Source organism: Companilactobacillus allii, assembly GCF_001971585.1.
Taxonomy (GTDB): Bacteria; Bacillota; Bacilli; order Lactobacillales; family Lactobacillaceae; genus Companilactobacillus; species Companilactobacillus allii.
Map to the genome: position 1 here is coordinate 1785864 of NZ_CP019323.1, position 115343 is coordinate 1901206.

At 34.8% G+C, this 115343-nt stretch carries 134 protein-coding genes, 1 tRNA gene and 2 pseudogenes (2 of these 137 cut by a window edge); 104 read left to right on the top strand and 33 right to left on the bottom strand.

Translation table 11 applies throughout. The features are described 5' to 3' along the window. The 12 genes from rnpM to BTM29_RS08800 form a co-directional block, all read left to right on the top strand. Positions 1-221, top strand: partial view of an RNase P modulator RnpM gene (gene rnpM / locus BTM29_RS08745; RefSeq protein WP_164510770.1) — the 3' portion only. It extends 88 nt beyond the left edge of the window; only the last 221 of its 309 coding nucleotides appear in the window; its start codon lies off the left edge, out of view; its stop codon occupies positions 219-221. Next, positions 218-517 (top strand): L7Ae/L30e/S12e/Gadd45 family ribosomal protein, encoded by a 300-nt coding sequence (locus tag BTM29_RS08750; protein WP_076616247.1) that lies wholly within the window; start codon positions 218-220, stop codon positions 515-517. The genes rnpM and BTM29_RS08750 overlap by 4 nt, the downstream gene beginning before the upstream one ends. Before the next feature lie 13 nt (positions 518-530). Further along, entirely contained in the window at positions 531-3566 is a 3036-nt protein-coding gene (infB, locus tag BTM29_RS08755) for a translation initiation factor IF-2 (RefSeq protein WP_076616250.1), read from the top strand. Positions 3567-3577: 11 nt separating this feature from the next. Beyond that, entirely contained in the window at positions 3578-3937 is a 360-nt protein-coding gene (gene rbfA / locus BTM29_RS08760; RefSeq protein ID WP_076616253.1) for a 30S ribosome-binding factor RbfA, read from the top strand. 149 nt (positions 3938-4086) lie between these two features. Further along, positions 4087-4995, top strand: a complete 909-nt coding sequence (truB, locus tag BTM29_RS08765) for a tRNA pseudouridine(55) synthase TruB (protein ID WP_076616255.1) — start codon at positions 4087-4089, stop codon at positions 4993-4995. A gap of 11 nt (positions 4996-5006) precedes the next feature. Continuing rightward, positions 5007-5951: a riboflavin biosynthesis protein RibF gene (ribF, locus tag BTM29_RS08770; RefSeq protein WP_076616258.1), complete on the top strand. Its 945-nt coding sequence runs from the start codon at positions 5007-5009 to the stop codon at positions 5949-5951. Positions 5952-6110: 159 nt separating this feature from the next. Further along, positions 6111-7157, top strand: a complete 1047-nt coding sequence (gene hrcA / locus BTM29_RS08775; protein ID WP_076616262.1) for a heat-inducible transcriptional repressor HrcA — start codon at positions 6111-6113, stop codon at positions 7155-7157. A gap of 16 nt (positions 7158-7173) precedes the next feature. Next, entirely contained in the window at positions 7174-7740 is a 567-nt protein-coding gene (gene grpE, locus BTM29_RS08780) for a nucleotide exchange factor GrpE (protein WP_076616265.1), read from the top strand. Between the two features lie 56 nt (positions 7741-7796). Continuing rightward, complete coding sequence (dnaK, locus tag BTM29_RS08785) at positions 7797-9653, top strand: molecular chaperone DnaK (RefSeq protein ID WP_076616269.1); 1857 nt, start codon at positions 7797-7799, stop codon at positions 9651-9653. A gap of 130 nt (positions 9654-9783) precedes the next feature. Next, positions 9784-10908: a molecular chaperone DnaJ gene (gene dnaJ / locus BTM29_RS08790; RefSeq protein WP_076616272.1), complete on the top strand. Its 1125-nt coding sequence runs from the start codon at positions 9784-9786 to the stop codon at positions 10906-10908. Between the two features lie 152 nt (positions 10909-11060). Continuing rightward, positions 11061-12911, top strand: coding sequence for a translation elongation factor 4 (gene lepA, locus BTM29_RS08795; RefSeq protein WP_418236005.1), 1851 nt, complete (start codon positions 11061-11063; stop codon positions 12909-12911). A gap of 78 nt (positions 12912-12989) precedes the next feature. Next, complete coding sequence (locus BTM29_RS08800; protein WP_076616276.1) at positions 12990-14324, top strand: dihydrolipoyl dehydrogenase family protein; 1335 nt, start codon at positions 12990-12992, stop codon at positions 14322-14324. Positions 14325-14400: 76 nt separating this feature from the next. Here the strand turns inward: BTM29_RS08800 and BTM29_RS08805 are convergent, their stop codons facing one another. From BTM29_RS08805 to BTM29_RS08815, 3 genes are read right to left on the bottom strand one after another with little or no spacing between them, the layout of a single operon-like run. Then, entirely contained in the window at positions 14401-15327 is a 927-nt protein-coding gene (locus BTM29_RS08805; RefSeq protein ID WP_076616279.1) for a polyprenyl synthetase family protein, read from the bottom strand. A 12-nt stretch (positions 15328-15339) separates the two neighbouring features. Then, positions 15340-16335 (bottom strand): hypothetical protein, encoded by a 996-nt coding sequence (locus BTM29_RS08810; protein ID WP_076616283.1) that lies wholly within the window; start codon positions 16333-16335, stop codon positions 15340-15342. A gap of 2 nt (positions 16336-16337) precedes the next feature. Beyond that, complete coding sequence (locus BTM29_RS08815; RefSeq protein ID WP_076616287.1) at positions 16338-16634, bottom strand: hypothetical protein; 297 nt, start codon at positions 16632-16634, stop codon at positions 16338-16340. A gap of 164 nt (positions 16635-16798) precedes the next feature. On the opposite strand from BTM29_RS08815, the gene BTM29_RS08820 reads away from it, so the two are divergent. From BTM29_RS08820 to BTM29_RS08835, 4 genes are all read left to right on the top strand, one after another. After that, entirely contained in the window at positions 16799-17008 is a 210-nt protein-coding gene (locus tag BTM29_RS08820) for a heavy-metal-associated domain-containing protein (protein ID WP_076616290.1), read from the top strand. Continuing rightward, positions 17008-17889 carry a DMT family transporter gene (locus tag BTM29_RS08825; RefSeq protein WP_076616293.1) on the top strand — a complete coding sequence of 294 codons (882 nt, stop codon included), beginning with the start codon at positions 17008-17010 and terminating at the stop codon, positions 17887-17889. Before BTM29_RS08820 ends, BTM29_RS08825 begins: the two co-directional genes overlap by 1 nt. Positions 17890-18201: 312 nt before the next feature. Beyond that, positions 18202-19200 (top strand): GTP 3',8-cyclase MoaA, encoded by a 999-nt coding sequence (gene moaA / locus BTM29_RS08830; protein ID WP_076616297.1) that lies wholly within the window; start codon positions 18202-18204, stop codon positions 19198-19200. Positions 19201-19343: 143 nt separating this feature from the next. Then, complete coding sequence (locus BTM29_RS08835; RefSeq protein WP_076618854.1) at positions 19344-20228, top strand: helix-turn-helix domain-containing protein; 885 nt, start codon at positions 19344-19346, stop codon at positions 20226-20228. A gap of 133 nt (positions 20229-20361) precedes the next feature. On the opposite strand, the gene BTM29_RS08840 is transcribed toward BTM29_RS08835, so the two are convergent. The 8 genes from BTM29_RS08840 to BTM29_RS08875 all read right to left on the bottom strand — a co-directional run bounded on the left by BTM29_RS08840 (position 20362) and on the right by BTM29_RS08875 (position 26300). Next, on the bottom strand, positions 20362-21015 hold the full coding sequence (locus BTM29_RS08840; protein WP_076616300.1) for a response regulator: 654 nt from the start codon (positions 21013-21015) through the stop codon (positions 20362-20364). Positions 21016-21027: 12 nt separating this feature from the next. After that, positions 21028-22050: a sensor histidine kinase gene (locus BTM29_RS08845; protein ID WP_076616303.1), complete on the bottom strand. Its 1023-nt coding sequence runs from the start codon at positions 22048-22050 to the stop codon at positions 21028-21030. Between the two features lie 33 nt (positions 22051-22083). Beyond that, positions 22084-22509: a GAF domain-containing protein gene (locus tag BTM29_RS08850; protein WP_076616306.1), complete on the bottom strand. Its 426-nt coding sequence runs from the start codon at positions 22507-22509 to the stop codon at positions 22084-22086. A 107-nt stretch (positions 22510-22616) separates the two neighbouring features. Further along, positions 22617-23108: a hypothetical protein gene (locus BTM29_RS08855; protein WP_076616309.1), complete on the bottom strand. Its 492-nt coding sequence runs from the start codon at positions 23106-23108 to the stop codon at positions 22617-22619. 21 nt (positions 23109-23129) lie between these two features. Then, the gene (gene moaC, locus BTM29_RS08860; RefSeq protein ID WP_076616312.1) at positions 23130-23603 is read right to left on the bottom strand and encodes a cyclic pyranopterin monophosphate synthase MoaC; all 474 of its coding nucleotides are present in this window, start codon (positions 23601-23603) and stop codon (positions 23130-23132) included. 272 nt (positions 23604-23875) lie between these two features. Next, positions 23876-24055 carry a FeoB-associated Cys-rich membrane protein gene (locus tag BTM29_RS08865; protein ID WP_076616315.1) on the bottom strand — a complete coding sequence of 60 codons (180 nt, stop codon included), beginning with the start codon at positions 24053-24055 and terminating at the stop codon, positions 23876-23878. A 20-nt stretch (positions 24056-24075) separates the two neighbouring features. Further along, positions 24076-26070: a ferrous iron transport protein B gene (gene feoB / locus BTM29_RS08870; protein WP_076616318.1), complete on the bottom strand. Its 1995-nt coding sequence runs from the start codon at positions 26068-26070 to the stop codon at positions 24076-24078. Beyond that, positions 26070-26300, bottom strand: coding sequence for a FeoA family protein (locus tag BTM29_RS08875; RefSeq protein ID WP_083685965.1), 231 nt, complete (start codon positions 26298-26300; stop codon positions 26070-26072). Before BTM29_RS08875 ends, feoB begins: the two co-directional genes overlap by 1 nt. Before the next feature lie 256 nt (positions 26301-26556). Between BTM29_RS08875 and BTM29_RS08880 the strand changes: the two genes are divergently transcribed. The 3 genes and pseudogenes from BTM29_RS08880 (at position 26557) to BTM29_RS08890 (ending at position 29272) form a co-directional block, all read left to right on the top strand. Next, positions 26557-27471 carry a SufD family Fe-S cluster assembly protein gene (locus BTM29_RS08880; protein ID WP_076616320.1) on the top strand — a complete coding sequence of 305 codons (915 nt, stop codon included), beginning with the start codon at positions 26557-26559 and terminating at the stop codon, positions 27469-27471. A gap of 26 nt (positions 27472-27497) precedes the next feature. Then, positions 27498-28180 (top strand): annotated as a pseudogene (locus BTM29_RS08885) (GTP pyrophosphokinase). A 96-nt stretch (positions 28181-28276) separates the two neighbouring features. Beyond that, positions 28277-29272 (top strand): tRNA dihydrouridine synthase, encoded by a 996-nt coding sequence (locus BTM29_RS08890; protein WP_076616323.1) that lies wholly within the window; start codon positions 28277-28279, stop codon positions 29270-29272. A 45-nt stretch (positions 29273-29317) separates the two neighbouring features. Here BTM29_RS08890 and BTM29_RS08895 read toward each other — a convergent pair whose 3' ends face one another. From BTM29_RS08895 to BTM29_RS08920, 6 genes are read right to left on the bottom strand one after another with little or no spacing between them, the layout of a single operon-like run. Beyond that, positions 29318-29566, bottom strand: coding sequence for a hypothetical protein (locus tag BTM29_RS08895; RefSeq protein WP_076616324.1), 249 nt, complete (start codon positions 29564-29566; stop codon positions 29318-29320). Then, the gene (locus tag BTM29_RS08900) at positions 29563-30108 is read right to left on the bottom strand and encodes an NTP transferase domain-containing protein (RefSeq protein ID WP_076616327.1); all 546 of its coding nucleotides are present in this window, start codon (positions 30106-30108) and stop codon (positions 29563-29565) included. Before BTM29_RS08900 ends, BTM29_RS08895 begins: the two co-directional genes overlap by 4 nt. Next, on the bottom strand, positions 30098-30586 hold the full coding sequence (locus BTM29_RS08905; RefSeq protein ID WP_076616330.1) for a molybdopterin-guanine dinucleotide biosynthesis protein B: 489 nt from the start codon (positions 30584-30586) through the stop codon (positions 30098-30100). The genes BTM29_RS08900 and BTM29_RS08905 overlap by 11 nt, the downstream gene beginning before the upstream one ends. Beyond that, entirely contained in the window at positions 30565-31794 is a 1230-nt protein-coding gene (locus tag BTM29_RS08910) for a molybdopterin molybdotransferase MoeA (protein ID WP_076616332.1), read from the bottom strand. Before BTM29_RS08910 ends, BTM29_RS08905 begins: the two co-directional genes overlap by 22 nt. Beyond that, positions 31794-32261 (bottom strand): MogA/MoaB family molybdenum cofactor biosynthesis protein, encoded by a 468-nt coding sequence (locus BTM29_RS08915; protein ID WP_076616335.1) that lies wholly within the window; start codon positions 32259-32261, stop codon positions 31794-31796. The genes BTM29_RS08910 and BTM29_RS08915 overlap by 1 nt, the downstream gene beginning before the upstream one ends. Then, positions 32261-32992: a HesA/MoeB/ThiF family protein gene (locus tag BTM29_RS08920; RefSeq protein ID WP_076616337.1), complete on the bottom strand. Its 732-nt coding sequence runs from the start codon at positions 32990-32992 to the stop codon at positions 32261-32263. The genes BTM29_RS08915 and BTM29_RS08920 overlap by 1 nt, the downstream gene beginning before the upstream one ends. 110 nt (positions 32993-33102) lie before the next feature. On the opposite strand from BTM29_RS08920, the gene BTM29_RS08925 reads away from it, so the two are divergent. From BTM29_RS08925 to BTM29_RS08985, 13 genes are all read left to right on the top strand, one after another. Continuing rightward, the gene (locus BTM29_RS08925) at positions 33103-36756 is read left to right on the top strand and encodes a nitrate reductase subunit alpha (protein WP_076616340.1); all 3654 of its coding nucleotides are present in this window, start codon (positions 33103-33105) and stop codon (positions 36754-36756) included. Next, on the top strand, positions 36746-38305 hold the full coding sequence (narH, locus tag BTM29_RS08930) for a nitrate reductase subunit beta (RefSeq protein WP_076616343.1): 1560 nt from the start codon (positions 36746-36748) through the stop codon (positions 38303-38305). The genes BTM29_RS08925 and narH overlap by 11 nt, the downstream gene beginning before the upstream one ends. After that, positions 38298-38882 (top strand): nitrate reductase molybdenum cofactor assembly chaperone, encoded by a 585-nt coding sequence (narJ, locus tag BTM29_RS08935; RefSeq protein WP_076616346.1) that lies wholly within the window; start codon positions 38298-38300, stop codon positions 38880-38882. The genes narH and narJ overlap by 8 nt, the downstream gene beginning before the upstream one ends. Continuing rightward, positions 38879-39571, top strand: coding sequence for a respiratory nitrate reductase subunit gamma (narI, locus tag BTM29_RS08940; RefSeq protein WP_076616349.1), 693 nt, complete (start codon positions 38879-38881; stop codon positions 39569-39571). Before narJ ends, narI begins: the two co-directional genes overlap by 4 nt. A 62-nt stretch (positions 39572-39633) precedes the next feature. Then, positions 39634-40584 (top strand): FecCD family ABC transporter permease, encoded by a 951-nt coding sequence (locus BTM29_RS08945; protein WP_225972194.1) that lies wholly within the window; start codon positions 39634-39636, stop codon positions 40582-40584. Beyond that, entirely contained in the window at positions 40571-41353 is a 783-nt protein-coding gene (locus BTM29_RS08950) for an ABC transporter ATP-binding protein (protein ID WP_076616356.1), read from the top strand. The genes BTM29_RS08945 and BTM29_RS08950 overlap by 14 nt, the downstream gene beginning before the upstream one ends. A 2-nt stretch (positions 41354-41355) precedes the next feature. After that, positions 41356-42390 (top strand): ABC transporter substrate-binding protein, encoded by a 1035-nt coding sequence (locus BTM29_RS08955; RefSeq protein WP_076616359.1) that lies wholly within the window; start codon positions 41356-41358, stop codon positions 42388-42390. After that, a complete protein-coding gene (locus BTM29_RS08960) occupies positions 42387-42794 on the top strand; it encodes a molybdenum cofactor biosynthesis protein MoaE (RefSeq protein ID WP_076616362.1) in 408 nt (135 codons plus the stop codon). Before BTM29_RS08955 ends, BTM29_RS08960 begins: the two co-directional genes overlap by 4 nt. Further along, the gene (locus BTM29_RS08965) at positions 42791-43030 is read left to right on the top strand and encodes a MoaD/ThiS family protein (protein ID WP_083685967.1); all 240 of its coding nucleotides are present in this window, start codon (positions 42791-42793) and stop codon (positions 43028-43030) included. Before BTM29_RS08960 ends, BTM29_RS08965 begins: the two co-directional genes overlap by 4 nt. Positions 43031-43048: 18 nt before the next feature. Next, complete coding sequence (locus BTM29_RS08970) at positions 43049-44224, top strand: nitrate/nitrite transporter (RefSeq protein ID WP_076616365.1); 1176 nt, start codon at positions 43049-43051, stop codon at positions 44222-44224. A 20-nt stretch (positions 44225-44244) separates the two neighbouring features. Beyond that, positions 44245-44568, top strand: a complete 324-nt coding sequence (locus tag BTM29_RS08975) for a metal-sulfur cluster assembly factor (protein ID WP_076616368.1) — start codon at positions 44245-44247, stop codon at positions 44566-44568. 227 nt (positions 44569-44795) lie between these two features. Further along, a complete protein-coding gene (gene gdhA, locus BTM29_RS08980; protein ID WP_076616371.1) occupies positions 44796-46142 on the top strand; it encodes an NADP-specific glutamate dehydrogenase in 1347 nt (448 codons plus the stop codon). A gap of 97 nt (positions 46143-46239) precedes the next feature. Then, positions 46240-47100 (top strand): aldo/keto reductase, encoded by an 861-nt coding sequence (locus tag BTM29_RS08985; RefSeq protein ID WP_076616375.1) that lies wholly within the window; start codon positions 46240-46242, stop codon positions 47098-47100. A 154-nt stretch (positions 47101-47254) separates the two neighbouring features. Here BTM29_RS08985 and BTM29_RS08990 read toward each other — a convergent pair whose 3' ends face one another. Further along, positions 47255-48394 (bottom strand): AI-2E family transporter, encoded by a 1140-nt coding sequence (locus tag BTM29_RS08990; RefSeq protein ID WP_076616378.1) that lies wholly within the window; start codon positions 48392-48394, stop codon positions 47255-47257. A gap of 116 nt (positions 48395-48510) precedes the next feature. Continuing rightward, positions 48511-49500, bottom strand: a complete 990-nt coding sequence (gene galE / locus BTM29_RS08995) for a UDP-glucose 4-epimerase GalE (RefSeq protein WP_076616381.1) — start codon at positions 49498-49500, stop codon at positions 48511-48513. Positions 49501-49654: 154 nt separating this feature from the next. Here galE and BTM29_RS09000 point away from each other — a divergent pair, with 154 nt between their 5' ends. The 4 genes from BTM29_RS09000 to BTM29_RS09015 all read left to right on the top strand — a co-directional run bounded on the left by BTM29_RS09000 (position 49655) and on the right by BTM29_RS09015 (position 53351). Beyond that, positions 49655-50317, top strand: a complete 663-nt coding sequence (locus BTM29_RS09000) for a class A sortase (RefSeq protein WP_076616384.1) — start codon at positions 49655-49657, stop codon at positions 50315-50317. A 65-nt stretch (positions 50318-50382) separates the two neighbouring features. Next, positions 50383-52689: a single-stranded-DNA-specific exonuclease RecJ gene (gene recJ / locus BTM29_RS09005; protein WP_076616387.1), complete on the top strand. Its 2307-nt coding sequence runs from the start codon at positions 50383-50385 to the stop codon at positions 52687-52689. Between the two features lie 21 nt (positions 52690-52710). Further along, positions 52711-53229 carry an adenine phosphoribosyltransferase gene (locus BTM29_RS09010; protein WP_076616390.1) on the top strand — a complete coding sequence of 173 codons (519 nt, stop codon included), beginning with the start codon at positions 52711-52713 and terminating at the stop codon, positions 53227-53229. Positions 53230-53263: 34 nt separating this feature from the next. Continuing rightward, positions 53264-53351, top strand: a tRNA-Ser gene (locus BTM29_RS09015). A 125-nt stretch (positions 53352-53476) separates the two neighbouring features. On the opposite strand, the gene BTM29_RS09020 is transcribed toward BTM29_RS09015, so the two are convergent. From BTM29_RS09020 to BTM29_RS09040, 5 genes are all read right to left on the bottom strand, one after another. Then, positions 53477-54598, bottom strand: a complete 1122-nt coding sequence (locus tag BTM29_RS09020; protein ID WP_076616394.1) for a site-specific integrase — start codon at positions 54596-54598, stop codon at positions 53477-53479. Positions 54599-54739: 141 nt separating this feature from the next. Next, positions 54740-55591, bottom strand: coding sequence for an SHOCT domain-containing protein (locus tag BTM29_RS09025; RefSeq protein WP_076616397.1), 852 nt, complete (start codon positions 55589-55591; stop codon positions 54740-54742). 56 nt (positions 55592-55647) lie between these two features. Next, positions 55648-56076, bottom strand: a complete 429-nt coding sequence (locus tag BTM29_RS09030) for an ImmA/IrrE family metallo-endopeptidase (RefSeq protein ID WP_083685968.1) — start codon at positions 56074-56076, stop codon at positions 55648-55650. Positions 56077-56078: 2 nt separating this feature from the next. Then, positions 56079-57032, bottom strand: a complete 954-nt coding sequence (locus BTM29_RS09035) for a minor capsid protein (RefSeq protein ID WP_076616400.1) — start codon at positions 57030-57032, stop codon at positions 56079-56081. Further along, positions 57022-57366 carry a helix-turn-helix domain-containing protein gene (locus tag BTM29_RS09040; RefSeq protein ID WP_076616403.1) on the bottom strand — a complete coding sequence of 115 codons (345 nt, stop codon included), beginning with the start codon at positions 57364-57366 and terminating at the stop codon, positions 57022-57024. The genes BTM29_RS09035 and BTM29_RS09040 overlap by 11 nt, the downstream gene beginning before the upstream one ends. Positions 57367-57623: 257 nt before the next feature. On the opposite strand from BTM29_RS09040, the gene BTM29_RS09045 reads away from it, so the two are divergent. The 4 genes from BTM29_RS09045 to BTM29_RS12830 are packed head-to-tail and all read left to right on the top strand — an operon-like array spanning position 57624 to position 59135. Continuing rightward, on the top strand, positions 57624-57833 hold the full coding sequence (locus BTM29_RS09045; protein ID WP_076616406.1) for a helix-turn-helix domain-containing protein: 210 nt from the start codon (positions 57624-57626) through the stop codon (positions 57831-57833). Positions 57834-57843: 10 nt separating this feature from the next. Then, positions 57844-58632: a phage antirepressor gene (locus BTM29_RS09050; RefSeq protein ID WP_076616408.1), complete on the top strand. Its 789-nt coding sequence runs from the start codon at positions 57844-57846 to the stop codon at positions 58630-58632. 3 nt (positions 58633-58635) lie between these two features. Further along, a complete protein-coding gene (locus BTM29_RS09055; protein WP_076616411.1) occupies positions 58636-58968 on the top strand; it encodes a DUF771 domain-containing protein in 333 nt (110 codons plus the stop codon). Beyond that, positions 58962-59135 (top strand): hypothetical protein, encoded by a 174-nt coding sequence (locus tag BTM29_RS12830; protein WP_157886447.1) that lies wholly within the window; start codon positions 58962-58964, stop codon positions 59133-59135. The genes BTM29_RS09055 and BTM29_RS12830 overlap by 7 nt, the downstream gene beginning before the upstream one ends. A 139-nt stretch (positions 59136-59274) precedes the next feature. Here BTM29_RS12830 and BTM29_RS09060 read toward each other — a convergent pair whose 3' ends face one another. Further along, positions 59275-59781 carry a hypothetical protein gene (locus BTM29_RS09060; protein WP_076616414.1) on the bottom strand — a complete coding sequence of 169 codons (507 nt, stop codon included), beginning with the start codon at positions 59779-59781 and terminating at the stop codon, positions 59275-59277. A gap of 287 nt (positions 59782-60068) precedes the next feature. Here BTM29_RS09060 and BTM29_RS09070 point away from each other — a divergent pair, with 287 nt between their 5' ends. The 46 genes from BTM29_RS09070 (at position 60069) to BTM29_RS09280 (ending at position 91325) form a co-directional block, all read left to right on the top strand. Then, positions 60069-60980, top strand: coding sequence for a DUF1351 domain-containing protein (locus tag BTM29_RS09070; protein WP_076616420.1), 912 nt, complete (start codon positions 60069-60071; stop codon positions 60978-60980). Next, a complete protein-coding gene (locus BTM29_RS09075; protein ID WP_076616424.1) occupies positions 60977-61621 on the top strand; it encodes an ERF family protein in 645 nt (214 codons plus the stop codon). The genes BTM29_RS09070 and BTM29_RS09075 overlap by 4 nt, the downstream gene beginning before the upstream one ends. 11 nt (positions 61622-61632) lie before the next feature. Next, positions 61633-62289 carry a putative HNHc nuclease gene (locus BTM29_RS09080; RefSeq protein ID WP_083685969.1) on the top strand — a complete coding sequence of 219 codons (657 nt, stop codon included), beginning with the start codon at positions 61633-61635 and terminating at the stop codon, positions 62287-62289. A gap of 2 nt (positions 62290-62291) precedes the next feature. Further along, complete coding sequence (locus BTM29_RS09085) at positions 62292-63020, top strand: helix-turn-helix domain-containing protein (protein WP_076616426.1); 729 nt, start codon at positions 62292-62294, stop codon at positions 63018-63020. 24 nt (positions 63021-63044) lie between these two features. Continuing rightward, on the top strand, positions 63045-63806 hold the full coding sequence (locus BTM29_RS09090; RefSeq protein WP_225972247.1) for an AAA family ATPase: 762 nt from the start codon (positions 63045-63047) through the stop codon (positions 63804-63806). Between the two features lie 2 nt (positions 63807-63808). Beyond that, positions 63809-64084 carry a hypothetical protein gene (locus tag BTM29_RS09095; RefSeq protein ID WP_076616431.1) on the top strand — a complete coding sequence of 92 codons (276 nt, stop codon included), beginning with the start codon at positions 63809-63811 and terminating at the stop codon, positions 64082-64084. Continuing rightward, on the top strand, positions 64074-64616 hold the full coding sequence (locus BTM29_RS09100; RefSeq protein WP_076616433.1) for a single-stranded DNA-binding protein: 543 nt from the start codon (positions 64074-64076) through the stop codon (positions 64614-64616). Before BTM29_RS09095 ends, BTM29_RS09100 begins: the two co-directional genes overlap by 11 nt. 17 nt (positions 64617-64633) lie before the next feature. Further along, the gene (locus BTM29_RS09105) at positions 64634-65074 is read left to right on the top strand and encodes a replication terminator protein (RefSeq protein WP_076616435.1); all 441 of its coding nucleotides are present in this window, start codon (positions 64634-64636) and stop codon (positions 65072-65074) included. Between the two features lie 13 nt (positions 65075-65087). Next, on the top strand, positions 65088-65273 hold the full coding sequence (locus tag BTM29_RS09110) for a hypothetical protein (RefSeq protein ID WP_076616438.1): 186 nt from the start codon (positions 65088-65090) through the stop codon (positions 65271-65273). Positions 65274-65284: 11 nt separating this feature from the next. Further along, complete coding sequence (locus BTM29_RS09115) at positions 65285-65500, top strand: hypothetical protein (RefSeq protein WP_076616442.1); 216 nt, start codon at positions 65285-65287, stop codon at positions 65498-65500. Beyond that, entirely contained in the window at positions 65493-65711 is a 219-nt protein-coding gene (locus BTM29_RS09120) for a hypothetical protein (RefSeq protein ID WP_076616445.1), read from the top strand. The genes BTM29_RS09115 and BTM29_RS09120 overlap by 8 nt, the downstream gene beginning before the upstream one ends. A 41-nt stretch (positions 65712-65752) precedes the next feature. Beyond that, on the top strand, positions 65753-66160 hold the full coding sequence (locus tag BTM29_RS09125; RefSeq protein WP_225972195.1) for a transcriptional regulator: 408 nt from the start codon (positions 65753-65755) through the stop codon (positions 66158-66160). Positions 66161-66358: 198 nt separating this feature from the next. Next, complete coding sequence (locus BTM29_RS09130; RefSeq protein ID WP_076616454.1) at positions 66359-67036, top strand: hypothetical protein; 678 nt, start codon at positions 66359-66361, stop codon at positions 67034-67036. Between the two features lie 27 nt (positions 67037-67063). Next, positions 67064-67846 (top strand): terminase small subunit, encoded by a 783-nt coding sequence (locus BTM29_RS09135; protein ID WP_076616457.1) that lies wholly within the window; start codon positions 67064-67066, stop codon positions 67844-67846. Beyond that, entirely contained in the window at positions 67827-69086 is a 1260-nt protein-coding gene (locus tag BTM29_RS09140) for a PBSX family phage terminase large subunit (protein ID WP_076616461.1), read from the top strand. Before BTM29_RS09135 ends, BTM29_RS09140 begins: the two co-directional genes overlap by 20 nt. Beyond that, positions 69077-70489 (top strand): phage portal protein, encoded by a 1413-nt coding sequence (locus BTM29_RS09145; RefSeq protein ID WP_076616464.1) that lies wholly within the window; start codon positions 69077-69079, stop codon positions 70487-70489. The genes BTM29_RS09140 and BTM29_RS09145 overlap by 10 nt, the downstream gene beginning before the upstream one ends. Further along, positions 70476-72512: a minor capsid protein gene (locus BTM29_RS09150; RefSeq protein WP_076616466.1), complete on the top strand. Its 2037-nt coding sequence runs from the start codon at positions 70476-70478 to the stop codon at positions 72510-72512. Before BTM29_RS09145 ends, BTM29_RS09150 begins: the two co-directional genes overlap by 14 nt. Further along, positions 72505-72663, top strand: coding sequence for a hypothetical protein (locus BTM29_RS12885; RefSeq protein WP_164510771.1), 159 nt, complete (start codon positions 72505-72507; stop codon positions 72661-72663). The genes BTM29_RS09150 and BTM29_RS12885 overlap by 8 nt, the downstream gene beginning before the upstream one ends. Positions 72664-72790: 127 nt before the next feature. Continuing rightward, positions 72791-73342 carry a phage scaffolding protein gene (locus BTM29_RS09155; RefSeq protein WP_076616469.1) on the top strand — a complete coding sequence of 184 codons (552 nt, stop codon included), beginning with the start codon at positions 72791-72793 and terminating at the stop codon, positions 73340-73342. 15 nt (positions 73343-73357) lie between these two features. Next, positions 73358-74272: a capsid protein gene (locus tag BTM29_RS09160; protein ID WP_076616471.1), complete on the top strand. Its 915-nt coding sequence runs from the start codon at positions 73358-73360 to the stop codon at positions 74270-74272. A gap of 75 nt (positions 74273-74347) precedes the next feature. Beyond that, on the top strand, positions 74348-74803 hold the full coding sequence (locus BTM29_RS09165; protein ID WP_076616474.1) for an Ig-like domain-containing protein: 456 nt from the start codon (positions 74348-74350) through the stop codon (positions 74801-74803). A gap of 9 nt (positions 74804-74812) precedes the next feature. Next, positions 74813-75202 (top strand): hypothetical protein, encoded by a 390-nt coding sequence (locus BTM29_RS09170; RefSeq protein ID WP_076616476.1) that lies wholly within the window; start codon positions 74813-74815, stop codon positions 75200-75202. After that, the gene (locus BTM29_RS09175; RefSeq protein ID WP_418236014.1) at positions 75202-75576 is read left to right on the top strand and encodes a hypothetical protein; all 375 of its coding nucleotides are present in this window, start codon (positions 75202-75204) and stop codon (positions 75574-75576) included. The genes BTM29_RS09170 and BTM29_RS09175 overlap by 1 nt, the downstream gene beginning before the upstream one ends. After that, positions 75577-75999, top strand: coding sequence for an HK97 gp10 family phage protein (locus tag BTM29_RS09180; RefSeq protein ID WP_076616479.1), 423 nt, complete (start codon positions 75577-75579; stop codon positions 75997-75999). Continuing rightward, a complete protein-coding gene (locus tag BTM29_RS09185; RefSeq protein WP_076616482.1) occupies positions 75996-76403 on the top strand; it encodes a phage tail terminator family protein in 408 nt (135 codons plus the stop codon). Before BTM29_RS09180 ends, BTM29_RS09185 begins: the two co-directional genes overlap by 4 nt. Further along, on the top strand, positions 76393-76548 hold the full coding sequence (locus tag BTM29_RS12835; RefSeq protein ID WP_157886448.1) for a hypothetical protein: 156 nt from the start codon (positions 76393-76395) through the stop codon (positions 76546-76548). Before BTM29_RS09185 ends, BTM29_RS12835 begins: the two co-directional genes overlap by 11 nt. Continuing rightward, the gene (locus tag BTM29_RS09190) at positions 76548-77966 is read left to right on the top strand and encodes a phage tail sheath family protein (protein ID WP_076616485.1); all 1419 of its coding nucleotides are present in this window, start codon (positions 76548-76550) and stop codon (positions 77964-77966) included. The genes BTM29_RS12835 and BTM29_RS09190 overlap by 1 nt, the downstream gene beginning before the upstream one ends. Positions 77967-77981: 15 nt before the next feature. Further along, positions 77982-78467, top strand: coding sequence for a phage tail tube protein (locus BTM29_RS09195; protein ID WP_076616488.1), 486 nt, complete (start codon positions 77982-77984; stop codon positions 78465-78467). Positions 78468-78506: 39 nt separating this feature from the next. After that, positions 78507-78899: a phage tail assembly chaperone gene (locus tag BTM29_RS09200; RefSeq protein ID WP_257787687.1), complete on the top strand. Its 393-nt coding sequence runs from the start codon at positions 78507-78509 to the stop codon at positions 78897-78899. Positions 78900-78943: 44 nt separating this feature from the next. Continuing rightward, positions 78944-79093 carry a hypothetical protein gene (locus BTM29_RS12890; RefSeq protein WP_164510772.1) on the top strand — a complete coding sequence of 50 codons (150 nt, stop codon included), beginning with the start codon at positions 78944-78946 and terminating at the stop codon, positions 79091-79093. A gap of 36 nt (positions 79094-79129) precedes the next feature. Further along, positions 79130-82249 (top strand): tape measure protein, encoded by a 3120-nt coding sequence (locus tag BTM29_RS09205; protein WP_076616494.1) that lies wholly within the window; start codon positions 79130-79132, stop codon positions 82247-82249. A 10-nt stretch (positions 82250-82259) separates the two neighbouring features. After that, complete coding sequence (locus tag BTM29_RS09210) at positions 82260-82946, top strand: hypothetical protein (protein WP_076616498.1); 687 nt, start codon at positions 82260-82262, stop codon at positions 82944-82946. Beyond that, complete coding sequence (locus tag BTM29_RS09215; protein ID WP_076616501.1) at positions 82943-83995, top strand: XkdQ/YqbQ family protein; 1053 nt, start codon at positions 82943-82945, stop codon at positions 83993-83995. Before BTM29_RS09210 ends, BTM29_RS09215 begins: the two co-directional genes overlap by 4 nt. Then, the gene (locus BTM29_RS09220; RefSeq protein ID WP_076616504.1) at positions 83968-84336 is read left to right on the top strand and encodes a DUF2577 domain-containing protein; all 369 of its coding nucleotides are present in this window, start codon (positions 83968-83970) and stop codon (positions 84334-84336) included. The genes BTM29_RS09215 and BTM29_RS09220 overlap by 28 nt, the downstream gene beginning before the upstream one ends. Beyond that, positions 84329-84688 carry a DUF2634 domain-containing protein gene (locus BTM29_RS09225; RefSeq protein ID WP_076616507.1) on the top strand — a complete coding sequence of 120 codons (360 nt, stop codon included), beginning with the start codon at positions 84329-84331 and terminating at the stop codon, positions 84686-84688. The genes BTM29_RS09220 and BTM29_RS09225 overlap by 8 nt, the downstream gene beginning before the upstream one ends. Beyond that, a complete protein-coding gene (locus BTM29_RS09230) occupies positions 84678-85826 on the top strand; it encodes a baseplate J/gp47 family protein (RefSeq protein ID WP_076616509.1) in 1149 nt (382 codons plus the stop codon). Before BTM29_RS09225 ends, BTM29_RS09230 begins: the two co-directional genes overlap by 11 nt. After that, positions 85819-86613: a putative phage tail protein gene (locus tag BTM29_RS09235; protein WP_076616512.1), complete on the top strand. Its 795-nt coding sequence runs from the start codon at positions 85819-85821 to the stop codon at positions 86611-86613. Before BTM29_RS09230 ends, BTM29_RS09235 begins: the two co-directional genes overlap by 8 nt. Beyond that, on the top strand, positions 86614-87198 hold the full coding sequence (locus tag BTM29_RS09240) for a phage tail-collar fiber domain-containing protein (protein WP_076616515.1): 585 nt from the start codon (positions 86614-86616) through the stop codon (positions 87196-87198). 2 nt (positions 87199-87200) lie between these two features. Next, complete coding sequence (locus tag BTM29_RS09245; protein ID WP_076616518.1) at positions 87201-87476, top strand: hypothetical protein; 276 nt, start codon at positions 87201-87203, stop codon at positions 87474-87476. Positions 87477-87489: 13 nt separating this feature from the next. After that, the gene (locus BTM29_RS09250) at positions 87490-88719 is read left to right on the top strand and encodes a hypothetical protein (RefSeq protein WP_076616521.1); all 1230 of its coding nucleotides are present in this window, start codon (positions 87490-87492) and stop codon (positions 88717-88719) included. 12 nt (positions 88720-88731) lie between these two features. Then, positions 88732-89073 (top strand): hypothetical protein, encoded by a 342-nt coding sequence (locus BTM29_RS09255; RefSeq protein ID WP_076616523.1) that lies wholly within the window; start codon positions 88732-88734, stop codon positions 89071-89073. After that, entirely contained in the window at positions 89073-89207 is a 135-nt protein-coding gene (locus BTM29_RS09260; RefSeq protein ID WP_083685972.1) for an XkdX family protein, read from the top strand. Before BTM29_RS09255 ends, BTM29_RS09260 begins: the two co-directional genes overlap by 1 nt. A 36-nt stretch (positions 89208-89243) precedes the next feature. Continuing rightward, complete coding sequence (locus BTM29_RS09265) at positions 89244-89630, top strand: hypothetical protein (protein WP_083685973.1); 387 nt, start codon at positions 89244-89246, stop codon at positions 89628-89630. Then, the gene (locus BTM29_RS09270; RefSeq protein WP_076616526.1) at positions 89623-89916 is read left to right on the top strand and encodes a hypothetical protein; all 294 of its coding nucleotides are present in this window, start codon (positions 89623-89625) and stop codon (positions 89914-89916) included. Before BTM29_RS09265 ends, BTM29_RS09270 begins: the two co-directional genes overlap by 8 nt. After that, positions 89917-90207 (top strand): holin, encoded by a 291-nt coding sequence (locus tag BTM29_RS09275; RefSeq protein WP_076616530.1) that lies wholly within the window; start codon positions 89917-89919, stop codon positions 90205-90207. Further along, entirely contained in the window at positions 90204-91325 is a 1122-nt protein-coding gene (locus BTM29_RS09280) for a GH25 family lysozyme (protein ID WP_076616533.1), read from the top strand. Before BTM29_RS09275 ends, BTM29_RS09280 begins: the two co-directional genes overlap by 4 nt. Positions 91326-91787: 462 nt before the next feature. On the opposite strand, the gene relB is transcribed toward BTM29_RS09280, so the two are convergent. Next, positions 91788-92006 (bottom strand): type II toxin-antitoxin system RelB family antitoxin, encoded by a 219-nt coding sequence (gene relB / locus BTM29_RS09285; protein WP_076616536.1) that lies wholly within the window; start codon positions 92004-92006, stop codon positions 91788-91790. Positions 92007-92222: 216 nt separating this feature from the next. On the opposite strand from relB, the gene BTM29_RS09290 reads away from it, so the two are divergent. From BTM29_RS09290 to map, 3 genes are all read left to right on the top strand, one after another. Then, complete coding sequence (locus BTM29_RS09290) at positions 92223-92675, top strand: MarR family winged helix-turn-helix transcriptional regulator (RefSeq protein ID WP_076616540.1); 453 nt, start codon at positions 92223-92225, stop codon at positions 92673-92675. Positions 92676-92693: 18 nt separating this feature from the next. Continuing rightward, positions 92694-93215, top strand: coding sequence for a GNAT family N-acetyltransferase (locus BTM29_RS09295; protein ID WP_076616543.1), 522 nt, complete (start codon positions 92694-92696; stop codon positions 93213-93215). Positions 93216-93318: 103 nt separating this feature from the next. Continuing rightward, complete coding sequence (gene map / locus BTM29_RS09300) at positions 93319-94104, top strand: type I methionyl aminopeptidase (RefSeq protein ID WP_076616547.1); 786 nt, start codon at positions 93319-93321, stop codon at positions 94102-94104. 65 nt (positions 94105-94169) lie between these two features. Here the strand turns inward: map and BTM29_RS09305 are convergent, their stop codons facing one another. Continuing rightward, positions 94170-94790, bottom strand: coding sequence for a hypothetical protein (locus tag BTM29_RS09305; RefSeq protein ID WP_083685974.1), 621 nt, complete (start codon positions 94788-94790; stop codon positions 94170-94172). Between the two features lie 40 nt (positions 94791-94830). Further along, positions 94831-95343: a sunset domain-containing protein gene (locus BTM29_RS09310; protein WP_076616550.1), complete on the bottom strand. Its 513-nt coding sequence runs from the start codon at positions 95341-95343 to the stop codon at positions 94831-94833. Positions 95344-95728: 385 nt separating this feature from the next. On the opposite strand from BTM29_RS09310, the gene BTM29_RS09315 reads away from it, so the two are divergent. Next, complete coding sequence (locus BTM29_RS09315) at positions 95729-96154, top strand: universal stress protein (RefSeq protein ID WP_076616554.1); 426 nt, start codon at positions 95729-95731, stop codon at positions 96152-96154. Between the two features lie 20 nt (positions 96155-96174). Here BTM29_RS09315 and BTM29_RS09320 read toward each other — a convergent pair whose 3' ends face one another. From BTM29_RS09320 to BTM29_RS09330, 3 genes are all read right to left on the bottom strand, one after another. Then, positions 96175-96483: a hypothetical protein gene (locus BTM29_RS09320; protein ID WP_076616557.1), complete on the bottom strand. Its 309-nt coding sequence runs from the start codon at positions 96481-96483 to the stop codon at positions 96175-96177. A 68-nt stretch (positions 96484-96551) separates the two neighbouring features. Next, positions 96552-97076, bottom strand: coding sequence for a phosphatidylglycerophosphatase A family protein (locus BTM29_RS09325; RefSeq protein ID WP_076616561.1), 525 nt, complete (start codon positions 97074-97076; stop codon positions 96552-96554). Positions 97077-97090: 14 nt separating this feature from the next. Next, on the bottom strand, positions 97091-97747 hold the full coding sequence (locus BTM29_RS09330; protein ID WP_076616564.1) for an HD domain-containing protein: 657 nt from the start codon (positions 97745-97747) through the stop codon (positions 97091-97093). A 110-nt stretch (positions 97748-97857) separates the two neighbouring features. On the opposite strand from BTM29_RS09330, the gene BTM29_RS09335 reads away from it, so the two are divergent. From BTM29_RS09335 to BTM29_RS09350, 4 genes and pseudogenes are all read left to right on the top strand, one after another. Then, positions 97858-98421: a peroxiredoxin gene (locus BTM29_RS09335; protein ID WP_076616568.1), complete on the top strand. Its 564-nt coding sequence runs from the start codon at positions 97858-97860 to the stop codon at positions 98419-98421. A gap of 286 nt (positions 98422-98707) precedes the next feature. Further along, a complete protein-coding gene (pnuC, locus tag BTM29_RS09340; protein WP_076616571.1) occupies positions 98708-99460 on the top strand; it encodes a nicotinamide riboside transporter PnuC in 753 nt (250 codons plus the stop codon). 99 nt (positions 99461-99559) lie between these two features. Continuing rightward, positions 99560-100477, top strand: a complete 918-nt coding sequence (locus BTM29_RS09345; protein ID WP_076616572.1) for an alpha/beta hydrolase — start codon at positions 99560-99562, stop codon at positions 100475-100477. A gap of 21 nt (positions 100478-100498) precedes the next feature. Next, positions 100499-101338: pseudogene (locus BTM29_RS09350) on the top strand (class I SAM-dependent methyltransferase). A gap of 25 nt (positions 101339-101363) precedes the next feature. On the opposite strand, the gene BTM29_RS09355 reads toward BTM29_RS09350, so the two are convergent. Further along, entirely contained in the window at positions 101364-101756 is a 393-nt protein-coding gene (locus tag BTM29_RS09355; RefSeq protein ID WP_076616575.1) for a hypothetical protein, read from the bottom strand. Positions 101757-101867: 111 nt separating this feature from the next. On the opposite strand from BTM29_RS09355, the gene BTM29_RS09360 reads away from it, so the two are divergent. Then, positions 101868-102614: a TraX family protein gene (locus BTM29_RS09360; RefSeq protein WP_076616579.1), complete on the top strand. Its 747-nt coding sequence runs from the start codon at positions 101868-101870 to the stop codon at positions 102612-102614. Between the two features lie 299 nt (positions 102615-102913). Further along, on the top strand, positions 102914-104017 hold the full coding sequence (locus BTM29_RS09365) for a lactate oxidase (RefSeq protein ID WP_076616582.1): 1104 nt from the start codon (positions 102914-102916) through the stop codon (positions 104015-104017). Between the two features lie 259 nt (positions 104018-104276). Here the strand turns inward: BTM29_RS09365 and BTM29_RS09370 are convergent, their stop codons facing one another. After that, complete coding sequence (locus BTM29_RS09370; protein ID WP_076616586.1) at positions 104277-105548, bottom strand: glycosyltransferase family 2 protein; 1272 nt, start codon at positions 105546-105548, stop codon at positions 104277-104279. Between the two features lie 217 nt (positions 105549-105765). Between BTM29_RS09370 and BTM29_RS09375 the strand changes: the two genes are divergently transcribed. The 8 genes from BTM29_RS09375 to BTM29_RS09410 form a co-directional block, all read left to right on the top strand. Further along, a complete protein-coding gene (locus tag BTM29_RS09375; RefSeq protein WP_076616590.1) occupies positions 105766-106266 on the top strand; it encodes a DoxX family protein in 501 nt (166 codons plus the stop codon). Between the two features lie 117 nt (positions 106267-106383). After that, a complete protein-coding gene (locus tag BTM29_RS09380; protein ID WP_076616593.1) occupies positions 106384-107331 on the top strand; it encodes a LacI family DNA-binding transcriptional regulator in 948 nt (315 codons plus the stop codon). 110 nt (positions 107332-107441) lie between these two features. Beyond that, positions 107442-109103: a glycoside hydrolase family 13 protein gene (locus BTM29_RS09385; protein ID WP_164510773.1), complete on the top strand. Its 1662-nt coding sequence runs from the start codon at positions 107442-107444 to the stop codon at positions 109101-109103. Between the two features lies 1 nt (position 109104). After that, complete coding sequence (locus BTM29_RS09390) at positions 109105-110394, top strand: alpha-amylase family glycosyl hydrolase (RefSeq protein WP_076616596.1); 1290 nt, start codon at positions 109105-109107, stop codon at positions 110392-110394. A 144-nt stretch (positions 110395-110538) separates the two neighbouring features. Then, on the top strand, positions 110539-111795 hold the full coding sequence (locus BTM29_RS09395; protein WP_076616598.1) for an extracellular solute-binding protein: 1257 nt from the start codon (positions 110539-110541) through the stop codon (positions 111793-111795). A gap of 206 nt (positions 111796-112001) precedes the next feature. After that, positions 112002-113351 carry a carbohydrate ABC transporter permease gene (locus BTM29_RS09400; RefSeq protein WP_076616602.1) on the top strand — a complete coding sequence of 450 codons (1350 nt, stop codon included), beginning with the start codon at positions 112002-112004 and terminating at the stop codon, positions 113349-113351. Positions 113352-113354: 3 nt separating this feature from the next. Then, positions 113355-114218, top strand: a complete 864-nt coding sequence (locus BTM29_RS09405) for a sugar ABC transporter permease (RefSeq protein ID WP_076616605.1) — start codon at positions 113355-113357, stop codon at positions 114216-114218. Between the two features lie 134 nt (positions 114219-114352). Beyond that, positions 114353-115343, top strand: partial view of a glycoside hydrolase family 13 protein gene (locus BTM29_RS09410; RefSeq protein WP_076616608.1) — the 5' portion only. Its footprint extends 770 nt past the window's final position; the window shows 991 of its 1761 coding nt (coding positions 1-991); the start codon lies at positions 114353-114355; its stop codon lies beyond the right edge, outside the window.

Genomic DNA, 115343 nt, shown 5'->3' on the forward strand with positions numbered 1-115343 from the left:
AAGATGGTATTATCTCTATTGACCCAACTGGTAAAAAGTCTGGACGTGGTGCTTATGTTGGCCTGGATCCTGATGCTGTTAAGGAAGCAAAGTCCAAGAAAGTTTTGGATAAAGTTTTTTCACATTCTGTTCCAGAAGAATTTTATGATGAATTATTTGAATTTGTCGACCATCAAAAAGCCAGAATGGATTTATTTGGAGATTTGAGTAAGAAACATTGAATGATGTATTTTTAAATTTTTTGGGTATAGCTCTGCGTGCTGGAAAAATTATTAGTGGTACAGAATTAACCTTGCAGGGAATTCGAAATCAGAGCGTTAAGTTGGTAATTATGGCAAGTGATTGCAGTGATCGCACAAAAAAAGATTTGACGAATAAGACAAATTCTTATGCTGTGCCATTGATTGATAATTTCACCAGTCAAGAACTAAAAAGATCTATCGGTAAAGAAAGAAAAGTTATCGGTGTTACGGATCTTGGAATTGCTAGAAGGTTAATTGAAATTATGGAAAATTAAGGAGAGTGATAGGATGGCCAAAAAACGAATCTATACTATTGCAAAAGAAAATAGTGTTGAAAATCAAATTGTATTAGATGCCGCTGCCAAATTAGGTATCGATGTAAAAAATCACATGTCGTCAGTTGACGAAACAAGTGAGAAGAAAATTGTAGGTAGTCTTAAGAGTAAACCAGCTTCAAGACCAGTATCAAAACCTGCTGCTAAGCCAGCTACAAGTGATAATTCACCAAAGCAAAATTCAGGTGAAAGTCATCAACAAGCCGGTGATCATAAGACTAAGATTAAGATTACTGCTGTAAGAAGAGACCCTAACAAGAATAAGGGACACTTTGATCACAATAACCATACTCGTAGTAATAACAGTAATAGTAACGGAAGTGGTAACAGTAACTACCGTGGAAATAATAATCACAATGGTAATCGTAATAGTAACTCTACTGTAAATCATAGTAATAATTCCAATACTACTAATTCAGTAAATCGTACTAATAGTTCTAATTCAACTACTACAAACCGTAGTAACAATTCCACTACAAATACGACAAACAGTAATTATAGAGGAAATAATACTAATAACAGTAGTAACAACCGTCCTGGTAATAATTATAATGGGAATAATCGTCCAAACGGAAATCGTAATAGCAACGTTCGTAGTGACAATCGAAACAATACTTCCCAAAATCGTGATCGTCGTAACAATGGCAGTGTTAGACGTGATCGTCCACAAACATCACAAGCCCCAAGACCTAGACAAAGTGCTGGTAACAAATATCTAGAGCAATTTAAGACAAATATTCAAGAGGCTAGTCGTACGCCTTCCCGTCCTAGAAACAATCGTAATAACCATAATACAAATAGCGGTAATCGTTCAGAAGACAACCGTAACAATAACCGTTCTAGTGTAAATCGTAACAATAGTTCCCGTCCTACTACTAACAGTAACAATAGTAGTGGTAATCGTTTCAATAATAACAATCATAATACTAGTAACAATAATCATAATAATAATTCTAATAACAGAAACAATTCAAGCAACACAAACAGAAGACCAGCAGCCCAAAGTACTGCTAAGGAAACTGTAAAGAATAATGTTTCTCCAGCAAGCGTTGAAGTTCCAAAGCCAGAATATAAGAAAACAAAGCCAACTAATAACAATCGTGACTTTGGACACAGACAAAATCTAGCTAATCCTTTCGGAAGTCGTAAGAAGAAGAAAGAAAGAAAGAGACAACAACGTCAAAGAACTGAACCAAGAAAGCCAATGCCACAAAGAAAAGATCGTCCATTACCAAAGACACTTGTATATAGTGTTGGTATGAATGCTCAAGATATTGGTAAATTGATTCACCGTGAACCAGCTGAAATTGTTAAGAAGTTATTTATGCTTGGTATTATGATCAATCAAAACCAATCATTAGATAAAGATGCAATTGAACTTTTAGCTACTGATTACGGTATTGAGTCAGAAGAGAAAGTTGAAGAAGATATCGCTGATATCGATCAATATTTCGATGCTGAAACAACAAATAAAGAAAATCTAGTATCTCGTCCTCCAGTTGTTACAATTATGGGTCACGTTGACCATGGTAAGACAACTCTATTGGATCACTTGAGACATACTCACGTTACAGCCGGTGAAGCTGGTGGTATTACTCAACATATTGGTGCTTATCAAGTAAGATTAAATGATCAATTGATCACATTCCTTGATACTCCGGGACATGCTGCATTTACAAATATGCGTGCTCGTGGTGCTGATATTACTGATATTGTTATCTTAGTTGTTGCTGCTGATGATGGTGTTATGCCACAGACAATCGAAGCTATTAATCATGCTAAGGCTGCAAATGATCCAATCATCGTTGCAGTTAATAAGATTGATAAGGCTGGCGCAAATCCACAACATGTTACTGAACAATTAATGGAATATGGACTTGTTCCTGAAGATTATGGTGGGGATACTATCTTTGTTAATATTTCTGCTAAGGTCGGAACAAACATTGATCAATTACTTGAAATGATTCTTTTACAAGCTGACGTTATGGAATTGAAAGCTAATCCAGACCAAAAGGCTGTCGGTACTGTTATCGAAGCTAAACTTGATAAGGGTCGTGGACCAGTTGCATCATTATTGGTACAACAAGGTACACTTCATGTTGGAGATCCAATTGTTGTTGGTAATACATATGGACGTGTTAGAACTATGACAAACTATAACGGTAAAGAAGTTAAAAAGGCAATGCCTTCTCAACCAATTGAAGTTACTGGTTTGAATGATGTTCCTGAATCAGCTGATAAATTCGTTGTCTTTGATGATGAGAAAACTGCTCGTGCAGCTGGTGAAGAACGTGCAAGTCGTGCTCTTCAAATTGAACGTCAAAAGACTAACCCAGTTACATTGGATAACTTGTTTGAAACAATGAAAGAAGGAGAACTTAAGACTGTCGACGTTATTATTAAAGCCGATGTTCAAGGTTCTGCTGAAGCCATTGCAGGAAGCTTGAAGAAGATTGAAGTTGAGGGTGTTCGTGTAAACATCATTCATTCTGCTGTAGGTGCAATTACTGAAAGTGATGTTAACCTTGCTGCTGCAAGTAATGCCATCATAATCGGATTTAATGTTCGTCCAACAGCTCAAGCTCGTGTTCAAGCTAAGGAAGAAAACGTTGATATTCGCCTACATAGAGTTATCTATAAGGCTATTGATGAAATCGAAGCAGCTATGAAGGGTATGCTAGAACCAGTTTATGAAGAGAAGATCACAGGTAATTTGACTGTTCGTGAAACATATAATGTTTCTAAGATCGGTACAATTGCTGGATGTATCGTAAACAGTGGTAGTATTACTCGTGACAGCGGTATTCGTCTAATTAGAGATAGTATTGTTGTCTATGAAGGTAAACTTGCTTCACTTAAACGTTTCAAAGACGACGTCAAAGAGGTTAAATCAGGATTCGAATGTGGTATAACAATCGAAAACTATAATGATATCAAGATTGGCGACGAAGTTGAAACCTATGTGATGGAAGAAGTTCCAGTCAAATAGGAGATGATAAAATGGTAAAACATCGAATCGGTCGTGTAGAGCAAGAGATTCAAAAAGAAGTAAATGATATTTTGTTAAAACGTATTCGAGATCCTCGTGTACAAGGTGTAACTGTAACCGGAATTGAAATGACAGGCGATTTACAATCAGCTACAATTTATTACAGCATTCTATCCGAAAAGGCTAGTGATGTTGAAAAGACTCAAGCTGGTTTAGATAAAGCTAAGGGATTAATTCGAAAAGAATTAGCTCCACGTCTAACCTTATATAAAATTCCAGAATTGGAATTTAAACAAGATAAATCAATTCAGTATGGTGAAAAAATTGATCGTCTAATTGCTAAAATGCATAAGGATGAAGCAACAAGATAAAAGATACTTTAATTTTAAAAAGAGTCCAGCAAGTAAAATTGTTGGGCTCTTTTTCTATAATAATTTAAAAAATAATTGTTAAATTATTTAAATAACTAGTAGAATAGTTCTTGATATGATTTACAAACTAATTGAATTTGGAGATAGAAATGAACGGAGTAATTCCTCTAAATAAAGAGATCGGAATGACAAGTTCTGATTATGTATATAAGTTACGTAAAATTTTGCATACAAAAAAAATTGGACATACAGGAACGCTAGATCCATTGGTAGATGGTGTATTGCCAATTTGTGTTGGTCAGTCAACTAAACTTGTAAACAGACTGACGGGTTCATCTAAAGAATATGTTGGCGAGATCACATTAGGGAAATCGACCACGACAGAAGATCGTGAAGGGGATATAGTTAAAGAAGTAAAGCTTACTAAACCTTTTTCTGATGAAGAATTACATGAAGTATTTGAGAAGATGATTGGCGAATTAGTACAAATTCCGCCAATGTATTCAGCAGTTAGAGTCAATGGTAAAAAGCTATACGAATATGCCCGTGCTGGTATTGAAGTTGAACGTCCCAAACGTCAAATACATATTTATGATTTCAATATTGTCGGAGAACCAGAATTTGATACTGAACTTGGTATTCAAAAAGTAAAATTCCACGTTACATGTTCAAAAGGTACATATGTAAGAACTTTAGCCGTTGAATATGGTGAATTTCTTGGTGTACCTTCATTTATGTCACAATTAACAAGAACCAAAAGTGCTGATTTTAATATCGAAGAAACATTTAAGCTTGATGAAATAAGAAAAATGATGGACGAAGACGACCACTCCTTTTTAAGAAGTACTGATGAAGTATTATCCTATATGCAAGCACATGAATTGAGCGATGAAGAGTGGGAAGTACGTGTCCTTCATGGTGGATTTTTAGATTTGGATAATTATGATTATGATAAAGATTTAAGGGTGACAAGAAACCATGTGACTAAGGCAATTTATAAATATAACGAAGAACGTCAATTATGGATTCCTGATACGATGCTTCTTAACAATGATTAGGGGATGAACAGATGAAAATAGTGAATGTTAAACATCCACTGAAGAATAATCAAATACCTGAATCCGATACTGTTTTGATTATGGGATTTTTTGATGGTGTTCATCTTGGACATCAAAAGGTGATACAACGTGGAGTTGAATTGGCACATGAAAAGGGATTGAAGTCGGTTTTACTAACTTTTGATAGATCACCACGTGAAATATATCAACATGAAGAAAATTATAAATATATTTCTACCGTGAGTCGTAAAGCCGAATTGGTTGATAAGATGGGAGTGGATACTTTATATTTTGTTGAATTTACCTTAGATTTTGCCAGCTTGAAACCTCAAGAGTTCGTGGACGACTATATGGTTTGTATGCATGCTAAGTATGTAGTAGCTGGGTTTGATTATACATATGGTAAAAAAGACATAGCTAATATGCATGAATTGCCTAAATTTGCTAAAGATAGATTCAAAGTCATAACTGTTCCTGAACAAATGATCAATGGTGCAAAGATTGGATCCAGTATAATTAAAAGGTTGATTTTGTCAGATAAAATTGATTATGCAAATGAGTTACTTGGTTATAATTACCAAAACCAAGGACAAGTTGTACATGGCCTTAAAAGGGGCCGTACACTAGGTTATCCTACAGCCAATGTAGTTACATCACCCGAACAATTAAAGCCTTCTATCGGTGTTTATGTAACGCGTATTGAGATAAATGGCAAATGGTATCCATCAATGACCTCTGTTGGCTATAATGTTACCTTCAAGGAAGATACTGGTGTTACCATTGAAACCAATATTTTCAACTTTGACTCGGATATCTATGAACAAAACGTTCGAGTTGAGTGGCTTCATTATCTTAGAGGTGAGATTAAGTTTGATGGTGCTGATGGCTTGATTAAGCAATTGAATAAAGACAAGGAAGACTCAATTCACTACTTTGAAGAATTCAACTCTAATTGAGTTCAAATATAATTTGAGAGTGGAGAATTAGCACTCTCTTTTATTTTTGCTAATTTTTTGAAATTTATGAGCGTCCACACTTGACACTATAGGTATAGATTGTTATATTTTACATTGTTAGCACTCCTATATGAATAGTGCTAAAAGGAGGACGGTATAATGTTATCGGAACGTCAAGATGCAATCTTGAGAGAAGTCGTGCGCATTTTCACAGATACCGGCCAGCCGGTTGGTTCAAAAACATTGATGAATGCATTGTCATTTCACGTTAGTTCAGCGACTATAAGAAATGAAATGGCTATGCTTGAAGAAATTGGTTATCTAGAGAAAACTCATCTTTCCTCTGGACGTATTCCTTCCGCAATGGGATATCGTTACTATCTCGATAATTTGGTACAACCCACTACCGTACCGCAGGATATCGCAAAAAGAATCGACGAAGATTTTGGTCAGACATATCATCAAATTGATGATATTATCGAACAATCGGCTAAGATTTTATCGCATTTAACAAGTTATACTGCTATTACATTAGGACCTGAAAGCAGTCGGATTTTGTTAACGGGATTCAGAATAGTGCCTTTAAATTCTCGTCAGATCATGGCGATTATTGTTACTAGTGATAATAATGTTGAGAGTAACATTTATACAATTGATGAAAATCTTGATACAGAATTAATTGAAAAAATAATTAGGGTCGTAAATGATAAATTAGTTGGACAACCATTACCAGTAGTTATTCAATTGCTTCATAATGATATTCCAGCTATTTTATCGCAGTATATGTATTCTAATGATGGATTGATTGATATGATCGATCAATTATTTAAAAAAGCTGGATCTGAGAAGTATTTTGTTGATGGCCAATTGAATTTATTAAACTATGCCAATAATGAAGATTTGTCAGATGTGCAATCGTTATTTTCAATTATTAATCAGAGTACAGATTTGAAGAAACTATTAGATCCAAATGATTCCGATGATGGGATTAGGGTTCGATTGGGTAGTGAATTAGGATCTGATGCATTGAAGAATTACAGTATAATCACTGCTAATTATGATGTTGGACATCATGGTAAAGGGGTGATTGCTCTACTGGGACCTACAACGATGCATTATTCACAATTAATTGGTTTATTAGGTGAATTTAGACAAGAATTGGCAAAACGATTGATTGACTATTATTCACGGTATGATGATTCTTGATATTTAGGAGGAAGTAATGGCAGATAAAGAAAAACAAGAAGATGTAAAATCTTCTAGCAAACAAACTAAAGAGACATCAAAAGTAGATGCCAAAAAAGAAACTGAAAAAGTAACTAAAATAGATCCTAAGGATAAAAAAATTACGGATCTTGAGGCTAAAAATTCAGAACTAGAAGACAAATTTTTAAGAAGCCAAGCTGAAATTCAAAATATGAACAATCGTCATAAAAAAGAAGTTTCAGGAATACTTAAGTATGATGGTCAAAAGCTGGCTACTGAAATTCTTCCAGTGATCGATAACTTAGAACGTGCTTTGGATGTTGAAGTCAGTGATGATGCTGGTAAACAATTGAAAAAGGGAATTGAAATGGTACAGCAACATATGATCAAAGCTTTGGTCGATAATCATGTAAGTATCATTGACAATGTCGGTAGTAAATTTGATCCTAATGACAGTCAAGCAGTACAAACTGTGGCAGCTGATAAGGATCATGAAAAAGATACTGTCGTTCAAGTTTTACAAAAAGGTTATAAGTTAGAAGATAGAGTGCTACGTCCAGCAATGGTCATAGTTGCTCAATAGATCAACTTATTAAATAAAGTTAATAAATATTAAAAATTCAAAAGAGGTTTATATTTATGTCAAAAGTTATTGGTATTGATTTAGGTACAACAAACTCAGCTGTTGCCGTTCTTGAAGGTGGCTCACCAAAAATTATTGCTAACCCAGAAGGCGCAAGAACAACACCTTCAGTAGTTGCTTTTAAAGATGGTGAAATTCAAGTTGGTGAAGTTGCTAAGAGACAAGCAATTACAAATCCTGATACAGTTTCATCAATTAAGAGACACATGGGTGAAGCAGGTTATAAGGTAAGTGTTGCAGGTAAGTCATATACACCACAAGAAATTTCTGCTATGATTTTGCAACACATTAAGAAGTTCTCAGAAGATTATCTTGGTGAACCAGTTACAGATGCTGTTATTACAGTTCCTGCATACTTTGATGATTCACAAAGACAAGCAACTAAAGATGCTGGTAAAATTGCTGGTTTAAATGTTCAACGTATTGTTAACGAACCAACTGCTTCAGCACTTGCTTATGGTCTTGATAATGATAAAGGTGACGAGAAGATTCTTGTTTATGACCTTGGTGGTGGTACATTTGATGTTTCTATCCTTGAATTAGGTGATGGCGTCTTTGAAGTACTTTCAACAAATGGTGATACACATCTTGGTGGTGATGACTTTGATCAAAAGGTTATCGACTGGCTAGTTGAACAATTCAAGAATAAAAATGGTGTCGACTTATCACAAGATAAGATGGCTCTACAAAGATTAAAGGATGCAGCTGAAAAGGCTAAGAAAGATTTATCAGGTGTTGCACAAACATCAATCAGTCTTCCATTTATTTCATCTGGTGCTAATGGCCCACTTCACTTGGAAGAAACATTGACACGTGCTAAATTTGATGAATTAACAGCTGATTTAGTTGAAAGAACAAAAGCTCCAGTTGACAACGCTCTTAAAGATGCTGGATTATCAATCGGTGACCTTGATAAGGTTATTTTAAATGGTGGTTCAACACGTACACCAGCAGTTCAAACTGCTGTTGAAAAATGGACTGGTAAGACACCTGATCACTCAATCAACCCTGACGAAGCTGTTGCTTTGGGTGCTGCTATTCAAGGTGGTGTTATCTCTGGTGATGTTAAGGATGTTGTTTTACTAGATGTCACACCACTTTCATTAGGTATTGAAACAATGGGTGGAGTATTTACTAAGTTGATTGACAGAAATACAACAATTCCAACAAGTAAATCACAAACATTCTCAACTGCTGCTGATAATCAAAATGCTGTTGATATCCATGTTCTACAAGGTGAACGTCCAATGGCTGCTGATAATAAGACATTAGGTCGTTTCCAATTAACAGATATTCCAGCTGCACCACGTGGTGTACCTCAGATTGAAGTTAAGTTTGATATTGATAAGAATGGTATCGTTAATGTTTCTGCTAAAGATCTTGGTACTAATAAGGAACAAAAGATTACTATCAAGAGTTCGTCAGGTTTGAGCGATGAAGAAATCGATCAAATGATGAAAGAAGCAAAAGAAAACGAAGACGACGATAACAAGCGTAAAGAAGAAGTAGATGTTAAAAATGATGTTGAACAAGCATTGTTTGCAACAGACAAGACTCTTAAAGATATTAAGGGTAAGGTTTCTGATGAAGAAATCAAGAAGGCTGAAGACGCTCGTGACGCTTTGAAGAAGGCTCAAGACTCTGGTGATATTGAAGATATGAAGAAGAAACGTGACGATTTGAATAAGATCGTCCAAGATCTTTCAGTAAAACTATATCAACAAGCTCAAGATGCTCAACAAGGTAGTGCCGATGGCGCTACTGGTACAGGATCAACTGATGGTAAGAAGTCAGATGATGGTACTGTTGATGGTGATTTTGAAGAAGTAGATCCAGATAAAGACAAAAAATAATAATTTGTGATAAAGAGCAGTCATTTTAATTACTAGATCAATCATGGTATAGTATAAATAACTGCTCTTTTGAGCATAAAAGGACAATATGGGATGAAAGTTATCCCAGTCATACAAGGGTGATTTGTAAATGGCAGATAGAGATCCATATGAAGTTTTAGGCGTTGATAAAAACGCTTCTGAAGATGAAATCAAAAAGGCCTTTCGTGGTCTTTCAAAAAAATACCATCCAGATATTAACAAGGCTCCGGATGCTGAAGAAAAATTTAAAGAGATCAATGATGCTTATGAGACTTTAAAAGACCCTCAAAAGCGTGCTAGATTTGATCAATATGGCTCAGCTGGTATGAATCAAGGCCAAGGCTTTAGTGGCGGAGCCGGCGGTGAACAATTCGGTGGATTTGAGGATATCTTCAGTCAGTTCTTTGGTGGCGGTGGAGCAACTCGTCAAAGTCCAAACGCACCTAGACAAGGTTCTGACTTACAATACCGTATGGATTTGACCTTTGAAGAAGGGGTCTTTGGTAAGAAGACTGATATTTCATACGATCGTGAAGAAGTCTGCAAAACTTGTGATGGTAGTGGTGCTAAACCAGGTACACATCCCGAAACATGTTCAAAGTGTAATGGTTCCGGTTATGTCGAAGTAGATCGTCAAACACCACTTGGCCGTATGCGTACAAGAGTTGTTTGTGATGTCTGCAATGGTACTGGTAAAGAAATTAAAGAAAAATGCAATATTTGTCATGGTAAGGGTAAAGTTAATGAGAAACATACTCTTAAAGTTACTGTTCCAGCAGGTGTTGAAGATGGACAACAAATGCGTCTAGACTCACAAGGTGAAGCCGGCGAAAATGGTGGACCTTATGGTGATTTATATATTGTTTTCCATGTTTCACCAAGTAAAGAGTTCAAACGTGAAGGTTCAACAATTTATTCTTCAGTTAACATCAGTTTCCCTCAAGCAGCTTTGGGTGATGAAATTAAAGTAAATACTGTACATGGTCCGGTTAAATTGACCGTTCCTAGTGGTACACAGACTGGTACATCATTCAAATTGCGTGGAAAAGGTGCCCCTGTTCTTAATAGCAAGAATATCGGTGATCAAAATGTAACTGTTAATATCGTTACTCCTCGTAAAATGTCTGGTGAACAAAGAGATGCCTTGAAGCAATTCTCTGAGGCCGGTGGAAATAAAGTTAAAGAAAAAGATAGTAACTTTTTCAATAAGATTAAAGATGCCTTTAATGGCTAAATTGTATAAAAAAGAAGTCGTATATCTAATAGCGGCTTCTTTTTTACATATCTCAAGTTGATGGTGGTATAGGTTTAAATAGTGTAAAATATAAAAGATGAGAATCAATTATTAAATAAATTTTAGAAATAAATGATAGAAAGGAAAATTTTATGGATCTGGATCTTGATAAATTAAAAGAACGACAAAAAAGAATTCGTAATTTTTCTATCGTAGCGCATATAGACCATGGTAAATCTACAATTGCAGATCGAATTTTGGAAAAAACACATACTGTTTCAAAACGTGAAATGAAAGCTCAAATTCTAGATGATCTTGATCTTGAACGTGAACGTGGAATTACGATCAAATTGAATTCAGTTGAATTGGAATATACTGCTAAAGATGGTAAAGATTATATTTTTCATTTGATTGATACACCAGGACATGTGGACTTCTCGTATGAGGTCTCAAGATCTCTTGCAGCTTGTGAGGGTGCTTTACTAGTAGTTGATGCAGCTCAAGGTGTTGAAGCTCAAACATTAGCTAACTCATACTTGGCCATTGATAACGATTTAGAGATACTACCAGTTATTAATAAAGTTGATCTTCCATCCGCTCAACCAGAGAAGGTTCAAGAAGAGATCGAAGAGATGATCGGTATTGATGCATCTAATGCTGTCATGACTAGTGCTAAGACTGGATTAGGAATTGATGAACTACTTGAAAGAATAGTATCAGATGTCCCAGCACCAGTTGGCGATATTGATAAGCCACTAAAGGCTTTGATTTTTGATTCTGTTTATGACAGTTATCGTGGAGTTGTCTTGAATGTACGTGTCCGTGAAGGCATCGTTAAGGTCGGTGACGTGATTGAACTGATGAGTAATAAGAAGACCTTTGAAGTGACAGATGTTGGTGTAATGTCTCCTAAGACCGTTTCTCGTGATTATTTGATGGCTGGTGATGTTGGATATATTACTGCAAGTATTAAGTCAGTCGTTGAAACTCAAGTTGGTGATACTGTAACACTAGCAAATAACCCGACAGATGAACCATTGATAGGTTATCGCAAGAGTACCCCAATGGTATACGCTGGTATGTATCCAGTTGATAATGGAAGGTACGAAGATCTACATGAGGCTTTAGAGAAATTGAAGTTGAATGATGCAGCACTTGAATATGAACCAGAGACTTCTCAAGCTTTAGGATTTGGTTTTCGTGTTGGATTTTTAGGACTACTCCATATGGATGTTGTCCAAGAACGTTTAGAGCGGGAATTTAATTTGGATTTGATCATTACATCCCCATCAGTTGACTACAAAGTAACGACTACTTCTGGCGAAAATATTGTGGTTGATAATCCATCCGAATTACCAGATGCATCAGAAATCAAAGAAGTTAGAGAACCATACGTACGTGCTGAAATAATGGTCCCTGAAGACTATGTTGGACCAGTTATGGAATTGTGTCAGAGAAAACGTGGAGAGTTTGTAACAATGGATTATTTAGATAAATATCGTGTCAATGTTATTTATAAGTTACCATTGTTAGAAATTATCTTTGACTTTTTTGATGATTTGAAATCTAATACCAAAGGCTATGCATCCCTTGATTACCAAGTTGATGCATATGAACCTAGTGAATTAGTTAAAATGGATATTTTACTTAATGGTGAACCAGTGGATGCATTGAGTTTTATTGTACATAAAGACTTTGCCTACCAACGTGGTAGAGACATTGTTGCACGCCTAAAAGAGGTTATACCTCGTCAAATGTTCGAAATTCCAGTCCAAGCAGCCATAGGTAACAAAGTTGTTGCTCGTGCGACTGTTAAAGCTTATCGAAAAGATGTTACTGCCAAATTGTATGGTGGTGATAGAACTCGTCGTGATAAGTTGTTGAATAAACAAAAGGCCGGTAAGAAACGTATGAAAGACGTCGGAAAGGTATCAATTCCACAAGAGGCCTTCATGTCAGTTTTGAATTTGAACAAAGGTAAAACCGATGATTCAGGCAAATAAGTAATAAAAAAATAAATAGACTCTTATAATATTGTAAGAGTCTATTTTTATATCCAAAATTATCGGAGGTTGTAATTGATGAATGAGTTTGATGCAATTGTAATTGGTGGCGGACCAGCAGGATTGGCAGAAGCCTACGATCTTAAAGCAGCTGGAAAAAATGTAGCAGTAGTTGAGAACTATCAATGGGGTGGAACTTGCCCTAATCGTGGCTGTGATCCTAAAAAGATACTATTAAGTGGAGTACAAGCCCGTGATAGAATGGTTCAATTAAAAGGTAAAGGATTCAGTGGAGATCAAGTACCCTTTGTAAAGTGGTCAGAGATTGAAGCATTTAAAGAGACATATACAAGTAAGATACCAGATGGTAGTCGTGACGGAATCATTAACGCTGGAATTACGGCGATCGAAGGTAGTCCTAAGTTTATTTCTGATTATCAAATTGATGTTGATGGAAAGATTTATCAAGCAGATAATTTTATTATTGCGACAGGTCAAAGGCCAAGTAAGCTTAACATTGAAGGAAATGAAAATATATTAACTAGTACAGATTTTATGAATCTAAAATCTATGCCTAAAAAAATCACCTTCATCGGGGCAGGGTATATCGCCTTTGAATTAGCCACTATCGCCAGTTCGACCGGTGCTGAGGTTCACATTGTTCACCATAATGATCGTCCATTAAAGGAATTTGATGAATCATTTGTTGATGATCTGGTTGATCAGTTGAAGAATCGTGGCATAAAGTTCCATTTTGATATTGATACCAAATCAATTGCTAAATTTGATGATCAATATGTATTAAATGCTGATGACTTTTCATTGGTGAGTGATCTTGTTGTTGGTGCTACTGGCCGTATACCAAATGTTGATAAATTAGATTTGGAGAAGGCAGGAGTTAAATATACTCGTCATGGAATTTCTACAAATGGGAAGCTTCAAACTACTAATCCTAGAATTTATGCCATTGGGGATGTCGTTGATAAAGTTCAACCGAAATTGACACCGATTGCAGGATTTGATGCAACTTATGTTGCTAGTGTTATTACTGGTAAAAATGATAAAGAGATTGTTTACCCTGCAATTCCTACATTAGTTTATGGAGGACCAGAACTAGCTAAAGTTGGCATTAGTACTGATGAAGCAAAAAAAGACCCTGACAACTATAGAATAGTTGATCAAGATCTGACAAAATGGTTCACGTATTATAGAACTAATGAGTCTATTGCAAGGGCTAAGGTGATTTTTAACAAAAATGATGAGATAGTTGGAGCCACTGTTATGAGTAATGAGGCAGATGAGGTGATCAATTATCTTACATTAGCGATCAATAAGAAAATGAAACATAATGAAATTAGTAATACAGTGTTTGCTTATCCAACACCTGCCAGTGATCTACAATATCTAATTTAATAAGAAATTTTGTTATACAAAAAAGATTCTAGCAAATTTTAAAAATTTGTTTCGAATCTTTTTTTAATTTGAAGAATTATAGTAACATTTCAACTAACTTTTGTAGATCGTGCTTTTCAGGTATTTCTGGCAACATATTAATATCGAACAAAGCTTGATCTTTGTACTCCTTAACCATAACCTGTGATGCATCAACACCATTATCAATTACTTCTTCAGCTGTTATAGCAAGATTTTCTTCACCAGTTTTACCGGCCTCGGCAATATCGTTCATGAAGTTTTGACCTTTTTTACCAATCGCAAATATAACAGGTAAAGTGAATTCACCATTTTGTAGCATGTACAATGGTCCAAATTCGGTTTTAGATGTGTTAATTCCTACAAGATCTAGTATTTCACTCTTTATTTGATAAGCAATGCCAATAGTCTTACCAATTTCACCGGCTGAATCAACTATTATATCAGAGGCATGAGCAGCTTGAGCACCGAATCGACAAGCAAATTCAAACATTATTGCACTACGACCTTCAACACGTTTGATATATTCCGCAATATCTTCAACTGGCTTAATCATTTCTTCATCGGCCATTAATTGTTGTGTGGTAATTTCTTGGATCGCATCAATTTTACCTTGCAGAGCGTCATCGTCGGCTGAACATTTTCTTAATTCCACATCAATTAAGTCAGAAAAATATTCGACCATGAAATTCAATTTTATAGAATCAGGTCCAGCTTGATGTCGGCGCATCATTTCATTTCTTATATAAAACATTTGAGTTACTGCTGCAGCTGATTGTAAGGTGTTTTCTTTTAGTGACTCTGTTTCTCCAAATCCGGAGAATAGGTAGAAGAAGGCACTGTGCAGGAATCTACCGGATTTTAAGAAGCCACTAGCCTCTGTAATAATATCGTCTTTGTTAAGTTCAATTAGGTGAAGAATATAATCTTCAAGATTAATCAACTTTGGGTTAAGATGTTCGAATTGTTCGAATGGGGATGCCATTAGAAAGTCTCCTTACTTAAATTTGTCAATTTCAACTTCAATATTTTCTGCGATTGGTAAGAACACTGAACCGAAGAACTTTTGTGAATCAAATTTATTTTCGTTTTCGATTAAGTCATTTGATTTTTTCCAGGCATCATTTCGCATAATTGCTGCAAGACTTTTACGCAATGTTTGAATATGTTTTTTAAGTGAAGGATTCTTAGTTCCGTATGCCTGAAGGTAGAAATATAGAATTTCATTAAATGTATTATCAAGCACATAAAAAAAGGTATTTCGCATTTCAGCAAGATTCATCATTTGTGCAAATGGCATATCCTTTAGTATCTGTTCTTTTGTAAATGAACTAGATGAAGTAATGATGGAATTGACTTGGCTCATATCAGCTATGTAACTAGAATAATGTTCAATTTGATCCTTTTTTAGATCAATTCCCAATTTTTCTTTGATTTCAGATTCATTGAGTGGTTGAAGTTGTTTCATAGTCATTTTTTTAACATCTAGACTTTCTTCAACTAGTTTCTTTTCAATCGCCTTTAAAATAGTTTGGTTTTCATTAAGATACTTCATTATTACAGGCCAAATATGATCATTGAATGTTTCATTAAAGTGATTAAATAAATCGTCAGTGTAAACATTTAGGATTTCTTTTTTTGACGGATATTCTTTTACATGAGAAGTGAATTGAATTACCAAAGGGAATCCATTCCTGTTATCTGGATTACCAACTAAAACACCAGTATCTTTTCTTTGTTCATTTTCCCATTGTTTTAATTCATCAAGATCGAGTAACCCCAGTGGCATTATTGTTATCTCAGAATGAGTACACAAAATTTGTAATGCAAATGGGGTAATCATCTTTTGCGTTTCAGTGAATGATTTCAAGCTGACACGTAATTTTTTTTGATTATCCAAGTGATCCTCTGGGTCAGCATAAAATGCAGAGGATTGAATGGGTGCATTTTCAAAACGACCACTTATTTGTTTCTTTAAGTCATCAATATCCATGGTTAATTCTCCTCTTTACTATTTACATCAGGATCTTTACTATATATTTTTTTGAGTTCATCCAATTTTTTTTCACCACTTTTGGTCAATGTAGCGGATTTAAGAGTAGCAGTAGCTAAAGAATAATTGGTTATTTCTTCAAGAGACAAATCATTGAACCAACCTTTGTCAGTAACTTCTTCAATTGTTTGATAAAGTTTTGATTGTTTATTTAATTGACGATTAGAAGTGAAATAGTTACGTTTTACATCATTAAGTAATTGATAGATTGCTTGTTCAGTACTTACATTTTCAGCCATATATTGAGTTCTCCTTATTATGCTAAATAAATCATTTCATATATTACTTATATTCTAGCGTTTTTCTTATAGATAAAAAATTAGTGAAATTCCTAAGTTAAAAAAAGTTTTTACTGCGTTATGATAAAAAAGTAATAATATTAATATATTGGAGGAATATTTTAATGGAAAAGAAAATTTTGGTAAGTGGATTACATTGTGAGAATTGCCCAAGACATATTGCTGAATTGATCAAGGACGCAAGGGGTGTAGAGAATCTAGAAAAAGATATGGATAAAATGACTCTAACAATTTCTGGTAATTCAGATTTGGATGTTAATGAAATCAAAGAAGATTTAAGTAGTAAGCCTTTTACTGTTGAGGAATTGATTTAATGAAGCAAATGACTACAAAAAAAGCTCAGCTTCTTGGTGTTGAGCTCAATTTAATATCGTTATTATTTAGTAGTATCAGTCCGGTTTTGAACAAATTTTCACTGGTTAGTTTGAATCCGGTTATTGGGGCATTATTTACCAGTGTTTTCGCGGCGATATTCAATTTGATATTGATATTGGTTATGTATCATGACTTTTCAATTATCAAAAACAAATGGGTGATTGCACTTGGATTATCAAATGCAATCGGAGTCATTTTGCAATATATCGCTTTAACGCTTCTAAGTCCTGTCACAGTTACTTTGATTGCTAGAATATATTTGGTATATGTATTTGCGCTTTCATATATATTTTTGAAGGAAAAATTGGTTAAGTGGGATTACTTAGCTATTGCAATGTGTATTATTGGTTCAGTCTTTGTCTCAACGGGACGTATTCAAATTGACAGTATCTGGGGTATTTTATGTGCGTTTATTTACCCTCTAATGTATGCAATAAATAATATCATAGCCAAATATTTGGTCGAAGATAATAATCCTGGTAATGTATTGTTTTATAATCATTTAGTTTCGGCTGTTTTATTATTCGTATATGCCTTGATTATTCCAGGAACATTTGGGGGTATTCAAGCTAAGGCTGTAACGTTTAATTTCTTTGGCGCATTTTTCAATGGATTTTTGTCATTGTTATTATTCTATACAAGTTTGAAATTCATCACTGCTGGTAAAGCAAATATAGTTCGTGCCTTAGGTCCAATCATTGTTATTGTATATTCTTATTTCTTCTTCCCAATTCAGATAAGTTCAAATATCATTGTCGGTGCATTATTGTTAATAGCATCTACAGCGATAGTTACATTTACACGTTCGGATACAAATTAATGATGGAACTCTTTTTTTACTCAAATTTGCAGTGAAAACGCGTGCCAAAACACAATTTTCTCCGTCTAATAAAAAGGAATCGATACTTACTTACGTAATTATCGGTTTCTTTTGCATTGTACTCGAAAACTGAACGTGTTAAGTCGCGCTCTGATTATTTGCGTTAATGCTCGGAAATTACCCGCGCATTTTCACACTCTTTTAATTAATTAGGTGTTTTTACCAATTCAAACCATTTTCAAAATAATAGATAATAAAATTAGTTAATTATCTAATTCACAAAGCTGTCTATAATATTTTGGAGGTTTCATCATGGAAAAACTATATGATCATTATGATCGATTACATGATTATGTTCGATTATCAATAACTGATAGGTGCAATTTAAGATGTGTCTATTGCATGCCTAAGGAAGGTTTGCCGTTTTTCCCAACTGATAAGGTTCTATCACAAGATGAGATCGTTAAAATGATTGAAAATTTTGCTGAAATGGGAGTATCCAAAGTTAGAATTACTGGTGGTGAGCCATTACTTAGAACTGACGTAGTAGATATTATTAGACGAATAAAGAATGTCAGTGGAATCGAAGATGTCTCGATTACTACAAATGGTTTATTTTTAGCAAAAAAGGCTGCAGCGCTGAAAGAAGCTGGGTTAGATAGATTAAATATTAGTTTGGATACCTTTAAAGAGGACCGTTATAAGGAAATCACTCGTGGTGGAAATATTGAACAAGTATTAGATGGAATAAATACTGCAAGTAAACTTCACTTTAAGAAAATCAAGTTAAATATTGTTCTTATTAAGGGACAAAATGATGATGAAATTTTAGACTTTTTAAATTATACAAAAGACCATGATGTGAATGTTCGTTTTATTGAATTCATGCCAATTGGTAATGCAGAAAAAACCTGGAAGAAAGAATATATTGGCCTAAAAAGTGTTTTTGATATTTGTGATGAAAATAAAATAAAATATCATCCAATCGATTTAAGTGGAAATGGACCTTCAGATAACTATCAAATCGAAGGATTTTCAGGAAGCTTTGGTTTGATACATCCAATTAGTTCCAAATTCTGTGAGAATTGTAATAGGCTAAGAATTACTGCGGATGGCTATGTTAAGGCATGTTTGTATTGGAATGAGGAAATTGATATTCGCAAGGCAATTCCAGATAAAAAAGAATTCAGAAGATTGATACAAAAGTCATTGGATAGAAAGCCTCTGAATCATGAAATGGCGATGGACGAGGAAGATAGAATAATTGATAAGGCTCCTACATGGCGTCATATGAGTCAAATAGGTGGTTAAAATATAATAAATCAGAAGTTTTAGTAAAAAGTTGGTATAATAGATAGCGATTGTAAAATAATTATGAGTTACATAGTGTCAGTCGTTTGTTCAATTCTCTTTAGGAATCTATGCAAAACTTTGGAGTGTGAATGTTGAGAGAAATAAATATAGATGTATTTATAAAAAGGCGTAAGGAATTAAAATTATCACAAGTAAAGTTGTGTGAGGATATCTGCACACAAGCCACATTGAGTAAATTTGAAAATAATGGACGTGTGCCGTCATTAACAATTTTAAATAAATTGTGTGCAAGACTAGGACTTATGGTTGATGATTTATATCAAGATTCTATGGCTTCTACTGCTAAAATAAGAGACCTATTGGATCGTGCCGAAAAAGAATTAATGATGGAGAATTATCAAACCGTAATTGATATCTTGGCAAAAGTGAAACCAGAAAAGATTGAATTCGTTCCACTTAAAACACAGTTCTACTATTTACGTGGTTTGTTGAACGCTTTGACCAATCAAAAGCCAGTAGATATAATGTTTGATTTCTCACAAATTCTTGATGACCTAGATGATAGTCATCAATCTATTTTTACACAATTGGCGTACTTGGGATCTGGTGTTATGTATTCTAGAGAAAAGCAGAATGATAAAGCTGATTTCTATTTTAGTAAAATTTTTGATTATATCAAAGAGAATCAAGAAAAAACTGAAGTTAAAGAAGATAAAGATAATCATTATTTAAGAATTTTAACCTTGATATTCTTTACTGCTGAATACAATGCATCTAAAGGTAAAATCAAAATTAGCGATGAGTTAGTCAAGATGGGGATAGACTTATGTTCTGAATACCATGTGACATATTATTTACCAAGACTGAAATTACAAGCAGCACAAAATGCCATTAGTGATAATAAATCCACAACAGAGATTGAGAGATTGATGAATGAAGCACTCGCCTTTGCACATATCAATGATAATCAAGTGGTAGAGGTTCGTGTTGCTGCTTTGAGAACACAGTTTGAAAAGAATAAATAAAAAGAGTGTGAAAATGCACAGGTAATTTCCGAGCATTAACGTAAATAATTTCGGTATTCATGAAAGTGAATATCGGAATTATTTTTGTTAAGTGGAAGAAATTGTGTATTTTCACACGTTTTTGTCTATAGGATCAAAACTCAATTAAATGGTGATGAATGGCATATCTAACAAGGTCTGCACGGGTATCTAGCTGCAATTTACGAATAATATTGGCTTTATGTGCTTCAACTGTTTTTGTATAAATAAACATTTGCGATGCAATCTCTTTGTTTGAATAACCTAAGGCAATTAGTGGGAAAATTTCCTTTTCACGCTTGGATAAGCCATTATATCCTTTGAGATCAACGTTTATACCGTCGGAATTAATCTGTTGAATATCAGATTTTGTTATCATAATATTTTTATCAATATAATTTTCACCATTAGAAAGTGACTTCAATGCTTTGATCAATTCATCATCAGATGAGCTCTTCAATACATATGACATGGCACCATTATGAATTGCTTTATTAATATATTCTTGTTCTTCATGCATGGATAGAATCAGTATTCTAACATTGGGATATTTGTCATGGATTCTCTGTGTTGTAAGTAATCCACTTTCACCAGGTGGCATACTAAGATCCATGATTAAAATGTCCACGCCACCTTGTTCAACTCTCATATAGGTGTCAGTTCCGTTAGCTTCTTCTCCGATGACTTTAAAATTGGCTTGTTGATTTACTAAAAAAGATAATCCAGATCTAACGACAGCATGATCGTCAGCAATCAAAACTTTATACATAAATTTCCCCCCTCAAACTATTGGAAACTTAACAGTAACAGTAGTACCCTCATTTACTGTTGATTTAATGTTAAAGGCACCATTTAACGCTTTAACACGTTCGTTCATATTCATCAAACCCAGTGAACGTCCATTAAATGTCTGATGTTTTGGTACATCGAAACCGTCACCATCATCGATTACCTCTAAGGTTATAAAGTGATCGTGTGATACTAGTAAAATAGAAATTTCATCAGCATTTGCGTGTTTTAAGGCATTGTTAATTGCTTCTTGAGCTATTCTATAAAGTACACTTTGAATATCATTTGAAAGGCCACTAGTGTCAGCGCTTCCAATCACGTTGATCTCAACGCCAGAATTTTCTTCAAGACGTTTGGACAGAACACGTAACGCAGATAAAAGTCCAAAACTATCAAGAACAGATGGACGAATATCTAAAGCCATTCTTTTAACTTCGGTCAGGGTATCATTGAGCTGAGATTGAATCACACCAGTGAGTTGATTCAAATCATCATTGGACATTTCTGTATTATTTAGGCGTCTAACTCCCATAATGGCAGAGTAAACTCCTTGTGCAATACTATCGTGTAAATCTTCGGAGATTCGTTTGCGTTCATTCTCATTAGCGCGGTTGACATATTGTGTGAGTTTTCTTTGTTGAGCCAATTGATCCATTCGATTGATCGTTCCACGATTTTTTAAGGTTAGTGAGAAGACATGACTGTCTTTATCAATAACGTTGTAAATCATGAAATAAGAAAGGGGATGGGGCATGTCTTTGGCAAGAGTGATAGGTATAGAGACCTGTTTCATCTTATTTTGAATAATGCAGTCAAAGCAATTCTCTGTCGGTGAGAATTTTTGCTTGATCGATGAGTCGGCAACCTCTAAAAGATATTTGGGGTTCATTTTTAGTTCTTCCTGTAATTCTTTAGCCATATGATTACTTACAATTAATTCATTATCTTTAAAAATCATGATGGCATCTGTAGATTCATTAAAGTAATTATTTATCCATTGTGTAGTTTCAAGCAAAAAAAATCAGCCCCATTCTCCAAAATTGACGAATCAAAGATATTGGGAGAGAGTTTGGGCTGTTTTATTAGAAACCTCTATATTTGAGTGATACCCTGCAAGTAAAACACCAATAATAATACCTGTATTTGCAATGATAGGTACTGCCACGGCACTGTGTAAGTGTTCATTTTGTGCAATTGGAGTATACATTTTATTAGAGTATTCATATTCTATTAAATTATTGTCCCAAAATGGTTTGCCGGTTCGAATTACTAGACCAGCAATCCCAATACCACTTCTTAAGACGATTCTTCTAAATCTTTCATTAGTATTACCGGCGACAAATTGCCATTTAATAGAGTGTGGAGAGTTATTTGATTGAATTGCAATACCAACAAAATCAAATTCTTCGTTTTGATAGATTTTATTTACCAAGTCCTGATAATCAAATTGGTTATTTGTCTGTTCTAGATTCACGTCTTATTCCTCCTTTATAGTAACATTTTTGACTTTGATAAAACATTGATTTTGACGGTATTTATTTAATATTGGAATATTTTACGAATATTTTTTTATATATAATATTAAAAAATATCATTTTTAGCAAATGAAACGGGCATACATTGGATTTCTTGTGTCAGGAAATCCTCTAAGTCAAAATTGTCCAAATTTAAATATGATGTTAAATTATTTGAATCAATTAGAAAGTGACTGATGGTAAAACAATTCTGATCAATAGTTGTGGCAAAACTATTTTGATTATCAGAAATTATAGAAAGTACTTCTTGATTCACATGACTATTAATAGGTGAGATCGTTAAGAATTCTACAATACCATTATATTGAATACTGGCACTATAAATATCTGAGAGACTACCATAATTTGTAAATGGTGTTACATGTTCAATAACTTTAACGTTTTTTTGGTGATTAAATATTTGTGATATTACTTGAAAGTCTTTATTTGAAGTTGGGATAATGATATTAGAGGTCAATAGTCTCAATTTATTTACAGATAATTTTAAGCTTTCAATTGAGTCTTTAGATAATTGCTCGTTTAAAACCAATCCAATCATGATTTCCTCCTGTGCACTGTATCAATCAAATTTGAAGTGTCCACTTTTACCGCCGTCTTTTTCGACTAGATGAACATCTGTAATAATCATGCCACGATCGATGGCTTTACACATGTCATAAATAGTTAAAAGTGAAGTTTGAGCAGCTAATAGAGCCTCTATTTCAACTCCCGTAACATGTTTTGTTTTGACTTTTGTAGTAACTGTTATTGTTGTGGAGTTATCATCTTCAAAATGTATATCCACGCCAGTTAGTGGGATTAGGTGGCACATTGGAATTAATTGACTAGTTTGTTTAGCTGCCATGATTCCAGCAACTTGTGCTACTGCTAAGACGTCACCCTTTTTGATTTTTCCTTCTTGAATCCTCAAAATAGTTTCATGTTGCATCTTGATTTTGCCGGTGGCAATAGCAAATCTAGAAGTAATTGATTTATTGGTGACATCAACCATTTTTGCTCTATTTTGATTATTAAAGTGAGTCAATTCAGCCATTTTGATACCTTTCTTATAATTACTTTTAAATGTTTCCCGTTCAAAGTATAGCAAGCAATTTCAAAGATAAGTATTAGGGGAAATGCTAAAAGAATAGAGTGTGACAAAACACGTTCAGTTTTCGTTTATAAGTCCAAAGAGCCGGTATTTACGTAAGTAAATATCGGTTTTTTGGACTTATAGGGAGAAAATTGTGTTATGGCACACGTTTTCTTTTAGATTTATATGGAAAAAGTTACGTTTTCACTGCGAGTTTGATTAGAACAATATTCTTACAGAATCCTTTTAAGTATTTGCTGTTTAGAAGCCTTATCGGCCATTAATTTGGCCTCACATTTGTAATCACAAGCAGCACATTTACCTTGTTTGGATTTTTGAGTAACTTTGAATATCTCATATCCGGCAAGTCCCACAATAATAGCGGCAATTAATATATTAATAAACAATGTCATTTTTTTAACCTCGAATTGTCTTAGAATAATAAACTTCCTATTTGAAAAATTATAAATGATAAGGTGTAAGCAATAAAAAGACTGGAAAAAATGGAGTAGATTGCCCATTTAGTAGAGCCGGTCTCAGATTTAATTGTTCCTATTGTTGCGAAACATGGTACATATAACAAAATAAACACTAACAATGCATAAGCAGAAACAGGCGTGAACATTTGCCCAAATGTTGCTATTAAGGCGGTTTGACTCGTTGTATGGAAAAGAACCATCATACTTGAGCTAATAACTTCTTTAGCCAAAATACCAGTGAATAGGGCACTAATTGCTTCCCACGATGTTATACCGATTGGGGCAAAGACTGGTAACATAACTTTTCCTAATAACGCTGAAAAGCTATGATCAATATTGGTTATGAATCCAGTTGGACCAAAATTTGATAAGAGCCAAATCAAAACTGTACCAGCAAAAATAACTGTACCAGCTTTTTTAACAAATCCCTTACTCTTATCCCAAGTTCCACGCCAGATTATGTCTAATCTTGGTATGTGGTATTTAGGAAGTTCAACGATAAACACGGTACTGTCCTTAACATGGAAGACCAACTGATAAAACTTAGCCATGCCTAAAGCTACGGCAATACCCAAGAAGTAGATTGATAAAACTACTAAAGCTTGATTTCTGGGGAAGAATGCTGCTACGAATAAACTGTAGATAGGTAGTCGTGCGGAACAACTCATAAATGGTGAAATTAGAGTTGTTATCAAGCGTTCCTTTGGCTGCTCAATTGTTCTAGCAGCCATAATTCCAGTCACGTTACAGCCAAACCCGATAATAAGTGGGATAAATGCTTTACCATTTAGACCGATCATTTCCATGATACGATCAGTTACAAGTGCGGCACGAGCCATATATCCGGAGTCCTCTAATAATGAAATACAAGCGAATAAAGCAAATATTTGTGGTATAAAAGTTAAAACGCCACCAACTCCGGCAATTACACCGTCAACAATCAATGATCTTAGAAAGTCCATTGCACCAATACTTGTTAAAAATTGATTGGCAAAACTAGAAATAGGTCCTGATAACAGTGCATCCAATTGATTTGACAGTGGTGTCCCAATCCAATCAAATGATATTTTGAACATCAAATAAAAAATTGCAATAAAAATAGGTAATCCTAGAATCGGATTTGTAACAAACTTGTCGATTCTTGAAGTCATCTCAATGTTTTTAGTATCAGATAAGTTGTTCTTAGCTTCTGCAAGGGTTGAATCGATGAAGTTTAGTCGTGTTTTGAATATTTTATCTTCAAAGTTTTGTGCATCATAATAGTCCTTTTGTGATAGTAAAGGTGTTAAATTATTATGGAGTGCGTATTTACGAATGCTCTTATTCTTGTCTATATATTGAATAGCAATCCAACGTGCAAACGATTCTTTCATATCGAAGTCAGCAATTAATTTCTCACTTGCTTGACGAATAGCTTGTTTAATCATGAAAGGGTAATCAAGTTCTAATGGGCCTTGGGGAATTTTGTCGTGTGGAATATTTAAGAGTTCCTCACGAAGTTGTTTGATACCATCTTTGTTTCTGGCATTGGTTGTTTCTATATGACAACCTAATCTATCAGATAAAGTATCAATATCGTAATATATTCCAGAACGTTTCAAATCATCAATCATATTTAGAGCGATAATAACTGGTGTTCCATATTCAAGTAATTCTATTGATAATAGAAGATTTCTTTTTAACTGACCAGCATTAGTAACGTTCAAAATCAAGTCTGCATCATCTGTTAATAAATAGTTGATAGCAACCGATTCATCTTTTGTTAAAGGATTTAAAGAGTATACACCAGGAAGATCAGTCACCATGACATCTGAGTGCTTGATGGTACCCATTTTCTTTTCAACCGTTACACCAGTCCAGTTGCCAACATAGGCATATGAATCGGTAATTTGATTAAAGATAGTAGTTTTACCAGTATTGGGGTTGCCCATCAAGGCTACAGTAGTCATCAAATATCCTCCCCAGCTAGCAACTTGAAGACTTTATAACGAATGCCAATTTGCTGGTGATCAACTTCAACGATCACAGGTCCATGCAATGGGAAAAATCTGATAACCGTCATATTGCTATTGTTGTGAATACCAAGACTATGAAGACGTTGCATGGTTTGATCATCTAATTCTTCAATATTACAGACTGTAAAAACTTGATTGATCACTGGTTCAGAAATCAATTGCATGATCTTACCCTCCTAAAGTGATATTCCAAAAATGAATAAAGTATATAGTTTTTTAAAATCATAAACTTATATTGATACGTCATATTATGACACGTTTCATTTTGTTTGTGTATGGGCAATTTACCTAATTTTATTTAAAATTATTTTAGGTAGAATAAATTGATATAGACAATATATTTTATTGATTTGTGAAGTATTTTGATTGTGAATGGATATATTCATATATATTAAAGGAATATTAAGGGGATAGATTGAAATGGAGTTCAATAAAGAATTTTTAGAAGATTTTGAATTGGCCGCTAATGACCATGGTGAGCCACATTGGTTGGTTGATGGAAGAGTTGAAGCACTCAATGAATTTAATGAATTAGATTATCCTCAATCAAAGAAGATAAATTGGGATTTGTTAGAAATTAATGAACCAAAGTGGCATAAATCTAATCGGCAATTAATTCCTGATTGTGAAAATAATGGAAATATTCAAATTATTCAATTGGGTCAAAAAGTTATCGTAAATAATTTAACCGATGATTTAGAAGAAGCAGGCGTTGTGATTACGGATATTTTTACGGCTTTCAGACAACATCCCAGACTAATTCAAAAGTCCTTTATGAATAAAGTAATTAATTCAGATGAAGACAAATTCACTGCCTTTCATGCTGCCATGTTAAATGCAGGAATATTTGTATATATTCCAAAAGGAATTCAAGTTGATCAAACTATAGAAATACACGTTTTAAAAGATGATACTTTGAATTTGCCACTGATAACGCATGTCTTAGTGGTCGCAGAGGGGGATTCATCAGTAAATATTGTTGAAGAAATTACAGATAAGGGTTCAAACAAAAATATCTTTAATGGATTCACTGAGGTTCTGGCAAGGATGAACGCTAAAATTGATTTTAAAATATTGAATAAGCTATCTGGAGATGGTGAAGTATTTTTAAAAGATAAAGCCTATTTGGGCAAGGGTGCCACGGTTAATTGGGAAGAAAATCTGTTGAACGATAGTAAGACGTATGCCAGTTTTGAAAATAATTTATTTGGTGCCGATTCAAAAGTTAAAACAACATTAAATGTAAAAAGTCCGAATAACAAAGAATTTAATATCAACGTAGTTAAACACGGCAATAATGTTTCAAGTGAATTCGATAAGAATTTTGATGCATAATTAAGATTATTGAGGAGAAGTACTATATGATATTAGAACGAGAAAATATGATTAATATCAATCAAATTCAAAGAGAACTAGGACTATATTCTAGTCGGGATGAAATTCATGATATAAGTGAATTGGTGGCATATTATCAACTATGTCATTCCGCAGTTGGAGAATTTGGAACTAAGTTAGAGAATCTTGATAATGATTATCAAGTTAGGCATAATCATAATCCGATTCATCATATAGAAGTTCGAATGAAAGATGTTGGTAGCTTGATCGAAAAGCTTAATAGAAAGAATCTTCCTATTAAATTTGAAAGCGTAAAGGAGAATATCTTAGATGTTGGTGGGATTAGAGTTGTAACTAATTACATTGACGAGTAGTTTACACTGTTGAAGAAAATCTCTTGGCCCAAAGTGATGTGAAGTTGATCCGTCGTAAAGATTATGTTAGTGATCCCAAAAGTAGTGGCTATAGAAGTCTACACTTGGTGGTTTCAGTTCCAGTCTTTCAGTCTGATGGAGTTCAGGTTACCCCAGTAGAGATACAAATCAGGACCGTTGGTATGGATATGTGGGCCAGTTTGGAACATAAGTTACGTTATAAAACTGATAAACCAGATGAAAAAGTTGCTAAATATGCTGATTCATTGCAAGGTTATGCAAAAGAAATCAATGGTATTGAGCAAAATATGCAAGAAATTTTTCATAATTTGTAGGAGCTATGTTCAAGGTTAAAACTTATAACTTGCACCAATGGAAGCAATATCTGTATAGTTATTAGGATTGTAATTAATTGAATTGGAGATGAGACTTTGGCCCAGTCATCTTACTGGAATAAAATCGCAGATAAGACTAGAAAAGAGAATCGACCATTTTTTAGTTTGGCACCAATGGAGGCCGTTACGGGCTCAGTTTTTCGTCGTGTAGTTGAAAAGGCTGCAGCACCGGATGTTTTCTATACAGAATTTACTAACGCGTTAAGTATCACACATCCCTTGGCTAAGGAATCCGCTAAAGGACGTTTGTACATTGATCCAAAAGAAAATCCCAAACCGATAATTCAGTTGTGGGGCAATAATGGCGAAGACTTTTCTAAAGCAGTCAAAGAAGTTAAGAAGCAAGGTTTTGAGGCAATTGATATCAATACTGGTTGTCCCGATATTGCGGTCATTAAAAACCACAGTGGAAGCGACTTAATAAAACACTTTGATACTGCCAAAGAAGTTATTGAGGGTGCGCGCAAGACAAATTTGCCTGTATCTGTAAAAACAAGGATTGGTTATAGTGAAGTTGATGAGTATAAAACATGGATACCATTTTTACTGGAACAAAAACTTCCAGTCTTAACAATTCATGTACGTACGCGTGAGGAAATGAGTAATGTACCTGCCCATTATGAATTGATCGATGATTTAGTGAAGATGCGTGATGAGATAGCACCAGATACCTTGTTACAGATCAATGGTGACATTGCTGATTATCAGGCTGGAATGAAACTCTATCATGAACATCCTGGAATTGATGGTGTCATGATTGGACGAGGGATCTTTACCAATCCGTTTGCGTTTGAACCAGTTAAAAGAGAACATTCAGCACATGAGTTATTGGGTTTATTACGTTATCAATTAGATTTGTATGATGAATTCGTTGCTATGGGAATTCCCGGTCATTTTGCTCCACTACAGAGATTCTTTAAGATCTATGTTCGTGGAATGAAGGGAGCATCTGCCATTAGGAATGACTTGATGCAGACTAAGACAACTGATGATGCACGTAAAATTATTGATCGAATTGATATTAAGGACTAAAAAAAAGATGAGAAAATTTTATTTTTCCCATCCTTTTTTTATATTCTAATATTCAGCTTCAGTAGTTTCAAAGTTTGGATCAACGAATTGTTTATAAAAATCATAATCTTTTTTAATCAACATAATTCGACGTTCCAACTCTTCTAGAGCTTGATCTTGTTCCAAAGTTCTTAAGTCATCACGTTGTACTTGTTCTTCATTTTCTAACAATGTACGTTGAATGCTTAAATCGTTTAGACAAATTTTAATCATTTTTTGGAAATCGCCACGGCTCATTTCATTTTGTGCCTTCATTTTAAATCCTCCGGATAGTTGATATTCTTCAAATAACCACCATAATCTTGTGCCTGACAGTTGGCATCATTCAAAAGACTTCGCCAACGGTAGCTTTTCAAATTGACATATTTCATTAATATATCAATATTAATCTTTAAATGACAACAAGTGTAGTAGGGAACTTGCTTAATTTTGATATAACCGTCATTCTCATTCAAAAATTTAATGGCATCAGATTTAATAATATAATCAGTAGCTATGACTAATAAGTCTGCATTAGTAGTCTGTGTTGCTTGAAAATAGGCCCATAGTGCAGACATTGGTCCACAGTCTATCATGGGATAAACATCAGGAATAACTGTTATTTTATGATCCAATAATTCATTTATTGCTCCATTGTTAGTTTTGTTTGTAGAAACAAAACAATTATCTACAAAAGGTAATGTTAAATCGGCAGTGTACTTTACATTGGGAATTATTACATCATTGAAATGTGCTAGCGCCTTATCACTTTTGTACCGGGTTGATTTTCCACCAGCAAGTATCAGACTATCGGTCATTTTGAATATCCTCTATAAAACTGTTTATAAATTTTTTTCGATTATTTATATTTTCAATATTTAAAACTTTTGTAGAAGTATTACCTTGAATAGAAACAAAGGTCGAGATGTTAGTTATATCAGAGTAATCACTGATTGACTCGTCAGATTTAAGTAAAACGATTTTTGGAAAGTCCAATTCCTTAATTCCTTCAATAATAATGAAATCAGAATCACCTTTTTGGAGCTTTGCGATTTTATCTAAATTTGTAGTAGGCAAGTTTCTTTGGTAATGAATTGTTTGTTCATTATTTAATAGCAACACATCATCAGAATATTGGAAAAATTTACCAGTATCATTTGTAGTTGCAATATCAATTGGTAAATGAGTGTGTTTGACGACACTGAATTTATATTGTGGTGTTTCAGTAAGAAAATTTTGTAGCAAAGTAGTTTTTCCACTTTTTTTATGTCCGATTATTTGAAAGGTAATAGCCATGTGCGTAGCTCACTATCTTTAGGAGTAATGGATTTGCCACGTGGAATTTCAAACATACAAGTAGCACGTTGCAAATTATTCAAGTTACCAGATGCATCACCACCAACACGACCAATTTCAATGTGATTACCAACAAACTTATATTGACCACGTAAAATACGATCATACATATTTGTCTTAGTGTATTCAGCGTTTAAAGTGGCAATACATTCGATACAGTTACTAGTCTGATGTTGCATTAAGCGGAGGGCATATTCAACGAATAAATAAAATCCAGTGAAACAAGCACCAGGGTTACCGGATAATCCAAAGAACAAGGTATTGTCATATATAAATGCAGTCGTGACACTACCTGGTCTCATTTCTAGCTTATTAAATAATAATTTCTCTGATGATTTAGCAAGATCTGCAATAATATCAAAATCACCAACTGAAACACCACCATCAGTGATAATAACGTCGCATTTATCTAACAAATCATTGACTGCAGTTTTCAATTTATTGGGATCATCTTTAATTTGTGTATAACTGATAACATCGGCACCATTTTCTTTACATAGATTACGTATCATCGGGCCGTTACTATTAAATATTTTGCCGTTTACTATTTGTTCACCGGGATGTAATAGTTCTGAACCAGTTGTGATAATGCCGATAGTTGGTTTTTTATAGACTGAGATATCTTGAATATCAAAGGCACTCAGCAGACTAATACCGCCAGGATTGATCTCGGTATCTTTTTTCAAAAGAATGTCGCCTTTTTTAAAATAATCACCGATCGGTGTGATGTTGTCCTTATGTTGAGTTTCGGAAATTTCAACAGTATCTTTGTCGATCATTCTAGTTGTTTCAAGCATTACTACGATATCGGCTCCATCAGGAACGTATCCACCAGTCATTATTCTGACCGCTTCACCAGAAACAAGAGGTCTGTCAAAGTCAGCACCAGCTGGAATGTCACCAACGACCTTCAATGTTCTTGGTAATTTTGTTAAGTCTTCTTGTAGCATAGCGAATCCATCGTATCCAGATCTTCTAAAGGTAGGGTAATCGTTAGGAGCAACAACATCTTGAGCAATGATGCGATGATTGGATTCTATTGATGGAATTTTTTCTGAACCGAGTTTGACACTGCCAATATTTTCGACAATAACTTTTCTGGCCTCGTCGATACTTATAGCGTTTCTATTATCTACTGGTTTGTACATTATTTTGTTATCTCCTTTATTAAATGATCAATGTCTGGCAGGATTATTTGTTCCAAAGCTGTTTTACATGCGTTAGTAGAGCCGGGGAGAAGGTAACAAATTTGATCTCTCGCAGTAATTCCGGCAGTTGCACCAGAAACCAAAGCCTTTAAGCCGATATCCTCAATACTGATTTTACGAAAATATTCACCAAAGCCTGGAATTATCTTGATGAATTTTGACTCTAATGTATCAATGGTCACATCTCGTCTTGCAATTCCCGTTCCACCATTTACTAGGATCAATTGGCAAGTAGTGTTAAGTAACTTGTTATAAGCGTCGGTTATTTGTTTTGCATCGTCTTTAACGATGTATTTTGTAACAAAGTTATTTCCAGCTTTTTCCATTGCTCCTTTGATATATTGTCCCGATTTGTCAGTTTCAGTCGTTCTGGTATCGCTGACAGTAATAATTCCAAAATCAATCATTAACTTCTCTCCTCAAAATTGTGATGGTCTATAGGACAATCACTTTTTTTGTTTACTCTAATTTTTCTAAAATCAAAAGTCCAATTATCTAGTACTAATAATTGTCCGGCATCATATTTGCCACTAGTTAAAAATTTCATAGCTAATGAAGCTTGAAGGCTGCCAGTTAAGGCAACAATCATGGGATTAGTTCCAATATTGGCACTTAATCCTAACTTATCTATATTTTCTTTTGGATATAGGCATTCTAGACAAGCAGAAGTAGGATCAATAAACATAACTTGTCCTTGATTAGCTGCACAAGTTCCAAAAATATGATTGATACCACGTTCTTGGCAATCTTGATTTATCTGATACTTAACAGGGAAGTTGTCAGTACAATCAATTACCAAATCATACTTTGTATCCAATAAATCAGGTGAATATTGCTGATTAATAGTGTTGATAGTTACGTCTTTATTTGCTTTTTGCAAGTGGCTTTTCATAGCAACTAACTTGTCTATTCCAACGTCTTCTTCAGTATAAAGATTTTGACGATGCAAATTAGTTATTTCTACAACATCATAATCCACTAAAGTTATGTTACCAACTCCAGCTTTGACCAATTCAGATGAAACAAAACTTCCAAGTCCTCCAACGCCAACTACAAGTATATGGGAATTTTCCAGTCTTTTTTGTCCCACAATTCCAATCTGTTTTATTTTCAATTGCCTGTCGTATCTGTTTGTCATTTCTTTCACCTCACGTACAAAAGGTTAGGGAAAATCCTAATCGAAGTCAATAAGGATAAGTGCTAGATTTGTTATAAGGAATTCTAAAGTGAACTAGGTGGGAGTTGCATATGCTAAAATCTAGATTTTTTAAAAAAGTTGATAAATTTAACGGTAATTTCACCCAATTAGAGGAACATTCTCGTCGTTGGGAGAAATTGTATAAAGAACGTTGGGCGCACGATAAGGTCGTCCGTACAACACATGGTGTTAACTGTACAGGATCTTGTAGTTGGAACGTTTATGTTAAGCAAGGAGTAGTTACTTGGGAGCATCAATCTACTGACTATCCATCTTGTGGTCCTAACATGCCAGAATATGAGCCACGTGGGTGTCCTCGTGGGGCTAGTTTCAGTTGGTATGAGTACAGTCCTTTGAGAATCAAGTATCCATATATTCGTGAACGCCTGTGGAAGTTTTGGGAAGATGCTAATGAAAAGTATGATAGTCCAGTTGATGCTTGGGAAAGTATCGTTACTGATCCTGAGAAAACTAAATCATACAAATCAGTCCGTGGTCATGGTGGATTGATTCGTGTTAAATGGGAAGATGCCACACAGATGATTTCGGCAATGCTTATTTATACGATCAAAAAATATGGTCCAGATCGTATTGCTGGATTTTCGCCAATTCCTGCCATGTCAATGATGAGTTATTCATCTGGTGCGAGATTTATCTCGTTACTTGGCGGTGAAATGCTGAGCTTTTATGATTGGTATGCTGATTTACCACCAGCTTCTCCTCAAGTTTGGGGTGAACAAACTGATGTCCCAGAATCAGCCGACTGGTATAACAGTCAATACTTGATCATGTGGGGTTCAAATGTTCCATTGACTAGAACACCTGATGCTCACTTTATGGTTGAGGCTCGTTATAAAGGTACAAAAGTAGTTTCGATCAGCCCAGATTATGCCGAAAATGTTAAGTTTGCTGACAACTGGTTAGCTCCACATCCAGGATCTGATGCAGCACTAGCTCAAGGTATGACGCATGTAATCTTGAATGAATTCTACAATGAAAAACAAGTACCATACTTCATAGATTATTCTAAGAAATTCACTGATCTACCATTTGTTATCACATTGGAAACCAGTGAAACAAATACTGAACACGTCGTATCTGGAAGATTTTTGAGAATCTCAGATATTGATAATACCGAAACACCAAATTCTGAGTGGAAACCAGTCCTTGTCGATGAACCAACAGATGAACTGGTAGTTCCCAATGGAACTATTGGACAAAGATGGGAAGAGGGTAAAAAATGGAATCTGGATTTGAACGGTATTAGTCCAAAACTCTCCTTCTTAGGTGAATCAGAACGCACTATTGATATGCCAATTTTTGATGCATCTGGAAATGGAATCTATCAAAGAACAATCCCATGTCGTGAAATCACCTTAAAAGATGGTAGTAAAAAACTTGTTACAACAGTATTCGACTTATTAATGGCCCAATATGGAATCCGTCGTAAGAAATTTGATGAGTATGCTGCAAAGGGTTACGACGATGCAACAAGTCCCTTTACTCCTGCTTGGCAACAAAAAGTTACAGGGGTTAAACCTGAAGTTGTGATTCAAATTGCACAAGAATTCGCACAAAATGCTGCTGAAACAAACGGAAAATCAATGATTATTATCGGTGCCGGTGTCAATCATTGGTTCAACTCAGATATGACATATCGTGCAGTTATTAATATGTTGATGTTGACCGGATGTATTGGCGTTCAAGGTGGTGGCTGGGCTCACTATGTTGGTCAAGAAAAACTTCGTCCTGCAGAAGGTTGGGCTAGTATATCATTTGCTAATGATTGGCAACCTGGCGGAGCTCGCCAACAACAAGGAACATCATTCTTCTATTTTGCCAGTGATCAATGGAAATATGACGAGATAGATAACGAAGGTATGAAATCCCCAATCAAAACTATCAAAGATACATTTAAGCATCCAGCCGATTACCAACAAATGGCCATTAGATTGGGTTGGATGCCTTCATATCCACAATTCAATCGTAATAGTTTGGACTTTACCAAACAGTATGGAACAACTGATATAAAAGAAGTTTCTAAAAAAGTTGTTAAAGAATTAAAGGATGGAACATTACACTTTGCTGCAGAAGCACCTGATGAAGATATTAATGAACCAAAAGCAATGTTCATTTGGCGCTCAAATCTTTTTGCATCGTCAGGAAAAGGCCAGGAGTACTTTATGAAACACATTCTTGGTGCTGAAAATGGTCTACTTGCTAAACAAAGTGAAAACTTCAAACCACAAGATATGGAGTGGGATGAAGAAAGTGTTACTGGTAAGTTGGATCTTGCGATAGATTTTGATTTCAGAATGGTAACAACACCACTCTACTCAGATATTGTTTTACCTGCAGCAACTTGGTATGAAAAAACTGACCTATCTAGTACAGATATGCATCCATTTATTCACCCGTTCAATAAAGCGGTTGATCCATTATGGGAATCACAAAGTGACTGGCAAGCATTCCAACATATCGCTAAGAATTTCCAAGCAATGGCCAAGAAGTATTTGAATGAACCACAATATGACTTGAAGACGCAACCCCTCGGTCATGATTCTAAGGGTGAGATTTCTCAACCAATGGGTAAGATCAAAGATTGGAAATATGGTGAAATAGAACCTATACCTGGTAAAACAATGCCAAGTCTTTCAATTATAAAACGTGATTATACCAAGGTTTATGACAAGTATATTGCACTTGGTCCAAACGCTAGAGGTAAAATGGGCGCTAACGGATATAGCTATAGTGTCGCTGACGAATATGATGAACTTAAAGACATCATAGGAACATTTGATGATGGTCCTGATGAAGGATTACCAAGATTAGATGAAGATGTGAACGTTGCAGAAGCAATCCTACACTTATCAAGCGCATCAAATGGTCATGTTGCTAAAAAAGCTTGGGCAAATGCTGAAGAAATAACTGGTGAAAAGCTATCTGATATTTCAGAAGGTCAAACTGAAAAGCAGATGACGTTTGCCAAAATAACAGCACAACCGAGTGAGTCAATCCCAACACCTATTTTCTCCAGTGCCAAACATGACGGGGATAGATATTCTCCATTTTCAGTGAATATCGAACGTAATGTACCATTTAGAACCTTAACTGGTAGACAACAATTTTACTTAGATCATGAAATATTCCAAGAATATGGTGAAGAACTTGCAACCTATAAACCTACACTACCACCACATGTCTTAGGACCAGCAGATACTGTGGTTGAACCAGCGGATAAAGAAGTAACACTTCGTTATCTAACACCGCATGGTAAGTGGAATATTCATACAACTTATCAAGATAATCTATACATGTTGACTCTATTTAGAGGTGGTCCAACTGTTTGGTTAAGTTTGGATGATGCCAAAAAAATCGATGTTGCAGATAATGATTGGGTTGAATTGTATAACAAGAACGGTGTAGTAACCGCTAGAGCGGTTGTTAGTCAACGTATGCCTGATGGAACAATGTATATGTATCATGCTCAAGATATGGAAATAGAAGAGCCAATGTCCACTATCACTGGTAATCGTGGTGGTAGTCATAACGCTCCAACTCAGATCCATATCAAACCAACCCAGATGGTTGGAGGATATGCTCAACTAAGTTATGGATTCAATTACTATGGTCCAATTGGTAATCAAAGAGATTTGTATGTAAATGTTAGAAAATTAAAGGAGGTCAAGTGGAATGAAAGTTAAAGCACAAATTTCTATGGTACTGAACTTGGACAAATGTATAGGTTGTCATACTTGTTCAGTAACATGTAAACAGACATGGACTAATCGTCCGGGTGCGGAGTATATGTGGTTTAACAACGTAGAAACTAGACCTGGTGTCGGTTATCCGAAGAAATGGGAAGATGAAAGTCACTACAAAGGTGGCTGGAAATTAAATCGCAAAGGAAAACTTGAATTGCGTGCTGGTAATAAGTTGAATAAGGTCGCACTTGCCAAGATTTTTTATAATCCTGATATGCCTAACCTTGATGACTATTACGAACCATGGACATATGATTATCAAACATTGTTTGGTAAAGAAAGAAAACATCAACCAGTAGCCCGTGCTAAGTCTCAGATTACTGGTGAATATATGAAGCTAAACAATGGTCCCAATTGGGATGATGATTTAGCTGGATCTGATCGCAGTTTTGGTGAAGATCCTAATATGCAAAATATAGAATCAGATATCAAAGGTAATTTTGAAAAGACATTCATGATGTATCTACCAAGACTTTGTGAACACTGTCTTAACGCTGCTTGTGTGGCATCTTGTCCTAGTGGGGCAATGTACAAACGTGACGAAGACGGAATTGTCTTAGTTGATCAGGAACGTTGTCGTGGATGGAGATTTTGTATGACGGGATGTCCATACAAGAAGGTTTACTTCAACTGGAAGACTAATAAAGCTGAAAAATGTACCTTTTGTTATCCTAGAATTGAAGAAGGATTACCAACAGTTTGTTCAGAAACATGTGTTGGTCGTATTCGTTATATCGGTGTTATTTTGTATGATGCTGATAGAGTTGCAGAGGCTTGTGAAGAACCAGATGATACTAAGTTGTACGAAAGACAATTGGATCTATTCTTAGATCCGAATGACCCAGAAGTTATAAAACAAGCACTCGTTGACGGTGTTGATATGGAAACAATCAGATGTGCTCAAAAGTCACCTATTTATAAGATGGCTGTTGAACAAAAGATTGCTTTCCCATTGCACCCAGAATATCGTACAATGCCAATGGTTTGGTATGTTCCACCGCTATCACCAATCATGAATTATTTTGAGGGTAAGAATTCTATTAAATACCCTGAAATGATTTTTCCAGCTATTAATGAAATGCGTATTCCAGTTGAATATCTTGCAAACTTACTTACTGGTGGTAATACAGAAGTTATCAAAAATGCCTTGTATAAATTGGCAATGATGAGACTATACATGCGCGCTAGAACTAGTGGAAAAGATTTTGACGCCGAAAAACTAGAAAGAGTTGGATTAACTGAAAAATCAGCAACTGCACTATATCGTTTACTAGCAATTGCTAAATATGATGATAGATTTGTTATTCCAAAGGCTAAAAAAGAAAAAGTTGAGCACGTTGAAGAACAACAAGGTGGATTAGGTTACGAAGCATGTAATGGTTGTTCACTAGCACCTGTTCATGGAAGCATATTACGTAAGGCTAAGGCTGGTGAGTCTGGTAAAGATGCATATGCCGAAAGCTTCTATGGAGGAATTTGGCGTGATTAATATTGAGAAACTAAATACTCTAAAACAAGGCTTTACATATCTTTCACGTTTATTAGATTATCCAGAGCAAGATATTTTGGATCCGGATTTTCTTGATAAATTTCAAAAAGAATACGCAAAAACACCTTCAAAATCTGAAATAACTGAAGTGATTTTGGAGATGCAGACGTATTCTTTAGAAGAACTTAAGACACATTATGTTTCTTTATTCGAGTTGAATAATCGTTATACATTGTATATGACATACTATAAGATGACTGACTCTAGAGAAAGAGGTCAGTTGTTGGCAAAGTTGAAGATGTTATATGAAATGTTTGGGGTACGTATTGACGGGACAGAGTTGTCGGATTATTTGCCATTGATGCTGGAATTCTTGGCATATAGTGATTGGAAAGATGATGAGCGCCAACAAGATATGCAACTTATGGTATCCGTTATTGAAGATGGAACCTATAGCTTGTTGAAGAATGCTGAAGTTCAAGATGATGATATGTATTTTAAACTTATAAGAATTGTTCGTGCCGAATTCAAGTCATGTATTGAGCAAACTACAAAAGAGGGGGAGAAGTTGGTATGAAAAACTTTTTAGATATATTCTTATGGGTGATTTTTCCATACCTTTGTCTTGGTTCGTTCATCTTTGGAACTATCGGACGTTTTGCAATTTTTGGTGCAAATGTAACTGCTGAATCTAGTGAATTACTTGAAAAGAAACAACTAATGGTTGGAAGTATTCTCTTTCACATTGGGATTATCTTTGTTTTTGCTGGACACGTTGTAGGTGTTTTGATTCCTAAGTCATTTACCGACTGGCTAGGAATTCCCAATGAAGTGTATCATATAGGCGCACTTGTAATGGGTGGAGTTGCCGGATTCATGGCATTAGCTGGAATGATGATCTTATCTTATCGACGCTTCAGCAATAAGCGTGTTTTCAGAACTAGTTCATTCAGTGATCTAATGGTCAATGTATCATTTTTGATTATTATTGTTCTTGGATTAAGTGCCTCATTAATTGATGGAGCAATCTTACATCCAGAATTTAATTACCGTTTGAATCTGTCAATTTGGGCAAGACAAATATTTGCTTTCCATCCTGATTATCACTTGATGCTTAAAGTTCCAATTATGTTTAAGATACATGTGATATGTGGATTCATTATTTTTGGATTCTTCCCATATACAAGATTGGTTCACGCACTGGCATTACCTTGGCAATACATCTTTAGACGTCCAATAGTCTATCGCAGGAAACCAAGGGCTTAATTAGATAGTGGGAGATAATTATTATTAAGAAGCAACAAAATAAAATTGTGATGAGTATAGCGTTGTTAACGCTAATTATATTGGTAACTGTTTCAATGATGATTGGTAGATATGATTTGTCGTTTTCTGAAGTTCTCAAATATTTTACAGGACAAGCCAACTCTTCTTCAGCATTAATTTTGAAGCTTAGATTCATTCGAATTATAGCAGTAGTATTAGTTGGCGCGGGTCTTTCTATGGCTGGCGCCACTTTTCAATCTGTCTTTGGAAACGGATTGGCTTCGCCAAATCTTTTAGGTGTTTCTACCGGTGCTAGTGTTGGTGCTGCGATAGCGATTCTTAACGGTAAATCGATTTATTGGATTGAAATAAGTGCTTTTTTGATGGGTATACTAACAGTATTTTTAACTTTATCAATTAATCGAATCCTTCACAGTGAATCAAATATCACTTTGATTTTATCGGGAATTATCATGTCAGGATTGATGCAGTCACTATTGGGATCAGTCAAGTATATTGCTGATCCAGAGGACCAATTACAAAGTATTGTTTATTGGGAATTGGGGAGTTTTATGAAAGTAGACTCACAATCGCTAATATCGGTAGCACCCATATTAGTAATAGGAATAATTTTTCTTTTGATGACGCGCTGGAGATTGAATGCATTATCATTAGATACAAATACAATAAAGACAATTGGAATAAATCCAACAATCAATCGTAATTTGATGATTTTATTTGCCACATTACTGACTGCTGCATCCGTTTGTTTATGCGGTGTTATTGGGTGGATCGGTTTGGTCGTTCCACATGTTAGTCGTAGTATTGTGGGTGAGGATAACCGATATGCACTACCAATGACAGCAATCACTGGCGCTATTTTACTATTGATTTCGGATACATTGGCTAGAAGTATTTCAGTTAATGATATTCCATTGAGTATTATTACTGGCTTTATTGGCGTTCCAATCTTTATTGTGATACTTGTTAGGAGAAAAAATGTTGGAATCTAGGATCATTACAGAAAACTTGTCATTTGCATATAAGAATAAGTCGATCATTGGAAATGTTAATTTGAATGTTGATCCTGGACAAGTTCTGGTAATTTTAGGACCGAATGGAATTGGTAAGAGTACTTTATTGAATTGTTTGAGTGGAGTTTTAACAAAATATAACGGAAAAATCAGTGTAAATGAAAAAGATTTAAGTGAGTTGACTACTAAGAATCTATCACATCAAGTGGCTTTGGTCAGTCAAGGTGTAAGTATCAAATCTAGTTTGACTTTGTTTGATTATTTGCTCTTAGGACGTACGTCTTTTCACTCGATATTTGAGCAGCCAGATGAACATGATGAGAAGGTTGTTGCAAATGTTATTGAAGAGATCGGCTTGATTGATTATCGTAATATTAGTCTTCAAAATATGAGTGGTGGTCAAAGACAGCTGGCGATAATTGGTCGTGCATTGGCACAAGAACCGGATATATTGATCATGGATGAACCCACCTCTGCTCTAGATTATAAGAATCAGACGGTAGTATTGAAGTTGATTCGTGAACTATCAAATAAAGACATTTCAATAATCATGAGTACTCATGATCCTAATCAAGCTCAAATTATTGGTGATGAAGTCGGATTACTAATAGATAATAAAACTTATTTGCAGGGATCAACGAATGAGATATTAAATGATAAGAATTTATCTAAACTCTATGGAACTTCAATTTTATCGACTTATAATGAATCAGTGAATAGGAAAATATTTGGAATAGGGATGGATTAAGTATGAGAAGGAAACGAAATATTGTTGTTTTACTTTTGGGGCTATTAGTCTTTTTCATTAGTGGAATAACAACACAAGCTGCTTCAACGAAAACAATTGTTGATAATACTGGTGCTCCAGTAAAAATACCAAAGAAAGTTAATAAGATTGCGGATCTTTGGCATGCTAATAATCCGATATTGTTGATGCTTGGGGGAGAGGATAAGTTAGTTGCTACCACAAAACTAACTCATGATAATGCTTTATTAACTCAACTGTATCCTAAGGTTAAAAAACAAGCAGTCCCATTTAATGGTGAGGATTTTCAGATTGAGGAATTGGTCAAACAAAAGCCAGATGTAGTCATTAGTTCTGATACTTCACAGATCAGTGAATTGAAGAAGAACAATATTCCAGCTGTTAATTCGATGTTTCAAGACTTTGGTGGTTTGAAGAAAACGGTTACTTTGACTGCTAAAGTAGTTGGTACCAAAGATGCGAAGAAAAAGGCCAAGAAATATAATAAGAAATTGAATTCAGATATAAAACAAGTTAAAAAACGTGTCCGTAAGGATAAATCAAAGCCCAGCGTGTTACATATTGTTAATACTAGTGATCTAAGTAAGGTCGATGGTAAAGATACTATTGTAGATGAATGGTTAAAGATTGCTGGTGGTAAAAATGCCATTAAAACTAAGGGCAATATGATTAACGTTTCTGCTGAAGAAATTATTAAGGCTAATCCAGATGTCATAATCATCGGTGGAACTACTAATAAAAAAGCTTTGAAGCTGCTCAAAAAAGATGATCGATTCAAATCTTTGAAAGCGGTTAAAGATAAAAAGGTGTATGGTAATCCGACAGGTATCTTTATGCTAGACAGATACAGTGCTGAAGAAGATTTACAAATTTGGTGGGCAGGTAAAATACTTCACCCCAAACAAATGAAAGATGTAAATCTAAACCATAAATTCAAGTCATTTTATAAGGAATTTTTTGATTATGAATTCAGTAATAAAAAAATAAAGCAGATTATTAATGGTGAGGTTATCAAGTGAAAATAGAAATAACACAAGAACCCATCAATACTGAAAAGCTCACACAGAGTTTGATCCATAGTGAGTATGGAGGAGTTGATATTTTTATAGGTAATATTCGTCGATTTACTGATGATATTGAAACCGAAAAAATTGAGTATACTACTTATAAGAAAATGGCAGAAAAAGAAATGCAAAAGTTAGCCGACAAGGTACTCTCAAAGGGCATGGATGTGGTGATGGTTCACCGTATTGGTGAATTACAACTTGGTGATATTGCTGTGTTTATTGGCGTATCTGCACCACACAGGGCTGAAGCATTTGAAAACTGTCAGTTCTTAATTGATGAGTTGAAGAAGACAGTTCCGATTTGGAAAAAGGAATATGATCGTGACAAAATTCGTTGGGGAGGTTTAGAAGATTGAAAGTAAAAATGTTTTCTATCTTGGCTGAAGAAATAGGTCCGACACTAGAAGTAGATTTGAACGATAGTTTCTATTCAAGGGATGTTAAAGAATCAATTATTAAAAAATATCCTGATTTAAAGAACATCATAGATCAATCTTTGGTAGCTATTGATGAAGAATATGCGGATGAATCGCTATTTTCATTAAATAGTGTAGATGAAATTGCTTTGATCCCACCAGTCAGTGGCGGCTAATATAAGGGGGGCTTTATAATGGAAAGTAAATCTAAATCAATAATTGCTTTGGCCATGGGTACTTTATCCATGATGATTTGTTTTATGGTTTGGCTGAGTTTATCGCCGTTAGTTGGAGTTATTCTTTCACATAATGGAATTGAGTTAAGTGAATTTCAGCGAACATTCTTGTTAGCAACACCAATTTTATTAGGTTCAATTATGCGTATCCCAATGGGAATCTGGAGTGATAAATTCGGTGGCAAGAAAGTTTACATTATATTAATGCTGTTCTTGATCATTCCTGTGCTTATGGTTCCTAGAGTCAATTCATTTGGAATGATGATAGTTGCTGCATTGCTACTTGGTATGAGTGGGACGTCATTTGCAGTTGGTATTTCGTATGTTACCGGCTTTTTTCCACCAGAAAAACAAGGATTAGTCCTTGGAATTGCCGGTGTTGGTAATATCGGTACTGCGTTTTCATCGTTCTTTTTCCCAAGAATGGAGAAGGTATGGGGATTAAACAGTGTATTTTATACATTGATCATCTTATTAATTATTTTTGTATTATTGATGTTCTTTATAGCTCCAGAATCAAACAAAAATGAAGATGCTAGTATGCTCAAGTCTTTGGCTGTTGCTAAAGAAAAGGATACTTGGTACCTTGCATTGTTCTACTTTCTAACATTTGGTTTATTTATGGCTATGACTAACTTATTATCAACTTTTATGGTCAATTTATTTAATAGTAGTTTAATAGATGCTGGATTATGGGCAGCAATATTTGCTGTTATTGGTACATTGACACGTCCATTGGGTGGTTATCTTTCAGATAAAATTCGTCCGATGACACTTTTAAAGTATGATTTTGTCGCAATTACTGTTTCTGCAATAATTTTAGGGATTTTCCTAAAGACACAGGCCATTTTTCTTATTATGATGATAGTAATAGGTGTCTTAGTTGGATTAGGTAATGGAATTATTTTCAAGATGGTTCCGTTCGTGTCTGACAGTAACACTGGTGCCGTTACAGGATTTGTTGGCGCTATGGGTGGACTAGGTGGATATTTCCCACCAATTATCCTGGGTGTGATTAAACAGGCTACTGGCACTTATGAACTAGGGATATATTTAATCGCTGTATTTGCTATAATATGTTTAGTATTACTACAGAGAGTATATATTTCTGGAGAACACAAAATTGTTAAGTAATGGAATTGAGGTGCAACTTTATGAGTGAGAATGAACAAACAGAGAAAAAAGAAAATGCCGTTATGGAGGCACTAGAGGATGTTATTGACCCAGAACTTGGAATCGATATCGTTAATCTAGGCTTGATATATGGGATTGAGATCAAAGATAATCTTTGTACCGTGACTATGACATTAACAACTATGGGATGCCCATTAAGTGATATGATTTCTAACGATATCCATAATGCCGCTGAATCAGTTGAAGGTGTCGATTCGTGTGACATCAATTTGGTTTGGTATCCAATTTGGGATATGAGTAAAATGAGTCGTTTTGCCCAAATTGCACTTGGTATTGGTGGTTAACATTTGAGAGCGTGACAAAACACGTTCAGTTTTCGTTTATAAGTCCAAAGAGCCGGTATTTACGTAAGTAAATATCGGTTTTTTGGACTTATAGGGAGAAAATTGTGTTTTGTCACGCGTTTTCATGTTCATTAGATTTTTTCTAATAATCATGGTGCGTTTTTTAAATGAAAGCGGTAATATATTTAATATAGCAAAATTTTACAATTATAACGGAGGACTATTCCATGAGTAAAGCAACTGAATATTTGAAACATGTTTATGAAGTAATTGAAAGAAGAGACCCTGATCAATTGGAATTTCTAGAGGCAATTCATGACTTCTTCCAAACAATGACACCTGTATTTGAGAAACATCCTGAGTATATTGATGCTAATATCTTGGAAAGATTGACTGAACCGGAACGCGTAATTCAGTTCCGTGTTCCATGGCTTGATGATGCAGGTAAACCACAGGTCAACCGTGGCTTTAGAGTGCAATTCAATTCAGCTATTGGACCATACAAAGGTGGATTGAGATTTCACCCATCAGTAAATTTGAGTATTGTTAAATTTTTAGGATTTGAACAGATTTTTAAGAATGCTCTGACTGGACTACCGATAGGTGGTGGAAAAGGCGGTTCAGATTTTGATCCGAAGAATAAATCAGATAATGAAATTATGCGCTTTTGTCAAAGTTTCATGACAGAGTTAAGCAAGTATATCGGTCTTGATACTGATATTCCAGCTGGTGATATTGGTGTTGGTGGCCGTGAAATAGGGTATTTATATGGACAATACAAGCGACTTAAGGGTGCTGATCGCGGTGTATTGACTGGTAAAGGACTGACTTATGGTGGTTCGTTAGCTAGAACTGAGGCCACTGGATTTGGGCTAGCTTATTACACAGAGGAAATGTTAAAGGCGAATAAGTCTGACATATCTAATAAAAGAGTTGTGGTGTCTGGTAGTGGTAATGTTTCTGTTTATGCCATTCAAAAAGTTGCTGAATTAGGTGGTAAAGTTATCACTTGTTCAGATTCAAATGGTTATGTTGTTGATGAGAATGGAATAGATCTCAATGTTGTTAAGCAGATCAAAGAAGTAGAACGTGGACGTATTAAAGAGTATGCAGACCGTGTTTCAAGTGGTAAATATTATGAGGGTTCCATTTGGGATGCAAAGTTGAAGTATGATGTTGCTTTACCATGCGCCACTCAAAATGAGATTGATGGTAAACAGGCCAAGTTGATGATAAATAACGGGGTCATGGCTATTGCAGAAGGTGCAAATATGCCAAGTGATATTGAAGCAATTAAAGTTTATCAAGATAATGGATTGTTATATGGCCCAGCTAAGGCAGCTAATGCAGGTGGTGTAGCTGTTTCTGCACTTGAAATGAGCCAAAACAGCATGCGTCTGAGCTGGACTTTTGAAGAAGTCGACGATAGATTGAAACAAATCATGAAAGATATCTTTACTGAATCGGTCGATGCAGCTAAAAAGTACAATATTAATGGAGATTATTTGAGTGGGGCTAATATCGCTGGTTTTGTTAAAGTGGCTGATACCATGATTACTCAAGGTCTTGTTTAATCAATGTCATAGTTGGAATTTATAAAAGTGATTATTTTTTTATGATTTTTAATGTTTTGTTATCATATAGATGTAATACTTAAAAGGGAGAGTAAAAATGGCAAATTTAAATGGTTTAACTGATACATACACACTCAGTAATGGTGTAAAAATTCCTATTGTTGGGTTCGGAACTTGGCAAACACCAGATGGTGATGTTGCTAAAGAAAGCGTTAAAGCTGCGATTGAGGCTGGATATCATCATATTGATACTGCTGCAGCCTATGGCAATGAAGATAGTGTAGGAGAGGGAATTAAGGCTTCAGGAATTAAACGTGATGACTTATTCTTGACTACAAAGTTGTGGAATGATGATCATGGATATGATTCAACTAAAAAAGCACTTGATCATTCATTGTTAGAATTAGGTGTAGATTATGTTGATCTATATTTGATTCACTGGCCAAATCCTATTAAGTTCCGTGATAATTGGAAAGAAGTTAACGCAGAAACTTGGCGTGCAATGGAAGAAGTACTTAAAGCCGGTAAAACACGTGCAATTGGTATTTCAAACTTCCGTCCACAACATATGGATGAACTCTTGAAGACTGCAACAGTTACACCAATGGTTAATCAAATTTTCCTTAACCCAAGTGATCTCCAACCCAAGGTTGTCGCTTATAACAATCAACACAATATTTTGAGTGAAGCTTATAGTCCACTTGGCACTGGAAAAATCTTCCAAGTTGAAGAATTGAAAGAGATGGCAACACGTTATGGTAAGTCAGTTGCACAATTAGTTTTACGTTGGTCACTACAACATGGATTCTTGCCACTTCCTAAGTCAGTACATGCCGATAGGATTAAGGAAAATGGTCAAATCTTTGATTTTGAAATTTCTAGTGATGATATGCTAACTATCGATGGATTGCACGGACTTGCAGGAATTGCTAATGATCCTGATACTGCTAATTTCTAATAGAGTTTGAAAAAACGCGTTCAATTTTTGAGTATAATGCAAAATAAGTAGATATTCACGTAAGTGGATGTCTACTTATTTTTTTTTTATTAAACAGGAAAATTTGCATTTTTCCACACGTTTCCACTGTAAATTTGAGTAGAAACGAAGTTTATTACGATTTCTTTTTGACTACAACAGTTGATTTCGCTTCTTTATTTAAAGTGGCATTTTTAACTAATTGATAAATTGTAGCGGCAATCGGAACACCGAGTAACATTCCAATGATGCCAGCAACCCCACTACCAATAGTAATGGCAGCAAGAACAAAGATTCCTGGTAATCCAATAGAACCACCAACGACACGTGGATAGATAAGATTACTTTCAAGTTGTTGCAAGATGATGATATATACAACAAACAAAATTCCTTGAAGTGGTGAAGTGACTGCTATAAGAACAAATCCAACAGCACCACCTATCCAGGCACCGATCATTGGAACTAGAGCTGTTATACCAACTAGAGCACCAATTGATAAAGCGTTTGGAAATTTAAAAATCCACATGCCCAATGCACATAGTGTACCAAGAATGAAAGCTTCGATAACTTGGCCACTTATGAAACTAGAAAATGCTTTGTCGGCTACTCCAATTACATAGTATGTTTTTTTCATAATTTTTTTGGGGACAAATGTGTTCAGTACACGATTAATTCCTTGACCAATTTTTTCTTTACCACTTACCAAATATATTGCAAAGGTAAATGCAAGTATGAAGTTGAAGAGTCCTTTTGATAAACTACCAAAAATATTTATAGAAGAAGAAAATACTCCGGATACGCCAGAAGAAACGAATTTCATCAATTTGGATTGGATACTTGCCCAATCGATCTGGCTTGTCTTAAGTTGGGACGCGATGAGACTTGCTTGATTGGAGTTATTCAGCCATTTATTAAAGTTATTCAAAAGATTCGGAAGACTAGAAAAGAAACTACTAATTGCAGTGATGAATTGAGGTAGTACTAGACGTAATACCCAAGCAATTATGGCGATTATTATCACAATTGATAACAACAAAGCTACAGGACGCCTTGTTCCGATTGCAAATTTATTCTTTGCCTTAGGCCAAAAGCGTTTTTCTAGCATACTACTTAATAAATTTATACAATAAGCCAAGGCTGCACCTATGATAAGTGGTAATGAGATTGAATAAATTATTTTTAACAGGCCTAAAATTTGTCCGGGATATACAAGTAACACTAAAAATATGGCGACTAGGGAACTGTATCTTATTATTTCTTGTTTGGTAAGTTTCATATGTTTTCCTCTCATATAATTGATAATAGTAGTATTAGTTTACCATTCAAGAACATGGACATACTAGAAAAAAACGTGATACCTATAAAGGAATCACGTTTTGACATAATTAAATATTATTTTGTGTAACCATTCATGTGTTTTGTCTTAAAATTCCAAGCATCTTTGATAACTGTATGAACATCATCATATTGAGGTTTCCAATTCAAAACTTCACGTGCTTTACTTGAATCGGCAATCAATGTACTTGGGTCGCCTAAACGACGTGGTCCCATCTTGGCTGGGATTTCTTTTCCGGTAACTTCACGGGCAGCTTCTAGTATCTCTTTATTTGAGAAGCCATTTGAAGAACCTAAGTTAAAGATATTGCTATCATTACCAGAACGTAGATACTCCATTGCTAAACGATGAGCTTCGGCCAAATCTTCAACGTGCACATAATCACGAACATTTGTACCATCTTTAGTATCATAATCATCACCAAAAATAGTTAACGTATCACGTTGACCTGCAGCAGTTTGCAATACAACAGGGATCAAGTGAGTTTCAGGATTATGATCTTCACCAATCGTACCGTCAGACTTTGCGCCAGCAACGTTGAAGTAACGTAGTGCAACGAACTTGATTCCATAAGCTACATCTGACCAATGCATGATCTTTTCCATGGCCAATTTACTTTCACCATATGGATTAGTTGGAATTGTAGGATCTGTTTCCTTGATTGGAATGTGCTTTGGTTCACCATAAGTTGCGGCAGTTGAAGAGAAGATGATATGTGAAACACCAAAGTCTTTCATTACTTCTAGCAATGAAATCATACCGTAAGTGTTGTTATCAAAGTATTTTAGAGGGTCTTTCATAGATTCAGGAACAACTGAAAAAGCCGCAAAATGAATAACGTCTGTGATGTCTTCGTTTTGGAATAACTTAATAAGGAATTCCTTGTCACGAATATCACCTTGATAAAATTTTGCTTTGTCGTTCACGGCTTCACGATGGCCAGTAGCTAAATTGTCTGCTACAACAACGTCGTAATCCATGTTGCATAAATGATCTACAGTGTGAGAACCGACATAGCCAGCACCACCAAGTACAAGAATACTCATATAATTACCTCCGATTTTGATTTACTTTCTATTATACCGTATTATTATAGAATAGTTTTATTAGGTTAAGCTCAATTTAAAAATTTCACATTTTCTGTGTTATGCTTTAATATATCTTTATGGATTAAAATATGCTTGAATGGAATGAAGGAATATGAAGAAATTCTTTTCTATATTTGGAACTGTGTTATTAATATTAGTAGCATTGGCTCTGATTTTTAATGAACCGATTAAAGAATATGCAGTTAGTCGTATTTCTGATTATCATTTGTCATCTTTGACCTCTTCTAAAGTGAAAAAAAATGAAAAAAAAGATGGCGAATTTAATTTCCAAAAAGTTAAACCATTAACGGCAACACAAGTGGCTAAAGCTTCCGTCAGCAATGATGCGGCGGTAATTGGGAAAATGGCTGTACCTTCAGTTGGTTTGTATCTTCCTATTGTAAAGGGATTAAGTGATGATTCTCTTTCAACTGGTGGCGGTACAATGAAAAAAGACGAAAAAATGGGGCAAAACAATTATGCACTAGCCGGTCATTATATGACTAATAAGGGTGCTTTGTTCTCACCACTCGAAAATTCTCAAATTGGTGATAAAGCATATATTACCAATATGAAACGAGTTTATACTTATAAGATTTTTTATAAAAAAATTGTTCCACCAACCGCGGTGTACTTGTTAGATGATACCAAAGGTCAAAAACTTTTAACATTGATAACTTGTGCTGACGGTGGTACTAATCGTTGGGCTATTCAAGCCACATTAGTAAGTAGTGTTCCAGCAAATAAAGCGACACTTTCAGTATTCTCTAAATAAGTCATGTTGTGGCTTATTTTTTTTTTTGAAATACTGTTATAATGATTTAGTTAGTAGGTGATGTAGTGGTATTAATCAATTGGGAAAAACGAAAAAATCCCACTAAAGAAGAGATTTCAAATTTTTCATCTGAAAATGATGTAAGCCAAATTCTTGGTGAATTATTAATGTCTAGAGGATTAACAAAAAAGGCCGATATCGGTGACTTTATTCATACTGATATTGCTGGTTTACAAGATCCGTTTGGATTACATGACATGGATAAGGCATTAGATATTATTGATCAAGCCATTCAAAATGAAAGTAAAATCGCCATCTACGGAGATTACGATGCTGATGGTGTTACCAGTACTTCTATTATGAAATTGACACTGCAGAGATTAGGTGTGAAGCCGATATTTTATATTCCGGATCGTTTCAAAGATGGATACGGTCCTAACTTAGATGTATATAAATTCTTGGCTGATCAGAATATTGATTTGCTTATTACTGTAGATAATGGTGTTAGTGGTAAAGAACAGATTAAGTATTTGAAGGATCGTGGCATTAAAGTCATTGTTACAGATCATCATGATTTACCGGATGAATTGCCGGAAGCAGACGCAATCGTCCATCCAACTATCCCAGGATTTGAGTATACGTGTCCTTATCTTTCTGGAGCTGGAGTTGCATTCAAAATTGCTGATGCATTACTTGGTGATGATGCTTTAGATTTGATTGATATAGCCGCCATTGGTACTATTGCTGATTCTGTGCCACTATTAGGTGAGAACCGTGTCATTGTTACAGAGGGCTTGAAACGCATGGCTGACAACAAGCATGTTGGTCTAAGTGCATTGATCGAGAAGTGTGATCTTAAAATCAATCAAATGACAGAAGAAGATATTGGTTTCAAAGTTGCTCCTAGAATCAATGCATTGGGACGCTTAGCAAATGCTTCTTCAGGAGTTGAATTGTTGACTACTGGGGATGAATCGTTTGCTAAAGAGATTGTTGATGAAACAGAAGACATTAATAGTAAACGACAAGACTTAGTCGCCTTTGCTTTTGATGATTCACAGGTACAAATTAAGGAACAAAAGAATAGTGGTGTCTTGGTTCTTAAAAGTGATAAGTGGCATCAAGGTATTTTAGGAATCGTTGCTAGTAGGGCCGTTGAACAAGAACATAAGCCAACACTGGTTCTTCAATATGATGAGGATTCTGGATTGTACAAAGGTTCTGGTAGAAGTCCTGAGGGATTCAACTTATTTGATGCATTGAATGCTCATAAAGAATTATTTGCAGGTTTTGGAGGACATGCACAAGCCTGTGGCTTTTCAATCGGTAAAGATGAATTAGAAAAACTAGTTCCTTTGTTGCAAACGGAACCAGAAAAGCAAAACTTTGATCCAACTGGTCCAATGACTAAGTTATATGATCTGAATCTTAATATTAGTGATTTGAATTTTGATTTGATTAAAGAGATTGATCAATTAGCTCCGTTTGGAATGGGTAATCCTAAGCCAGTAATTAAGTTATCTAATGTGTCGTTATCAGAGCCTAGATCAATCGGTAAAGATGGTACTCATTTGAAGACTGATGTCGTTGACAAAAATCATAAAATCGGTGCCATTGGTTTTGGAATGTATTCAAAGATTGATTCTTTAAATACGAATGCTTGTGACGTTTATGGTGAGCTAGGAGTCAATGAATGGCGTGGACGTAAGAACTTGCAGTTGATGTTGGATGATTTTCAGGCATCCGCTGAGGGTATGAAAATTAACCAGATGAGTGATATATATATTGATTATCGAAATAAACAAATATCTGGTTCGATTTTGAATAAATTCGATGCAATAGTCTTCTTCAATGAAACTTATTATGAGGCTGCTAATCGAGCACATCCACAAGTTAAGTTGATTATGTACAACGATAGTTTTAGTGGACAAAATGTATTGGTATATGATCGTCCACATAATTTGGATTTATTTAAAGAATTTATAAGTAAGAATAGTTTTGAACATGTTGCATTATATTTCCATACCGACCTGACTAGTCGCTATTTAGGACCTGATATGTCAGCGATGAAGAACTTCTTGAAGTATCTATATACTCATCAAAATGTGAAAGCAGATGGGATGGAATTGGTCGCAGAATATTTGCAATATAAAAAATCTGATATAGATTTCTATTTAAAAGTGTTTTTAGAGCTAGATTTTGTTAAAATAGTAGATGGCTTTGTTGAAAAAGCTAATGCTTCACAACAACGCGAATTGATTGAATCTCCAACATATCTTAAGAGATTACAACGCAATGATGTTGAAAAAATATTAATTGAATCCGACTTTGACAGTCTCTTGTCTTGGATAAGCGATTTTTGCCATAGTTAGATTGAATGGAGAAATTAAAAGATGGATATTGATTTTAAGAAATACGTTGCTAATGTTCCGGATTTTCCAGAACCAGGTGTACTATTTCGTGACATTTCACCATTAATGTTGGACGGTAAGGCATATGCCGCTGCCACAGATGAAATAGTTGAATATGCTAAGAGTCGTGGAGCAGAAATGATTGCTGGACCCGAAGCTCGTGGATTTATTGTTGGGTGCCCTGTAGCCTATAAATTAGGCGTTGGATTTGCCCCAGCACGTAAAAAGGGAAAGTTGCCTCGTGAAACTGAATCTGTTACTTACGATTTGGAATATGGACAAAGTTCACTTTATATGCAAATGGATGCAGTTAAACCAGGTCAAAAAGTATTAGTAGTTGATGATTTGATGGCAACTGGTGGTACATTAGCCGCAACTATTGATTTAGTTGAAAAACTTGGTGGTATAGTTGTTGGAACTGCATTCTTGATTGAATTAAAAGATCTACATGGCCGTGATAAAATTAAAGGCTATGATATGTTTACATTGATGCAGTATTAATATTATAATAATAAAGGCACATGCCTTTTATTATGGAGAGTTGGCAGAGTGGTAATGCACCGGACTCGAAATCCGGCGAACCGGTTCATACCGGCGCGCAGGTTCAATTCCTGTACTCTCCTTAAATAACACGTCTAGAACACTGATATATCAGCACTTATATAAATAGTGTGCACATTATGTGCACACTATTTTACTATGGCTCGCTTGTCATGGACATTATCTGTGTGGTGTGAGAGCTCGGTAACTAAAGGTCAATTCTCTCTGTATAAGTATCATCTTGGGTTAGGGTGTCTAAGCTGTTATCGATCACTACATCACTTTTAGCTTTGTACTCATCAATTAGATATGCATAGACTTTGGTAGTGGTTCCCAAGTTTGAATGGCCCAATCTTTTTGATATTGCATATATATCGACATTGTTTGCAAGTAAAAATGCAACGTGGGAATGTCTTAGACTGTGGAAATGAAATCCATCACGCTTTATGGAAAGAGTTTTTAATGATTTTTTTAGAGTTTTATTGACCGCGCTAGAACTGGGAATTGTATTGTATTGATTAAGAAATACAATATTGGAATTATTATTCTTTAATTCTTTTAAAATATTCAGAAACTCTGAGTTTACACGAATTACACGGTTAGACGATTCATTTTTAGTTGATTTAAATCCACCGCCGTTTGTATAATCCCAAGCTTTGCTAATAGTTATGGTTTTGAAATTGAAATTAATATCATCCCAAGTTAAGGCCATGATTTCTCCGAGACGAGCTCCGGTATAAAGTGCTGTAAGAATCATATATCTAGAAGTGAAGTGTCTGTTGAGACCAGATATTAAATATTGAGTGAGTCTTCTTATCTCATCAAGGTTGAGATAATCAACTTTGCGTGTTTTTGATTTGTCAAAAGTGATAATAATATTTTTTGTAAAGTCCTTTGGAATGATATCTTCGTAAACAGCATTTTGAACACATGATCTGATAAAAGTATTAAGTTTTGATACGGAAGACTTAGATCTATTCTTACCATATGCATTAATGAAGCTTTGGTAATCACGTCTAGTTATTTCCTTAATGTCTCGGATGCCAAAGTATTTATCAATTTGTTTACTAGTATTTGTGTACCATTGAGCAGTTAATTTGGTAATATTTGGCAATCTATATGTTTTGGCCCAATCGTCAAAATATTCCTTAAAAATAGTGCTGCCTATATCATCAGATTGACTAGCGGTTTTATTCAACTCATTTATATAAAGTTCAGCTTCTTTTTTAGTTTTGAATCCCGCTTTTGATTTAAAATGACGTTTACCATGTATGTCCAAATAACTGGTTCTAATCTGCCATGATTTACCACGTTTTGTTATCGATGCCATTATATGATTTCCTCCAATATGATATACTTAAAGGGCTAAAAAGGGTGCAATAATCCCCTTTAGTATATGTTTAGTCTAAGTCATATCCCACAACTTTGGTCGGTGAGGGGGTATGACTTTTTAATTTAATTTTCTTAACAATTATAGATTTAATAATTCAGATTTCTTTTTGTCGAATTCTTCTTGTGAAATAATACCGTCATCAAAAAGTTCTTTATATTTTCTTATTTCGTCTGCACTGCTAGCTTCAGTATTGTTAACTTGTTGTGTAGGTTGTGATTGATTGTCACTGATGATTCTATCAAGAATGTTGCACCATGAATCAAGTTGCTGCTGTGCACCTCTCGCAATCCATGAATCTGGCTTCTTTTCTTCAGATAAGAAAGTAGCTCCAAAAGTTTCTCCTGATGATAGGTATACAGTTATTGCAATTTTTGTGATCACATCGTACTGTTTCCCACCAGTCATTGCTCCTACAATTGCTCCAGCACCTCCAAAGAGAATACCTCCAGTAGCTGCACGAGCAATTCCGTGATGTTTTTTAACTTCATGTCCTTCGACAATAGGCTTGTATCCAGTTATATCTTTAAAATAGTAAAGTTTTTCAGTTGTTTTAAATGCAAATTTCAATTGGGTCATTACAATCTTTGATGTAAAGTCAGCATACAATCCATCAGCGCTTGCAGCACGATTTACGTCAAAGACATCATCGGGCTGTTCATCTAGTTCGTCTGACTCTTTTTCAGAAATTTCATCAGTAATAATTTCTTCATCTTTTAGTGGATTTTCTTTAAGATAAGATAATTTTGATTTAATATCTTCTGAATTCATTTTTGATAGTTTTAATGATTCCATTATTTTTGGTGGATTACTGAATTCCAAAGCCATAGAAACATCAGGCATGCAATCATTGCATATGTTTCCATTTTCAATTTGATATGATGACTCCCAAAGTTTGATTTTTTTATCACATATGACACATTGTTTTGACATAATAAAAATCCCCTAATTATAGCAGCTTTTAAAGTCAGTCAGTATTTGGACTATGGCTATCTATAATAACTTTGAATTTCATCGATAACAGTATCTTCCAAGTAAAGTGGTATGTTAAAAGCTTCCATAAATCTTACTGTATTTGCATGTATGTATTCAATATTAGAAAAGTATAATGGTATCAATAATTGAATTGCAGTCTTATTTGCATGTCCTTCAATACCAAATTTTGAGGGTGAAAAATACAGGCATGCTTTGGATCCATCGTCATTTAATACATGTCCAATTTCATGTGCAAGTTGAAATGGTATTTGATTTTGAATATGCCAGTTGCTGTTGATAACTATGACTTTTGTTTTAGTATCTACTGCAGCAGGTGTGTAAGGTGAGAACTTATCTTCCATAATTACTGCTATGTTATTATCAAATGCCAAATTCATTAAGGCAGACGTCATGTCATTTATCATATAATCATATCCAATCAAAATTAGTTAAAGATGTTTTCTCCGTATTGTTGAATCAGGTCGTTGCGCCACTCAGGATAGCTTTTATAAGGAATCATCTCACTCTTGTTTGTTACAGGGTTACGACTCCATCTTTCGGAAATCGGTAGTAAGGATTCATCCATATCTCGTGTTGTTATATCACAACGACAACCATCATGCAGAGGAGGAATCATGTTTAATTCGTCCGATTTAAATATGATTCCATCAGCTTGGCCACATTTAGTGCATGTGTTCTTATCTAGTGTTGCAGTGAATTCATAATTATCAGCTCCGCCTAGCAGTGTCATGCTCTTGTGCTTAGTATAACCAACACTGGTAACTAATTTTTCTCTCGAAATCATTTGCTCTTTAGATTGTGATAATGCGTTTAATGGGCTGATTATTCCGTCACTAGATTTATTTTTGTGAGACCAAATTAAAGTTTTATATTTTGATACAATATCAAATCCAGTGTTAGTTAGTTCTAGTATTCTTAAATTTGGATTTCTGTAAGTATCTTCATCTAAATTTTCTTTGATTCTTCCGATTAATTCTGATTTTTTTCCGGATACTTTTAATGAATTATTACGAAGAATATTCTTCAGCTCTGTAACCTTTAATACAGAAAGAGAATTTGATGGTGATGAATATTTAAGCAGATTATTTTTAATCAGTGAATCTTTATGGGCAATTGCATTAATTCCAAACTCATATTCAAAATAGGAAGGAGGTGTCTCTAAATAATCTTTATTGTTAAGCCAGTCCAAAAGAATTATATCTCCAGTTAATAGATTTTCTTCTAAGGGCTGTAAGAATATATCGTTAAGCTCCATTGATGGAAATGATTTTGCTTTTTTCTTAAACTCTTTCATATCTCTATCGGGATTAATGTATGGAGATACTTCTTTTTTTCTGGATAATTTGCTTAGCAGTTTTTCCAATAGTTTATTGATCATTTCTACCACCTCTTAAAAGTCGCTTCATTAATTCTAAATCTTCCGGTGGGATAGGGCGACCCTCAAATGTCATTATTACGTCATCGTTATCAATTGCTTCTTTTACATCTATCTCTTTAGTAGTACTAATCACTTTTTTAGAATCATCGTCGAGCAAATCTTTTCTATCAACTTTTAAAACGTTAGCTATTTTATCCAGAGTCTCCAAAGATGGGTTCTTTCCAGTTCTATATTGATAAATCATATTTTTGCTTAACCCAGATTTCTCAGCAACTTGTTGAAGACTCATGCCTCTGATTTTTGAATATTTTTTTATGTTGTCATATACCGTCATAGTAGTGTTTCTCCTAAAATTAATAGGATGAATTTACACCTATGGTGTTAAAAATGTTGCATTATTTTACACCTATGGTATGATTAATTCATCAAGTAATTAAGCAACAAAAAACAAGCGTTATCGTAGACAACTTTGTCGAGTGAATTACGATAGCATGAGGAATCATTTGCTTATTTGTTATGCCCATATTTTACACCATAGGAATGAAATACACAACTACTTGATGAATTAATAACAGTAAAGGAGGTAAATACATGCCAGAAGCACAGTTAGCAAGCTATGCACGTAAGATTGAAAGTGAAATTAAGATTGCCCTAATCCAACGTAATATGACACAACGGGAACTAGCTAAGTTGATTGGAACAGGTACACAACAATTGAATCGTGCCATTAAAGGTGATATGACTCCAAAATCTCGCGAACTTAGAAAGAAAATTGAAAAGATTTTATTTATAGAAGGCTAGGTGAAAGTTAATGGATAACGTGGAGAAATTTAGTTTTAAGGGAAACAATGTACGAATAATACAGATTGAAAATGAACCGTGTTTTGTAGGAAATGATGTGGCCAATATTTTAGGATATTCCAGAAACAGAAAGGCGATTCAAGATCATGTAGATGATGAAGATAAATGTGACGTCCCAATTCAGGACGCCATAGGCAGAAAGCAAAATACAACGGTTATCAATGAATCGGGTTTATATAGCTTAATTCTTTCAAGCAAGTTACCAAATGCCAGAGAATTTCAACGTTGGGTTACATCAGAAGTGTTGCCAGCTATTAGAAAACACGGTGCGTATCTGACTGATGAGGCAATTGAAAATACATTAACTGATCCGGATTTTATCATTAAGCTTGCCACTCAATTAAAATTTGAACGCGAAGGTAGGTTAATTGCTGAGCAGCGAGTTAATGAGTTACAATCCAAGGCTACTTATTATGATCAGGTTTTATCTAATTCGTCATTAGTGTCAATTACAACTATTGCTAAAGATTACGGTATGGGAGCTCGTGAGATGAATAAGTTACTTCATGGATTAGGGGTTCAATTTAAGCAAGGTAAGAATTGGTTTTTATATGCAAAATATCAAAAGACAGGTTGGACGCATTCAGAAACATTTATGGTTACTGCTAGCGACGGAACTGAACACGCAAAGGTAACAACTAAATGGACTCAAAAAGGAAGACTTGGATTATACGAACTATTAAAACAAAAAAATGTAATTCCATTGATTGAGCAAAATGATACAGCGTTGGAGGTGTAGGTTATGACTCAATATATCGAAGTTCCAACTAAGCCTTTAAAAATTGAGATTCCCGAAGGAATGAAAGTTGTTTCAATGGATGCACATGGCTATGAAGGTCAGTCGTTATTAGGAAGAACGTGGACAAAGGCTGATATGCGTGAATGGTGTGGAAATAAATCCTGGGATTGGATATTAGAAAATATTATTTCCAATCCCAAATATAGCCTCCAAATGGGCGCGATGGAACGTAAGAATCAAATAGTACACAAGGGTGTTAAAGGTAGTCCATGGAGAATTAAGGCACGTCCTATGGCAGAGTTTTTAGATGAATATTGGGAGGAATTACCATGGTAAGCTTTGAAACATTGATTAATTGGACATTTTTAGTAGCACTTGTTAGTTCTATGACTAGTTATCTATTCATGAAATATAAAACGCTTAAAAATATTATTTTGAGTCTAACTGACTTTACTGATGATGATATTCAAAAGTTGAAAGGTTTGATTAGATGGAAATTCTAAAGGGATTATTTTTACTTGTTATCGCTGTAGTTGTTTCAGGTTTGTTTATTAAATTTTGGAATGATTGTAAATAAAAAAACACCCGGAGGTGTATTTATGGGGAAAAGAGAAATATTTTGGTGGGGATTATGGGCACTGTCTACCATTCTTTCATTGCTTGCCTTAATTTTATAGAGTCTGATTTTAAGTCTATTTTAAATGATGCAGCTTTTCTATTGGTTTTAATTTGAACAAGTCCATCTTTGTTTAATAAATCTTTTATATGTTGTTCGTTATCTTTATTTACAAATTCTATAAGTATCTCTTGCTGTTCCCAGGGGCTTACATTAACTGGAAAAGCTGATGTCCAAACATTTCGGTCTGGATCTTTGATGATTTTCGAGAAACGGTGATGGTGTTTGTTAAATCGAAATGAATTTAGAACTAGATCATAAATTCCCAGTGTTCGGGATGATTTGTTAGTTATGTAAAAATGCATAAAGAAACTGATATCAGATAACTGAACAATTTGAACTTGCTTAATATCTATTTTTGTCCGATATGAAAACCATTTTTCGAGCGCGAGGGAAAAGCTTATTAGCAATGAAAGTAATGATACATAGGTTGCAAGTGGTACATCTTTAAGAAAGGTTATAAAATCATTCAATTTAAATTTCACTCCTATTTATTTAGATTATATCAAAGGAAGTGATCCGATGAACAAAGTATTGAAAGGGTTAGTCAGAATTTCACTAACACAGTTTCAAGATTCATGTGTCGAGTATGGCAGGCAACAAGCAATGTGTGAATTTTGCAAAGATCATCCTGTAAAAAAATTGCTTGAATCTGCAGATAAAATGAACCAAATAAAAAAGTCGCTAACCACGTCATTGGTAGGCGACTAGATACAAAAATATTTAACACTTAAATTATAACACGAAAGGCAATTAAAATATGGCTAATGAATTAGCAAATATAGATTTTGGAGTTTCATATACTCCAACAGAAATCAAAATTAATAACGAAGAAGGATTAAAGAACGAATTAAAAAGTATTTCTCTAAAGTACAAAGGATTAATTGTTACTGAAGATAATCTGAAAGGTGTTAAATCTACCAGAGCTAAACTTAATGCCTTAAACAAAGGACTGGACGACAAACGCAAAGAAATTAAAGCTAGTTACAATGAACCTTTGTCGGCATTCGAGGATAGGGTTAAAGACTTCAAGGGAATTATTGACCAGTCTTTAGTACCCATCGACAATGGGATTAAAAAGCTTGAGAATTCTCAACGTGAAGGACGCAAGAACCATGTCCAAGATATTATTGATGAAATGGCTCCTGAATATGATATTGATCCTAATGATATTGAGTTTGAGAAGTCTTGGACCAATAAGACTATGACAGACATTAAGCTTACTAAGATTTTTGCTGATGGTTTTAATGCACTTAAACGGAAGAAAGAGTTAATTGCAACTAATAAAAAATTAGTTGAAGAACATTGTAAGTACGTTGGTGTTGAAGCTGCAGGCTGGGTTAGTCAACTATCAGATGAATACAATGCTACCGATGTTATTAAAGCAATTGATCAGTTTGCTGAAGACAGAAAACTAAAAGAAATCGCAGAGAAAAAGAGACTTGAATCTGAAAAAGCAATTAAAGCTGCCACTCAACGTCAGGTAAATGATGTAGTTATTGATGATGAAACCGGTGAATTGATTGAGTCAAAACCACAAATGTTTGAATGGTCAATGCATTTGACGGGTTCCAAAGGTGACTTAATAAGTGCTTATAACGCTTTGAGTGAATTAAAAGGAATACATGTTCAAACTATCGATGGTCTGTCAGAGGTGGAGGGGGAATTATGAAAATAAGTGAAGCACTTATAGAGATTAGAAAGAACATTAGGAATCCCGAAAAAAATGGACTAAATCCAATGTTCAACAGCTCTTATCCCAAATTGAATGATGTATTGAAGGCTATTTCTGATTCTTTACCGGAAGAAGCAACATATTCACAGCCTGTGAATGTAGACAAGATCACCGGAAATAATTATTTAGAATTGCACATCATCACCGATGAAGAAGAAAAGATTGTTTCAAATATGCAGATTGTTGAATTAGAAGGTAATAGGAGTACGAATAAACTTCAAATGTTTGGACAATCCATTACCTATCTCAGACGCTACCAATTGCAGAGCTATTTTGGACTCGGGGCAGATGACAATGATGGAAGCGGATCTAATCAGGATGAATCTGATAAAGAATCAAATGGTAATTCAAATCATGATATTTTTGCCAATGAAAATAAACGTAAATTACTTAACAACCGTATCGAAAAACTGTCACAAATAATGGACACAACTAACAGAAAAATCACAGATATTTTAATTTCACATTTTCCGGATGCCGATTTTACTAATTTAACTAACGAAATGGCAGATAAAATATTGGTTGATTTAAATAAACAGATTGATCAAGCCAATGAAGCATTAGCTCAAATGGTTTAGGAAGTGTTTTTATGAGGATTTATGCGAAGTTACATGAAATAGTTGGTAATAAAATTATTGCTGTTCTGAATGATGATGTAGATATATTGAAACTTCAAAAATTAGCTAACAATAAACAGCCAACTATAGAAATTGGATTCTCAGATAGTCGTTCAATTTCTACTGATCAGCGCAAGAAGATTTATGCCTTGATTGGTGAGATTAGTGAATGGTCAGGATATATGATTGATAAGGAAGCACCGGGCATCATGAAATGGCAATACCTTACTGAGACCGGTAAGAAAATATTTAGCCTATCAAATTGTACTATGACACAAGCTAATTCATATCTAAGTTGGTTGCTTGATTTCTGTTTTGATAATGACGTTCCCTTTAAAACTAAGACTTGGGATATGTTACCCAACGATTATGCAATGCAGTATCGATGTTTAAAGCATAGACGTTGCTGCATCTGCGGTAGAAATGCGGATATTGCACACGTTGAAACTGTGGGAATGGGTAGAAATAGACGCGAGATAGATCACAGTAGATTCTACTTCATGGCACTGTGCAGAACTCATCATACTGAACAACATAAAATTGGAATTATGACATTTTTAGAAAGATATCATATCAAGCCAGTGAAACTTGATGCTGATGATCGTAAACAATTGAGGATAGGAGGTTAGTTATGGAAAACGAAAAGCCAAGTTATTATTCAATTCTTACTGCAGAAGTTAGATATGATTCGGAAATAACATATTTTGAAAAAATTTTATACAGCGAAATTACAGCACTTAGTAATAAATATGGTTATTGCACGGCTACTAATAATTACTTTAAAAGTCTTTATGGTAAATCGATTGGAACTGTCTCAAGAAGTATTAATCATTTGAAATCTAGAGGCTTTTTAACGGTTGAAATCATTCGTAATGGCAAAGAAATTAAATCAAGAAAAATTTACCCTATTGCCAAAAATGTTAATACCCCTATAACCAAAAATGAGTATACCCCTACTCAAAAAACGCAAAAGGGTATACCCAAAAACCGCAAAGGTAATAATACAAGTAATAATAGTACAAGTAATAATAATAGTCATAAGTCTAAAGACCATGATATTAACGATGAGAACTATAAATTGGCAAATTACTTAATGGAAAGAATTAAGGCTAACAATCCCAATATCAAGGAACCTAATTTACAGAACTGGTCTGATTCAATCAGATTGATGCATGAACGAGACAATCGGGATTATCAAAATATTAAGAACATGATTGATTGGTCGCAATCGAATGATTTTTGGTCAACAGTAATATTATCGGCTGTGAAATTACGCAAACAATATGATCAAATGTTTGCACAGATGAGTAAAAAGAAAAAAATACCTCATAAAAGTTATGATTATGATTTGCCTTACTAACGAGGAGGGAAAAATTTGGAATCCATGGGAATAGCCATGTCACGAATGATAAAGGAGATTAATAAAAAGCATGATATTAATATTGACCTGACTAAAATTGATAAAAATCGCGATGAGATTCAAGCTGAAAAATCACTGGAATTTACTAGAATCAACAATAGAAATAAACGAAGAAAGATGTTTAAAAGCTCGCTGGTAAGTGATTCTAATGATTTATATAGTACATTTGATGATTTTCAAACTGATAAGTCATATCAAGTTGATGAACTTAATAAAGCCAAAAATATAGCAAATCGTATTTACAAGGGAGAAATTGGCAATTTTCTATTCACTGGAAAACCTGGGTTAGGCAAAACTATGCTTGCAGTAAGTATTTTGAACGGCCTAAATAAATTAGATAACACCGATTTAAGTTGTCTGTTTGTAAGTTTTGAAATGTTTATGGAGTTAAAGAAAAACAGTTTTAATGATAAGTCGGGATTCATTAGGGATGATATTTATAAGTTAGAACAGTGTATAAAAAATTGTGATGTTCTTGTACTCGATGATTTAGGAAGCGAAACCAGTTTTGAAAATGATTTAAACGTAAGAACGGGTTCACAGTATACACAAGAAACCCTATTCAGGATAGCTGACTATAGGAAGAATAAAACTAACATAATTACTACAAATAACGATGGTAGAGAACTGCAGAATATGTATCATCCCAAAATAATTAGTCGTTTAATGACTAAAAAGCCTGAGAATTTTATTCAATTTAACGGTACTGATCAAAGGAGAGGTTAAAAATGCTTACGCAAGAAGAATATGGATTCAATAAAACTGGTCCATTTATTGCTAAACGTGATTTAAATGTTATTAATGATCTAGCAAATCACATGGAATTTGAAACAAGAAAGTCACTAGATTTAATGAAGAATCTTCAATCATCAAATAATGCATACAGAGGCAATCAAGAAGTAATTAATGGTCTGATGATTATGAATGCCTGTGCTAAAGATATTGGGAAAGAATTGGCTAGTGATCTTAAATTATTTGGTGGAGGTGTCAATAATGCTGAATAAGTGTGTTTTAGTCGGACGATTAACTAAGGATGTTGAACTTAGATACACGAATAACAATGATGCTGCAGCAAATTTTATAATTGCGGTTAATCGAAACTTTAAGAATGCTCAAGGTGAACGTGAGGCAGATTTTATTAACTGTGTTATTTGGAGGAAAGCAGCTGAAATATTCAGTAAATATACTCACAAGGGTTCATTAGTGGCAATTGATGGTAGGATTCAAACACGAACTTACGATAATAATCAAGGTCAGACTGTTTATGTTACCGAGTTGCTCGTAGATGAGTTTTCATTTTTGGATTCAAATAATTCTGATAGTAACCAATCTAATAATAATAACAGCCAACAAAGATTTAATCGTAATAATTCTCAAAATAGCAATAATTACCAAAATAATAATCAATCGCAATTTGGGAATAATAGTCCATTTGAAAATGGTCGTCAGAACAATAATGCTGGTAATGGTATGAATGATCCATATAAATCAAATAATGGTGGGATAAATGTCAGCGATGATCAGTTGCCATTTTAATTGAATGAGGTGTAAACATGAGTGAATTAAGTAAAGATATCAACTTTGACTTATCTCAAATAGCGGATGGGGGAGTTCAAGAGAAGTTTTCCAGAGAATTAAAAAAGTTGAGTGAGAATATTCTTGACTCTAATACGGATGCCAAGGCTAAAAGAAAAATCACGATTAATTTGACGTACAAACCAAATGACAATAGGGATGCGGTCGATGTGATAGCTGAGGTTAAATCAACTTTGGCACCACAGGTAGGATTGAGTACAACCATGCTTGTTGGTCGTGACGAGAATACGGGAGTAATTGCTGCTAATGAGTTGAAGTCTGGTACCCCAGGACAAACTTATTTTGATTCAATCGATAGTACTTTGAAGACGGATACGGGGGAACCTGTTGATGAGGTAGAAGAGAATAAAGAAACGCAATCAGAAAATGTAATTGATTTACAAGACAAGAAGGCATAGATGGGTAACCAGTATGAATAATGAAGAGATATATCGTACTACTGTTGAGAAAGTGTTTGATGATCAATGTCAAAGTCTCGAGAAAACAATAACTTATTTATCGAATCATAAAATGACGGCTGCCTTTAGACAGGCACGTAGAAATCTAGATGATAGAACCAAAAATGATATTCTGAGGGATGTTTCTTATCCCTTTTAGGGAGATATAAAATGGAAAAATTTAGAGTTCCACTACCAGGAAAATTCGAAGTTGATATTTATGGCCAAAATTATTATGCCTTTGATAAAAGTGGAAAATTAGCTTTAGTTGGGATTAATTCATCTAATCGTATTAAAAAAAGATACAATTTTGAATTCGATGAAGAAACCGCAAAACAATTTGGTATTGATGATTTACCAAGAATTTACGAGTTGAAAAATGAATAAAAGAGTTATTACTAACTGGCCTAAGAGTGCTGTGAAGGAAATGGAAGATGCATATGATTGCGGAGAAACTGCGTTAACGATTATTGAAGCTGACAGCAGACAGTATCCAGAAATATGCGATGTACTTTTGAATTGTAAAGATGAAAATTTATTTGTTAAAGACTTGGCTGATTATTTTTGTTGTCAGGCAGAATTTGAGATAGAAAATTAATAAATTGGGAAAGTGAGGTAAAAATCATAATCAGAACTTCATTGAAACGATTAATTGAGGACATATTGAGAGACTATCCATTGGTTGATCAATACATTAAAGACAGAGAGCAAGAGTTGATGCATCCCGTTCGTGATAACGATGAGAATATCGGTGGTGGCAAGTCTGGAAAGATATCTAAACCACAAGAACAGATGATTATCACATTGGAAGAGGATAGGCGTTTGAATCAACTTAAGAAACAGCGTGATGTCGTTGAAGAGTGCCTAGATAATTCCAGTGACAATACTAAGAACATCATCAAGGAACTTTATTTTAGAAAATATCCGCGTTATCAAATGGAGGGATTAATTGATAATCACATCATTTACTGCAATAGATCACAGGCGTTTAAGTTGAGAAATGAATTTATTGAGCAAATTGCAAAGGAATTAAATATTTTTATCTAATCCGTGGATTTTTTGTGGACTATTGAGGCAACTTTAAGTGGTAAATTAGTATTATAGAAAATTAAGAAATATAGATGTTTCCTGGGTTTCAAGAAGGAAAACTTTTAAACCTCCCCATAAACTATAATTAAGCAGGTATTGTATGCCTGCTTTTTTTAGTGTTTAATTTAATTATCGAATGTAAAGGGTGATTATCTGATGCCAAATATTTGGAATAATTTAGAAACATTTATTTTATGGGTTTATAGATGGAATTGGCAAACAATAGCTAATATTTCAGTACCTATTACTTTAATCTCGACTATATTATATTGGCGTAATGAAAATATTCTTAAATTTATAATACAGTTTAAATCTCCAATACAAGAAGAGAAAAATGGCATGGTGACTACGAAGGCAGGAGTAGAGCTTACTGTTATCAATGGTAGTAATGACATTGCATTTATAGAATTATTGGGTTTTGCAAAAAAATATAATTTTATGACAAGTATTTGGAATCGTATACTTAATTATGTTGGAAAAAGATTTTATTGGGGACAGCTACTTAAAGATAAATTTTCTAGAAAAGTTATCCCATTTAAAAATGATTCTAATTTAGATTTTTTTGGAGAAGATATTGCGATTGATTTAATAAAAATATTGCCAGGGGCGGAACACACTTATAAACTACCAAGCAATGTATACATTGACTCAATTATTAAGTTGGCATTAGAAGATAAACAAATTAAAAAGAGGTTTTTGAGCTCTAAACCTGTCAAATTATCTATTGTTATAAAAATCTTTAATAAGAGGACGGTTGAAAATGGTGTTTTACTGACGGATGGTCCTAATTCAATTTATAGTAGTGTAAAAGAAAAAATTGTTGATAAAAAATAATATATTTTAGGAGGTTAGGTGCATGTAATGATTAATCATGATCAAGCAGAGCAAGATTACCATTCAGGAATGAAGTATAAAGATATAGCTGAAAAGTATGATGTATCGATTAATACAGTCAAGTCTTGGAAAAGTAGGTACAAATGGTCAAGAGATGCATCATCTCAAAAAAATGTGCATACAAAACCAATAAAGGGTGCACACAAAGTTAAGAAAGTTGCGCCCAAAATAATAGATGAACTAGAGGCAAACGGAGAGCTTAGTGATAGGCAGAAATCCTTTTGCCTCTTTTATTTGCAAAGATTCAATGCAACGTGGGCATATCTTAAAGCATATGAATGCACATATGAAACAGCCAATACAAATGGACCTAAACTGTTGGTAAATACTGGTGTTCAAGAGCAAATATCTAAACTAAAAAAATCAATGATGATTGACTTGCATGTCACGGCGACTGATTTGGCCAAAGAGTATGCAAAACAGGCTCATTCTGATTTGGGAGATTACATTGATTTTGGCGTTAGGGATGAGCCAGTATTCAATAAAGCCGGCAAGCCTTTGAAAGATTCAAAAGGTAAACAGCTTACAACTAAGGTTTCATATGTTGATTTGATTGATAAGTCTAAGGTTGACACATCCCTCTTAAAAGGTGTGCACATTGGTCGTGATGGTGTGGTTGTGGAACTATACGATAAGCAAAAAGCCTTGGATAAATTAATGGATTACATATCTGATTCTGATGATAAAACAGAATCAAATAACGTTCAGATTGTAGATGATATCAAGGGAGATGATGGTACTGGAAATTAGATTAGCAAGTAAGGTTGCACCATCATTCAGTGATTTGCATCTTGATATTAAGCAGCGTTTACACAGTAACTACTGGTTGAAAGGTGGACGTGGTTCCACTAAATCTAGCTTTATCTCAATAGAGATTATCTTAGGAATCATGAAAGACCCAGAAGCTAATGCAGTGGTTATTCGTAAGGTTGCTGCTACGTTGAGAGATTCGGTATATGATCAATATCTTTGGGCAATCGATGTGTTAGGTGTTGATGACTATTGGAAAGATTCAGTTAGTCCAATGACATTAACGTACATCCCTACTGGGCAACAAATTAGATTCAAGGGTGCAGATAAGCCGAGAAAAATTAAGTCACAGAAGTTTCGTCATGGGTATATCAAATTTAAACACTACGAAGAAACAGACGAGTTTCCAAACTTTTCTGAGATACGTTCAATTAATCAATCATTAAATCGTGGTGGTAATAATATCATTACTTTCTATTCATACAACCCTCCTGCCAGTGTTAATAGTTGGGTCAATCAAACTACCGAACATGAGAAGCTGCGAGATGATACGTTAGTTCACTCATCGGATTATTTAACAGTTCCAAGAGAGTGGCTAGGTAAAGAATTTATCGCAGACGCAGCACAACTTAAAATTGATAATCCTAAGGCGTATGCGCATGAATACTTGGGTGAAGTTACAGGAACGGGTGCAGAGGTGTTTGACAATGTTGTGCAACGAAGAATCACTGATGAAGAAATACAATTATTTGACAATATAAAACGTGGATTAGACTTTGGTTTTGCTAGCGACCCGTTAGCATATATCGAAGTCTATTTTGATTTGGCGAGACATCGACTCTTCGTATTCAATGAGATATATCAAGTTGGATTGAAGAATCGTGTTGCTGTGTCGATGATTCAGAAAATAGACACATCTAATAAGCCTATTATTGGTGATTCGGCATCCCCAGGAACAATAGCTGAATATCGAGATATGAGCTTGAATGTTATTGGAGCTCGAAAGGGTCCAGGAAGTCGTGATCAAGGGTACAAATGGTTGCAGGATCTACGTGAGATTGTTATTGACCCGATTCGTTGTCCTAATGCCGCTAGGGAGTTCAGCAGTTATGAGCTTGAAAGGGATGCGAACAATAACTTCAAGGCTGGATATCCCGATGGAAATGACCATGCGATGGATGCAACTAGATATGCACTTGAATCAATTATTAAGAGGGGAGGTTTCAAGCCTTGGAAATAGAAGCAATGAAACAGTTGTTACAGAATACTGATGCCAGAAGAATGAAATTTAATAATCGGTTTGATAAGTCATTGAGATATTATTTTAATAAGAATGACATCACTAATCGAAATGATGGCGAGTCCAAAGTTAATGAGCATGGAAAAGATGAGGTAATGCGTAGCGCTGATAATCGTGTTAGTAGTAACTATCATCAATTACTTGTTGATCAAGAAGCTGGCTATGTGGCTACAATTCCTCCGTCTGTAGATGTTGAAGATAATTCACTCAATGATGAGATTAAGAATACTCTTGGTGATAATTTCAATTTGAGAATGAATCAATTAGTAGTTGATGCAGCTAATGCTGGAGTTTCGTGGGTCCATTATTGGATTGATAAAGATGGACAATTCAGATATGGAATCGTTCCTCCTGATCAGGTGACGCCGATATATTCAAATGATTTGGATAAGAAACTGTTGGCAGTCAGAAGAACGTATTCGCAATTAAATCCTGATGACGGTAAATATTACAAGATTCACGAGTACTGGACTGATACAGATGCAACAATATTCAAATCGCAATTGCCTGGTTATTCTGATTTGTCAGAATTGACGGACAGGTTCACTACATTTGATATTGCGACAGGTATGGAACTTGGAACGGGAAATGTCTATCATCACAAATTTGGACGTATCCCGTTCATTCCTTTTCCTAAGAATAAATATGAACGTCCGGACTTGTTGAAGTATAAGGGTCTGATTGATGTATACGACAATGTCTACAATGGATTTGTTAATGATGTTGATGATGTGCAGCAAGTTATCCTGGTATTGACTAACTACGGTGGTACTGATTTAGATGAGTTCATGAAGACTATGCGAGAAGATCATGCAATTAAGATGGATAGTGCTGGTCCAAATGATAAGTCTGGTGTTGATACACTAACGGTTGATATTCCGGTTGAAGCAAGAAATACTTTGCTTGATATTACTAAGACGGATATATTTGTTCATGGCCAGGGAATAGATCCTACTAATTTTGAAACTAGTAATGCTAGTGGTGTAGCAATCAAAATGTTATACAGTCATTTAGAGTTGAAAGCCTCAGTTACTGAATCATACTTCCGTGATGGTGTTAATCAACTGGTTAGAGCCATTATGAATTGGATGAATGTTCCTGATGCTAATAGTAGAAAGGTCACACAAACTTGGACTAGGACGGCCATTCAAAATGATATTGAACAAGCACAGGTTGTGTCTCAAGTCGCTAATGTCACTTCTGATGAAGCGATTGCTAAGGGTAATCCGTTAGTTACAGATTGGCAGCAAGAGTTAGAAGACCGACAAGATAATATTGTTAAGTCTGATGGATACAGCAATGGGAAATCACTTGAAGATTTAACTGGTAATGAAGATGGATAATCTGACTTATTGGGAGAAAAGATTCCTTCAAACTAAAGCCAGTCAACTCAAATCAACTGAGGAATATGAACGCGCATTACAGCCACAGCTTAAGGGACTACTTAAACAGATTGACCTTGAAGCTAATCAATATTATCGAAGATATTCAATAAATAATGGCATCCCCGAAGAAGAAGTACGTAAAATATTAAATAATATTGGTAATTCAAACTGGAATATGACATTAGATCAATTCACACAAAAGGCCATTGAAGGTGGTCATAAAAAAGAATTGGATAATGAATATTTCAAGAGTCGGATTGCTAGGTTGCAGAATTTGGAAACACAAATCAAAGATAGTGCTGGTTATTTTGCTAAAGGTGAAGAATCTCGTATGGGTGATGCGTTAGCAGCTCAATACAAGGATTCTTACATGAGAACTATATACAAATCTCAATCGGCTCAATTTAAGTATTCAGCTAATTTTGCCCATTTCAATGATGATCAATTAAAAGTTATTGCTAGTAAACCATGGATAGAAAATAATTTTTCAAAACGTATTTGGAAGAATTATCGTGATGTACTACCTGATAAGCTCATGGATACGATGTTAAGAGGTACTCTACTAGGCTACGCTCCTTCAAAAATTTCGAATATGTTGCATGCTAGATTTCAAGATATCAGCAAGAAAGATATTCATCGTTTAGTGTTTTCTGAAATGGGATATATTAGTGAAGAAGCTACTGCTAAAGGATATGCGGAATCTGGCATTGAGAAATATGAGTATATGGCCACGCTGGAATCTCATACATGTGATATTTGTGCTAAGCTTGATAATCAAGTATTCAAGTTATCTGAACGTAAAGACGGAATCAATTATCCAACTATTCACGCATATTGCAGATGTACAACGGTACCTTATATTGACGATTTACCTGATGTTGGAGAACGTTGGACGTCTGGTGATGGCAAAATAGAAAATAATCTATCATTTAAAGAGTGGAATAAAAAATACGGTGAAAATATATCTGTTAATACTGATGAAATAAAAAAGATTGGAATTGATCCACATGACAAATCAAAATGGCCAAAAGGTATTGACGTTGTCGAAACAGTTGATGGTGATATGATTAATTTCAATTCGGATAAAGGAATGCGTGTAAGTAGAGAGTGGTTGAATAAATTATTAAGGTATAAAGACGATTCTGATTTGATTGAGTATATCGAATATCAATTTGGAGATGGAAGATTTACTGATATTGCAAAAACTAAAAATGTAGTAGACTGGGTTAAAGAAGTAAGAAGTTTTAAAGAAATTAATCAAAACTCAGTTTTAAATACAAGAAATAATAAGTTTAAAATTGAAGATATTAGGCCAAAACGGATTACTGATTTTAATTTTGATAATTTCTCGAGAAAGCAATTAACTACATATATTGAAAACGAATTTGGAATGACAATTTCTGAATCTAAGAATGAAAAGTTATCTGATTTAGCAATATTGGAGACTGTCAAGACTGTAAGTGAATTCAAGGGTCTTTATCAAGCGTTACCAGAAAAAATCCCTATGTTACGAGCTATGGGTTCCAAAGAAGCCGGTGGTGCAATTGCTTGGTATTCAAGAAATGGTTCTACAAACAGTCCGCTTGAATTTGCTTTAAATACTCACTACTTTTACGATAAGGCTATGTTAACAAATACGGTAAAGCAAAATGTTCAAGTAGGTTGGTTTTCAAATAATGATGAAATGAATCACATTATGATACATGAGTTCTCTCATCATATTGATAAACAATTGTCTAAACTTATAAATAATAAAAGCTTTTCTACAAGATTATTTAGAACAATAGAAAATGATTATAGTGATTTTAATGTGAAAAATATAGGTAAGTATGCTTATGAATCATATGAGAAACAGTCAGATTACACGGAACCGTTTGCTGAACTATTTACAGAGGCTTATGGTCCCACACCTGGTAAGCAAGCCTTAATATTTAAAAAATATTTTGAAGAAATGTCATTGGAGGTATTGAACAATGCTTGATGCACCTAAAGGATTGAAATATTGGATAGAAACTGACACAGGATCTAGAATAGATGAAAGTGCACCTGAATGGGCTAAAAAGGAGTTTGAAGAATATCAAAAGGAACTTGAAATAAAGGCAGATAAGAATGGAAATATTATTAATAGATAAAGCACCCAACAATTAAGTTGAGTGCTATTTTTGTACCCTTTGTCCTGAGTAAGACGTAAAAAGGCTTATTTTTTATACCTCAAATGTGGTCGTTCCACGTAAATCTAACGAGAGAGGATTTGTAATTATGAAACGAGAATTTTTAAAGGAATTAAGTCTGGACGATAAGGTTATTGATAAAATTATGTCCGCTAATGGTGCCGATATTGAAAATACCAAGAAGTCGTTGGGTGATGTTGATTCAATCAAGCAAGAAAATGAATCACTTAAGATACAGCTTACTGAACGTGACAAGGATATGAAGGCACTAAAGAAGCAAGCTGGTGACAATGAAAAGTTGTCTAACAAATATACTGAACTTCAAGGTAAATATAAGACGGACACAGAGAACCTTAACGCCCAATTATCTATTACAAAGTTGAACGGGGCGTTAGACAGCGCCTTAAATTCGGCTAAAGTTCGTAATCCTAAGGCTATTCGCGGTCTTTTGAACATGGATAACATCAAATTAAATGACCAAGGTGAACTTGTTGGTGTTAGTGATCAACTAGATTCATTGAAAAAGTCTGATGGCTATCTATTCGATGAAGGAAATGGCCAGAGATACGAGCCAAAGGGTGGTTCGGGATCAGATGATAAGAACACGGTTCAAGATTTAGTTAATGTTTTCAAAAAATAGAAAGAAGGAAAAACAATGCCTGCAACAATTAATTATGCAGATTCATATCAACAAGCAATTCAAGAATATTTCTACGATGGTCACTTATTTTCAGCAGCATTATGGAATTCACCATCAAATAGTGTGATCAAGTTCGATGGAGCTAAGCACATTAAGGTTCCACGTTTAAATATCGAAGAAGGACGTAAGAACCGTACGCGTCGAGCAATTACTTCTATTGCAGCAAACTACAGTAATGATTGGGATTCATATGAGCTTAAGAACGAAAGATATTGGAGTACATTAGTTGATGCATCAGATATTGATGAATCAAATATGGTTATTTCATTGGGGAATATTACTAAGCAATTCAATCTTGATGAAAAGATGCCTGAGAAGGATCGTTACATGTTTTCTAAATTATATTCTGAGAAAGTTAATGCCAATGATGGTGATATCTATACAGAAACTGTCGATGAGAAGAATATATTAGAATTATTTGACCAAATGATGGTTAACTTCGATGAACAACGTATTCCATCAACTAATAGATTCTTGTATGTAACGCCAAAAGTTAATTCAATCCTAAAACGTGCAGACGCAATCAATCGTCAACTTGTAATTACTGATACTGCGAATATTCAACGTAATGTATACAGCCTTGATGATGTAACCATTGTGATTGTTCCATCTGATTTGATGCAAACATCATTTGATTTTGAGGTTGGATCGAAAATAAAAGATGATTCTAAACAAATTGATATGTTCCTAATTTATAACGGCGTTCAAATTGCTCCTGAGAAATATTCATTTGCTGGATTTGATGCACCTTCTGCTGCTAATAGTGGTAACTATTTGTATTACGAGCAATCATATGATGACGTCTTGTTACTTAAGACTAAGACGCGTGGTATTGCATTCGTAACTTCAGATAAAACCCCAAAAGCTTAGAGGTTCCTTCTCAAATTAAGATAGAGCCAAAAGAAGATGGAGCCGATTTCACAGCTATTATTTAAGGAGGAACTTATGACTGAAACGTTAAATATTTATAGGGATGATGAACAAATTGCATCTGGAATCAGTCCGCTACACGTCAAGTTAGATCCAGCCACTTACCCTGCTGGAACATTTAAGGGTGAGTTAGTTGATGATTCTGGTGTTAAGACTGAGAGATTTGATTTCCCGGAGGTTGTTGTTTCCGCTCCTATTATTGCAGTGACAAAAGTCACATTAACTCCCGAAACTGCAAGTATTGAAGTGGGAAACACGACTAAACTAGCATCAGCAATTGAGCCAACTAATGCCACTGACACTGGTGTCAATTGGAGTTCTAGTGATACTGCAGTTGCTACTGTATCTGGTGGTACTGTAACAGGTAAGTCCGCTGGAGTATCAACAATCACTGCTATGTCTAAATTAGATGGAAAAATTACTGGAACTGCTCAAGTTACCGTGATTGAACCACCAGTTACAGAAGGTTAGGTGATTTAGATGGAGGAACATCCAAGAATTGACAATATTACTACTATTCTTAAATCGTTGGTACCTAATTCAAAAAGTATAGATGGATATGATTCAATCGTTAACTTTGTAATTTCAAAAGTGATAGATGATGTAGCTAGTTATACTCACATTCCTGTTATTGAATTGCCTGAAGAACTGGATAAGACAATTGTCAGTATTTGTATGCAATTGATGGAGTCACATCAATTATTGGTACCTATTGAGGATAAGAATACTGATGTTGCCGCATTATCTGAGGGTGATACATCTGTTACTTTTAAATCGCCAGCAACTGTATATACAGAACTTCAATTAGTCAATACTTTGACTGATAACTATTTAATGATTTTAAATAATTATCGGAGAATTAAATATTGATTGGGGCATTTAAGTATATGGGAAGAATCTTGCCGACACTTTGGAATGATAGGGTCACTATAACTGGTGTTAAGGAAGTTAAACATGGTGATTTTAGTGATACAGAAGATGTGACAATAGTAGAGAATCATCCAGCCAAGGTTGTTCTAGGTGGTCAAAAGCCATCTGAACAATCTTTTTTTGGCACAGATCAATATGATGCTAAATTATTGATTGATAATGGTGTTTTTATTCCTGCTGGTGCTGATATTTATGTGACTGATGTAAATGGTAATAAGAATAAATACAAGCGTGCCAGTAAAGGATATCAAGGCTATGTTAGTCATCAAGAAGTAGCGATGATTCGTGATGAGAAAGCCAAGGATGTGACATAGATGGCATGGGGAACTATTGACGATGCTGAATTTCAAAAATTTGCAGATAGAGTTGAGGGTAAACTGAAATCTCAACAAATCAAGGCTGCTGTTGAAATGAGTGCTAGAAAAATTGGAACTCAGTCTCTTAAAGGTGTTAAGTCAAGAACTCCATTTGGTCAATATTCAGACGGTAGAACTGGTGGGACTCTTAGAAGGGGCTGGCATATTAATGGACCAACATATAATGGTTCTTGGTTTTTGATAGAAGTATCAAATGATGTTGAATACGCTCAATATGTTGAAAATGGTCATCGTACTAGAGGCGGTGGTGGTTGGGTATCGGGTCAACACATGTTAATGGAAACATTATTTGAAATTGATGGTCAGATGCCTACATTACTCACTCCTATGATGAAGAGGTTCGGAGGACTATTTGATTGATAGATTTAATTGGAAAAGAATTAGCAAAGCTATTTCCTAATATACCAATTTATAGAGAAAATCAGAAAGGTGGCTTCCAGGAGCCGTCTTTTTTTATTGAAAAAGTTATTACTGTTGTTGAGCCTGAGTTATTTGATATTCAAATGAGAAATTATAATTATCAGTTAGTTTACTTTCCTAAATTGGACGAGCCTAAAGATGATATGGAGATGATGGAAGAAATCTTATTAGACAGCTTCAATCTATTAACTGATTATGCGGTGATTCGTAATCGTAATTTCAAACAAAGTGATGATAATACTTTGTTATTAACATTTAATGTTCAAGTTAGAGCTCATAAAATTGATAACACAACTAAGCAACAAAATATGAAATTTAAAGGAAAAATTTCTGATGAAAGATAAGTTTGATAAGGATTCGTTAGTAAGAAGTGATGGGTTTAGCATCGTTGATCGTGACATCTTAAAAATTGTTCTTTTAGATGATACTCAATATTCACTTTTAGAAGCAAAAGAATTAATTAAGAAATTTAAAGGAGGAATCAATTAATGGGTGGAACATGGAAAACTCAAAATAAGCGCCGTCCGGGTGCATATATCAACACAATTGGTGCTGCACAACCTAAACAAGATTCAGCGTTAGGTAGAACATTACTTATTGGTAATACCCAATTGAATTGGGGAAATAAAGGAATTATTGAATTGAATTCTAATTCTGATTTCAAATCGTTATTGGGAGCACCACTTCAAACTCCAGAGTTTGGAGCGTTAAGAGAGACACTCAAGGGTGCTTTGACGGTGTTACTGCTTAATAACAATGATGGAACAAAGGCAGAATTAACTAATGAGGCACTGCCATGGAAGTTTAGTGCCAAGTATCCAGGGACTAAAGGTAATGACTTACGTGTATCTATTGTTAAAGACCCCAATGATTTAACTAGAATTACTGTTTCAACTATCTTTGGTACAGAGGTTGTAGACCAACAAGTAATTAGATCAACAACTGCTCCTGGATTAGTTTCAAACGATTATATTGATATTGAGTTCGTTGAAGATAGTTCTGAACCAGAGGTAAGTGTTGAGACTAGTGAAGGTGGTGCAGATTTCAAGGTCATACCTGGTCAAAATAAACTTGAATCACTGTCAGCGTCGACCACTTATGACCTTGCAGGTGGAGTTACTGAGCCGGTTGAGATTACTGAATTGATGAATGATGTTCTTGAGACTGAACAATTCAATGTAGTCACTGCTGCAGGATTTTCTCCAGATAATAATATTCATCAGTTACTTGCTCAAGCAGTTCAACGTTTGCGTGATGATGAGGGGTATAAGGTTCGTGCAGTCGTTCCTGTATATGAGGGTGGCTACAATTACGATTACGAAGGTATATCGGTTGTATCAAACGGTGTTGTTTTGGAAGATGGAACTCAAATTGACGTGACTACTGCTACTGGTTATTTTGCAGGTATTTCATCAGCAACTGATTCAAGTCAATCACTTACATATTCTGAATATCCAGGTGCTGTATCAACTTATCCATCATTGAACAATGAACAAACAATCAAAGCGTTGAACAATGGTTGGATTGTGTTCACAGCCAAACGTGGTGGACGTGTCGTTGTTGAACAAGATATCAATTCATTAACAACATATTCCGATGATAAGCCTAAGGACTTTAGTAAGAACCGCGTGATTCGAACACTAGATGATATTGCGACTGATTCTGAGAATGTATTTGAAAATATGTTTATCGGTAAAATCAATAATGATGCTACCGGTCGTGATTTATTTAAAGCAAATCGTGTCAGCTATATGCAAGATTTGTTAAAAGCAAACATTATTTCATACTTCGATTCTGATGATATTAAAGTTGAAGCGGGGAATGATAAGGATTCTATTCTGGTTAACTTGGCAGTGACACCAGTTGATTCAATGGAAAAATTATATATGACTATTGTCGTTCAATAGAAAGGGAGACTAGATATGGATGAAACAACAAGCACAGTTGGTAGTTTCTTAAATGGTAGAGATACTATTTCAACTAAGGATGCCAAAATTTATGTAACAATCAATGGAAAAATCATTCCAATGATTGATGTTACAAAAGTCACGGCTAAGTTAGAGAAGAACAAGGAAGATGTTCAAACTCTAGGAAGTCACTGGAAACATAAGAAGACTACTTCAGTTGAGGGTACTGGAACACTTGGCGGATATGTGATCAGTTCTAACTGGTTAAAATATGCGCTGCCATATATTCAAGGCGGTAAGGATTTGTATTTTGAAATCACTTTGAGTATTGAAGATAAGACTTCGAGAGCTGGTAAGCAGACAATTCATCTTGGAGAAGTAAATCTTGATGATATTCCCATTGCCGATTTTGAAGCAGATGACGGTGTTATGGAATGGGAGTCAGATTTCACATTTGAATCGCTAGAACTTATTTCAGCATTTAAAGGATTTGACTTATAAAATTGGAGGAATTTTAAATGAACTAGTGTTAATGATTTTTTGATGGAAAACGTAGATACAAAGCCAGAAACTAAGGAGATTCAATTCAAACGGTTTAAATCACCGTTTGTCATTAAGTCTCTAACGGAAGATGAAAATTCTGTGATTCAAAAGGACGCAACTCGTAAGACTAAGGATAAGCAGACACGTCAAATTGTCAGTCAATTAGATCAATCTAAATATGCTGACTTGATGATTGTCGCTAGTGTGGTGTCTCCTGATTTGAACAGTGAACAAATTCAAAAGAGTTGGAATTGTATGGCTGATCCAGTTGGTGTTTTGAAGAAGATGCTGCGTGCTGGTGAATACATTGAGCTTATGCAACAAGTTCAAGAATTATCGGGTTTTGATTTGGAAGATGTTGAAGATTTAAAGGATGAAGTAAAAAACTAGTTAAGTCTGGTGATTCTCCTGATATTCAATATTACTTATACTGTATGAATGAATATCATTGGACACCAGAAACTTGGTCTAACTTTTCAAGACGCGAAAAGGCTTTGGTAACTGCAGGTATTGATATAAGAATCAAAGAAGAAGAGAAACAAAGAAAAGAAGCTGAAAGGAAGGCAAAGACTAGGAAACATTAGTTTTTGTCTTTTTTAGTGGGGAAAGGAGGTTAATATATGGCTACTATTAGTGCTGCCATTAAAATTATGGATGGATTTACAGCTCCATTGAACAAGTTAGATACTGGATTAAGTAAGAGTCAATCAGCATTTAGCAGATTTAAAAGTGTTATGAGTGGTGGTTCGTTTGATGGTCTCAACAAATCGGCTACTAAAACTGGTGGATTATTCAAGTCTGTATTAGGTGGAACGGTTGTTGGCGCTGGTATCACTAAAGGAATTGGCTTGGCCACTGCCGGTGTTGGTTCGATGATCACTGAATTGAATGAATCAAGTAAAGCTTGGCAAACGTTTGACGGCAATATGAATATGTTGGGTAAATCTCCTAAGCAGATTGCTAGTGCTAAAGGTTCGATGCAAAAATTTGCTCAACAAACAATCTATTCTGCTTCAGATATGGCCTCTACTTATAGTCAATTGGCAGCTGTTGGGATTAAAGGAACTGGTAAGCTGGTTAAAGGATTCGGTGGGTTAGCTGCTGCTTCTGATAACCCACAACAAGCGATGAAGACTTTGAGTCAACAAGCCACTCAAATGGCGGCTAAACCGATGGTTCAGTGGCAAGATTTCAAACTTATGCTGGAGCAAACACCGTCTGGTGTGTCTCAAGTTGCAAAGTCAATGGGTATGTCAACTAAACAACTTGTTGCAAGTGTTCAGGATGGTAGTGTTGCTACTCAAGATTTTTTCGATGCGATTTCAAAGACTGGTACTAATAAGTACTTCTCTAAAATGGCTACTCAATACAAGACCGTTGGGCAGGCTATGGATGGACTTAAAGAAACTGTTGCCAATAAGATGCAAGGTGCTTTTGATCGTGTTGGCAAGGTCGGGATCAAGGCTGTTAGTGGAATCACTGACAGTATAGCTAAAGTTAATTTTGATAAGTTAGCAGATAATGCTATGTCAGCGATTGGTAAAATCACTGATGGTTTTCAAACCTATGTTCAACCGGCTATTGAAAGTATATTTAATGGGTTTAAGCAAACTAACGCGATTAAATATATTCAAGATATGTTTGGTGATGTTGGTTCCGCAATCAGTAAAATATTTGATTCTGCATTTGCTGGTGGATCAAATCCCTTTGAAGCTTTGAGTAAATTTGCCGGCGGTGCAATTAAGGGTATAGCGAAGTCGATTAGTGCAGTTGCAAATGCTGTTGGTGGTATGGATCCTAATGTGTTGAAGGCGTTGGGTGGTGCTTTTATTATTCTTAAATCAGGTATGAAAGGACTGGTGTTCACTGCGATAGTCGCCGGATTAAATGCATTAGGAAGAATGAAACCAAGTAATCTTAATAGTTTGGCCAAAGCTATAACCGCTTTAGCAATCGCCTTTTCACTACTGAAAGCTGCAAAGGGAATTGCTGACACTTTTTCATCATTTAGTAAAATTTTTGGGAAGGCAAAAGGGAAAGATATTCCTGAAGTTCCAGATGCGCCCTCAACTCCAAAAGCCCCTAAAGTCGGCGGAATATTACAATCTGCTGGTGCCTACATGAAGTTAGGTGCTGCTTTAATGATGGTTGGTGCTGGTGTTGCTTTAGCTGGTGGTGGAATGATGTTGATGGCTATGGCTACTCAAAAGCTTGCTTCAGGTGGCTGGGCTTCAGTAGCGGTTTTCTTTGGTATGATCGGTGCACTTGCTTTACTACTGGTGTTGGTTAATTACTTAGGAGAGACGTTAATTGCTGGATCTGTTGGGTTATTGATGTTCGGCGCAGGTCTATTATTGATTGGTGCAGCCATTTTTATTGCTGCAGCTGGAATTGCTATATTGGCTACTCAATTACCTTTGATATCTCAATACGGAACTAGCGCGGCTGTGGGATTACTTGCACTTGCTGGTGCGGTTGCTGTGTTTGGTTTAGCAGCTATTGTTGGTGCAGTCGGCGTATTAGCACTAGGGATTGCTATTGCAGTTCTTGGTGTTGGTTTTATCGTTGGTACAGTTGGTGCATTACTGTTTGGTGTTGCTTTAATAGTAGTTAGTGCTGGTGCAATTTTGGCGGCTGTCGGAGTTCTATTGTTGGGAGTCGGATTAGCGTTAGTATCAGCTCTTACAATTGTTGGATCAGTTGGATTGATGCTAATGGCGGTTGCTATGGTTATGATTGCGGCTGTTGCCTTGGTGGCTGGCGTTGGCATGATGGTATTCGCTGTTGCATTAATGTTGGCTGCACCAATGATGATGATTGCTGCAGTCGGTGCGTTGTTACTTGGTGCTGCTACTATTGTTCTTGGAGTTGGATTATTAATTGTTGGTGCTGCTTTGGTTGTCGTCGGTGAAGGATTAACTATGGTTGCTTCTGCGGTGATTAGTTTGGCCACCGCCTTTATTACGGCTGGAACTATGATGGTTACGGCGATTGTTGGTGCTATGAATAATGTTGTATCTGCAGTTACTAATGGGATTTCTAACGCTGTTAATGCTGCTAAGAGTTTTGGAAGTGCACTGGTGTCTGTTGGTAAGGATTTAATTCAAGGTTTAGTTAATGGTATTAAATCTATGATTGGTTCTGCCGTCAGTGCTGTTAGTGACGTCGCTAGTAAAGTTGTTGATAAGGCCAAATCAATTCTACATATCGGTTCACCATCTAAATTATTTAATCAATATGGACGATGGGTCGACCAAGGTTTGATCAATGGATTGAATCGTGATTCTGATGCAGCCGCTACTGCTTCTGGTGCAATGGCTCAAGGCGTGGTTGATGCTGCGTCTAATATGAATCCACAAATTGGTGCTATTACGATGTCTGGTTTTAGTGGAACGAATCCTGGTGATATGTTGGCCGGAGGTTTTAGCAGGGCATTGGATATGATCAATGCGGTTGCTTTTGCACTGGGCGGAATTGCTGGTAATACTAGTGTTGGTATCAATGGGGTGGTTAATAGTAATGTTCCAACTAGTTCACCATTTGAGAATTCTGGAAATGGTATTGGTGGGATAACTAATAATGATTCAATGAGTACATCAACTGACAGCAACTCTAATGTCGTTATCGAGTCTGGAGCTATTCAGATTAATTCAAGTGGTAGTGCTGATTATGATGGCGATAGATTGTTGGCAATTATTGAACAGAAGATAATTGAAAAAAGTAATGCTTCATTGAGTTAGGAGGGGTAATATGGGAAATCATTTGGGAATCTATATAACTGATGATGCGAATAAAACATTTGAATTGCCGATTAATCCTGCCGAGGTTGAATTGACTGCTGAAACTGATGATAAAAGTGAAACTGTCACTGGCTTAGGTGAGGTTAATTTGATTGGGGATTCAAAGTTAAGGTCAATTAGTGTCCAAAGTACTTTGCCGTTGGATCCATCTAGTGAGCATTATGTTTCGGCACAGAATCTGTTGGGTAGTGCTCAAGAATATATTGATTGGTTGCTTAATATTCAGGAATCAAAAAAGCCGATGCGTTTAGTCATCAGCTCGACAAAAATTTCATTTAAAGCAACTATTTCAAGTTTTCAGTATGGTTTTAAAAATGGTTATGATGGTGAGTATGTTTATACATTAACTTTGAAGGAATATAGACCGTTTTTGGCCAAAAAAGTTACCAAGGAACAATCAGTTATAAGTGAATCAACTCGACCTACTCCGCCTAATAAAGTTGGCATTGGTTCAACTGTGATTGTTAATGGGCAATTACATCGTGATAGTGCTGGCAATGGTTTGGGATTGATTGAACAGAATGCCACTAGGAAGATTTCTTTGATTAATCCTGGTTCATCATATCCATATCACGTTGTTACTTTAGATGGTGGTGCACGTGGTTGGGTCAAAGAAAGTGACGTGAAGTCAGCATGATCACTAAATTTACTATTGGTCGTAGAAATAGTGGTGATACTTGGGATGTTTCAAGTTTGGCCAGCAATATTAAATGGGTCACTGATTTGAATTTTGCTGCAGGAACATTCACTTTTGATTTGTTGTTTGATGGTTCATTTTATCCTCAAAGTGGTGATGTAGTTGAGTTCCAGTGGGACGAACAGAAGATATTCTTTGGTTATATTTTTAAGACTACTTTCAAAGACAAGAAGTTTAGTATTACTGCATACGATAAGATGAGATATTTAAAAAATGAAGATTCGTTTGTGTGGCCAGTTTCTACTATTTCCGATAGATTCGATACTGTTTGTAAGATGGCTGAAATTAATCATAAGGTGATTAATGTTTCTGATTATAAACTGGCTGCTGAAGTAGCAGATTCTAAGACGTACTTCGACATGTTGAAGTCAGGAATTGACTCAACTCAAAAGGCCACCAATCAAATGTACTATGTGTTTGCTAATTATGATGTTGTTGAATTGCGGAAGGCTCCTTATAACAATCTAGATATTATTATTGGTGATCAGTCTTTGTTGACTGATTTTTCTTTTGAGAAATCGATTGATGATGCTGCTAACTCGGTTCGTATTATTAAGAAGAATTCATCAGAATCACAACAGACTACCTCTACAGCTACTGCAGATTCTGAATCGGCTGGTGATGACCCTAAGACTACTAGTTTTGCTTACACTGATGTTAAAGCTCATGATATTTTGGATTGGGGTAAGTTGCAGATTGTTGAGAATGCCAAGGACAAGGCCAATAACGCTCAAATGAAGCAACGTGCTGATGAATTACTCAAGGAGAAGAATAGAGAAACTTATACATTGAGTCTGGATTGTTTAGGTAATACCTCTTTGATTGCGGGTAATTCGGTTAATTTACAAATCAGTGAGTTGTCTAAGGCTGGATTCTACGTTGGTAACACGGCAATTATTAAAGCAACTCACAATTTTGGTAGTGACTATAATTGTAATTTGGAAATGAAGGTGAATGAACCATGGCTGGAGAACAGCTCCTCGAATTAATGAATAGTAAAGGTGGTAATGAATCGGATTACTCCGATATTGTTTACGGAAAAGTAATTAGTATAGATCCATTAAAGATTCAGACATCTAATCAAATGATTTTGTCTGAGTCTTTTTTAGTTCTGGGAAGACAGGTTACTAAACATAAGGAACATATTAGGGTATTGTCTCATTTTGATTCTATTGGTGAGGCTTCCGGTACCCGTCCTGATGTATCAGAAGCAATTGAGATTGACGGTTCACTTCAAGTTGATGATGAGGTTACTATGATTCGATTTGATGGTGGCCAACAATTTTATGTGTTAGAAAGAAGTAAGGATAGGAGGGATGTTGATGGATAAAACATTGACCTATCAAGTTAAAAATGGCCGAATATTGAATAAATTTGATAGACACGAGGCTATGATTCAAGCGGTTGATAAGATTTTGAAGACTGAAAGATTTGTTTATCCAATTTACGATAATCAATATGGTAATGATTTCTTTGAATTATTCGGTAAGTCATTTGATTATGCGACCGTTGAAGTAGAGCGGATGGTTAAAGAGGCTTTGTTATCTGACAGTCGTATTTTGAGTGTGCTGATAGATGACATTGAGATATTAGATAGAACTATCTTGCTAGTAAGTGGATCATGCACAACTATTTATGGTGATATTCCAATTGAAAGTGAGGTGAGTGTTAGTGACGCCTGAAAATTTAGCAAGCCAAATTGAATCAAGGGACTTTGATTATTATCTTAAGCAGATGATGGATAAAGTTCCTGACGACATTGACAAGCGCCAGGGCTCAATTATTTATGATGCTTTAGCTCCTGCAGCAATGTTGATGGCCAACCAATCATTGACTATGGGAACGCTGGTTAGAGAGTCTTATATCAAAACGGCAGATAATGAATTTTTAGATTATCGAGCGGGTGAACATGGTACTTCTAGACAGTTGGCGACTGCTGCACAAGTTATTGCTAAGTTTCTAGATTCAAAAGGGAATCCAATTGATAATGTTGATATTGGTGACAGGTTTGCTTCACTGGGCGATAATCCTATATTTTATAAAGTTAAAGCTATTAATGATAATTTAACTGGGATTCTGGAAGCGGAAGAACTAGGTACGCGTTCAAACGGATATTTGGGTCAAATATTGCCAGTAACGCCTAACGATGTATTATCTTGGGCAGAAGTGATTGAGGTGACTGTTCCGGCGCGGGATGATGAATCTGATGATCACTTACGTGAGAGATTATTGGCTTCCGATTCTTGGATTGCTTACGGTGGTAACATTTCTGATTATTTGGATATGTTATCTAAGATTCCAATTGTTGGCGGTGCACAGGTCTATCCTGTGTGGAATGGTGGTGGCACGGTTAAATTGGTTATTTTAGATAATGATTTGCGTGCTGCTAGTAAAGAATTGCTGACACAAGTTAAAAATGAGATTGACCCACCTGATTCACCCGGGTTGGGATATGGTCTGGCTCCAATTGATCACATGGTTACCGTTGTAGCTCCGGAAGAAATTCGTATTGATGTTTCAACTAAAGTAGAGATTGATTCAATTTCTGATAAGGATGTTTTAAGACCTAAGATTATTGACATAATTAGTAAGTATTTTGAGTTGTGTCGCTCTTCATGGGACGACGTCAATAAGGTGACTGGTAGAGGATACAATCTAGTTTTGTATCGGTCGAAGATTCTATCTGAAATTATGAAGGTTGAGGGTGTAGTGAATGCTTCTATTCCTGAGTTGAATGGTAGGGATGAAGATATTCATTTGATATTTAATAATGATATATCTCAACTTCCAATCATGGGTGAGGTGAAATTAGATGGTTAAACTTCAAAATTATTTACCTGATTATTACGATGATGTGTACGAGATGCAAAAACTGGTGGCTGCTGAACAAGTTGACTTCACTAAGTTTGATGATTTGGTTATGAGAACTTTGTTAAATCAATTTGTTACACAAACGGATTTATCGGGTATTTCAATATTTGAGGACCAATTAGGTATCGAACCTGATTCTAATGACTCGTTAGAGACGCGACAATATAATGTGTTAATGCGAATGCTGCCACCTAAGCCAATTACATTGAAGTATTTTAAAGAATTGTTACATACCTTGAATATTCCTACTTCGATTAATGTCGAATATGCAATCAGGCATGTTGAGACGGTAGCTAAAAAAAGTGAGATTAGTAAGGCTCAAATACAACGTTTGATATATCTATTAAACGTATATTTGCCTGCTAATCTCACTTTTCAAATTATTGTTAATTCGGAGTCAGACGCTGATTTAAATGAATATTTTGGTGCAACACAGGGTAGTTCAACCTTGGCAAGTGCGAATCCTAAATTAAAATATTTTTCTGATACTAAATTTAAAATATTTTGCGGTGGGATAAAGCCTGGAGTGGTTTCTTCAGCATTTGCACTACCCAAACTTGTTTCAACTGCGAAGTCTAAATTAACGGTCTATGCATCCGAATCCAATCCTCAAGCATATGCTCATGCTATTGCTAGAGCCTTGCTGAGAGGTGATTCAGAATTAGAAGAAACTAGTTATTTTGGAACTATTAAGCCACAGATATCAATAAATACTGAGCTAAAGGAGAAAGAATAAATGGCAGAATACAATGAAACAATTTTGACCGCTACTGGATTGGATTTAGCTAGCCGTGCTGCAAATGGTAAGACAAAGTTTGTCATTACACGTGCAGCATCAACAGAAGTTGATTTATCCAGTAAGTCAGAATCAGAATTACAGGCTTTGACTACTTTGCCTAGCGAGGCTCAGGCTGGTTCGATTGAGAATCAAACAGAGAATGTTCCTAATTCAAATGCTGTTATTGGAACCGAGATTTTGTTTACAAATGACGGTATTAATAAGAGCTATGTGATCAATGCAATTGGTTTATATGCAAGAGAAGACGGTAGTGATACTGAGATACTATATGCAATAAATACGGCAATTGATCCAGAGAGTATGCCTGACTTTGCTAAACAAGTCTTATTTCAGTTCAGATTTACTATTTACGTCGTTGTTGGAAGAACTGAAAATGTCACTGTTAAGGTTGATCCTACTGGGATGGCTTCTAAGGACTATGTTGATGATAGGGTCAATAAAATTAATACTGATGATGTTATTGGTAGTTCAGATACGTTGTCACAGTTAACAACCATGAGTAATTTTTTGGAGGATAAATAAATATGAAACTAACTGAATTTTTCGATTTGATTCAAAAGATAGTTGTGAAATTACCTGCAGCAGTTAAAATAAAAAAACTTGATGGTACATATTCGTCAATCAAGGCTGGCACAGATATGCAAGTAGATTTATCTGCGGTGGTTTATAGCAAGGATCAGGTGGATGATGCAATTAATAAAAAGGTTGTTGACGCAAATACAAACGCTTCAATAACTGATACGGCTCTATTGAAACAGCTTAAAGATATGAATACTTTTTTAAATGGAATAACAGAATAGGAGGAATGGACTAATGGAGTTTAAAAATGATTTGGAGTTAGTTGGACATGTTGCTGCACATTCTGTTTTGTCTGGAACTTATAAAGATTCAGATGGGAATGTCAAAGTATTATTGCCAACGGGTTCTGGTTCGTCACTTGATTTAGAACAATTTAGGAAAGATACCAATCCTACTGCTGCGGATACTAATCCACCGGTTGGTGCTGATATATATCCTGGTTCACTTGAAAAAGGAGAAGTTGGAGGTAGATATCTATTAAGTAACACTAAAACTGATCCAACCAAAGTAACTAATATTACTTTTTTAAAGGATGTTGGTAATAAGTTGAATATGGTTGGTGATGGATTACAATTCAGAGTACTTTTGCAGAAAACTGTCATTACAAAGGGAGTAAAAGGTGCTGTATCGACTGTTGAATTGAACTATGATCCCAAAAATATTGCAAAGAATAGTTGCTTTACAACTAAGTCACCAATACCTATAACAATTAAGGCAAGTTCCTTTAAAGTTGATGTTCCTGTTACTATCAAGTTGGATGGTGTAGGTGAGAACTTAGGATTAAGTAATAATCTTTCTCCAAGTATTACATTTACATTTAAAGCTAATAAGAGCATGGATATTAAGTCCAATCAGGGATATTCAAATGATGGCGTATCATCAGGAATTACAGGCGTTACGTATGATATTATTTGTGAAATGGTTAATACTTATTCAGCTCAAGAGGCAGTGTCACAATTACCGGTTGGCATGTCGTTAATGAGCGGTGATGTAAGTGGGGACGTTCCACTTAAATTTGTAAATGATGATTACTCAAATATTTCAGGTTTGCAGATTACGTTTAATCCCAAAATTATGATGACAGAAGGAACTGGCACTTCTGCCAAATATTGGATAGGAAGAGCCTATTTGAAATTTTCAGAAATGGGATTCACTTTTCCCAAGGTATTGAATGTAGAAAGAGATGATTTGTTACTTAATAGACAGATTGAAATTTCTTATAATGATTTAACAGACGCTACCAAGGTACATACTTATCAAGTAAATTCTGATAATGTAGAAAACGTGAAAACAGGTGATATATCCCCATCAGAGGGCCCTACATCTGTAACTTATTCTTCTAATCCGAATTTACTTATTGAAAGTGGATTATTAAATATTGATTTCAAAGTAATTGTAACTTCATCAATTACTAGTGCTAAATATATATATACTTTAAGTATTATCGATGTGTCAACATATTAGGGAGGTAAACTAATGTCCAAAATAACAATTGAGTTAAATGATAATGGTAATATAAGAAATTTTATAAAGAATGAATATAAAAAAGAAGGCTGGATTATCGTTGATGATAATCCAGCCTTTAACTATGAGAATAAGTTTGATTGGACAATAAGAAACTCAGACAACAAGTTAGTTCACATTGCAACAGGTATGACGCCAGAAGAAGAAGCTAATTCGGTCAGTGCAGCAACGCTTAAACAAGTCGGTGAGACCGCTGCTCAAGTAGCAAGTTTAGCAACAGCCTTTGGTGCATATATGAAAGCAACTGCATCAAATGATGCAACTATATCTAATACGGAAGAGGGTACTAAATAATGTTTATTGCAATTCAATTAATGTATCAAATGAATGTATACAAGAATACTGATGTTGCTGATTTTGTTAAATGGAACAATATCAATTCTGATCAATATAAGACAATCACTGGGGAAGAATATACGGAAAGCTAGCCATTTGGTTAGCTTTTTTGATTGAGGTGATGGAATTTGAAATATTTAAAGAAGAATCACTTTTGGTTCCTTACGGGAATGGAAACATTTGCCTTGGGGTTACTATTTATTTCTAATGGTAATTTTATTGATAGACCACCATCCACACCACCATTTATTACTAATGTAGATGACCCGCCATTTGCCATTGCGTTAATAATTGTTGGTTTATATACGATGTTCTCATGTTTTGATGTATTACATCATTCTAGAAAAGACGTAATCACGTTTGTACTTCTGTTTGTTTGGACGTTTTACCTTGTTATATTTTCAATTCATGATTTTACATCTCCCATATTTATGCCAAAATTCACTACTATTTTTATTTTATTTATAGTTGTAAGAATTTTGTTTGAATCATTTTGGAGTAATCCTAATGATTGATACCGTTAGAGTTGCTATTTCGGCTGTGGTTGGTGGTGCAGTTACGGGTATATTTGGCGTTTGGTTGCAGCGAACTAAAAACAAAGGTAGTAATGAAAGTATCTACGCTGATCACACTCAAGAGTTATTTGACAGGTTAGACAAGATAACTCAGGAACGTGATGACTTGAAGGAACAAGTTATTAAGTTAAATAACCAAGTTCAAAAGCAAAGTAATATTATTGATTCGCTTACTAAACAGGTAGGAAATTTAAATGAAAAGTTCGATTTAATGGAGGAAAAGTAAATGAACATTATAGAGGGATTAAATTTGATTGATGTGACACAACTGTTGACTATTGCAATTCTGTGTTATGTAACAACGAACGCAATTAAGAATACAGGTAAGGTTAGCACACAATACATGCCATTTATTTCAATGGTGTTAGGATTATTATTTTCAATTTTGATTGCAGTAGTATTTCATGATAGTGAAATGGGTAAGGCTATAATCGCAGGTCTATTGGTTGGTGGTTTTACTTCAGGAATGTTTGATGGAATTCAAGGATTCTTAAATGATGGGGGTACTTCAGAATGAAACGCAAATTAGTTTATATTGTAGGTCTGCTTATTGCAGGTCTATTTTTTTGTTCTACTAATGTTCAAGCTGCTAGAACGGATATGGTTGATGTGTCTAATCACAATGGCTACATGACTGTATCAAACTTTCAGGACATGTTGAACAATTATGGGGTCAAGGCAGTGATCACTAAGATATCTGAAGGTACTTATTATCATGACTACACGGCTGCCAATAATATCTCTACTGCCCAGTCTGCTGGTCTGTACATTAATGGTTATCACTTTGCTAGATATACCACAGTGGCGGGTGCGATATCTGAGGCTAACTATGCTGCTACTATGGCCAAACAAGATGGACTACCAATTGGAGCTGTATTAGTTACTGATGTTGAAGCTGAGCAACAAAGTGGATTATCAAGAGCGACCAATAATGCCAATAATAAAGCCTTTATGGAGCAAGTTGCTAAGTATGGATATCGTTCAGACATATACACTATGAGTTCATGGCTCGGCAACAAGATGGATGTGAACAGTGGTGGTTGGATTGCTTCATATCCGTATAACGCCTCAGGGAAGTCCTGGTATTCAGGCAATCATAGTTGGCAATGGGGAAGTACTTATCAATTTGCAGGTAGTTATGGCAATTTTGATGTTTCTCAAAACTATGATGATTTTTATACTGGTGGCCAAGCTGCTGAGGTAGATCCACGGCAGACGATTAATAATATTGTTTCTGTCAAAGGTAACAACTATAAGGCATTCACTACTTATGATAATTATGGTAATGCAAATAGTGGAACTGACGTTACTAGTGCTACTGATTGGGTATCTAATTCTATCAAGGTTGTTAATATGAAACCTTATTTTGTAATTGGGCGTAACGTTTTATTGCCTCAATCAACTACGACATTTAAGAATAAGGTGGTTATTAACTATCGTTCCGACTATGGTGTCTTGGCTTATAATTATAAAGGACAATCCGTTGGTGATAGTAATAAGACATTTAAGGGTGGAACAGAATGGGCAACTAACGATACATTGGTCGATATTCCCAATATTGGTTGGTGTTATAAAGTTGCTACTGATGAATATATTCCTGTTAAGTATATGCAGGGTTCTGGATACGCTGTATAAAGGATTAACAAAAATAAACTCAAAGAGCAGTCAATCTGATTTTCATTAGGTTGACTGCTCTTTTTTTGCTTATGTATATGTACACAATTTGTGCACATTTTTTTATAGTTCTTATGTGATTTGATATAAACTAAAAAATAGAATAAGTAATGATTGTATGTATAGTAAGGTTTTCTCAAAAATACTATTTTCTTATTTATAATAGAGAGCTTGTACTCTCCTTTAAAAGAACAAAAGAGAACAAAAGTTCGTATAATAAAAAGTAGAAAAGCTGTTATATCAGCCTTTCTACTTTTTTGTTTTGCTTAGAAACCAAGAGAATGTAATAACGTTTTGCACGGAGTTTTGCACGTCGCCTATTTTTGAAATTATTTTGCACGTCTTTTTTTTAGAAAATAATTACGTGCAAAATATTAAGCCATTTTTTATCATTCTATTTATTATTATCTAATTAACTTTAATTCATGAATGATCACCAAATTCATGAATTATATCGTCCATAGATACAATTTTCTTGCCATCTTTAACCCAACGTTTATGTGATATATCAGCAATATGTTGATCATACTCATTCTCCAGTCGACCTATGGAGTAGTTCTTTAACAATTCAGATAGACTGATACCGTAGAAATCAGCCATATATTGTAGCCAGTTTTTTTCACTATCAGATGTAATTGCCATATTACCACCTCTTAATATAATACATTGTAATATGCAACTGAGACACAGGCAATAAAAAATAGTTTATGAAATATAAAATGCGATACATACCGTGGTTAATCTCATTAATATAGAATAATTAAAGGACAAATAAAGAATTTATATTTCATCATTATATTGCATTTGCAACATTATGGGCTTATACTCTAAAAAGTGTAATAAGAGGAGCAAATAAGCATGGAAGATGTATTAAGAACAATCGGAACAATAGCCCGCGCATTAGATTCGATTGCAAATATTGAATTTGTTGATATTGATTTAACACGTGGACAATATTTATATTTGGCACGTATTTGTGAGCAACCGGGGATTATACAAGAACAGTTGGCTAATCAATTGAATGTGGATAGAGCAACTGTGGCTCGATCAGTTCAAAAATTAGAAAAGAAAAATATTATTACTAGGCAAAATGATGCTAAAAATTTGAGAATTAAACATTTGTTGCCAACTGAAAAGGGAAGATCGGTCTATAAAACTGTCAAACGTGAAAATGATTATTCAACTAAAATTGCGGTTGACGGTATGACGGATTCTGAAATTCTGGAATTAAGTAAATTGTTAAATAAAATGAAAAAAAATATTAATCATAGTTGGAAATATGTTAAAGATGGAAATAAACGAGAATATTAAATAAGGGAGAATATAAGTATGAATACTGTAATAAAACGTGTAACGGTAAATGACGTTAGTGAATTATGTGAAATTAGTAGGGAAACTTTCAAGGATACATTTGGGGCTGATAATACTAGTGAAAATATGAAAGATTATCTTGATAATGCCTACTCAAAAAATCAATTAATATCAGAAATAAATACCTCGGGAACGACTTTTTGGTTCTTGATGTCTGATGATAAGGTTGTAGGATATCTTAAGCTCAATATTGATCAGGCACAGTCTGATTCGGTTGCACCTGGTTCTTTGGAAGTAGAAAGAATTTATATACTTAAAGAATACAAGCGACATGGATTTGGTTCTACACTGATTAAGTATGCTTTTGAAGTTGCGGCTAAATCGAATAGAAGCAAAATATGGTTAGGTGTTTGGGAGCACAATGAAGCAGCAAAAGGATTTTATAAAAAGATGGGTTTCAAACAGATACGTGATCATGTATTTCAATTGGGCAATGACAAACAACGTGATTTGATTTTGTTGAAGCAATTGGATAAATAGTTATTAAGTTTAGTATGTTGTTTTTTACGTGTGAAGTGGATATAGTTAATGAGTTAAAAGACATTTGGAGAGGCAGTACAAAATTATTTTTTGGAGAAAAAGAATGATAACATTAAAATCGAAGCGAGAGATTCAAGGGATGCAAGAGGCAGGGGATATCTTGGCTGGATTGTTCAATGAATTGGAATCATATATAAAGATCGGACAATCAACATTTGATATCGACAACTTTTCTTATAAATATATTGTTGGACACGGTGCCACACCGGGCGAATTGAACTTTGAAGGCTACAAGTATTCCACTTGTATAAGTGTAAATGACATGATTTGTCACGGTTGTCCAAGTAAGGATATCTTTGTTAAAGAGGGAGATTTAATCAAGGTTGATACGGTTATTGACTACAAGGGCTACTTAAGTGATGCTTGTCATGCTTTTGTTGTCGGTAAAGCTTCAGATGAGGTTTCACAATTGATGGATGTGACTTTGAAGTCACTTTATTTAGGAATTGATCAGGCTGTTGTTGGTAATCGCATTGGTGATATTGGCTTTGCCATTCAAGAGTATGCTGAGAATAAAGGTTACGGAGTTGTTCGTGATTATGTTGGACATGGAATTGGTCCTACGATGCATGAGGCACCGGATGTGCCACACTATGGCAGACCGGGTCACGGGACACGTTTAAGGTCAGGCATGACAATTACTATTGAACCTATGATCAACGTGGGTAGTTTTGATTGCAGTGAACCAGATGAAAATGACGGTTGGACTGTTCGCACGGTTGATGGCAGTTTAAGCTGTCAATATGAACATACTATTGTAATCACTGATGATGGTCCTAAAATTTTGACATCGTGTGATCATAAAATGGATGCAAAATATTTATTATAGTTATTAAAAATTCTGAATATCAAATTCAGAATTTTTTTGTAAAAAAATAAGCCCCAATGGGCTTATTAATATCCAGAATTGTCGTAATCGTAGTTGCCAGTATCATAGTCACCAGTAGTGTCAGATTCTTCATCATCATAACTATACTGATTGTTTGATGAGCCATCTTTATTTAAAAAGCCTCTATCCATACCACTTTCTGTCTGTTGCTCGCCGAAAGTCTCCATGTAATCAGGGGTGTTTTTAAGTGCATCATAAGTAGACATTCCGTGTTGTGTTTTGTACAAAACAGGTGAGACACCGTATTTATTTAAAAATCCTGTCAATGTATTTTCGTCATATGATATTCCAGAATTTGAAGTAGTGTTTTGTTGGTCAGTATTTGTACTAGTTTGTTGCTGTGAATTATTCTGGTTTTGTTGTGTTGTTTGTTGAGTAGTATTTTGTTCTTGATCATTAGTAGTCTGTGTATCTTGTTCTTTTTTAGTAGTATCTTTAACTGATTTTGTTTTGTCATCAGTTTTCTTTTTAGCTGTTTTTTTCTTAGAACTAGTAGTGGACTTCTTATTTTTCACGGAACTAGATGTACCATTTTTAGAACTATTAGTATTACTAGTATTGTTGGAACAAGAAGCAAGAGTCAAACTTGTAGCAAGTATTAGTCCCCAACTGATAAATTTATGCATAGTCATTGCCTCCTAAAAATAACTTATACTAGATGCAATATTAGATTTGTGATTTATGAAATCCAGCGTTTATTGCATCTTGTTCTGTATTAAAGTAGACAACGTTTTTTGTGCTTATTTTGAAGTTTTTTTGTCCATAAGTATGGTAAACTTTTGAATTTGAGTTTCCAACAACCTTATCAAGTACAGCAGAATCTACAGTTTGATTATTAGATTGTTGTGAAGAATTATTTGAACTTTTGGTATTAATATTTGATAGTGAACTTGCTTTGACCCATTCGTTTGTTGCAACACGATAATATGTTTCTCCATCTATTCCAGATAGTGACTTGCTATAAATCCATGAGGATCCATCTGAGAGTGCTCGGTTCTTAACACGTTTGAGTCTGTTATTATTTAATGAATAAAGTGTTGCAATTTCATTGGTAGTTACTACTCCTTTATCCTTACTGATATTACCAGTGGTGGTCGTGTCAGCGTTGACAATTGATGGTGTTGATCCCAGTAACATAATAGACAGTGCAACTAAACTTGAAAGCATTGTTTTTTTCATAATAAACCCCTCTATAATTTATTTGATTATATATATTAATATATCATTAATAATCGTGAATTAATTTACAAACGACTTGATATAGTATTAAAAATGCATAGCTGAACTTTTATATCAGGAAGGTTACAAATACACGACAATATGTTTTAAATAATGATTTATTTGTCTATAGGTGGTATGATATTTTTGCAGTACAGATAATGTATTGCAACCATTTTCTGTTCACTACAACTAATATGGAGATAAGGTCAAACCGCCTTATCTCTTTTTTTGTACAATTTATGAACTTATTTATTTCTATTCAGCATATTTCTTGTGTGATTTTTCGCAATTCTGTAATCTTAAATTAGGAACTATACATTATGAGTCGTAAAGGAGAGAAATCATGTTTGAAAAAATTATTGTAGCTATCGATGGTAGTCCAATTTCTTATAGGGCATTAGATGTCAGTATGGAGCTAGCACTCAAATTTGATTCCTCAATTGAGCTAGTTTCAATTGTGAATACTAATAATATTCCTGTTAGTGTTGGTGTCTCATATATGCCAATGGTCAATGATTTGGAAGCTCAAACAAAGAAACACTTAAAAGTCGCTGAGCAGCAGTTAAAAAATCAAGAGATAGAGTACAATGTCATTTGTGAAAAGGGAGATCCACGAGTATTTATATCGACTGAAGTACCTAAAAACACTAAGGCAGACTTGATTGTTTTAGGTAAGAAAGGTAAGCACGCACTTGAAACATTCTTTATCGGATCGGTTGCTAGATACGTTTCTGAAAAAGCAGAGATACCCGTTTTATTAGTTGATTAATATAAAAAGGGATTTGTCGTTTAATTGACAAATCCCTTTTGCATATTTATTTGATAGTATTCATTACCGGCACAATTTAACATTTCATTCCAATTGTCAAAGTTTGTCGTCTCTTTAACGATCATGTCAAAGTGGCCTTGATCAATTTCTTGTAAAGTAGTGATGTCAGTTATACCGACATATTCCATGAAATTTTCGATACAAAAGTACATTGTATTGTGTTCCATAAAATCATTAGAAAAGTAATGTATAAATGGAATGGACTTAAGATTTTCTCGGATAGTACATTCTTTAGAAATTTTGTCTAAAATAATTTCCCCAGTTTGCATGAAGATTCCCCCTATAGGAATGATTTGTGAACTATCTTTAATTTTTTAGATTCTTAGTAAGAATATTTCTATTCACCTTCACCAAGTAACTTTGCGACTTCATTTTCATTATGTGCTAACCAACCACATGCCGCTGCAGCAATGGCACCAACTAAGTCATCTAAGAAAACATTGATTTTCCCAGTTGATTTGTCATTTAATTTCGATAATATACCGTGCTTTAGTTTATCGACGTAACCGTAGTTTGTAACAGATACGGATCCATATAAACTAGCCAACGTTATAGCCATATTTTCGTCAATACCATAAGTTGATTCATCAGTTTTCATGATTCGTTGCATTGGTGAGGATAATAGGCCTTTTTCTGCCAATACATCAAGCTCAATACCAGTCATTATGGCATTTTGGGCTTCACGTTTATGCAATACTTTTTTAATGGCATGAATGGATATTCCTTGATCAAGACCAGGGACGTAGTCCTTTTCAAGAAAAATAACAATTTCAGCGATGTCTGGCAAAGTCACACCTCGCTCATTTAGATTCCTGATGATGTGTTCGTAATATTCTTTATCTTGTTCAGCAAATGAAGCCATAATATTCCTCCTAATTACTTTTCGGATATCCATTCAGATTTGAATTCGTTTAAAAATTCATACATGAACTGTTGACGATGCAGCGCAATCTTCTTTGCAGTTGTCGTATTCATCATACTTGTTAATTTTAACAGTTTTTCGTAAAAATGATTGATTATAGTTTCATTATCAAGATTACGATATTGTGCCTTATTCATTTTTTCACGTGGTTTAATAGTTGGATCATAGATGGTCTCAGAATTTACTCCACCATAATAGATTGCTCTTGTAATTCCAATCGCTCCAATTGCATCCAATCTGTCTGAATCTTGAACGACTTGTCCAGCAAGAGAAAGCTTCGGTGGATTCTTGCTCAATGATTTACTGAAGGAAAGATTATGAGTAATGTACATTATTTCTTCGATTTGTTCTGCATTGAGTTTGATACCATGTAGAAATTCTCTGATTTCTGATTCTAGTTTCGGTGGGTCAGAGACCAATTTATCATCGGCAACATCATGTAGATATGCGGCACCAATGGTTATTATTTTGTCAGTCTTTTCTTCTTTTTGTAATTTAGTTGCCATTTTTACAACACGTTTTATATGATCAAAGTTATGACCAGTGTGATCGGTCACCATTTTCTTATATGAAAAATTACGAATTTCTTCGATTTGTTGTTCAGCATCCATGATTTAAACCCCTATAAGTTTGATATATATATTCTAACAGAGAATTTTGTTCACTCTATATTTAAATAACACATTGTATTAAAATGTAATTAATATAGGAGGGTACAATAATGAATTACATAAACAAAGAGATTCCTGATTTTGATGTAAAAGCTTATCATAATGGTGAATTAATAAGTTATAATAAGAAGAATCTACTCGGTAAGTGGTCAATTCTCTTCTTCTACCCAGCAGATTTTTCGTTTGTATGTCCGACTGAATTACAGGATCTACAAAAAAACTACGCTGATTTTAAGCAAAATAATGCTGAAATTTATTCAGTATCTGTTGATAGTGAATTCTCACATATGGCTTGGGCTGAAAATACTGAAGGTATTGGTAAAATCGAATATCCAATGTTATCTGATCAAAAGCACCAGTTAGCTGATTTCTTTGATCTGTTAGATTCACAGAGTGGTCAAACATATCGTGGTGTGTTCATTATCGATCCTAAGGGCGTAATTAAGTCTTATACGGTTAATGCTATGGGCATTGGTAGAAATGCCAAAGAAATCTTAAGAACGCTAGAAGCAGCACAATTTGTAGAAGAGAACGGTGATAATGTTTGTCCTGCAAATTGGCATCCCGGTGAGAAGACAATTGTTCCAAGTAGTGACTTAGTAGGTAAAATTTAGAAATTTAATATTTTGATTTGAAGTTCCCTACGGGGAACTTTTTTAGTATTCTATATATGGTATGTACCAGATATACAAAATACTACATGTAGTACCAATTATTAGAAAAATTAATTTAATAGTCAAATCGTTATAAGACTGGGCTATATTACAATTGTGCTATTATTCACGAAAATTAATTTAGGCAAAGGTCTTTCAGAATGCTATAACTTGGTGGTATGATTTTACCTGTTGTTCAAATATGTGGGGAACAAATGAGTTCCATAAGAGTGAGGAGAAGGATTAAATGACAAGTATTTTTAGCCCAAAGTGGTATGTCGAACAAATGAAGGGTTGGAGTTTTAAAAGTTACATGCTTTTAATGTTTGGTTTGGGTGCCATAACAGCTTCAACACTATCACACAGTATGTCAGGTATTGCCGTTGCAACATGGTTTGCCGGTGTTTTAGGATTTACATGTACAGTTGCAATTACTAATGCAAAACCATTGAATGGTGTTTTAGGTTTGATTTCAGCACTTATATATATATTCGTAGCAATTAACGCTAAGAACTTCGCTGATGTTATTTTACAAACAAGTTATATTATTCTTTTGGATATTCCAGTATTAATTAGTCCACAATGGGCAAAAGATGCCGAGAAACATATCCATGGTCTTACAGGTACAAAATGGTTACTTACAGCCTTATTCTTCTTTGCATCATGGGGTCTTTTATATTTGATGGATACAAATCTTTTCATCAGTCCTAGACCAGTTATTGATTCAGTTGCTAGTGCTATTGGTTTTACGGGGGCATTGTTATGTACATTGCGTTTCCGTGAACAGTATTATTTCTGGACAGTTCAAGGTGTTATGTCAATTATCCTTTGGGGTGTTACAGCAGCTCAAGGAGATGCTAGTCCTGTTTTATTCTTGACTTACATTATGTACTTCATGAATGATATGATTGCATTCTTCGATTCACATATTCACTGGTTCCATAAAGTTGATTCTGCTTCAACTGCTGATGTTGAAGATGTGAAGCAACAGATGAACTAAATAATTAATCAAAAGTTGAGTGTAAAAACTCGACTTTTTTTTTGGACAAAATTAATATATTCTTTACAAGAAGATTAAATACAAAGTGGGTTAGTTCATATGTTTGGGAAAAAAATATTAAAGATTACCTTAATAAGTTTGGTAGGAGTATTTGTAGTCGCTGATTTAGCTGGTGGAGCGTATCTATTTAACTATGCCTTTAAGAAAGGCAACTACGCTAGTACATTGGCGACAGGGCCACTGAAGGGAAATAATAAGTGGTTCAATGATCAAGACCAAAAGATTTGGACAGAAAAATCCAAAGATGGTTTGACTTTAAAGGCTAGATATTTACCAGCTGAACAACAGACTAATAAAACAGTGATCGTTGTTCATGGATATGGTAGTGCCAGCAAGTATATGGGTTCTTTCGTTAAAATATTCCATGATGCAGGGTACAATGTCTTGGCTCCTGATAATAGATCCTTTGGTCTTAGTGGCGGTGAGTATGCAGGTTACGGCTGGAAAGATCGAAGCGACATGTTGGGATGGATAAGTCGTGTTAATAAGAAGAATGGTTCAGGTTCACAGATTGGGTTATATGGTATCAGTATGGGTGCTGCTACTGTAATGTATACGTTGGGAAAACAACCACAAAATGTAAAATGGGCTATTGAGGATTGTGGCTATTCAACGATTTCTGGTGAATTGAATTATCAATTAAAGGAAATGTTCCATTTACCAAGCTTCCCATTAGTTCCAACAGCAGCTATTTATTCTAAGATATTTGCTGGATATAACTTCTATGAAGCAAATACTAAGGACACACTAAAAAGGAGTCATGTTCCACTATTTTTGATCCATGGATCAAAGGATACTTTTGTACCAGTTAGCAATGTTTATGAAAACTATAAAAATGCTAATGATCCAAAGAAACTATGGGTAGTAAAGGGTGCAGAACATGGCCAATCCTATAATAAAGATAAAGCGGAATATATTAAAAAAGTGACATCTTATGCGAACCATTATTTTAAATAAAAAATTAAAAGGACTCTTAATATGCCAGAAAATATTGATCAAGAAATACTCGATAATCAAGCCAATTGGGACGATTGAGCTAAAGTACACATTAATTCCAAATTTTATGATGTTGATAGTTTGATCAAGGATAAAACTCAAATTACGACAACAGTACAACATGACTATGCAGTTTTGAAACCATTCTTACCCAATCATAACGTTAGTGGCTTGAGCTTGTTACATCTTCAATGTCATATTGGGACAGATACGTTATCTTGGAAACGATTAGGAACTAAGAAAACTTTTGGATTAGACTTCTCTGAAAAGTCTTTGGCATATGCTCAACAAATTGCTAAACGATCACAGACAGATATTACTTATGTAAAAGGGGATGCACGTTTTGCATCTAGTAAAATTTCGGACAAGTTTGATGTTGTTGTTACAAGTATGGGCACGATTACTTGGTTGCCGGATTTATTGGATTGGGCAAAGTCAATTTATGAATTATTACAAGTTGGGGGGCACTTTCTGATTAGAGACGATCATCCAATGCTTGGTGCGCTAAATTTTGAGTCAATGACTATAACAGCCGATTATTTCAATACAAAAGTTGACACTTATCAGAGTGATCAATCCTATACAGATAACCCTGGAACAAAAATCACGCATATGACCAATCATAACTGGAATCATGACTTTCAAGAGATTGTTGGTTCACTAATAGAAGCTGGACTACAGATTGAATTCCTAGGTGAATATGATGTAACTGAGTGGCCAGCATTATCTAATTTGATTTCAACACCTGACGGATTTGTTTTGCCAGATGATGCTCCCAAAATTCCTTTAACCTTTGCTATTGTGGCAAAAAAAATAAAATAAACCATCTAATAGATCAATGGTTTATTTATAAATCAATATCTTCTTTATAAGTATTATTCTCATCATGATAAATAATCTCTAAACTTAGGTTTTCTTCATTATCAAAATCATGCTTTATAAGCATAGTTTGTTCAGGATTGATGCTTTTATTTTCCATACCTGACATCTCATCAGAATCATTAATAGTTATTGAATCTATAACGGCTTGAGACTTACCGGTATTTTTGATTTTAAAGTGTTTATTTGCAATTTTTATAGTTAAAAATGGACGTTGAAATTTTTCAATTGTTGAAACTGTTTGTTTAAGTGAAGAATTGATTTTAAAAACAGAAGTTGATAATAAAACAACTCCAATAATACTGGTTAATACCATAATAATTGCTGAAATAGCTAGTGTGAATTCATTGAATGGTAACATATTTGATCCTTTCGATTTTGTAATGTATGCGAACAGTTCTGCAAGGTCTATTTATTTGTAAATGAACTTCCTTGATAATGATATTAGGATAAATTATCAGAGGAGAGTTTTATGCACAAACTTAATTATAATAGAGAGACTTTTAAAATAATATTAATGCTATTAATGGTGTTAGATCATATTCCCTATTTTATTTCACCGTATCTAGCTGATGGATTTCATATAATAACTCGTGTCGTTGCAGTTGGATTTGGTTATTTGGTCGTTGAGGGATTGAAATATACACATAGTAAGAAAAATTATTTATTACGACTTACTGGTTGGGGAATATTTATGGGAATTGGTAACTTTATTATGAACCAATTCTTAGAACCAAGCTACCAAATGTCAATTCTTGGAGACAATATTTTTATAACCTTAGCATTAGGTGCTTCAATCATCATGCTTTGGAATTCGAAGCCACGAGTAAACAAGTATTTAGCTTTTATGCTATTAGTAGTTGGATGTGTTCCATTTTTGGAAGGTAGTTATCTGATATTGCCATTTATGTTTATTACAAATCTTACTTATACAAACATAAAACAGCGTGACTTATCATACTTGATTTTGGCAATATTCTTGGGGATATTAGAATTATCCATGAGTATTTCTACAATAGATATGAATAGCTTGTTATCGATATATGATAATATCGCAATGAATGCTAGTAGTATGTTCTTCATCCTACTAGTTCCAATGTTACATTTGTACAATGGTAAACAAGGTGAGTTAGGACACAGAATGAAATACTTATTTTACATTTTCTATCCAGCACATCTATGGATTATTCATTTATTAGCTAATTATTTAGTGAATTAAGACATCAAATACTGGAATCTTACAATTATGTAAGACTGTGCTAACGGTTCAGTTACATTCTTAAAAATCTATTTACTAAAGAATATCTAAGCGAGATAATTACCAATGATAAATGAATTTGAACGTTTATCAAATAATACTACATATCATATTGCTAAATCCGTAACTAAACAGTTTTTGGAGTCTGCCCGGCTCCGGAACTGTTTTTTTTGACGTTATTTTGTTGACGGAGAAAGATAATTTGCCAATACGTATAGTCTAGACTAATATAATCAAGACAAAATATGGAGGTCACTTATATGACAGAGACAAACGGATATTTTCAAAATGACAACGAGAAGGAAATAAATGTTCTAAATTTACAAAGTTTGGAAGCAGAAGCAGAGAAAATAATTCCTAAGGGCGGTTTTGGATATATTGCTGGTGGCTCAGAGGACAACTGGACTTTAAAAGAAAACACTGAGGCATTCAATCACGTACAAATAGTACCTCATGTTCTAAGCAATGTTGAAGATCCACAAACAGATACAAGTATTTTTGGAATCAATGTTAAGACACCTATTATGATGTCACCTGCTGCGGCCCAAGGTCTAGCACATGCAAAAGGTGAAATCGATACTGCAGCTGGTATTGCAAAGGCCGGAGCATTGATGTCACAAAGTACTTATTCCTCAACTTCAATTGCTGACACAATGAAAGCCGGTAATGGTGCCCCTCAATTCTTCCAACTATATATGAGTAAGGATTGGAATTTTAACGAAAATTTGCTAAAGGAAGCTAAAGAAGCTGGTGCAAAGGCTATTATTTTGACTTCTGATGCGACAGTCGATGGTTATCGTGAATCCGATGTCGTCAATGACTTCCAGTTCCCAATTCCAATGGCCAACTTAACTAAGTTTAGTGAAGGTGACGGTAAAGGTAAGGGTATCGGTGAGATATATGCCGCTGCAGCTCAAAAGATTGGCCCTGACGATATTAAACGCATTAAAGATATAGCTGGTTTGCCAGTGATTGTTAAAGGTGTACAAAGTCCAGAGGATGCATTGTTAGCAATCGGAGCTGGTGCAGATGGTATCTATGTATCTAATCATGGTGGTCGTCAATTAAATGGTGGACCTGCATCATTTGATGTCTTATCTGATGTTGCTAAGGCTGTTAATCACCGAGTTCCAATTATATTTGATAGTGGAATTCGTCGTGGATCACACGTATTTAAGGCATTGGCAAGTGGTGCTGATCTTGTCGCTTTAGCAAGACCAATTATTTATGGTTTGGCTCTTGGTGGTGCAGATGGTGTATATTCAGTTGTTGAACACTTGAATGATGAATTCAAGACAACTATGCAACTTGCGGGTACTAAGACAATTGAAGATGTTAAGAATTCTAAATTATTGAAAAAATAAATAATTTATAAAGCCTATGAAATAATAGTTGAGGTTAAACTATATATTTCATAGGCTTTTTATTTTAATTATATGTTTAAACATGTAATAATCGTCTTAAACCAGGTAAGAGGTGATGGCGATGTTCAAATCAGTAATTTTACAAACAATAGGTAAGAGCATATTTATTCCTAGCTATTATCTACCATGCTTGTTATTGAGCGTCTTTATTGGTTTTGTACTATACGAATATTTACTTAGGAAAGGGAAACATTAAGGATTATATCCGCTTTGTTTTCTCCCAACTATTATTATTTTCTAATAGTCTAATTATAGAAAGAATCAAACTTCCAAAGAATATAATGTACATATAGGAAAGTAAAACAATGGCTCGTAACATTTTAAAAATATTGGAGTTATCATTTAAAAAATCGGCGTGATTAATTATTACGCCTTTTTTTTCGGCTCTTTTTAGTTCTATAATATATAATTCGGTAAATAAAACTCCGAATAGTAATCCAATAATTGATAAAAATATAAATGAGATCAATGTTCCTATCCAATCACTTGATCCAACTATAAAGAATTTGAAAGTATAAAAAATTATTGTGAAGCCTGATAATGTATTTAAAATGGGCATGATACAGAATAATAAAACGTCCATTTTTTGTGATGTTGACATAATCTTTGATTTAATTATTTCATGGAGATACTTCCAACAATTAAATCCACCTTGAGACCAACGAGCACGCTGAACGAGGAGTCTTTTGAAGCTTATTAAGGCTTCTTGATCAACGTAAGCACTACCGACATATTTTATTTTTAACCCTTTTAACTTCATTCGTAAGGTTAATTCATAATCTTCAAGTAGTGCATCTCCCCAAGGAGCTTCACCTAGACAATCAAACACTGATGATGCTCTGAAAAATTGTCCATTACCACATAGTGCGGCAGAATCAATGTAACTTCTAAATATCTGTGTTAAATGATTGATCACAAAGAACTCAATATCTTGAAAGGTTTGAAGTACAGTAGTCGGTGATTTCATTTTCACTCTTAGTTGCACAGCCGAAACATCACTATTTGAAAAAGCATAATTTAATTCAGTTCCAGAATTGTAACTGAGGATACCATCGGCATCCATTACACCAATAATTGTTTTACTAGAATCAAGGTTCTTTTCTTCCATGATCTGTTTGATTAATGGTATAGAAGAATTCAAGGCACTTCCTTTACCATTTCTGGCATTAGGTTTTACACGTTTTAATATAGAAATGGGACCGTTAATTTTTTTTGCAATGTTTACAGTATTATCATCAGAATCATCATCGATTACGATGATATGTTTGGAAATTTTTAAGTTAACTAGTTTTTTTAGAGTATTTCCAATTACTTTCTCTTCATTTAGACATGGGACCAATATAATGTAGAAAAAGTCATCATTGTTATCCGTGATTTCGTGCGTTTCAAATTTTTTATCGTGGAAAAATGTAAAGGTCATCAAAAAGCATTGTGTCATAAATAACAACAAAGCAATGATATAAATTATCATGTAATCACCTCTTCAGTGCTATATTTTGGTCTCGAATTGGGGTGATTTCAAATATATGATGCTTAATTTGATATACAAATGGTATGTAAAATATATTGTTTTATTATATAAATGATTTAAAATAATGAAATTATTATATAAGAGAACGATTCATTGTTTATATAATTGTAAAAGTGTATTATTTAAATGTTTCATAAGTGTAGAAGGGGTGAAAAAAATGGTTAAATTTTTGCGTAATAATAAATATGCCTCGATCGTCCTAGCAATTATCAGAATTTATTTTGGTTTTGAATGGGCAATTTCTGGTTGGGGTAAAGTTACAAGCGGATTCTCAGCCCAAGGTATGTTGATGGGTGTTGTAAAGAATCCAGTTAAGGGTCCTGAAGGTAATGTTTTATATCCTTGGTTTAATAGCATGGTTCAACACGTTATTCTTCCTAACAATGGTGCCATCAGTTTCATGGTTTCATGGGGTGAGTTATTAGTTGGATTAGGTCTGATTTTTGGATGCTTAACAACTGCTGCCACATTCTTTGGTATGATGATGAACTTCTCTTATTTATTGGCCGGTGCAGTATCAGTCAATCCCGAGTATATTTTCTTTGAAATGTTTATCATCTTTGCCGGTTTCAATGCTGGTAAGATTGGTTTAGATTACTGGGTAATTCCATGGATCAGAGAACACGTATTTAAACAAAAAACTAAATCTAGTTTTTAGATTAATGAGATCTCACATTGTTGAGGTCTTTTTATTTACCAATAAATAATGACCATTTATTAATCAATTGGTATAATGTTAATTAGTAACAAATTTGTTATTTGGGGAGTGTCTGATATGGCAACATTAATGGATGTAGCCAAGCGTGCGAATGTTTCAAAAATGACTGTTTCTCGAGTTATAAATCATCCAGAAAAAGTTACTGATGAATTAAAACAAATGGTGTATCAGGCAATGCAGGAATTGAATTATCAACCAAATCTCATTGCAAAAGCATTGGTCAATAATTCTACACGGATAATCAAGTTGTGTATTTTAGAAGATATTGACACTACTGAACCTTACTTTATGAACTTGATGGTAGGCGTAGCGAAGACTTTAGATCTACATCAATATTCACTACAATTGGTTACCCGTCGTAACTTTGGTATAGGTAATTGTGATGGTTATATTATCACAGGTATGCGCAAGGGAGATTTGGATTGGATTCAAAAACTCGATAAACCAGTAATAATGTTTGGTGAAAATCGTTATGGGTTGGATTACGTAGATACAAATAACAAAGCAGGCACTTATCAAATGTCAGCACTTGCTTTGAAGAAAAAATATGAGCATTTAATTTATATTGGTATAGATAGTAAGGAGTCATTTGAGTATTCCAGAGAGGCTGGTTATATTCAGCAAGTTCAGGAACGTCGGATGATTCCGGAATTACATAGATTTGGCAATCATAGTCATTTATCAGAAGAATTTATAAGAACTAATTGGAAAAATATTCAACCTAATACTGCTTTTATCTGTGCATCGGATCGTCTTGCCATGGGCGTTGAACGTGCAATTTCTAGATGTGGTGGTAGTGTTCCTGACGATTATGGGGTTACAGGATTTGATGGTGTATTCTTGAATCAAGTGGCCTCACCAAAGATTACTACAGTTAAACAGTCCATTATTGAAATGGGCAGTGCGTGTGGAGAAAACTTACTAGATAAGATAAGAACGAATGCTTCTCCAGGTAATTTGGTATTCGAACCAAAGATTAGTCTCGGTGGTACTTTGCGGGATTAAAACTGTTATCGGTAACATGAAAAGAGACCTTGTATATGCAAGGTCTCTTTTTCTATACTTGTAGTAAGCGTATTCTTGAAAACGCTTACTGCGTAGGGGAGGAAATAATAATGAAATGGTATGATAAAGCAATTATTTACCAAATATATCCCAAAAGTTTTCAAGACACAAATGATGATGGAATTGGGGATTTACAAGGAATAATCAAGCGACTTGACTATATCAAGAATCTTGGTGTCAATACGATTTGGCTCAATCCGATTTTTGTATCACCACAAGTCGATAATGGGTATGATGTTTCAAACTACTTTGCGATTGATCCAAGTATTGGAACAACCGATGATTTTGAACAATTAATAAAAGAGGTACATAAACGTAAGCTCCATATAATACTGGATTTGCCGATAAATCATACATCGGATCAGCATCCTTGGTTCAAAGATGCAATAAGTAATCCCAATAGTATTTTTAAAGATTACTATATTTGGGATAAAGGTATTGACGGACACGAGCCTAATAATTGGGGATCATTTTTTGGAGGCAGTGTTTGGTCGAAAGCGTCAGAGAATAGTGATAATTATTACTTCCATCTTTTCGATAAAAAGATGCCAGATTTGAATTGGAAGAATGTTGAAGTACAAAGGTCAATGGCTGATATTGCAAAGTTTTGGATCGATAAGGGCGTTGATGGTTTTAGACTAGATGCCTTCATTCATATGGCCAAGGCAAATTTGTCACAAATGTCATTAAAAGAAGGAAAATATCCAATTGATGACACTTTTTATGCAAAACTACCTGAGGTCAAACAATATTTGAGTGGTTTCGTCAGTGAAGTAAAAGAACAAAATCCAGATACATTTCTATTTGGAGAAGCCTCTTCAGCTGATTCTCATCAAGCAGCGGAATATACGCGTCCTGATGAAGATGAATGTGATGTGATTGTTTCTTCTAATAACTATGGGGAAATCTACGATGATGATTCACCAGTTAAAGGATTTTTCCAACCACGTAAATTCTCTTTGGATCGTTTCAAGGAAACCTTTGTAGATTGGGAAAGTGTTTTGGCCGATATAAGTTATCCAGCACTAACTTGGGGTAATCATGATGTGAGTCGTTTCGTTGACAGATTAAATCTTCCAACAACTGATCCAAAACTACAGAAGTCACTGGCAATGATGATGTTTTTGCAACGTGGTATTCCAATAATTTATTACGGTGAAGAAATAGGTCAACACGGTTTGAAATATCAAAGTGTTGATGACTTTGACGATCAACGTGCAGTTGATTTGATTGCTAATCTATGTCAACAAAAGTTCTCTGATGAAGATATTTTGAATTTATTGAATGAACAAGATGAAATGACTGCAAGGGGTCCATTCCAGTGGGATGACTCTAAATACTGTGGATTTTCAAATGTTCAACCGTGGAATTTCGCTAAACAATCACCCGTAGATGCAGCAAACGAAGTTAGTGATGATGATAGTATGCTCAGTTTCTATCAGAAGTTATTGAAACTGAAATCGACACCAAACTTTAGTCAAGGCAATTATCGTCTTTTACTTACTGATAAAAATATCTTGGCATATGAAAGAACTCTTGGTGATGAATATGCAATCGTGATCATTAATTATTCAAAGGATTCAGTTGAGTATAAGTTACCAACTACTAAGGATTTGGATGTTGCTTTAGCCAATCAAGATATTGATATCACAGACCAAACCTTAAAATTGGAACCATGGGGTTGTTGCGCGTTAGTTAAAGGAGATAAATAAAATGGCAGATGATACCAGCGTTAAATTAAGAACTAAGCAGTTATACTGTATTTTTGTTAGGAATCACACTAAAGAAGGAACCCTGCGTGCTCTTGTTTCTGACTTAGACAGAATCAAGAATTTAGGAACTGATTATATCTGGCTATTACCTATCAATCCAATAGGTGAGGTTGATCGTAAAGGTACATTGGGTTCTCCATACTCTATAAAAGATTATCGTAAAATTGAACCAACGCTTGGTACTTGGGATGACTTTGAGTATTTAGCAAAAGAAATTCATGATCGTGATATGAAGTTGATGATAGATATTGTTTATAATCATACATCACGTGATTCAGTTCTTTTAAAGACGCACCCAGAATGGTTCCTACGTGATGATTCTGGTAAGTTATTCCCTAAGAATCCTGATTGGAGTGACGTTGCAGAACTAGATTACGACAATAAAGACCTTTGGGAATATCAAATCGAAACGTTGAAACAATATGCAAAAGTTGTTGACGGCTTCCGTTGTGATGTTGCACCTCAAGTCCCAATTAAATTCTGGGAGCAGGCAAGACAAAGTGTCAGTGAGGTCAAAGAGAACATTTTATGGTTAGCAGAAACAACCGGTGGAGATTATATAAAAGTCCAACGTGACAAGGGATTTTGGATGTCTACTGATAGTGAAAGTTATCGTGCCTTTGATTATGCTTATGACTACGATATTGATCAAACTTGGCATGATTATATTAATGGAAAAACTGAATTGAAGACTTATACCAATGCTTTAAATAATCAGGAGCTAATCTATCCAAATAACTACATTAAAATGCGTGCTTTAGAGAATCATGATAATGATCGTGCACATAAGTTATTTACAAACGAGAATGACTTGATCAACTGGTTGGCCTTCTCAGAATTTCAGAAGGGTTCTTCTTTGATATATGCGGGTCAAGAATTCGGTATGTCACATAAACCTGATCTATTTGAAATGGATAAGCTCAATTGGGACAAACATGAATTGGAATTGAGTGATTTGATTAAGAGAATGCATGAATTGAGTCAAGATTCGATTCAATATATGGGCGCATATCAAGTAACACCAGAAAGTAACGATTTGGTCAAAGTAAGTTTTGAACAAAGTAGCCATATCAGAGTGGGAATATTTACGCTTCGTGGTAATTGTGGGCATGTAAGAGTTGATTTACCTGATGGAGAATATACCAATTTACTGGATAATAAACCAGTTACTGTATATCGCGGTATCGTTGAGATTGAGTATGGTCCAGTAATCATAGAAGGTAATGTTTAGTAAACAAAAGGGGATTTATAGCAATATATGAATCTTGTTATCGGTAACATCGTGAAAGCGATTGCAAAGGTTTTAAAATCGTTTAATATAAAAAGTGTAATCGATATGCATTATGAGTTACGAAAGTTATAGGAGGGAAAAGATATGAAAAAGAAGAATTGGAAAAAGTTACTTCTTGGAAGCTTGATCGTCAGCATGTCACTTATGACATTAGCTGGTTGTGGGAGCAAGAGTAGCAGTAGCAGTGACAGTAAGGCAACTGCCGGTGGTACAGAAATGAAAGGTGATATCAAAGTTTGGATCGATACTGAACATATCGCTGCTATCAAGAGTCAAGTTAAGAAGTTCGAGAAGGCTAATCCAAAGATTCACGTAACTGTTAAGTCTGGCTCATCAGCCGATGCTATGAAGGATGTTTCAAAGGATCCTGAAAAAGCAGCCGATGTCTTCATGATGCCACATGATCAAGTAGGTCAAATGGCTGAAGCTGGATTGCTATATCCAGTAGGTAAGAAGAACACAACAACTATTAAGAATGAAAACATTCAATCAGCTGTTGATGGTGTTACATATAAGGACAAAGTTTATGGATTCCCATATGGGATTGAATCACAAGTTCTTTACTATAATAAATCAAAACTTTCAGCAGATGATGTTAAGAGTTGGGATACATTAACTTCTAAGGGTAAGTTAGGTACCAACTTTGCTGAAGCAGGTGCAAACTACATTTTCGCTCCATTATTCTTGAGTAACGGGGACCAAATTTACGGCTCAAATGGTGAAGATCTAAAGGGAACAAACATCAACAATGAAAAAGGTGTTCAAGTTCTTTCATGGATCGCACAACAGAAACAAAATAAGGGTGTTGTACAAACAAATGCTGCTGCACTTTCTAACCTACAATCAGGTAAAATTGATGCCTTCTTATCAGGCCCATGGTCAAAGGGTGACGTTAAGAAAGCTCTAGGTAAGAACATGGCCGTTGCTGCATACCCAACAGTTAACTTCGGTAATGGTGAAACACAAATGAAGGCATTCTTGGGTGTTAAAGTTTATGGTGTTAACCAACAAACTAAATCACCAGTTGCTTCATTAGCACTTGCTAAATATCTAAGTAACGAAGCTACACAAAAGGTTGAATTTGAAAAGAACGGTGTTGTTCCAACAAACACAAAGGCTCAAGCATTAACAGAAGTACAAAATGATGAAACTGCTAAGTCAGTTCTAGAAATGTCAGATTCAAATCACACAGTCGTTATGCCTAAGTTACCAGAAATCATCTCATTCTGGCCACCAATGGATTCATTGATTAACGATACATACAAAGGTAAGATCAAGTCTTCACAATATCAAGACAAGTTGAATAAATTTGTTAAGGATACTTCAAAGAAATCTAAATAGTTAAGAGCGGTAGAAACTATGACAGTTTTTAAGACTCATTTACGAGTAGTGAATGATTAGATTCTTAGCTTTCTTAGGATAACAGATGTGTTATTACACATTTGTTATCTGTGGGAGGTGCAGGAATCTTCCTTTCACCAAGTTATGTAGAAATTATTCAGTTTGATTCACAAGAGGGATTCAAATGAAAGTAAGGGTGCGATTATATGTTTAAAAAAAGTTATGGAGAACAACATATAACATATAGAGAATTGTTCAAAAAAGGTGATCTCGCCACAAAGCTATCGTTTATCATCATGGGAAGCGCTAACTTTGCAAATAAACAATTCGTTAAAGGTTGTATCTTCTTAGCAGTTGAGGTTGGTTTCTTTGCATGGTTTATCCAAAATGGTATCCATGCTTTAGGAATGTTACAAACACTAGGAACAAAGAAACAAGGATTGCATTATGATGCCAACTTAGGTATTGATGTTTTACAAAAAGGTGACAACTCTATGTTGCTTCTTCTTTTCGGAATTGCTGCAATTTTACTATGTGTCGTTATGATTGTTATGTACATTGTCAATCTAAGAAGTACTAGACATATTTATGAAGTAAAGGCTGCTGGAGAACCAGTAGCTACATTCAAACAAGACATGAGTAGTCTATTGAATGAAAGATTCCACATGACACTTATGACTATTCCTTTATTGGGAGTATTGTTTTTCACGATTTTGCCATTACTGTACATGATATCAATTGCTTTTACTAATTATGATCACGTTCATTTACCACCTAAGAACCTTTTTACATGGGTCGGTTTTAGTAACTTTGGTAATGTTATTACCGGTGATATGGCTTCAACATTCTTCCCAGTTTTAAGTTGGACATTAATTTGGGCCGTATTTGCAACAGTTACATGTTTCTTCTTTGGAGTTATCTTAGCTTTATTGATCAACACAAAAGGTATCAAGTTCAAGAAGATGTGGAGAACAATATTTGTTTTAACAATTGCTGTTCCACAATTCATTTCATTACTTGTTATGCATAATTTATTGAACGATGCTGGTCCTATCAATGCATTGTTAAAGAATTGGGGCGTTATTTCAACGTCAATACCATTCTTAACAGATCCAACATTAGCAAAGATTTCAATTATTGTGGTTAATATGTGGATTGGTATTCCAACTACAATGTTAATTTCAACAGGTATTATTCAAAACTTGGATCAAGAACAAATTGAGGCAGCCGAGATGGATGGTGCCAACAAACTTCAAATTTTCAAGTCAATTACATTCCCACAGATTCTATTCGTTATGATGCCATCATTGATTCAACAATTTATCGGAAATATCAATAACTTCAATGTTATCTTCCTATTAACAGGTGGTGGACCTTCAAACTCGAATTACTACGGTGCCGGTTCTACCGATTTACTTGTTACATGGTTGTATAACTTAACGGTTAATACAATGGATTACAATTTAGCTTCAGTTATTGGTATTTTGATCTTCATTCTATCAGCAGTATTTAGTTTATGGGCATATACTCATACTAATTCTTATAAGGAGGGATAACAGATGGAAGCGAAAGCAAAGAATTATAAAGCAAAAAAAAGAAATACTCGTTTCTTGGTTTATGCCATTCTAACGATTATGTCTATAATATGGCTATTTCCAATCGTTTGGATTGTACTTACAAGTTTTAGATCAGAAGGTGGGGCTTTTGTTCCATATATCATGCCTAAAGACTTTACCTTAAATAATTACAAGATATTATTAACTGACGCCACAGGAAACTTCCCATTTGTTCGTTGGTTCCTTAACACATTTGTTGTAGCAACATTTAGTTGTCTTCTTTCAACATTCATTACAATTGCTATGGCTTATGCATTATCAAGATTACGTTTCAAGATGAGAAGACCAATTTTAAAGATTGCTTTAGTTTTGAACATGTTCCCAGGTTTCATGAGCATGATTGCTGTTTACTATATTCTAAAGGCTTTAGACTTAACACAAAGTTTAGTAGCTTTAGTTCTAATATATTCAGCTGGTGCAGCACTTGGATTCTATGTTGCAAAAGGATTCTTTGATACTATTCCAATGGCTCTTGATGAATCAGCCATGATTGATGGTGCTAATAAATGGCAGATCTTTACAAAGATCACATTGCCTTTATCAAAGCCTATCATCGTTTATACAGCATTAATGGCATTTATGGGACCTTGGATGGACTTTATCTTCGCTAAGATCATCATGGGTGATGATGTTAAAGACTACACGGTTGCGATAGGGTTATATTCAATGATGTCCAAAACGACCGCTAACTCGCTATTTATGTCATTTACCGCCGGATGTGTGTTGATTGCTATACCTATTACATTGCTATTTATCTATATGCAAAAGTATTATGTAGAGGGTATCACTTCTGGTTCTGTTAAATAGATAGACAGATTTGTCAGTAACTCAAATTTTTAAATAAAATTAGGGCCTGCATAAAATTAACTCACTACATTTCGTATTGAATTTGTTTAATGCAAGCCCTTTTTATTATCAATAATAAAAGGTGGAAATAACTAATGAATACAGCAGCAATTTATCATCGTCCAGATAGTGAGTATGCATTCTTGTATAAAAAAGACTTGATGCACTTACGAATCAGAACCGCTAGAGGGGATGCTACTTTAGTCAACATTCTTCATGGTGATACATATTCAATGGACAAAGAAAAATGGAACGAGAAACCTGTTCCCATGAAATTAACTTTATCAACGAATTTATTTGATTATTGGGAATTTGAAACTAAAGAACCTTTTAATCGTATGTCTTACGCCTTTCAAGTGATTGGGCGTGATGGTACTGAGATACTTTATGGTGACCAAGGGGCATTTCCTTATAATGATGAATCAGTACATAAAGGAAACAATTACTTCAGAATGCCTTATTTCCATGAAGCAGATCGTTTCAAGGCTCCTGATTGGGTGAAAAAGACCGTTTGGTATCAGGTATTCCCTGAAAGATTTTCAAATGGTGATAAATCTAATGATCCTGAGAATACATTGCCTTGGGGATCAAAAGCCCCAGATAGACAAGACTTCTTTGGTGGAGATTTACAAGGAATTATGGACCATTTGGATCATTTAGTAGATATGGGGATCAACGGGATTTACTTCTGTCCGATATTTAAAGCTTATTCAAATCATAAATATGACACAATCGATTATTTAGAAATTGATCCAAGTTTTGGTGATAAGAAGTTATTTAAGAAATTAGTAAATGAATGCCATAAACGTGGAATAAAGGTAATGTTGGATGCTGTATTCAACCATATGGGTGATAATTCACCACAATGGCAAGATGTTGTTAAGAATGGTGAAAAATCAAAGTATGCTGATTGGTTCCATATTAATAAATTCCCAGTTTCTTATGAAGAAGGCAATGATTTTGAAGATGCCCACGACATAACTTATGACGTCTTCGCAACGACACCACATATGCCAAAAATTAATACAGCTAATCCAGACGCTAAAAAGTACTTGTTGGATGTAGCTAAATATTGGATTGAAGAAT

Excerpts from the sequence above, each read along its gene's own strand:
- BTM29_RS09000 (WP_076616384.1), top strand. The coding sequence starts at position 49,655 with ATGAAGAAATTCTTTTCTATATTTGGAACTGTGTTATTAATATTAGTA.
- BTM29_RS09080 (WP_083685969.1), top strand. The coding sequence starts at position 61,633 with ATGAGGATTTATGCGAAGTTACATGAAATAGTTGGTAATAAAATTATT.
- BTM29_RS08810 (WP_076616283.1), bottom strand. The coding sequence starts at position 16,335 with ATGGATATTGATGACTTAAAGAAACAAATAAGTGGTCGTTTTGAAAAT.
- BTM29_RS09320 (WP_076616557.1), bottom strand. The coding sequence starts at position 96,483 with ATGCAAACTGGGGAAATTATTTTAGACAAAATTTCTAAAGAATGTACT.
- BTM29_RS09095 (WP_076616431.1), top strand. The coding sequence starts at position 63,809 with ATGCTTACGCAAGAAGAATATGGATTCAATAAAACTGGTCCATTTATT.
- grpE (WP_076616265.1), top strand. The coding sequence starts at position 7,174 with ATGGCAGATAAAGAAAAACAAGAAGATGTAAAATCTTCTAGCAAACAA.
- BTM29_RS09010 (WP_076616390.1), top strand. The coding sequence starts at position 52,711 with ATGGATATTGATTTTAAGAAATACGTTGCTAATGTTCCGGATTTTCCA.
- BTM29_RS08880 (WP_076616320.1), top strand. The coding sequence starts at position 26,557 with ATGGAGTTCAATAAAGAATTTTTAGAAGATTTTGAATTGGCCGCTAAT.
- BTM29_RS08915 (WP_076616335.1), bottom strand. The coding sequence starts at position 32,261 with ATGATTGATTTTGGAATTATTACTGTCAGCGATACCAGAACGACTGAA.
- moaC (WP_076616312.1), bottom strand. The coding sequence starts at position 23,603 with ATGGCTGAATTGACTCACTTTAATAATCAAAATAGAGCAAAAATGGTT.
- BTM29_RS09050 (WP_076616408.1), top strand. The coding sequence starts at position 57,844 with ATGGATAACGTGGAGAAATTTAGTTTTAAGGGAAACAATGTACGAATA.
- BTM29_RS09330 (WP_076616564.1), bottom strand. The coding sequence starts at position 97,747 with ATGGATGCTGAACAACAAATCGAAGAAATTCGTAATTTTTCATATAAG.
- lepA (WP_418236005.1), top strand. The coding sequence starts at position 11,061 with ATGGATCTGGATCTTGATAAATTAAAAGAACGACAAAAAAGAATTCGT.
- BTM29_RS09100 (WP_076616433.1), top strand. The coding sequence starts at position 64,074 with ATGCTGAATAAGTGTGTTTTAGTCGGACGATTAACTAAGGATGTTGAA.
- BTM29_RS08920 (WP_076616337.1), bottom strand. The coding sequence starts at position 32,992 with ATGACAAACAGATACGACAGGCAATTGAAAATAAAACAGATTGGAATT.
- BTM29_RS12890 (WP_164510772.1), top strand. The coding sequence starts at position 78,944 with ATGAATGAATATCATTGGACACCAGAAACTTGGTCTAACTTTTCAAGA.
- BTM29_RS08875 (WP_083685965.1), bottom strand. The coding sequence starts at position 26,300 with ATGCAATTGATTTCTGAACCAGTGATCAATCAAGTTTTTACAGTCTGT.
- BTM29_RS09085 (WP_076616426.1), top strand. The coding sequence starts at position 62,292 with ATGGAAAACGAAAAGCCAAGTTATTATTCAATTCTTACTGCAGAAGTT.
- BTM29_RS08955 (WP_076616359.1), top strand. The coding sequence starts at position 41,356 with ATGAGAAGGAAACGAAATATTGTTGTTTTACTTTTGGGGCTATTAGTC.
- BTM29_RS09090 (WP_225972247.1), top strand. The coding sequence starts at position 63,045 with ATGGGAATAGCCATGTCACGAATGATAAAGGAGATTAATAAAAAGCAT.
- BTM29_RS09025 (WP_076616397.1), bottom strand. The coding sequence starts at position 55,591 with ATGTCAAAACAATGTGTCATATGTGATAAAAAAATCAAACTTTGGGAG.
- dnaJ (WP_076616272.1), top strand. The coding sequence starts at position 9,784 with ATGGCAGATAGAGATCCATATGAAGTTTTAGGCGTTGATAAAAACGCT.
- BTM29_RS08975 (WP_076616368.1), top strand. The coding sequence starts at position 44,245 with ATGAGTGAGAATGAACAAACAGAGAAAAAAGAAAATGCCGTTATGGAG.
- infB (WP_076616250.1), top strand. The coding sequence starts at position 531 with ATGGCCAAAAAACGAATCTATACTATTGCAAAAGAAAATAGTGTTGAA.
- rbfA (WP_076616253.1), top strand. The coding sequence starts at position 3,578 with ATGGTAAAACATCGAATCGGTCGTGTAGAGCAAGAGATTCAAAAAGAA.
- galE (WP_076616381.1), bottom strand. The coding sequence starts at position 49,500 with ATGAGTATTCTTGTACTTGGTGGTGCTGGCTATGTCGGTTCTCACACT.
- map (WP_076616547.1), top strand. The coding sequence starts at position 93,319 with ATGATAACATTAAAATCGAAGCGAGAGATTCAAGGGATGCAAGAGGCA.
- BTM29_RS08865 (WP_076616315.1), bottom strand. The coding sequence starts at position 24,055 with ATGACATTGTTTATTAATATATTAATTGCCGCTATTATTGTGGGACTT.
- BTM29_RS09110 (WP_076616438.1), top strand. The coding sequence starts at position 65,088 with ATGAATAATGAAGAGATATATCGTACTACTGTTGAGAAAGTGTTTGAT.
- BTM29_RS09250 (WP_076616521.1), top strand. The coding sequence starts at position 87,490 with ATGGAGTTTAAAAATGATTTGGAGTTAGTTGGACATGTTGCTGCACAT.
- BTM29_RS08950 (WP_076616356.1), top strand. The coding sequence starts at position 40,571 with ATGTTGGAATCTAGGATCATTACAGAAAACTTGTCATTTGCATATAAG.
- BTM29_RS09225 (WP_076616507.1), top strand. The coding sequence starts at position 84,329 with ATGGATAAAACATTGACCTATCAAGTTAAAAATGGCCGAATATTGAAT.
- BTM29_RS12835 (WP_157886448.1), top strand. The coding sequence starts at position 76,393 with ATGAAAGATAAGTTTGATAAGGATTCGTTAGTAAGAAGTGATGGGTTT.
- truB (WP_076616255.1), top strand. The coding sequence starts at position 4,087 with ATGAACGGAGTAATTCCTCTAAATAAAGAGATCGGAATGACAAGTTCT.
- BTM29_RS09395 (WP_076616598.1), top strand. The coding sequence starts at position 110,539 with ATGAAAAAGAAGAATTGGAAAAAGTTACTTCTTGGAAGCTTGATCGTC.
- BTM29_RS09270 (WP_076616526.1), top strand. The coding sequence starts at position 89,623 with ATGATTGATACCGTTAGAGTTGCTATTTCGGCTGTGGTTGGTGGTGCA.
- feoB (WP_076616318.1), bottom strand. The coding sequence starts at position 26,070 with ATGACTACTGTAGCCTTGATGGGCAACCCCAATACTGGTAAAACTACT.
- BTM29_RS08925 (WP_076616340.1), top strand. The coding sequence starts at position 33,103 with ATGCTAAAATCTAGATTTTTTAAAAAAGTTGATAAATTTAACGGTAAT.
- BTM29_RS09190 (WP_076616485.1), top strand. The coding sequence starts at position 76,548 with ATGGGTGGAACATGGAAAACTCAAAATAAGCGCCGTCCGGGTGCATAT.
- BTM29_RS09220 (WP_076616504.1), top strand. The coding sequence starts at position 83,968 with ATGGCTGGAGAACAGCTCCTCGAATTAATGAATAGTAAAGGTGGTAAT.
- BTM29_RS08855 (WP_076616309.1), bottom strand. The coding sequence starts at position 23,108 with ATGATTGGATTGGTTTTAAACGAGCAATTATCTAAAGACTCAATTGAA.
- narI (WP_076616349.1), top strand. The coding sequence starts at position 38,879 with ATGAAAAACTTTTTAGATATATTCTTATGGGTGATTTTTCCATACCTT.
- BTM29_RS09155 (WP_076616469.1), top strand. The coding sequence starts at position 72,791 with ATGAAACGAGAATTTTTAAAGGAATTAAGTCTGGACGATAAGGTTATT.
- BTM29_RS09170 (WP_076616476.1), top strand. The coding sequence starts at position 74,813 with ATGGAGGAACATCCAAGAATTGACAATATTACTACTATTCTTAAATCG.
- BTM29_RS09255 (WP_076616523.1), top strand. The coding sequence starts at position 88,732 with ATGTCCAAAATAACAATTGAGTTAAATGATAATGGTAATATAAGAAAT.
- BTM29_RS08905 (WP_076616330.1), bottom strand. The coding sequence starts at position 30,586 with ATGGCTATTACCTTTCAAATAATCGGACATAAAAAAAGTGGAAAAACT.
- gdhA (WP_076616371.1), top strand. The coding sequence starts at position 44,796 with ATGAGTAAAGCAACTGAATATTTGAAACATGTTTATGAAGTAATTGAA.
- BTM29_RS08815 (WP_076616287.1), bottom strand. The coding sequence starts at position 16,634 with ATGGCTGAAAATGTAAGTACTGAACAAGCAATCTATCAATTACTTAAT.
- BTM29_RS09040 (WP_076616403.1), bottom strand. The coding sequence starts at position 57,366 with ATGACGGTATATGACAACATAAAAAAATATTCAAAAATCAGAGGCATG.
- BTM29_RS09075 (WP_076616424.1), top strand. The coding sequence starts at position 60,977 with ATGAAAATAAGTGAAGCACTTATAGAGATTAGAAAGAACATTAGGAAT.
- BTM29_RS09385 (WP_164510773.1), top strand. The coding sequence starts at position 107,442 with ATGAAATGGTATGATAAAGCAATTATTTACCAAATATATCCCAAAAGT.
- BTM29_RS09020 (WP_076616394.1), bottom strand. The coding sequence starts at position 54,598 with ATGGCATCGATAACAAAACGTGGTAAATCATGGCAGATTAGAACCAGT.
- BTM29_RS09235 (WP_076616512.1), top strand. The coding sequence starts at position 85,819 with ATGGTTAAACTTCAAAATTATTTACCTGATTATTACGATGATGTGTAC.
- BTM29_RS09375 (WP_076616590.1), top strand. The coding sequence starts at position 105,766 with ATGGTTAAATTTTTGCGTAATAATAAATATGCCTCGATCGTCCTAGCA.
- moaA (WP_076616297.1), top strand. The coding sequence starts at position 18,202 with ATGGAAAAACTATATGATCATTATGATCGATTACATGATTATGTTCGA.
- BTM29_RS09160 (WP_076616471.1), top strand. The coding sequence starts at position 73,358 with ATGCCTGCAACAATTAATTATGCAGATTCATATCAACAAGCAATTCAA.
- BTM29_RS12885 (WP_164510771.1), top strand. The coding sequence starts at position 72,505 with ATGCTTGATGCACCTAAAGGATTGAAATATTGGATAGAAACTGACACA.
- BTM29_RS08985 (WP_076616375.1), top strand. The coding sequence starts at position 46,240 with ATGGCAAATTTAAATGGTTTAACTGATACATACACACTCAGTAATGGT.
- BTM29_RS08820 (WP_076616290.1), top strand. The coding sequence starts at position 16,799 with ATGGAAAAGAAAATTTTGGTAAGTGGATTACATTGTGAGAATTGCCCA.
- BTM29_RS08910 (WP_076616332.1), bottom strand. The coding sequence starts at position 31,794 with ATGTACAAACCAGTAGATAATAGAAACGCTATAAGTATCGACGAGGCC.
- BTM29_RS09105 (WP_076616435.1), top strand. The coding sequence starts at position 64,634 with ATGAGTGAATTAAGTAAAGATATCAACTTTGACTTATCTCAAATAGCG.
- BTM29_RS09140 (WP_076616461.1), top strand. The coding sequence starts at position 67,827 with ATGATGGTACTGGAAATTAGATTAGCAAGTAAGGTTGCACCATCATTC.
- BTM29_RS09120 (WP_076616445.1), top strand. The coding sequence starts at position 65,493 with ATGAATAAAAGAGTTATTACTAACTGGCCTAAGAGTGCTGTGAAGGAA.
- BTM29_RS08895 (WP_076616324.1), bottom strand. The coding sequence starts at position 29,566 with ATGAAGGCACAAAATGAAATGAGCCGTGGCGATTTCCAAAAAATGATT.
- BTM29_RS09245 (WP_076616518.1), top strand. The coding sequence starts at position 87,201 with ATGAAACTAACTGAATTTTTCGATTTGATTCAAAAGATAGTTGTGAAA.
- BTM29_RS09035 (WP_076616400.1), bottom strand. The coding sequence starts at position 57,032 with ATGATCAATAAACTATTGGAAAAACTGCTAAGCAAATTATCCAGAAAA.
- BTM29_RS08800 (WP_076616276.1), top strand. The coding sequence starts at position 12,990 with ATGAATGAGTTTGATGCAATTGTAATTGGTGGCGGACCAGCAGGATTG.
- BTM29_RS09115 (WP_076616442.1), top strand. The coding sequence starts at position 65,285 with ATGGAAAAATTTAGAGTTCCACTACCAGGAAAATTCGAAGTTGATATT.
- BTM29_RS09380 (WP_076616593.1), top strand. The coding sequence starts at position 106,384 with ATGGCAACATTAATGGATGTAGCCAAGCGTGCGAATGTTTCAAAAATG.
- ribF (WP_076616258.1), top strand. The coding sequence starts at position 5,007 with ATGAAAATAGTGAATGTTAAACATCCACTGAAGAATAATCAAATACCT.
- BTM29_RS09295 (WP_076616543.1), top strand. The coding sequence starts at position 92,694 with ATGAATACTGTAATAAAACGTGTAACGGTAAATGACGTTAGTGAATTA.
- BTM29_RS09400 (WP_076616602.1), top strand. The coding sequence starts at position 112,002 with ATGTTTAAAAAAAGTTATGGAGAACAACATATAACATATAGAGAATTG.
- BTM29_RS09370 (WP_076616586.1), bottom strand. The coding sequence starts at position 105,548 with ATGATAATTTATATCATTGCTTTGTTGTTATTTATGACACAATGCTTT.
- BTM29_RS12830 (WP_157886447.1), top strand. The coding sequence starts at position 58,962 with ATGGTAAGCTTTGAAACATTGATTAATTGGACATTTTTAGTAGCACTT.
- BTM29_RS09405 (WP_076616605.1), top strand. The coding sequence starts at position 113,355 with ATGGAAGCGAAAGCAAAGAATTATAAAGCAAAAAAAAGAAATACTCGT.
- BTM29_RS09165 (WP_076616474.1), top strand. The coding sequence starts at position 74,348 with ATGACTGAAACGTTAAATATTTATAGGGATGATGAACAAATTGCATCT.
- hrcA (WP_076616262.1), top strand. The coding sequence starts at position 6,111 with ATGTTATCGGAACGTCAAGATGCAATCTTGAGAGAAGTCGTGCGCATT.
- BTM29_RS08990 (WP_076616378.1), bottom strand. The coding sequence starts at position 48,394 with ATGAAACTTACCAAACAAGAAATAATAAGATACAGTTCCCTAGTCGCC.
- pnuC (WP_076616571.1), top strand. The coding sequence starts at position 98,708 with ATGACAAGTATTTTTAGCCCAAAGTGGTATGTCGAACAAATGAAGGGT.
- BTM29_RS09215 (WP_076616501.1), top strand. The coding sequence starts at position 82,943 with ATGATCACTAAATTTACTATTGGTCGTAGAAATAGTGGTGATACTTGG.
- BTM29_RS09260 (WP_083685972.1), top strand. The coding sequence starts at position 89,073 with ATGTTTATTGCAATTCAATTAATGTATCAAATGAATGTATACAAGAAT.
- BTM29_RS08825 (WP_076616293.1), top strand. The coding sequence starts at position 17,008 with ATGAAGCAAATGACTACAAAAAAAGCTCAGCTTCTTGGTGTTGAGCTC.
- BTM29_RS08900 (WP_076616327.1), bottom strand. The coding sequence starts at position 30,108 with ATGACCGATAGTCTGATACTTGCTGGTGGAAAATCAACCCGGTACAAA.
- BTM29_RS09055 (WP_076616411.1), top strand. The coding sequence starts at position 58,636 with ATGACTCAATATATCGAAGTTCCAACTAAGCCTTTAAAAATTGAGATT.
- BTM29_RS09275 (WP_076616530.1), top strand. The coding sequence starts at position 89,917 with ATGAACATTATAGAGGGATTAAATTTGATTGATGTGACACAACTGTTG.
- BTM29_RS09240 (WP_076616515.1), top strand. The coding sequence starts at position 86,614 with ATGGCAGAATACAATGAAACAATTTTGACCGCTACTGGATTGGATTTA.
- BTM29_RS09210 (WP_076616498.1), top strand. The coding sequence starts at position 82,260 with ATGGGAAATCATTTGGGAATCTATATAACTGATGATGCGAATAAAACA.
- BTM29_RS09070 (WP_076616420.1), top strand. The coding sequence starts at position 60,069 with ATGGCTAATGAATTAGCAAATATAGATTTTGGAGTTTCATATACTCCA.
- dnaK (WP_076616269.1), top strand. The coding sequence starts at position 7,797 with ATGTCAAAAGTTATTGGTATTGATTTAGGTACAACAAACTCAGCTGTT.
- BTM29_RS09315 (WP_076616554.1), top strand. The coding sequence starts at position 95,729 with ATGTTTGAAAAAATTATTGTAGCTATCGATGGTAGTCCAATTTCTTAT.
- BTM29_RS09325 (WP_076616561.1), bottom strand. The coding sequence starts at position 97,076 with ATGGCTTCATTTGCTGAACAAGATAAAGAATATTACGAACACATCATC.
- BTM29_RS08970 (WP_076616365.1), top strand. The coding sequence starts at position 43,049 with ATGGAAAGTAAATCTAAATCAATAATTGCTTTGGCCATGGGTACTTTA.
- BTM29_RS09045 (WP_076616406.1), top strand. The coding sequence starts at position 57,624 with ATGCCAGAAGCACAGTTAGCAAGCTATGCACGTAAGATTGAAAGTGAA.
- BTM29_RS09345 (WP_076616572.1), top strand. The coding sequence starts at position 99,560 with ATGTTTGGGAAAAAAATATTAAAGATTACCTTAATAAGTTTGGTAGGA.
- BTM29_RS09305 (WP_083685974.1), bottom strand. The coding sequence starts at position 94,790 with ATGCATAAATTTATCAGTTGGGGACTAATACTTGCTACAAGTTTGACT.
- BTM29_RS09335 (WP_076616568.1), top strand. The coding sequence starts at position 97,858 with ATGAATTACATAAACAAAGAGATTCCTGATTTTGATGTAAAAGCTTAT.
- BTM29_RS08840 (WP_076616300.1), bottom strand. The coding sequence starts at position 21,015 with ATGTATAAAGTTTTGATTGCTGACGATCATGCTGTCGTTAGATCTGGA.
- BTM29_RS09195 (WP_076616488.1), top strand. The coding sequence starts at position 77,982 with ATGGATGAAACAACAAGCACAGTTGGTAGTTTCTTAAATGGTAGAGAT.
- BTM29_RS09280 (WP_076616533.1), top strand. The coding sequence starts at position 90,204 with ATGAAACGCAAATTAGTTTATATTGTAGGTCTGCTTATTGCAGGTCTA.
- BTM29_RS09310 (WP_076616550.1), bottom strand. The coding sequence starts at position 95,343 with ATGAAAAAAACAATGCTTTCAAGTTTAGTTGCACTGTCTATTATGTTA.
- BTM29_RS09180 (WP_076616479.1), top strand. The coding sequence starts at position 75,577 with ATGGCATGGGGAACTATTGACGATGCTGAATTTCAAAAATTTGCAGAT.
- BTM29_RS09355 (WP_076616575.1), bottom strand. The coding sequence starts at position 101,756 with ATGTTACCATTCAATGAATTCACACTAGCTATTTCAGCAATTATTATG.
- BTM29_RS09150 (WP_076616466.1), top strand. The coding sequence starts at position 70,476 with ATGAAGATGGATAATCTGACTTATTGGGAGAAAAGATTCCTTCAAACT.
- BTM29_RS09390 (WP_076616596.1), top strand. The coding sequence starts at position 109,105 with ATGGCAGATGATACCAGCGTTAAATTAAGAACTAAGCAGTTATACTGT.
- BTM29_RS08805 (WP_076616279.1), bottom strand. The coding sequence starts at position 15,327 with ATGGCATCCCCATTCGAACAATTCGAACATCTTAACCCAAAGTTGATT.
- narH (WP_076616343.1), top strand. The coding sequence starts at position 36,746 with ATGAAAGTTAAAGCACAAATTTCTATGGTACTGAACTTGGACAAATGT.
- BTM29_RS09365 (WP_076616582.1), top strand. The coding sequence starts at position 102,914 with ATGACAGAGACAAACGGATATTTTCAAAATGACAACGAGAAGGAAATA.
- BTM29_RS09360 (WP_076616579.1), top strand. The coding sequence starts at position 101,868 with ATGCACAAACTTAATTATAATAGAGAGACTTTTAAAATAATATTAATG.
- BTM29_RS09205 (WP_076616494.1), top strand. The coding sequence starts at position 79,130 with ATGGCTACTATTAGTGCTGCCATTAAAATTATGGATGGATTTACAGCT.
- BTM29_RS09290 (WP_076616540.1), top strand. The coding sequence starts at position 92,223 with ATGGAAGATGTATTAAGAACAATCGGAACAATAGCCCGCGCATTAGAT.
- BTM29_RS09130 (WP_076616454.1), top strand. The coding sequence starts at position 66,359 with ATGCCAAATATTTGGAATAATTTAGAAACATTTATTTTATGGGTTTAT.
- BTM29_RS09135 (WP_076616457.1), top strand. The coding sequence starts at position 67,064 with ATGATTAATCATGATCAAGCAGAGCAAGATTACCATTCAGGAATGAAG.
- relB (WP_076616536.1), bottom strand. The coding sequence starts at position 92,006 with ATGGCAATTACATCTGATAGTGAAAAAAACTGGCTACAATATATGGCT.